This is a genomic window from Micromonospora sp. NPDC127501, from assembly GCF_040302185.1.
Lineage (GTDB): Bacteria > Actinomycetota > Actinomycetes > Mycobacteriales > Micromonosporaceae > Micromonospora.
This window is the reverse complement of the sequence record NZ_JBEORJ010000002.1, coordinates 540605-655435: the sequence shown is the minus strand read 5'-3', so window position 1 is coordinate 655435 and position 114831 is coordinate 540605. Positions and strand designations below refer to the sequence as shown.

General features: G+C 71.2%; 106 protein-coding genes and 2 pseudogenes (1 of these 108 running past the window's edge). 70 read left to right on the top strand and 38 right to left on the bottom strand.

Annotation, left to right across the window (positions count from 1 at the left end; genetic code table 11):
• Positions 1–597, top strand: partial view of a CDP-alcohol phosphatidyltransferase family protein gene (locus ABTW72_RS07055; protein WP_350855244.1) — the 3' portion only. It extends 126 nt beyond the left edge of the window; 597 of the gene's 723 nt are visible here — the last part of the coding sequence; its start codon lies off the left edge, out of view; it ends in the stop codon at positions 595–597.
• Positions 598–757: 160 nt separating this feature from the next.
• Here the strand turns inward: ABTW72_RS07055 and ABTW72_RS07050 are convergent, their stop codons facing one another.
• Positions 758–2026, bottom strand: coding sequence for a glycosyltransferase (locus ABTW72_RS07050; RefSeq protein ID WP_350855241.1), 1269 nt, complete (start codon positions 2024–2026; stop codon positions 758–760).
• Between the two features lie 80 nt (positions 2027–2106).
• On the opposite strand from ABTW72_RS07050, the gene ABTW72_RS07045 reads away from it, so the two are divergent.
• From ABTW72_RS07045 to ABTW72_RS07025, 5 genes are all read left to right on the top strand, one after another.
• Positions 2107–2967: an Fpg/Nei family DNA glycosylase gene (locus ABTW72_RS07045; protein WP_350855238.1), complete on the top strand. Its 861-nt coding sequence runs from the start codon at positions 2107–2109 to the stop codon at positions 2965–2967.
• Between the two features lie 264 nt (positions 2968–3231).
• Positions 3232–4803 carry a sugar transferase gene (locus tag ABTW72_RS07040; protein WP_350855472.1) on the top strand — a complete coding sequence of 524 codons (1572 nt, stop codon included), beginning with the start codon at positions 3232–3234 and terminating at the stop codon, positions 4801–4803.
• 39 nt (positions 4804–4842) lie between these two features.
• Positions 4843–6069, top strand: a complete 1227-nt coding sequence (locus tag ABTW72_RS07035) for a sensor histidine kinase (RefSeq protein ID WP_350855235.1) — start codon at positions 4843–4845, stop codon at positions 6067–6069.
• 23 nt (positions 6070–6092) lie between these two features.
• On the top strand, positions 6093–6854 hold the full coding sequence (locus tag ABTW72_RS07030) for a LytR/AlgR family response regulator transcription factor (RefSeq protein WP_350855469.1): 762 nt from the start codon (positions 6093–6095) through the stop codon (positions 6852–6854).
• 66 nt (positions 6855–6920) lie between these two features.
• Positions 6921–7583 (top strand): DUF5701 family protein, encoded by a 663-nt coding sequence (locus ABTW72_RS07025; protein ID WP_350855233.1) that lies wholly within the window; start codon positions 6921–6923, stop codon positions 7581–7583.
• 88 nt (positions 7584–7671) lie between these two features.
• Here the strand turns inward: ABTW72_RS07025 and ABTW72_RS07020 are convergent, their stop codons facing one another.
• Positions 7672–8223 (bottom strand): Uma2 family endonuclease, encoded by a 552-nt coding sequence (locus tag ABTW72_RS07020; protein ID WP_350855230.1) that lies wholly within the window; start codon positions 8221–8223, stop codon positions 7672–7674.
• 183 nt (positions 8224–8406) lie between these two features.
• On the opposite strand from ABTW72_RS07020, the gene ABTW72_RS07015 reads away from it, so the two are divergent.
• The 5 genes from ABTW72_RS07015 to ABTW72_RS06995 are packed head-to-tail and all read left to right on the top strand — an operon-like array spanning position 8407 to position 13959.
• On the top strand, positions 8407–9087 hold the full coding sequence (locus ABTW72_RS07015) for a response regulator transcription factor (protein WP_350855227.1): 681 nt from the start codon (positions 8407–8409) through the stop codon (positions 9085–9087).
• Positions 9084–10166, top strand: a complete 1083-nt coding sequence (locus ABTW72_RS07010) for a sensor histidine kinase (protein ID WP_350855224.1) — start codon at positions 9084–9086, stop codon at positions 10164–10166. Before ABTW72_RS07015 ends, ABTW72_RS07010 begins: the two co-directional genes overlap by 4 nt.
• Positions 10163–11857 carry a DUF4153 domain-containing protein gene (locus ABTW72_RS07005; RefSeq protein ID WP_350855222.1) on the top strand — a complete coding sequence of 565 codons (1695 nt, stop codon included), beginning with the start codon at positions 10163–10165 and terminating at the stop codon, positions 11855–11857. Before ABTW72_RS07010 ends, ABTW72_RS07005 begins: the two co-directional genes overlap by 4 nt.
• Positions 11858–11901: 44 nt before the next feature.
• A complete protein-coding gene (locus tag ABTW72_RS07000; protein WP_225855272.1) occupies positions 11902–12315 on the top strand; it encodes a DUF485 domain-containing protein in 414 nt (137 codons plus the stop codon).
• Positions 12316–13959 carry a sodium/solute symporter gene (locus ABTW72_RS06995; protein WP_350855219.1) on the top strand — a complete coding sequence of 548 codons (1644 nt, stop codon included), beginning with the start codon at positions 12316–12318 and terminating at the stop codon, positions 13957–13959. It abuts the gene before it with no gap.
• Positions 13960–14059: 100 nt separating this feature from the next.
• Here ABTW72_RS06995 and ABTW72_RS06990 read toward each other — a convergent pair whose 3' ends face one another.
• Both ABTW72_RS06990 and ABTW72_RS06985 read right to left on the bottom strand, forming a co-directional pair.
• Complete coding sequence (locus ABTW72_RS06990) at positions 14060–14914, bottom strand: hypothetical protein (RefSeq protein ID WP_350855217.1); 855 nt, start codon at positions 14912–14914, stop codon at positions 14060–14062.
• Positions 14907–15407 carry a SigE family RNA polymerase sigma factor gene (locus ABTW72_RS06985; protein ID WP_350855214.1) on the bottom strand — a complete coding sequence of 167 codons (501 nt, stop codon included), beginning with the start codon at positions 15405–15407 and terminating at the stop codon, positions 14907–14909. Before ABTW72_RS06985 ends, ABTW72_RS06990 begins: the two co-directional genes overlap by 8 nt.
• A gap of 278 nt (positions 15408–15685) precedes the next feature.
• On the opposite strand from ABTW72_RS06985, the gene ABTW72_RS06980 reads away from it, so the two are divergent.
• From ABTW72_RS06980 to ABTW72_RS06910, 15 genes and pseudogenes are all read left to right on the top strand, one after another.
• Entirely contained in the window at positions 15686–16450 is a 765-nt protein-coding gene (locus ABTW72_RS06980; protein WP_091396824.1) for an ABC transporter ATP-binding protein, read from the top strand.
• Positions 16435–18138, top strand: coding sequence for an ABC transporter permease (locus tag ABTW72_RS06975; RefSeq protein WP_502892163.1), 1704 nt, complete (start codon positions 16435–16437; stop codon positions 18136–18138). The genes ABTW72_RS06980 and ABTW72_RS06975 overlap by 16 nt, the downstream gene beginning before the upstream one ends.
• 87 nt (positions 18139–18225) lie before the next feature.
• Positions 18226–19125 (top strand): alpha/beta fold hydrolase, encoded by a 900-nt coding sequence (locus ABTW72_RS06970; RefSeq protein ID WP_350855211.1) that lies wholly within the window; start codon positions 18226–18228, stop codon positions 19123–19125.
• Positions 19088–19639 (top strand): annotated as a pseudogene (locus ABTW72_RS06965) (flavin reductase family protein); the annotation flags it as partial. The gene ABTW72_RS06970 and the pseudogene ABTW72_RS06965, both read left to right, overlap by 38 nt.
• A gap of 175 nt (positions 19640–19814) precedes the next feature.
• Positions 19815–20180 carry a DUF485 domain-containing protein gene (locus tag ABTW72_RS06960; RefSeq protein ID WP_124853905.1) on the top strand — a complete coding sequence of 122 codons (366 nt, stop codon included), beginning with the start codon at positions 19815–19817 and terminating at the stop codon, positions 20178–20180.
• A complete protein-coding gene (locus ABTW72_RS06955; RefSeq protein WP_124853906.1) occupies positions 20158–21849 on the top strand; it encodes a monocarboxylic acid transporter in 1692 nt (563 codons plus the stop codon). The genes ABTW72_RS06960 and ABTW72_RS06955 overlap by 23 nt, the downstream gene beginning before the upstream one ends.
• Before the next feature lie 89 nt (positions 21850–21938).
• Positions 21939–22916: an NAD-dependent epimerase/dehydratase family protein gene (locus ABTW72_RS06950; RefSeq protein ID WP_350855207.1), complete on the top strand. Its 978-nt coding sequence runs from the start codon at positions 21939–21941 to the stop codon at positions 22914–22916.
• Between the two features lie 76 nt (positions 22917–22992).
• A complete protein-coding gene (locus ABTW72_RS06945) occupies positions 22993–24219 on the top strand; it encodes an LCP family protein (RefSeq protein WP_350855204.1) in 1227 nt (408 codons plus the stop codon).
• 159 nt (positions 24220–24378) lie between these two features.
• On the top strand, positions 24379–25647 hold the full coding sequence (locus tag ABTW72_RS06940) for an LCP family protein (protein ID WP_350855201.1): 1269 nt from the start codon (positions 24379–24381) through the stop codon (positions 25645–25647).
• 220 nt (positions 25648–25867) lie between these two features.
• Positions 25868–26785 carry an LCP family protein gene (locus ABTW72_RS06935; RefSeq protein ID WP_350855198.1) on the top strand — a complete coding sequence of 306 codons (918 nt, stop codon included), beginning with the start codon at positions 25868–25870 and terminating at the stop codon, positions 26783–26785.
• A 58-nt stretch (positions 26786–26843) separates the two neighbouring features.
• Positions 26844–27179, top strand: coding sequence for a rhodanese-like domain-containing protein (locus ABTW72_RS06930; protein ID WP_030487745.1), 336 nt, complete (start codon positions 26844–26846; stop codon positions 27177–27179).
• A gap of 10 nt (positions 27180–27189) precedes the next feature.
• Positions 27190–27978: a glycerophosphodiester phosphodiesterase gene (locus ABTW72_RS06925; RefSeq protein WP_091396796.1), complete on the top strand. Its 789-nt coding sequence runs from the start codon at positions 27190–27192 to the stop codon at positions 27976–27978.
• A 55-nt stretch (positions 27979–28033) separates the two neighbouring features.
• Positions 28034–29488, top strand: coding sequence for a PAS domain-containing sensor histidine kinase (locus ABTW72_RS06920; protein WP_350855195.1), 1455 nt, complete (start codon positions 28034–28036; stop codon positions 29486–29488).
• Positions 29489–29549: 61 nt separating this feature from the next.
• Positions 29550–29969 carry an ATP-binding protein gene (locus ABTW72_RS06915; protein WP_350855192.1) on the top strand — a complete coding sequence of 140 codons (420 nt, stop codon included), beginning with the start codon at positions 29550–29552 and terminating at the stop codon, positions 29967–29969.
• A 59-nt stretch (positions 29970–30028) separates the two neighbouring features.
• Positions 30029–30916, top strand: coding sequence for a DUF5926 family protein (locus tag ABTW72_RS06910; RefSeq protein ID WP_350855189.1), 888 nt, complete (start codon positions 30029–30031; stop codon positions 30914–30916).
• Between the two features lie 51 nt (positions 30917–30967).
• On the opposite strand, the gene ABTW72_RS06905 is transcribed toward ABTW72_RS06910, so the two are convergent.
• Positions 30968–32185 (bottom strand): arginine deiminase, encoded by a 1218-nt coding sequence (locus ABTW72_RS06905; protein ID WP_091396783.1) that lies wholly within the window; start codon positions 32183–32185, stop codon positions 30968–30970.
• Positions 32186–32348: 163 nt separating this feature from the next.
• Between ABTW72_RS06905 and ABTW72_RS06900 the strand changes: the two genes are divergently transcribed.
• The 5 genes from ABTW72_RS06900 to pheA all read left to right on the top strand — a co-directional run bounded on the left by ABTW72_RS06900 (position 32349) and on the right by pheA (position 35845).
• Positions 32349–33086 (top strand): hypothetical protein, encoded by a 738-nt coding sequence (locus tag ABTW72_RS06900; protein ID WP_112583868.1) that lies wholly within the window; start codon positions 32349–32351, stop codon positions 33084–33086.
• Positions 33087–33255: 169 nt separating this feature from the next.
• Positions 33256–33714, top strand: coding sequence for a hypothetical protein (locus ABTW72_RS06895; protein ID WP_350855185.1), 459 nt, complete (start codon positions 33256–33258; stop codon positions 33712–33714).
• 75 nt (positions 33715–33789) lie between these two features.
• Positions 33790–34179, top strand: coding sequence for an ACT domain-containing protein (locus ABTW72_RS06890; RefSeq protein WP_350855183.1), 390 nt, complete (start codon positions 33790–33792; stop codon positions 34177–34179).
• 207 nt (positions 34180–34386) lie between these two features.
• A complete protein-coding gene (locus ABTW72_RS06885; RefSeq protein WP_350855181.1) occupies positions 34387–34881 on the top strand; it encodes a hypothetical protein in 495 nt (164 codons plus the stop codon).
• Positions 34882–34891: 10 nt separating this feature from the next.
• Positions 34892–35845 carry a prephenate dehydratase gene (gene pheA / locus ABTW72_RS06880; protein WP_350855179.1) on the top strand — a complete coding sequence of 318 codons (954 nt, stop codon included), beginning with the start codon at positions 34892–34894 and terminating at the stop codon, positions 35843–35845.
• Positions 35846–35929: 84 nt separating this feature from the next.
• On the opposite strand, the gene ABTW72_RS06875 is transcribed toward pheA, so the two are convergent.
• The 3 genes from ABTW72_RS06875 to ABTW72_RS06865 all read right to left on the bottom strand — a co-directional run bounded on the left by ABTW72_RS06875 (position 35930) and on the right by ABTW72_RS06865 (position 37687).
• The gene (locus ABTW72_RS06875; RefSeq protein WP_112583872.1) at positions 35930–36652 is read right to left on the bottom strand and encodes an AIM24 family protein; all 723 of its coding nucleotides are present in this window, start codon (positions 36650–36652) and stop codon (positions 35930–35932) included.
• Between the two features lie 106 nt (positions 36653–36758).
• The gene (locus tag ABTW72_RS06870) at positions 36759–37106 is read right to left on the bottom strand and encodes a metallopeptidase family protein (protein WP_181518411.1); all 348 of its coding nucleotides are present in this window, start codon (positions 37104–37106) and stop codon (positions 36759–36761) included.
• Between the two features lie 149 nt (positions 37107–37255).
• Positions 37256–37687, bottom strand: coding sequence for an OsmC family protein (locus ABTW72_RS06865; RefSeq protein ID WP_091396762.1), 432 nt, complete (start codon positions 37685–37687; stop codon positions 37256–37258).
• A 131-nt stretch (positions 37688–37818) separates the two neighbouring features.
• Here ABTW72_RS06865 and ABTW72_RS06860 point away from each other — a divergent pair, with 131 nt between their 5' ends.
• The 3 genes from ABTW72_RS06860 to ABTW72_RS06850 all read left to right on the top strand — a co-directional run bounded on the left by ABTW72_RS06860 (position 37819) and on the right by ABTW72_RS06850 (position 40492).
• A complete protein-coding gene (locus ABTW72_RS06860) occupies positions 37819–38562 on the top strand; it encodes a hypothetical protein (RefSeq protein WP_350855177.1) in 744 nt (247 codons plus the stop codon).
• Positions 38563–38858: 296 nt separating this feature from the next.
• Positions 38859–39680, top strand: a complete 822-nt coding sequence (locus tag ABTW72_RS06855) for an HAD family hydrolase (protein ID WP_112675333.1) — start codon at positions 38859–38861, stop codon at positions 39678–39680.
• Complete coding sequence (locus ABTW72_RS06850; RefSeq protein WP_091396753.1) at positions 39680–40492, top strand: HAD family hydrolase; 813 nt, start codon at positions 39680–39682, stop codon at positions 40490–40492. The genes ABTW72_RS06855 and ABTW72_RS06850 overlap by 1 nt, the downstream gene beginning before the upstream one ends.
• A 2-nt stretch (positions 40493–40494) precedes the next feature.
• On the opposite strand, the gene ABTW72_RS06845 is transcribed toward ABTW72_RS06850, so the two are convergent.
• Positions 40495–41097, bottom strand: coding sequence for a bacterial proteasome activator family protein (locus ABTW72_RS06845; protein ID WP_091396749.1), 603 nt, complete (start codon positions 41095–41097; stop codon positions 40495–40497).
• 84 nt (positions 41098–41181) lie between these two features.
• Between ABTW72_RS06845 and ABTW72_RS06840 the strand changes: the two genes are divergently transcribed.
• Together ABTW72_RS06840 and ABTW72_RS06835 are read left to right on the top strand one after the other, a co-directional pair.
• A complete protein-coding gene (locus tag ABTW72_RS06840) occupies positions 41182–41979 on the top strand; it encodes an alpha/beta hydrolase family protein (protein ID WP_350855175.1) in 798 nt (265 codons plus the stop codon).
• An 81-nt stretch (positions 41980–42060) separates the two neighbouring features.
• Entirely contained in the window at positions 42061–43248 is a 1188-nt protein-coding gene (locus tag ABTW72_RS06835) for an ABC transporter substrate-binding protein (RefSeq protein ID WP_350855173.1), read from the top strand.
• A 67-nt stretch (positions 43249–43315) separates the two neighbouring features.
• Here the strand turns inward: ABTW72_RS06835 and ddaH are convergent, their stop codons facing one another.
• On the bottom strand, positions 43316–44149 hold the full coding sequence (gene ddaH / locus ABTW72_RS06830) for a dimethylargininase (protein ID WP_350855171.1): 834 nt from the start codon (positions 44147–44149) through the stop codon (positions 43316–43318).
• 59 nt (positions 44150–44208) lie between these two features.
• On the opposite strand from ddaH, the gene ABTW72_RS06825 reads away from it, so the two are divergent.
• Positions 44209–44673: an Lrp/AsnC family transcriptional regulator gene (locus ABTW72_RS06825; protein WP_030331732.1), complete on the top strand. Its 465-nt coding sequence runs from the start codon at positions 44209–44211 to the stop codon at positions 44671–44673.
• Positions 44674–44693: 20 nt separating this feature from the next.
• Positions 44694–45701 carry a zinc-binding dehydrogenase gene (locus ABTW72_RS06820; RefSeq protein WP_350855169.1) on the top strand — a complete coding sequence of 336 codons (1008 nt, stop codon included), beginning with the start codon at positions 44694–44696 and terminating at the stop codon, positions 45699–45701.
• A 6-nt stretch (positions 45702–45707) separates the two neighbouring features.
• Here the strand turns inward: ABTW72_RS06820 and ABTW72_RS06815 are convergent, their stop codons facing one another.
• The 3 genes from ABTW72_RS06815 to ABTW72_RS06805 form a co-directional block, all read right to left on the bottom strand.
• Complete coding sequence (locus ABTW72_RS06815) at positions 45708–46814, bottom strand: T3SS (YopN, CesT) and YbjN peptide-binding chaperone 1 (RefSeq protein WP_350855167.1); 1107 nt, start codon at positions 46812–46814, stop codon at positions 45708–45710.
• A gap of 81 nt (positions 46815–46895) precedes the next feature.
• Entirely contained in the window at positions 46896–47162 is a 267-nt protein-coding gene (locus ABTW72_RS06810; protein WP_350855165.1) for a DUF6457 domain-containing protein, read from the bottom strand.
• Positions 47159–47866, bottom strand: a complete 708-nt coding sequence (locus ABTW72_RS06805; RefSeq protein ID WP_350855164.1) for an NTP transferase domain-containing protein — start codon at positions 47864–47866, stop codon at positions 47159–47161. The genes ABTW72_RS06810 and ABTW72_RS06805 overlap by 4 nt, the downstream gene beginning before the upstream one ends.
• 293 nt (positions 47867–48159) lie before the next feature.
• Here ABTW72_RS06805 and fdhD point away from each other — a divergent pair, with 293 nt between their 5' ends.
• Positions 48160–49026, top strand: a complete 867-nt coding sequence (fdhD, locus tag ABTW72_RS06800; RefSeq protein WP_112583884.1) for a formate dehydrogenase accessory sulfurtransferase FdhD — start codon at positions 48160–48162, stop codon at positions 49024–49026.
• A 13-nt stretch (positions 49027–49039) separates the two neighbouring features.
• Here fdhD and ABTW72_RS06795 read toward each other — a convergent pair whose 3' ends face one another.
• The 4 genes from ABTW72_RS06795 to ABTW72_RS06780 form a co-directional block, all read right to left on the bottom strand.
• Entirely contained in the window at positions 49040–49756 is a 717-nt protein-coding gene (locus tag ABTW72_RS06795) for a GAP family protein (protein WP_350855162.1), read from the bottom strand.
• Between the two features lie 119 nt (positions 49757–49875).
• Positions 49876–50274 carry a hypothetical protein gene (locus tag ABTW72_RS06790; protein WP_350855160.1) on the bottom strand — a complete coding sequence of 133 codons (399 nt, stop codon included), beginning with the start codon at positions 50272–50274 and terminating at the stop codon, positions 49876–49878.
• Positions 50271–50522: a hypothetical protein gene (locus tag ABTW72_RS06785; RefSeq protein WP_112675347.1), complete on the bottom strand. Its 252-nt coding sequence runs from the start codon at positions 50520–50522 to the stop codon at positions 50271–50273. Before ABTW72_RS06785 ends, ABTW72_RS06790 begins: the two co-directional genes overlap by 4 nt.
• A 61-nt stretch (positions 50523–50583) precedes the next feature.
• The gene (locus ABTW72_RS06780) at positions 50584–51627 is read right to left on the bottom strand and encodes a DUF4192 domain-containing protein (protein ID WP_350855157.1); all 1044 of its coding nucleotides are present in this window, start codon (positions 51625–51627) and stop codon (positions 50584–50586) included.
• A 173-nt stretch (positions 51628–51800) separates the two neighbouring features.
• Here ABTW72_RS06780 and ABTW72_RS06775 point away from each other — a divergent pair, with 173 nt between their 5' ends.
• The 5 genes from ABTW72_RS06775 to ABTW72_RS06755 all read left to right on the top strand — a co-directional run bounded on the left by ABTW72_RS06775 (position 51801) and on the right by ABTW72_RS06755 (position 58481).
• The gene (locus ABTW72_RS06775; RefSeq protein ID WP_350855154.1) at positions 51801–52715 is read left to right on the top strand and encodes a fructosamine kinase family protein; all 915 of its coding nucleotides are present in this window, start codon (positions 51801–51803) and stop codon (positions 52713–52715) included.
• Entirely contained in the window at positions 52712–53725 is a 1014-nt protein-coding gene (gene moaA, locus ABTW72_RS06770; protein ID WP_350855151.1) for a GTP 3',8-cyclase MoaA, read from the top strand. Before ABTW72_RS06775 ends, moaA begins: the two co-directional genes overlap by 4 nt.
• 2 nt (positions 53726–53727) lie before the next feature.
• Positions 53728–53982 (top strand): MoaD/ThiS family protein, encoded by a 255-nt coding sequence (locus ABTW72_RS06765; protein WP_350855148.1) that lies wholly within the window; start codon positions 53728–53730, stop codon positions 53980–53982.
• Positions 53983–53995: 13 nt separating this feature from the next.
• A complete protein-coding gene (locus ABTW72_RS06760; protein ID WP_350855146.1) occupies positions 53996–55240 on the top strand; it encodes a metallophosphoesterase in 1245 nt (414 codons plus the stop codon).
• A gap of 61 nt (positions 55241–55301) precedes the next feature.
• Positions 55302–58481, top strand: a complete 3180-nt coding sequence (locus ABTW72_RS06755; protein WP_350855143.1) for a UvrD-helicase domain-containing protein — start codon at positions 55302–55304, stop codon at positions 58479–58481.
• A 158-nt stretch (positions 58482–58639) separates the two neighbouring features.
• On the opposite strand, the gene ABTW72_RS06750 is transcribed toward ABTW72_RS06755, so the two are convergent.
• Both ABTW72_RS06750 and ABTW72_RS06745 read right to left on the bottom strand, forming a co-directional pair.
• Positions 58640–59293, bottom strand: coding sequence for a prepilin peptidase (locus ABTW72_RS06750; protein ID WP_350855141.1), 654 nt, complete (start codon positions 59291–59293; stop codon positions 58640–58642).
• A 10-nt stretch (positions 59294–59303) separates the two neighbouring features.
• A complete protein-coding gene (locus ABTW72_RS06745; RefSeq protein ID WP_350855139.1) occupies positions 59304–60308 on the bottom strand; it encodes an EamA family transporter in 1005 nt (334 codons plus the stop codon).
• A 389-nt stretch (positions 60309–60697) separates the two neighbouring features.
• On the opposite strand from ABTW72_RS06745, the pseudogene ABTW72_RS06740 reads away from it, so the two are divergent.
• The 3 genes and pseudogenes from ABTW72_RS06740 to ABTW72_RS06730 form a co-directional block, all read left to right on the top strand.
• Positions 60698–61183: pseudogene (locus ABTW72_RS06740) on the top strand (LppU/SCO3897 family protein); the annotation flags it as partial.
• Between the two features lie 422 nt (positions 61184–61605).
• A complete protein-coding gene (locus tag ABTW72_RS06735; RefSeq protein ID WP_350855462.1) occupies positions 61606–62055 on the top strand; it encodes an LppU/SCO3897 family protein in 450 nt (149 codons plus the stop codon).
• Between the two features lie 156 nt (positions 62056–62211).
• Positions 62212–63453: a DUF8462 domain-containing protein gene (locus ABTW72_RS06730; protein WP_350855137.1), complete on the top strand. Its 1242-nt coding sequence runs from the start codon at positions 62212–62214 to the stop codon at positions 63451–63453.
• Positions 63454–63477: 24 nt separating this feature from the next.
• Here the strand turns inward: ABTW72_RS06730 and ABTW72_RS06725 are convergent, their stop codons facing one another.
• Positions 63478–64026: a GNAT family N-acetyltransferase gene (locus tag ABTW72_RS06725; RefSeq protein ID WP_350855134.1), complete on the bottom strand. Its 549-nt coding sequence runs from the start codon at positions 64024–64026 to the stop codon at positions 63478–63480.
• A 133-nt stretch (positions 64027–64159) separates the two neighbouring features.
• On the opposite strand from ABTW72_RS06725, the gene ABTW72_RS06720 reads away from it, so the two are divergent.
• On the top strand, positions 64160–64705 hold the full coding sequence (locus ABTW72_RS06720; protein ID WP_112583895.1) for a DoxX family protein: 546 nt from the start codon (positions 64160–64162) through the stop codon (positions 64703–64705).
• 215 nt (positions 64706–64920) lie between these two features.
• The gene (locus ABTW72_RS06715) at positions 64921–66387 is read left to right on the top strand and encodes a glycosyltransferase 87 family protein (RefSeq protein WP_350855131.1); all 1467 of its coding nucleotides are present in this window, start codon (positions 64921–64923) and stop codon (positions 66385–66387) included.
• 4 nt (positions 66388–66391) lie between these two features.
• On the opposite strand, the gene ABTW72_RS06710 is transcribed toward ABTW72_RS06715, so the two are convergent.
• The 5 genes from ABTW72_RS06710 to ABTW72_RS06690 all read right to left on the bottom strand — a co-directional run bounded on the left by ABTW72_RS06710 (position 66392) and on the right by ABTW72_RS06690 (position 72448).
• On the bottom strand, positions 66392–66820 hold the full coding sequence (locus ABTW72_RS06710; protein ID WP_350855128.1) for a molybdenum cofactor biosynthesis protein MoaE: 429 nt from the start codon (positions 66818–66820) through the stop codon (positions 66392–66394).
• Positions 66817–68076, bottom strand: coding sequence for a molybdopterin molybdotransferase MoeA (locus tag ABTW72_RS06705; RefSeq protein WP_350855125.1), 1260 nt, complete (start codon positions 68074–68076; stop codon positions 66817–66819). Before ABTW72_RS06705 ends, ABTW72_RS06710 begins: the two co-directional genes overlap by 4 nt.
• A 53-nt stretch (positions 68077–68129) precedes the next feature.
• Positions 68130–68600 (bottom strand): MogA/MoaB family molybdenum cofactor biosynthesis protein, encoded by a 471-nt coding sequence (locus ABTW72_RS06700; protein ID WP_091397543.1) that lies wholly within the window; start codon positions 68598–68600, stop codon positions 68130–68132.
• On the bottom strand, positions 68597–69088 hold the full coding sequence (moaC, locus tag ABTW72_RS06695) for a cyclic pyranopterin monophosphate synthase MoaC (RefSeq protein ID WP_088987073.1): 492 nt from the start codon (positions 69086–69088) through the stop codon (positions 68597–68599). Before moaC ends, ABTW72_RS06700 begins: the two co-directional genes overlap by 4 nt.
• A 261-nt stretch (positions 69089–69349) precedes the next feature.
• Positions 69350–72448: an AfsR/SARP family transcriptional regulator gene (locus ABTW72_RS06690; RefSeq protein WP_350855121.1), complete on the bottom strand. Its 3099-nt coding sequence runs from the start codon at positions 72446–72448 to the stop codon at positions 69350–69352.
• Between the two features lie 698 nt (positions 72449–73146).
• Here ABTW72_RS06690 and ABTW72_RS06685 point away from each other — a divergent pair.
• From ABTW72_RS06685 to ABTW72_RS06665, 5 genes are all read left to right on the top strand, one after another.
• On the top strand, positions 73147–75672 hold the full coding sequence (locus ABTW72_RS06685; RefSeq protein ID WP_350855118.1) for a putative bifunctional diguanylate cyclase/phosphodiesterase: 2526 nt from the start codon (positions 73147–73149) through the stop codon (positions 75670–75672).
• Positions 75673–75722: 50 nt separating this feature from the next.
• Positions 75723–77102, top strand: a complete 1380-nt coding sequence (locus tag ABTW72_RS06680) for a glycosyltransferase 87 family protein (RefSeq protein ID WP_350855115.1) — start codon at positions 75723–75725, stop codon at positions 77100–77102.
• A gap of 41 nt (positions 77103–77143) precedes the next feature.
• Positions 77144–77776 carry a phosphoribosyltransferase gene (locus ABTW72_RS06675; protein ID WP_112625893.1) on the top strand — a complete coding sequence of 211 codons (633 nt, stop codon included), beginning with the start codon at positions 77144–77146 and terminating at the stop codon, positions 77774–77776.
• Between the two features lie 22 nt (positions 77777–77798).
• Positions 77799–78182 (top strand): TFIIB-type zinc ribbon-containing protein, encoded by a 384-nt coding sequence (locus tag ABTW72_RS06670; protein WP_350855113.1) that lies wholly within the window; start codon positions 77799–77801, stop codon positions 78180–78182.
• A gap of 104 nt (positions 78183–78286) precedes the next feature.
• Positions 78287–78964, top strand: a complete 678-nt coding sequence (locus tag ABTW72_RS06665; RefSeq protein WP_350855110.1) for a maleylpyruvate isomerase N-terminal domain-containing protein — start codon at positions 78287–78289, stop codon at positions 78962–78964.
• A gap of 46 nt (positions 78965–79010) precedes the next feature.
• Here ABTW72_RS06665 and ABTW72_RS06660 read toward each other — a convergent pair whose 3' ends face one another.
• A complete protein-coding gene (locus tag ABTW72_RS06660) occupies positions 79011–79769 on the bottom strand; it encodes a hypothetical protein (protein ID WP_350855107.1) in 759 nt (252 codons plus the stop codon).
• Positions 79770–79933: 164 nt separating this feature from the next.
• Positions 79934–81337 (bottom strand): replicative DNA helicase, encoded by a 1404-nt coding sequence (dnaB, locus tag ABTW72_RS06655; protein WP_112639881.1) that lies wholly within the window; start codon positions 81335–81337, stop codon positions 79934–79936.
• Between the two features lie 396 nt (positions 81338–81733).
• Between dnaB and ABTW72_RS06650 the strand changes: the two genes are divergently transcribed.
• Positions 81734–83287, top strand: coding sequence for a hypothetical protein (locus ABTW72_RS06650; protein WP_350855104.1), 1554 nt, complete (start codon positions 81734–81736; stop codon positions 83285–83287).
• A 204-nt stretch (positions 83288–83491) separates the two neighbouring features.
• On the opposite strand, the gene rplI is transcribed toward ABTW72_RS06650, so the two are convergent.
• From rplI to rpsF, 4 genes are all read right to left on the bottom strand, one after another.
• The gene (gene rplI / locus ABTW72_RS06645; RefSeq protein WP_112583905.1) at positions 83492–83938 is read right to left on the bottom strand and encodes a 50S ribosomal protein L9; all 447 of its coding nucleotides are present in this window, start codon (positions 83936–83938) and stop codon (positions 83492–83494) included.
• Between the two features lie 14 nt (positions 83939–83952).
• Positions 83953–84234 (bottom strand): 30S ribosomal protein S18, encoded by a 282-nt coding sequence (rpsR, locus tag ABTW72_RS06640; RefSeq protein WP_051723758.1) that lies wholly within the window; start codon positions 84232–84234, stop codon positions 83953–83955.
• The gene (locus ABTW72_RS06635; RefSeq protein WP_181518404.1) at positions 84234–84770 is read right to left on the bottom strand and encodes a single-stranded DNA-binding protein; all 537 of its coding nucleotides are present in this window, start codon (positions 84768–84770) and stop codon (positions 84234–84236) included. The genes rpsR and ABTW72_RS06635 overlap by 1 nt, the downstream gene beginning before the upstream one ends.
• 80 nt (positions 84771–84850) lie before the next feature.
• A complete protein-coding gene (gene rpsF, locus ABTW72_RS06630) occupies positions 84851–85141 on the bottom strand; it encodes a 30S ribosomal protein S6 (protein WP_036391391.1) in 291 nt (96 codons plus the stop codon).
• Between the two features lie 627 nt (positions 85142–85768).
• On the opposite strand from rpsF, the gene ABTW72_RS06625 reads away from it, so the two are divergent.
• The gene (locus tag ABTW72_RS06625; protein ID WP_350855099.1) at positions 85769–86560 is read left to right on the top strand and encodes a deoxyribonuclease IV; all 792 of its coding nucleotides are present in this window, start codon (positions 85769–85771) and stop codon (positions 86558–86560) included.
• Positions 86557–88845: a putative glycosyltransferase family protein gene (locus tag ABTW72_RS06620; protein ID WP_350855096.1), complete on the top strand. Its 2289-nt coding sequence runs from the start codon at positions 86557–86559 to the stop codon at positions 88843–88845. Before ABTW72_RS06625 ends, ABTW72_RS06620 begins: the two co-directional genes overlap by 4 nt.
• 129 nt (positions 88846–88974) lie before the next feature.
• Here ABTW72_RS06620 and ABTW72_RS06615 read toward each other — a convergent pair whose 3' ends face one another.
• From ABTW72_RS06615 to ABTW72_RS06605, 3 genes are all read right to left on the bottom strand, one after another.
• Positions 88975–90483, bottom strand: coding sequence for a glycosyltransferase family 87 protein (locus tag ABTW72_RS06615; protein ID WP_350855093.1), 1509 nt, complete (start codon positions 90481–90483; stop codon positions 88975–88977).
• A 126-nt stretch (positions 90484–90609) separates the two neighbouring features.
• A complete protein-coding gene (locus ABTW72_RS06610) occupies positions 90610–93492 on the bottom strand; it encodes a transglycosylase domain-containing protein (RefSeq protein ID WP_350855091.1) in 2883 nt (960 codons plus the stop codon).
• A 197-nt stretch (positions 93493–93689) separates the two neighbouring features.
• A complete protein-coding gene (locus ABTW72_RS06605; RefSeq protein ID WP_091396619.1) occupies positions 93690–94139 on the bottom strand; it encodes a DUF5318 domain-containing protein in 450 nt (149 codons plus the stop codon).
• Positions 94140–94314: 175 nt separating this feature from the next.
• Between ABTW72_RS06605 and ABTW72_RS06600 the strand changes: the two genes are divergently transcribed.
• Positions 94315–94953 carry a PadR family transcriptional regulator gene (locus tag ABTW72_RS06600; protein ID WP_196920348.1) on the top strand — a complete coding sequence of 213 codons (639 nt, stop codon included), beginning with the start codon at positions 94315–94317 and terminating at the stop codon, positions 94951–94953.
• A 23-nt stretch (positions 94954–94976) separates the two neighbouring features.
• A complete protein-coding gene (locus tag ABTW72_RS06595; protein WP_091396616.1) occupies positions 94977–96056 on the top strand; it encodes an inositol-3-phosphate synthase in 1080 nt (359 codons plus the stop codon).
• 163 nt (positions 96057–96219) lie between these two features.
• Here ABTW72_RS06595 and ABTW72_RS06590 read toward each other — a convergent pair whose 3' ends face one another.
• Positions 96220–96699 carry a methylated-DNA--[protein]-cysteine S-methyltransferase gene (locus ABTW72_RS06590; protein ID WP_350855087.1) on the bottom strand — a complete coding sequence of 160 codons (480 nt, stop codon included), beginning with the start codon at positions 96697–96699 and terminating at the stop codon, positions 96220–96222.
• A 77-nt stretch (positions 96700–96776) separates the two neighbouring features.
• Here ABTW72_RS06590 and ABTW72_RS06585 point away from each other — a divergent pair, with 77 nt between their 5' ends.
• Complete coding sequence (locus ABTW72_RS06585) at positions 96777–97334, top strand: NfeD C-terminal domain-containing protein (RefSeq protein WP_373861688.1); 558 nt, start codon at positions 96777–96779, stop codon at positions 97332–97334.
• A 28-nt stretch (positions 97335–97362) separates the two neighbouring features.
• Entirely contained in the window at positions 97363–98865 is a 1503-nt protein-coding gene (locus ABTW72_RS06580; protein WP_350855084.1) for a flotillin family protein, read from the top strand.
• 146 nt (positions 98866–99011) lie between these two features.
• Here ABTW72_RS06580 and ABTW72_RS06575 read toward each other — a convergent pair whose 3' ends face one another.
• A complete protein-coding gene (locus ABTW72_RS06575; protein ID WP_350855082.1) occupies positions 99012–100472 on the bottom strand; it encodes a CCA tRNA nucleotidyltransferase in 1461 nt (486 codons plus the stop codon).
• 126 nt (positions 100473–100598) lie between these two features.
• On the opposite strand from ABTW72_RS06575, the gene murJ reads away from it, so the two are divergent.
• From murJ to ABTW72_RS06540, 7 genes are all read left to right on the top strand, one after another.
• Positions 100599–102350, top strand: coding sequence for a murein biosynthesis integral membrane protein MurJ (murJ, locus tag ABTW72_RS06570; RefSeq protein WP_350855079.1), 1752 nt, complete (start codon positions 100599–100601; stop codon positions 102348–102350).
• A 445-nt stretch (positions 102351–102795) separates the two neighbouring features.
• Positions 102796–104403: a protein kinase family protein gene (locus tag ABTW72_RS06565; protein ID WP_350855076.1), complete on the top strand. Its 1608-nt coding sequence runs from the start codon at positions 102796–102798 to the stop codon at positions 104401–104403.
• Between the two features lie 43 nt (positions 104404–104446).
• Positions 104447–105157 (top strand): RNA polymerase sigma factor SigM, encoded by a 711-nt coding sequence (sigM, locus tag ABTW72_RS06560; protein WP_350855459.1) that lies wholly within the window; start codon positions 104447–104449, stop codon positions 105155–105157.
• Positions 105154–106176, top strand: coding sequence for an RsmA family anti-sigma factor (locus ABTW72_RS06555; protein WP_350855073.1), 1023 nt, complete (start codon positions 105154–105156; stop codon positions 106174–106176). Before sigM ends, ABTW72_RS06555 begins: the two co-directional genes overlap by 4 nt.
• A gap of 183 nt (positions 106177–106359) precedes the next feature.
• The gene (gene trxB / locus ABTW72_RS06550) at positions 106360–107310 is read left to right on the top strand and encodes a thioredoxin-disulfide reductase (protein ID WP_112678106.1); all 951 of its coding nucleotides are present in this window, start codon (positions 106360–106362) and stop codon (positions 107308–107310) included.
• 31 nt (positions 107311–107341) lie between these two features.
• Positions 107342–107665 (top strand): thioredoxin, encoded by a 324-nt coding sequence (gene trxA / locus ABTW72_RS06545; protein ID WP_030331849.1) that lies wholly within the window; start codon positions 107342–107344, stop codon positions 107663–107665.
• A 171-nt stretch (positions 107666–107836) separates the two neighbouring features.
• A complete protein-coding gene (locus ABTW72_RS06540; RefSeq protein WP_112624240.1) occupies positions 107837–109000 on the top strand; it encodes an N-acetylmuramoyl-L-alanine amidase in 1164 nt (387 codons plus the stop codon).
• A 14-nt stretch (positions 109001–109014) separates the two neighbouring features.
• Here the strand turns inward: ABTW72_RS06540 and ABTW72_RS06535 are convergent, their stop codons facing one another.
• Positions 109015–109680 carry a GNAT family N-acetyltransferase gene (locus ABTW72_RS06535; RefSeq protein WP_091396576.1) on the bottom strand — a complete coding sequence of 222 codons (666 nt, stop codon included), beginning with the start codon at positions 109678–109680 and terminating at the stop codon, positions 109015–109017.
• Between the two features lie 295 nt (positions 109681–109975).
• Between ABTW72_RS06535 and ABTW72_RS06530 the strand changes: the two genes are divergently transcribed.
• Positions 109976–111289 (top strand): aminotransferase-like domain-containing protein, encoded by a 1314-nt coding sequence (locus ABTW72_RS06530; protein ID WP_350855069.1) that lies wholly within the window; start codon positions 109976–109978, stop codon positions 111287–111289.
• A gap of 7 nt (positions 111290–111296) precedes the next feature.
• The gene (locus tag ABTW72_RS06525) at positions 111297–112298 is read left to right on the top strand and encodes a D-alanine--D-alanine ligase family protein (RefSeq protein WP_350855066.1); all 1002 of its coding nucleotides are present in this window, start codon (positions 111297–111299) and stop codon (positions 112296–112298) included.
• A gap of 90 nt (positions 112299–112388) precedes the next feature.
• Here the strand turns inward: ABTW72_RS06525 and ABTW72_RS06520 are convergent, their stop codons facing one another.
• Positions 112389–113372 carry a hypothetical protein gene (locus tag ABTW72_RS06520; RefSeq protein ID WP_350855456.1) on the bottom strand — a complete coding sequence of 328 codons (984 nt, stop codon included), beginning with the start codon at positions 113370–113372 and terminating at the stop codon, positions 112389–112391.
• Positions 113373–114831: the final 1459 nt, after the last annotated feature.

Genomic DNA, 114831 nt, shown 5'->3' with positions numbered 1-114831 from the left:
GCCCAGCGGCTCGGGCTGCGACCGACCGCGTTGACCATCACGAACCTGGTACTCGGGCTGGCCACCTCGGTCACCGTGGTGGCGCTCGCCGCGCCGGTCGCCGCCGGGGACGTACCGGCCTGGGTGGTCGGCCTGCTCGCCCTGGTCGGCTGGCAGGTGGCGTACTCCCTGGACTGCGCGGACGGGCAGCTGGCCCGGGTGACCGGTCAGGGCAGCGCGGCCGGCGCGCGTGTCGACGTGCTCTGCGACGTGGCCGCGCAGATCGCCCTGGTGGCGGCCCTGGCCGCCACCGCCGTGGCGCAGGAGCCGGGCACGCCGACCTGGCTCGTGGCGACCTTCGCGGGCACCTGGATGGTCAACCTGGTGACGTCGGTGATGCAGGCCGGCCCGAACGCGGCCAGCATGGTCACCTCGACCTCACTGCCGGTGCGCCTGGTGAAGCTGGTCCGCGACTACGGCGCGGTGGTCTTCGTGGCCGCCGTCGTGCTCGCCGTGGCCCCCGCGCTGGCCCTCTGGGTGATGGTCGCCTTCACGATCGTCAACGGCGGCTTCCTGCTGGCCAGCATCGCCTTCTCGGCCCGCGCCTCCCTGCGCTGACCAGCCCCTCACCTCCGCGCGCCACCCGTCCGCAAGATCCACGCGGGAGGGTCACGATCGCGCTTGATCGAGCATGTGGTGGCCTCGGAGCAGCCGGAGGGGACTACCTCCTGGATCGAGCGCGATCTTGCTGGGCAGGCCGGCGCGGGCGCGACCGGGTTCAGACGTGGTTGGGGGTTCGGGCCAGGCCCGCGTAGATGTCGATGAGCTGCTTGGTGACCACGTCGGGGTGGAAGATGCGCTCGTAGCGGGCGCGGGCGGCCAGGGTCACCCCGGACGCACCGGCGCGGGCGACCGGCAGCGCCGCCGCGAGCGCGGCCGGCTCCGGGGCGACCACCCAACCGGCCTCGCCCAGACCGATCCCCGCCGGCATGGCTGGCCCGCCGCCCCCGGCGACCGCGGAGGCGTTCTCGGCGGGCCCGGTGCCGGCGGGCTCGTGCGGGGCGTCGGCCCCGACCAGGTACGGAATGCCGCCCAACGCCGTACCGAGCACCGGTCGGCCGCTCGCCAACGCCTCGATGATCACGGTGGGCAGCACGTCGTGCCACATCGCGGCGACGATCACCACGGCGCTCGCCTCGACGGCGGCCCGCACGCCGGCCCGGTCGAGCTGACCGAGGTAGACCACGTCGGATCGCTCGGCGGCGGCTGCCTCCACGAGTGGGCGCAACTCACCGTCACCGGCGATCCGCAGCGTGCCCAGCGCACCCACCGGGTGCCGACGCCAGGCGTCCAGCAGCAGGTCGACGCCCTTCTCCGGGGAGAGCCGGGCCATGTAGAGGAACCCGTCACCCAGCGGCACCGGCCGACCCGGGTCGGGTACGGAGTTCGGCTTCACCACGATGTGTTCGTCCGGAATGCCGTAGTCGCGGAGGTGATCGGCGATCGCCGAGGTGAGCGCGATGTACCGATCCACCGAGCGCCAGGTGCCCCGGTGCACGGCCAGGGTGGTCGCCATCAGCGCGCTCTGCACCGCCGAGTCGCGGTAGCAACGGTGCTTGATCGCGGGCACACCCAACGCCCGACCCTTGCAGTCCTGACAGATCACGCCATCCCGGAAGTAGATCCCCGACGAGCAGACCTGCCGGTAGTTGTGCACCGTCTGCACCACCGGCACGCCGTGCCGGTGCGCGGTCCGCACCACCCAGGGCGAGATCAGGGGGTACGGGTTGTGCAGGTGCAGAACGTCCGGTCGGTGCTCGGTGAGCAGCCGGCTCAGGTCGTGCTGGGCGCGCGGCGCCCAGATCGGCGAGATCGGCAGCAGGGCCTTCGCCGACTTCGACATCGACGGGATCTCGTCCGAACTGCGAATGAAGGGCAGCACCTCGACGCCAGCGGCGGTGAGCTGAGCGATCTCCGAGTCGACGATCGTGTTCTCGCCGGAGGGCTGGGCTTCGCGGTACCGGTTGTGTGCCACCACGATTTTCACGCAGCTTGCCTCTCGTTCGCGATTGCGGGACTCGCAAGCTCATTCCTCACGCTCACGGGAAAGAAGGCTACCGTTGTGTCGTGCCCGAACTACCGGAGGTTGAGGCGCTCGCGGGTTACCTGCGTCAGCGCGCGGTGGGGCGGCGCGTCGATCGACTGGAGATCGCCGCGATCAGCGCCCTGAAGACGTACGAGCCGGCGCCGACCGAGGTCGCCGGCCGGGCGGTGGTCGACGCCAGTCGGCACGGAAAGTTCCTCGACGTCCTCTTCGAGGGCGGCCTGCACCTGGTGGTGCATCTGGCGCGAGCGGGCTGGCTGCACTACCGGGAGGCGTTCCCCTCCACCACCCCGCTACGTCCGGGCAAGGGCCCGATCGCGGTGCGGGTACGCCTGGATGACGGGTCCGGCTTCGACCTCACCGAGGCCGGCACCCAGAAGAAGCTGGCCGCATATCTGGTCACCGACCCCGCGGCGGTCCCCGGGGTGGCCAAGCTGGGCCCGGACGCGCTCGCCGCGGATCTGCCCCTCTTCGCCGAGCGACTGCGGAGCAGACGGGGGCAGGTCAAGGGGGTGCTGACCGACCAGTCGGTGCTCTCCGGGGTGGGCAACGCGTACTCCGACGAGATCCTGCACGCCGCGAAGCTGTCCCCGTTCGCGATCACCGATCGGCTCACCGACGCCCAGATCGCCACCCTGCACGCGGCCACCCGACAGGTCCTCGGTGACGCGGTCGAGCGGTCCCTCGGTCAGCGGGCCGCGGAGCTGAAGGGCGAGAAGCGCTCCGGGCTGAAGGTGCACGCGCGCACCGGGCTGCCCTGCCCGGTCTGCGGCGACACAGTGCGCGAGGTGTCGTTCGCCGACTCCAGCCTGCAGTACTGCCCCACCTGCCAGACCGGCGGCAAGCCGCTCGCTGACCGTCGGTTGTCTCGCCTCGTACGGTGAGTAATTGCACTTCAGGACTACGTAGCGGAATCGCCCTCCCTGAGCGGAAGCTCCGGTCCGCCCTTCTCGCCACGCGCGCATCCATCGGTATAGTGGCCCGGTCCCCGGCTTCTGAAATGGTGCGGAGCCGGCCAGATCCCGCCAGCACCGTCGGTCGCCAATCTCCTTCGGGGCGACGATCGGTCGGAGGCCGCGTGGGAGACTGGGACGGTGGGCGACCCGGGCCTTCACGCCGAGTGAGCGGCCCGTGTCATGCGGGAGGACATGGGTGAGGTGACGGCAAGCCTCCAGCGCCCGGTAACCAACGAAGGCCGGAGCAGACTCGTGCGGCACGTCGACAGCTTCGAGATCCAGCCGCCGACGCCGCCGTCCCACAACGGCGTACCCCGGTCGGCCTGGGCCCGAGCGCGACGCCGCGTCTCCCGCTGGCACCGCCCGTACACGGCGATCCTGCTGCTGCTCGACTTCGGCGCGGCGGCGTTCGCCAGCTGGATCGCGATCCAGCTGTTCGACCAGGCCGCCTCCGGGTTCAACGACCTCAAGCAGGACCCGACCTGGTTCCACACCGTGTCCTACCTGCTGCTCCCGCTCGGCTGGGTGGTCATCCTCTGGAGCAACCGGGCCTACGACCGACGTTATCTGGGGCTCGGCCCGGACGAGTTCAAGCGGGTCATCCGGGCCGCGGTGACCGTCGCCGCGAGCGTCTCGTTCCTCGCCTTCGCCACCAAGACCGCGCTGTCCCGCTGGACGGTCGGCACGGCGCTGCTCGGGGCGCTGCTGCTGATCCTGTGGGGCCGTTTTGTCGCCCGGTGGGCGTTGCACTACATCCGACGGCGGGCCGGCCAGGCCGCGCACCGGATGGTGCTGGTCGGCACCCTGCCCGAATGCCTGGAGGTCTACGCGGCGGTCACCCGCAGCCCGGCCGCCGGGCTGATGCCCGTCGCCATCCACATCACCGACGGGTACGCGGCGGCCCGAGGCATGCCGACACCGGTTCCGGTGTACGCCGGACGCGACGTCCTGGCCCTGGTCCGTGAGGTCGGTGGGGACACCATCGCCGTCTGCGGGTCGGCCAGCGCGGAGCCGGGCGAGCTGCGTCGGCTGGCCTGGCAACTGGAGGGCTCCGGCGTCGACCTGGTGGTCGCGCCGCAGCTCACCGACATCGCCGGCCCCCGGGTGCACATCCGGCCGATCGAGGGTCTGCCGCTGCTGCACGTCGAGGAGCCGACCCTCTCCGGGCCGGCGCTGCTGGCCAAGAACCTGATGGACCGGGTCGCCGCCGGCCTCGGCCTGCTGCTGCTGATCCCGCTCTTCCTGGCCATCGCCGTGGCGATCCGGATCTCCGACCCCGGGCCGGTCTTCTTCCGCCAGCCCCGGGTGGGGCACGAGGGGCGCACGTTCCGGGTGTGGAAGTTCCGCACCATGTACGTCAACGCCGAGGACCGGTTGGCCAGCCTGGTCGATCGGAACGAAACCGACGGCATGCTGTTCAAGATGAAGGAGGACCCTCGGGTCTTCCCGGTCGGTCGTTTCCTGCGGGCCACGTCGCTGGACGAACTGCCGCAGCTGATCAACGTGCTCTGGGGCGAGATGTCGCTGGTCGGGCCGCGTCCGCTGCCGGCCGACGACGGTGACTTCCTGGGTGACGTACGCCGCCGCCTGCTGGTCCGCCCCGGCATGACCGGGCTGTGGCAGGTCTCCGGCCGCTCCGACCTGTCCTGGGACGAGTCGGTCCGACTGGACCTCTACTACGTCGACAACTGGTCGCTCGCGTACGACCTGAGCATCCTGTGGCGCACCGTCGGGGTGGTGCTCGCCCGCAAGGGCGCGTACTAGAGGGTTGGCGCGCCGGCTCGCAGGGGCGAGGATCGCTGCGTGGCTGCCAACCTCTCCGCCGTGGTCGGCGTCGTCTCACTCGTCACCGCGCTGACCGCAGCCCTGCTGGCGGTGCTGCGACTGCGGGCCCGCCGTGGCATCGCCACCGCCACCCAACGGGCCACCTACGAGGTGCTGCACACCGCCGGCCTGGCCGCCGAGCCGCTGCGAGCGGGGTTGAGCGAGGCGGGCGCGGCGAAGGCCGTACGGCATCTGCGGGCGCTGGTGGGCGCGGTCGGGCTGGCGCTCACCGACGCCGACCGGCTGCTGGCCCTCGACGGGCGCGGCACGCACCACGGAGAGCAACTGCTCGCGGCGGCCCAGCGGACGGTGGACAGCGGGCGCTCGACCGTGCTGGGTGAGCAGGAACTGCACTGCGACCGGGTCGACTGCCCGGTCCGCGGGGCGGTGGTCGCACCGCTGCTGGGGGCGGACGGCCGGGTGGTGGGCGCGCTGGTGGCGGTCGCCGACAGCCCGCCGCCTCCGGGGTTGGTGCAGGCCACCCTGGAGACGGCGCACTGGGCCGGCAACCAGCTCGCCCTGGCCGAGCTGGACTCGTCGCGGGAGCGGCTGGCCCGCGCCGAGGTCCGGGCGTTGCGGGCGCAGATCAGCCCGCACTTCATCTACAACGCGCTGACCGCGATCGGCTCGTTCGTACGCACCGACCCGGAGCGGGCCCGGGAGCTGATCCTGGAGTTCGCGGAGTTCACCAGGTACTCGTTCCGGGCGCACGGGGAGTTCACCACGCTGGCCGAGGAGCTGCGGTCGATCGACCGCTACCTGACCATCGAACGGGCCCGGTTCGGCGACCGGTTGCAGGTGCGGTTGCAGATCGCCCCGGAGGTGCTGCCGGTGACGCTGCCGTTCCTCTGCCTCCAACCGTTGGTGGAGAACGCGGTTCGCCACGGGTTGTCCCGCAAGCCGGGCACGGGCATGGTGAGCATCGAGGCCCGGGACGCGGGAGCCGAATGCCACATCACGGTGGAGGACGACGGAGTGGGAATGGATCCGACCACGCTGACCGCCGGCATCGCCGAGCTGGCTCGCGGCACCGGCGACCCGGGCGACGACACGGGCCAGCACGTCGGCCTCTCCAACGTCGACGAGCGGTTGCGCTCGGTCTTCGGGGACCGGTTCGGCCTGGTCGTGGAGACCGGGCTGGGGTCGGGCACGAAGGTGAGCATGCGGGTGCCGAAGTTCCACCCCGGCGTGCGGGCACTGTCGTGAGCGAGCGGACCGGGACGGGTGCGGTGAACGCGTCCGGTTTCCTGCGCGTCCTCGCGGTGGACGACGAGCCGCCCGCGCTCGACGAGCTGGCATACCACCTGCGGGCCGACCCCCGGGTGGCCCGGCTGCACACGGCCGGCGATGCCACCGAGGCGCTGCGGATGCTGCGCGACGGCGACGTGGACGTGGTCTTCCTGGACATCCGGATGCCCGGCCTGGACGGCATGGAGCTGGCCCGGGTGTTGCGCCGCTTCGCCCGGCCACCGGCGATCGTGTTCGTCACCGCGTACGACGACGGCGCGGTGGACGCCTTCGATCTGGGCGCCACCGACTACGTGCGGAAACCGGTGCGCGCCGATCGGCTGGCCGAGTCGCTGCGGCGGGTGATCGGCTCGCGGGTGGTGCCGTCGCACCCGGCGGCGCTGGCCCGCGCGGAGGAGGACCCGACCATCCCCATCGAGTTGGCCGGCACCACCCGGATGCTGCCCCGGTCGGCGGTGCGCTGGGTGGAGGCGCAGGGCGACTACGCCCGGTTGCACACCGCGGAGGGGTCGCACCTGGTGCGGGTCTCGCTGGCCACGCTGGCGGAACGCTGGGCCGATGCCGGCTTCGTCCGGGTGCACCGGTCGTACCTGGTGCAGTTGAAGTTGATCGCGGAGCTGCGGCTGGTCAACTCCGGCTACGTGGTGGTGATCGACTCGACCGAGCTGCCGGTGAGCCGGCGGCACACCCGGGAGTTGAAGGACAAGCTGGTCAGGGCCGCGAAGCAGGATTGGAGTCGCTGAGCCGGGAATGGAAGCAGCCCTACCGTACGTTGTACGCTAGTCCGTACGACTTCCGGGAGGCCTGCCGTGACCGAGACCCCGTTCGACGCCGAATCCGAGTTCGACAGCCAGCTCGACCGACTGGTGCAGCTCGGCTACCCCGCCCTCGCCGGGCTGACCGAGAGCGCCTTCCGCGACCTGGTCGCGCCACTGCGGGCCAGGGCGGTCGAGGGCACCGCCGGCCTGCCCGCCCCCACCGACGCCCGGGTGCCGTTCCTGCTGGTCATCACTCGGGACCTGATCGCTGTGCCGGAACGGGTGGAGCTGACCACCCTGGCCGGCAAACGCAAGCCCGGCGTCATCGACCGGAACTACGCCGAGGACGACCTGCCCCGCTTCGACCCGATCAAGGAGCTGGAGGTGCCGGCCGGGCCGGCGTACCTGCTCTTCGACGTCGACCGGGGCGAGGAGTACCGCAACCTGGCACCCGCCACGGCCATGGAGGGGATCACCGCCCAGGGTCGACTGCCGCTGAGCATCGACGAGGGGCTCGCCTTCGTCACGCTGCACCCGGCCGCATTGGCGAGCAACCGGTGCTTCTCGCTGGTCGGCTCCCGCTGCGGCGACAAGCGGGTGCCGGCGCTGTGGATCAGCCAGGGCGCACCCAAGCTGGGCTGGTGCTGGTACGGCAATCCGCACACCTGGCTCGGCTCCGCCTCGGCCCGGCCGGAGCGCATCGGCCTGGAGTGACCGTCGGACGCCAAGGGTTCCTGAAAGTCGGGCCATCCCACCGGCCCGGACGGCCCGACTTTCAGCACCTCAAGGATCAAGCCCTGGGTCAGAAGATGTCGGCCAACGGCAGGGCGAGGGGGAACGGCTGCTCGGTGCGGTAGACCTCGCCAACCGCCAGAACGGCCTGCTCGCGGTAACCGCCCGCGCCACTCACCAGCACGGTCAGGGTCTGCTTGCGGGGCTCCACCAGCCAGTAGAGCGGGATGCCGACGGCCGCGTACTCGTGGCGTTTGAGCACCAGATCACGGCCAGCGTTGCTCGGCGAGATCACCTCGACGACGAGGAGCACGTCGGCCGGGTCGAGTGCGGCACCGCCGCTGTCCAGGGCGCTCTCACTGGCGACGAAGAGATCGGGCACGAAGTACGACGAGCGTTTCGCGCTGACCCCGATGTCCTGACCAACGAGCACACCGGCGGGGGCCTGCCGGTCGAGGAGCCGGCGGAGGCGATTGGCGACCGCGCCGTGGAAGACGTCCGCATGGGGGGACACGAGCAGGCTTCCGTCGAAGATCTCGTAGACCTGGTCGTCCTCGGGGAGGCTCTGGAGGTCGTCCACCGTCCAGGCGTCACCCCAGCCGGGCCGGGCAGGGTTGGTCACCGTCACACCTCCTCTCTACCGGACCACCCTGACAGCACAGTCGGTTGTCCACAACGAGCCTCCGGAGTTCCCACACGCCAGCCGGCATGATCCCCGAGTTATCCACAGCCGTGACCGGTTCTCCACAGGTTATTCACAACGCAAACCACTGATCTCCACGGCCGCTCCCTACAGTCAGGACCCATGAACGCACGCCGGGTACTGGTGGTCGAGGACGAACGGACCATCGCCGAGTCCATCGCCGCCCGACTACGGGCCGAGGGTTTCACGGTGGAGATCGCGACGGACGGGCCCAGCGCGGTCGCCCAGTTCCACGCCGGACAGCCGGATCTCGTCGTCCTCGACGTGATGCTGCCGGGCTTCGACGGCTTGGAGGTGTGCCGCCGGATCCAGGCCGACCGGCCGGTGCCGGTGCTGATGCTCACCGCCCGTGACGACGAGACCGACCTGCTCGTGGGCCTGGCGGTCGGCGCGGACGACTACCTCACCAAGCCGTTCTCGATGCGGGAACTCACCGCCCGGGTGCATGTCCTGCTGCGTCGGATGGAGCGGGCCGCCGCCACTCCCGCGCCGCCCGCCATCCGCCTCGGCGACATCGAGATCAACGAGGCCGAGCGACGGGTCCGCCGGGCCGGCGCGGACGTGCACCTCACCCCGACCGAGTTCGACCTGCTGGTCCACCTCGCGGGGCGGCCCCGCACGGTGCTCCCCCGGGAACGGCTGCTCGCCGAGGTCTGGGGATGGGGCGACGGGAGCGGCACCCGCACAGTGGACAGCCACATCAAGGCTCTGCGCCGCAAGCTGGGTGCCGACCTCATCCGCACGGTGCACGGGGTCGGCTACGCCCTGGAGCTGCCGTCATGACGGCGACCCTGCTCACCCGGCTGGACCGGGTGCTGGAGCTACTGCCCCGACCGCTGGACCCGGTGCGCTCGATCAAGCTGAAGCTGGGTGTGCTGCTGGTCGCCTCCGGTGCGGCCGGCCTGGCCTACTTCTCGTACGGCATCGGCTGGCCGCCGCCGATCACCTCGGCCACCGCCATCGCCGTCGCCCTGCTCACCTCGCAGGTGCTCGCCCACGGCATGACCTCGCCGTTGCGGGACATGACGGCGGCCGCCGGTGCGATGGCCCGTGGCGACTACACACGTCGGGTGCGCGCCACCTCCCGCGACGAGGTCGGCGAGCTGGCCCAGGCGTTCAACAAGATGGCCGAGGATCTGCACGCCGCCGACCAGCGTCGACGCGAGCTGATCGCCAACGTCTCGCACGAGCTGCGTACGCCGATCACCGCGTTGCAGGGCGTGCTGGAGAACATGGTGGACGGGGTCGCCGACCCCGAACCCGCGGCGCTGCGTTCGGCGTTGGCCCAGACCGAACGGCTCGGGCACCTCGTGGCCGACCTGCTCGACCTGTCCCGACTCGACGCCGGGGTGGTGCCGCTGCGGCGCGTACGCATGGACGTGGGGGACTTCCTCGACGAGGCGGTGGAGCACGCCACGGCCAGCGCGTCCGGCGCCGGCCTGGACGTGCGCTTCCAGCTCCGGGACCTGCCGACACCGCTGACGGTCCACGCGGACCCGTGGCGGCTGCACCAGGTCTTCGCGAACCTCCTGGACAACGCGGCCCGACACAGCCCACCCGGCGGCACGGTGCGGGTGTGCGCCGAGGAACACGGCGACCAGCTCCGCTTCGAGGTGAGCGACGAGGGCCAGGGCATTCCGCCGGCCGAGCGATCGCGGGTGTTCGAGCGGTTCACCCGCGGCGACCGGTCGGCCGGCGGCGGGACCGGCCTCGGCCTGGCCATCGCCCGGTGGGTCGTCGAACTACACGGCGGTCGGATCGGTGTCCTCGATCCCGCCGGACCAGACCGGGGTGACCGACCCGGCTGCCGCATCCAGGTCACCATCCCGTGCGACGGGCCCTACCGAGAAGAGGCCGCATGACCAGCCCCGGCAGCACCCCCCTCCCGGCCACCGGGCCAGCGCAGGTCGCCCCGACCGTCAGGCCCGGCCCGGCCGCACCGCCAGCGGCCGGTCGGCCCCCGGCAGCTCCGGCCGCACCGCTCCTGCCCCGGCCACCATCGATGATCGCGCGGCGCTGGCCGGGGCCGTCCGGCGATGCGGTTCCGACGGTGCTGGTGGTGTCGACGGCGGCGGCGTTCGTCGGCGCCTCGGTGCTCACGATGGTTCGTCCGAGCCTCGGCTGGCTGGTCGCCGCGTTGGCCGGCACTGCCGCCCTCAGCACCGCAGCGGTCGTCAGGTCCGGCACGTCCTCCCCGGTCGCGGGCCGCACCGCGCCGACCGAGCCCGGCACCGCAACCGGCGCCCAACCCGCCCGTCCCGGTGCCACGGGGGCACCGGGGCGGGCGGCGCAGGCCGCCTGGGCTGCCGCGACGGTCGCGTTGATCGCCGTCGGCACGTTCCGGGCCGCCGGTTGGCTCTTCGCGCTCTGCCTGATCGCAGCGGTGGGGACCGGGACACTCGCGGTGACCGGCGGGCGAAGCCCATTCGGAATGCTGGTCGCCGTGACGCTGCCACCGACCGCGACGGTACGGGCGCTCCCCTGGGCGGTACGCGGAGTGCGCACCAATCGCTCGGCGGGGTCGGGGATCGGGTTCGGGCGCATCGTGACCAGCCTCGCGGTGTCCGCCGTCCTGCTGACGCTGTTCGGGCTGCTCTTCTCCTCCGCCGACGCGGTCTTCGCCAACCTGGTCGGCGGTCTGCTGCCCGACATCGCGCCGGCCGGTGTGATCGGCTGGTTGCTGCGGCTGATCCTGATCGGCGGTGGTCTGCTCGGTGGCGCCTACCTGGTCACCCGACCACCCGACCTGGAGGGCCTGCGTCCGGCGCCGTCACGGCCGGCCCACCGGCTGGAGTGGACCCTCCCGCTGGTGTTGCTCGACGCCCTGTTCGCCGCGTTCGTGCTGGTCCAGCTCACGGTGTTGTTCGGCGGTGCGGGGCACGTGCTGCGTACGGCCGGGCTCACCTACGCCCAGTACGCCCGTGGCGGATTCTGGCAACTGCTCGCCGTCACCGCGCTCACCCTGCTGGTGATCGCGATCGCCGCCCGTCGGGCGCCGAAGGCCACCCGGGGGGACCGGCTGCTGGTCCGGGTACTGCTCGGCACGCTCACCGTGCTCAGTCTGGTGATCGTCGCCTCGGCGCTCTACCGGATGCAGGTCTACGCCGACGCGTACGGTGCCACCCGGCTGCGGCTCGTCGTGTCGACCGTCGAGATCTGGCTCGGGCTGCTCTTCGTCCTGGTCGGGGTGGCCGTGGCGCGGTTGCGGGCCGAATGGCTCCCCCGGCTGGTGGTCGGCACCGCGGTGCTGGCGCTGCTCGGGCTGGCCCTTCTCAACCCGGATCGCCTGATCGCCGAACGGAACGTCGACCGGTACCTGGAGACCGGCCGGTTGGACGTCAGCTACCTGTCCGGGCTGTCGGCCGACGCCGTACCTGCCCTGGATCGGCTGCCCGAGCCGATGCGCTCCTGCGCGCTCGGGCAGATCGCCGCCGAGCTGCCCCGGGACGGCTTCTGGGCGACGAACCTGGGCAGGGAACGCGCCCGGCGGGTTCTCGACACGACCCCGGTGAGCGCCAGCGTGACCGATTGCCTCGGGTGGCAACGCTGGTGAGCGTGAACGCTTGACAATCGCGTACGGCGGGCGAGACTGCCGGGGTGGCCAAGCAACTCCCCGACGTGGGGTCGAGCGGTGCGGTACCGCCGCCCCGGCGGTCCCGGATCGTGCTGGCCGAGATCACCAGGCAGGACACCCGCGCCGAGCGGACCCGCGCCGAGCTGGCCCAGCAGACCCAGGTCGGCGAGGCCCTGGTCCGCGGCCTGGTCCGGGCCCAACTCGCGCTGGCGCTGCGGCTGTCCCTGGTGGTGGCCATCGGGTTGGGCGGGCTGCCCTGGCTGTTCGCGATCGCGCCCTCGCTCGGCCGGACCACCGTCGCCGGCGTCAACCTGCCGTGGCTGCTGCTCGGGGTGGCCTCCTTCCCGTTCCTGATCGGCGTGGGCTGGGCGTACGTGCGGCTGGCCGAGCGCAACGAGCAGGACTTCACCGACCTGGTGCAACGGCCGGAGCACTGAGTGGGCAACGACTTCGTGGTCCCGGCCATCGTCGCGGTCACCCTGGTCACCGTCGGGATCGGCTTCTACGGGCTGCGGTTGGCCCGGACCACGTCCGACTTTCTGGTGGCGTCCAGGGCGATCAGTCCGACCTGGAACGCCGCCGCCATCGGCGGGGAGTACCTGTCGGCGGCGAGCTTCCTCGGCATCGCGGGGCTGGTCCTCAAGTACGGCGTGGACGTGCTCTGGTACCCGGTCGGGTTCGCCGCCGGCTACCTGGCCCTGCTGCTCTTCGTGGCCGCACCGCTGCGCCGCTCCGGTGCGTTCACCCTGCCCGACTTCTGCGAGCTGCGGCTGGGGTCGCGTCGACTCCGCATCCTGGCCACCGCCTTCGTGATCTTCATCGGTTGGCTGTACCTGGTGCCGCAGCTCCAGGGCGCCGGGCTGACCCTGGCCACTGTGGCCGGCTCCCCGTACCCCCTCGGAGCCCTGCTGGTCGCGGCCGTGGTCACCGCGAACGTGGCGCTGGGCGGCATGCGCGCGATCACCTTCGTGCAGGCGTTCCAGTACTGGCTCAAGCTGACCGCTCTCGCCGTACCGGTGATCTTCCTGGCCCTCCAGTGGCAGGCCGACGGCCGCCCGGCGGTGACCCCGCCCGACGGGCCGACGTTCCGGGCCGCGACCACCGTCGTGGTCGAGCACCGCGCGACCCTCACCCTGCCCGACGGTGACATCCGGGAGGTACGCCCCGGCGACGAGTTGACCTTCGCCGCCGGTGATCCGGTGCCGGACGTCTCCGGGGTGGCCACCGATGCCAACGACTGGTTGCTGCCCAGCGCCGCCGGTGACGACGACCGGGGCCTGTTCGCCACGTACTCGCTGATCCTGGCCACCTTCCTGGGCACCATGGGCCTGCCGCACGTGCTGGTGCGCTTCTACACCAATCCGGACGGCGCGGCGGCCCGCCGAACCACACTGGTCGTGCTGGCGTTGGTCGGCGCGTTCTACCTGCTGCCCACCCTGTACGGGGTCCTCGGCCGGATCTACACCCCGCAGCTGCTGCTCAGCGGCCAGACCGACGCGGTGGTGGTGCTGCTACCCGAAGCGGCCCTGGGTGACGGCCTGGCCGGGCGGCTGCTCGCCGCGCTGGTCGCCGCGGGCGCCTTCGCGGCGTTCCTCTCCACCTCGTCCGGCCTGCTGACCAGCGTCGCCGGGGTGATCTCGACGGACGTGCTCGGCCGGGGCTCGGTACGCGGGTTCCGGCTGGCCACCGTCATCGCCGGTGGTGTGCCCGCGGTGCTGGCGCTGCACGTCTCCGGGCTGGACGTGTCGCAGGTCGTCGGGCTGGCCTTCGCGGTCGCCGCGTCGAGCTTCTGCCCGCTGCTGGTGCTCGGGATCTGGTGGCGCGGGCTGACCGACGTGGGCGCCACCGCCGGCGTGGTGGCCGGCGGCGGCGCGGCGATCGGCGCGGTGCTGGTCACCGTGCTCGGCCCACCGCTGTCCGGCTGGCCGGCCACGCTCATCGCGCAGCCGGCCGCCTGGACGGTGCCGCTGGCCTTCACCGTGATGGTCGCCGTGTCGATGGCGACCCGCAGGCGGGCCCCGGCCGACATCGCCGCCACCATGCTCCGCCTACACACCCCGGAAGCCCTCCGCATGCAGTGATCACCGCCGCCACAACCCCCTCGGTCATGATCACCGCCAGGCGCCCTTCGCCCCGGACCCACCTTGGCCTGGCAGAGGTGAGCCCGGGGTCGCCACCAGGTCAACAGGTGTCAGTGCCGGCGCAGAGCCGCTGGGCCACCGGGCGGGCGTACTGCCGCGCCTCCTTCGGCGTGGTATCCCTGTCCAACGCGACCTGTGCCACCAGATCGCCCTGCCGTACGACGAGCCAGCGGCTGCGCACGCCCTCGATGTCCGAGCCCACCAGCAGAGACTCGTCGCCGGCCCCCAGCCCGTCAGCCAGGACCGACAGCGAGCTGGTCGCCCCCCTGGGTTTGCAGCCGGTGAAAAGTGCGCGGACCCCGTCCATGTCAAGGGCAGCATTGCCGGCCGAGTAGCGGACGACCCGTTGGATCATGCTGTCGGTGGGCGAGTCGAACGACACGGTTCGCTGGGCGAGCCTGCCGTTGGACGTCCACGACGGTGCTTCGCGGCAGTAGATCGACACCGACTCCAGGCTCCAGTCGCCGTCGATGTCGCCCTCTGTCATCGTGAAGCCGGCGGGCAGATCCGAGAGCTGCAGCATGGCTGCGGCCGGGATCGCCGGGTTGGTAGAACCGCCCGACGGCCGACCACTGGTACGTGATGGGCTCGAGGGCGGTGCGGCGGGAGTGGTGCTGGTCGTCGACGGGCGAGGCGCGCCCGAGGTGGCCGACGGCGCGGGTGTCGGGGTGGGTGATCCGGTCGCCGGCAGCACCGGCGTCGGCGCCCCCTCCCGGCCACTGGCCAGCGCCACCGCCCCGGTGGCCACCAGGGCCACCGCCACCACGCCGGCGAGCGCCGCCACGATCCTCGTCTGACGGGTCCGCCGCCGGCCGCGCTCCCGCACCTGCTCGGTCGGGGCCCAGGTCAGGTGCTCGGTGTCCTGGAACAAGTCGACGAAGGGCTGATCAGGCATTGCTGACCTCCTCGGGGAGGGTGGTGCCGAGCAGAGGTGCGAGGGCCTTGCGCCCTCGGGCGAGCCGGGCCTTGACAGTGCCGACCGGAACAGCGGTCCGCGTCGCGATGTCCGCGACCGAAAGATCCGCGAGGTGGTGCAGGACGATCGCCTCGCGTTGGTCCCTCGGCAGTTGGCGTAACGCGGCGACCAGCGCGACAGTGTTCTCCGATGGTGGTCCGACAGCGGTCACCGGACCGTTCCGCCGATGGGCGGTGATCCCGTTACGAATCTTCCGCCAACGGTTCTGGAGGAGGCGGTGTCCCACGACGTGCACCCACGCCTCCGGATCGTCGTACTCGCTGATGCGCCGCCAGCGCTGCCAGGCCCGCACGTACGCCTCCTGCGCGGCATCCTGCGCCTCGTGGATGTCGCCACCGAGCGCGTACAGCACGGTGACGACCCGCTGCCTGCTGGCTCGGTAGAACTCCTCGAAGCCGTCATCTCTGTCCAATGCCCCTCCCCGTGTCGCTCCTGCCTCTGTCACCCGCGAGCACGGCGTCCGGTTGCATCAGGTGCCGCGAGGAGGGGGACGTCCGCGGGGCGCGATCGAGGGCTGAGGTGGCAACCGGCGAGGACCCGGACCGCACCCGGGCGGTGGCCGAGTGGGAGCGGGACAACGGTCGCCAGCATCCGTACCCGGGGCTTTGGGGGCTCGTCCGCCTCGGGGATGATCGCGGGTCCGCCCGTCGCCGGACGGCGGAACTGGCGATCGACGGATAACGTCGGCGCATGACTGTTGAGCACCCCGCGCTCGCACTGCGTGGCCTGGCCAAGCGGTTCGACGGCACCATCGCGGTGGCCGGCGTCGACCTGGACGTTCCCGCCGGCTCCTTCTACGGCCTGCTCGGCCCGAACGGCGCCGGCAAGACGACCACCCTGTCGATGGCTGTCGGGCTGTTGCGACCGGACGCCGGCTCGGCCTGGGTGCTCGGGCACGACGTCTGGCAGGACCCGGTCACCGCCAAGCGGCTGCTCGGCGTGATGCCCGACGGGGTCCGGTTGTTCGACCGGCTGACCGGCGCGGAGTTGCTGGCGTACAACGGGTTGCTGCGGGGGATGGACCCGGCGGTGGTCGACCAGCGGGCTGCCGAGCTGCTGGACGTGCTGGCGCTCGGCGACGCCGGTCGGACGCTGGTGGTGGACTACTCGGCGGGCATGAAGAAGAAGATCGGCCTGGCCTGCGCGCTGCTGCACGGCCCCCGGGTGCTGGTGTTGGACGAGCCGTTCGAGGCGGTCGACCCGGTCTCCGCAGCGCTGATCCGGGACATCCTCACCCGGTACGCGGCCGGCGGCGGCACTGTGGTCTTCTCCAGTCACGTCATGGAGGTCGTCGAGCGGCTCTGCTCGCACGTCGCGATCCTGGCCGGCGGCACCATCAAGCGGGTCGGGACCATCGACGAGGTCCGTGGCGGTCGCTCGTTGGAGCAGGTCTTCGTCGAGGTGGTCGGCGGGCGCACCGCGACCGGCGAGGAGCTGTCGTGGCTCTCCCAGTGAGCGTGGACGCCAGCCCCGCAGCGCCCGTACGCGCTGTCTCCGCTCGCCACTTCGTGCGGCTCAAGCTGCGGGTGATGGGCAACAACTTCCGGGGCCAGGGCTGGCGGATCGCCCTGTTCGTCGGCGGCGCGTTGCTCGGGCTCTGGTTCGCCGCCAGCGGGTTCTTCCTCTTCGCCGCGCCGGGCCTGACCGGCAACGGCCGGTACGCGGTGCTGATCGCGGCGGCCGGTGGCGGGCTGCTGGTGCTGGGTTGGCTGTTTCTGCCGCTGGTCTTCTTCGGTGTGGACGAGACACTGGACCCGGCCCGGTTCGCGCTGCTGCCGCTGCCCCGGCGCACGTTGGTGACCGGCCTGTTCGTGGCGGCCCTGATCAGCGTGCCGGTGCTGGCGGTGCTCATCGCGTCGTTCGGGCTGGTGCTGACCGCCTGGTCGCTGGGTGGCTGGTCAGCGGGGTTGGTCGCCGTCGTGGGTGTGCTCGCCGGGTTGCTGCTCTGTGTGGCCGCCAGCCGGGCGGTGACCAGCGCCTTCGCCACCATGTTGCGGTCCCGACGGGTCCGCGACCTGGCGGCCGTGCTGCTGGCGGTGACGGCCGCGCTGCTCGGCCCGTTGCAGATCTTCGGCCTCGCCGCGCTGCGCGAGGCGGACTGGACCCGGTTGACCGGCGTGGCGACCGTGATCGGCTGGACGCCGTTGGGCGCTCCGTGGACCGCCGGCATCGACGTGGCCCAGGGCCGGGTGTGGGCGGCACCGGTCAAGTTGCTGATCACGGTGGTGGCGCTCGGAGCCCTGCTGGCCTGGTGGTCCCGGTCGATCGAGTCGGCGATGGTGGGTGCGGCGAGCGCCGGCAAGGCCCCGGTGCGGCGCGGGGTCACCGGCGGCGCTGTCGCCCAACTGTTTCCCCGGGTCGCCACCTGGGCCGGCCGGGACCGGTTCGGTGCCCTGGTCGCCCGGGAGGCCCGTTACTGGTGGCGGGACGCGCGCCGGCGGGCCAACCTGATCACGATCGCGGTGGTGGGCATCTTCGTGCCAGTGTTGATCAACGTTACGGGCGGAGACTTCGCGTTCGAGGACGGTGCCGGGCTCACGGCGGCTGCCAGCGACAGCTCACCGGTCGTGGTCACCATCTCCATGCTCCTCGTGGGCGTGCTCGCCGCCGTCACACTGGCCAACCAGTTCGGCTTCGACGGCAGCGCGTACGCGGCGAACGTGGTGGCCGGCGTGCCCGGCCGGGTCGAGTTGCGGGCCCGCATGACGGCCTTCTCGCTGTACGTGCTGCCGATGTTGGGCCTCGTCGCGGTGGTGTTGTCGTTTCTGCTCAGCCGGCCGGAATGGATCGGGCTCACCATCGGCGGCCTGGTCGCCACCTACGGCGCCGGGCTGGCGGTGAACAGCCTGATCTCGGTGCTCGGGGCGTACTCACTGCCGGAGACGAGCAACCCGTTCGCCATGAACAGCGGTGCGGGTCTGGCAAAGGGGCTGCTCACCCTGCTGGCCATGCTCGCCTCGGTGGTCGCCGCGGTGCCGATGGTGGTGGCCGCCGCGCTGCTCGGTGACGCGTGGCTCTGGCTGGCCCTGCCGGTCGGGGCCGCGTACGGGCTGGGCGCGGCGCTGCTGGGCGCGTACCTGGCCGGCGACGTGCTGGACCGACGTCAGCCGGAGCTGCTGGCCACTGTCACCCCCCGGCGCTGAGCGCGGGCCGCCCCGTCCGGCCGAACGCCGGTCGGGGGCACCCGACCCTCGTTATGGTGCGAGCAGTCGGGACGAAGGGGCGTCGGCATGGGCTCGCACACGCGTTACCGCAGCATCGTCGTCGACGGGCTCTCGATCTTCTACCGGGAGGCGGGGGCACCGGACGCGCCGGTGCTGCTGCTCCTGCACGGTTTCCCGTCCTCGTCGCGGATGTTCGAGCCGCTGTTCGATCGGCTCGCCGACCAGTTCCGGCTGATCGCGCCGGACTATCCCGGTTTCGGGCACAGTGCCGCCCCGGATCCGCGGAGTCCGTACACCTTCGACCGGATCGCCGAGACGATGGCGGGTTTCGCCGCCGCCGTCGGCGCGGAGCGCTACCTGCTCTACGTGCAGGACTATGGAGGACCGGTGGGGTTCCGGATGGTCCTCGCCGATCCGGGTCGCCTGCGCGGCCTCATCGTGCAGAACGCGGTAACCCACGACACCGGGCTGGGCCCGCTCTGGGGCACCCGCCGGGCCTTCTGGCAGGACCGGACCGCGCACGAGGCGGCGGTCCGGGAGAACATCCTCTCGCTGGCGGCGATCCGGACCCGGCACGTCGGCAACGATCCGGACCCGGAGCGGTACGACCCCGACCTGTGGGTCGACGAGCATGCCTTCCTCAGTCGCCCGGGGGAGATCGAGCGTCAGGTGGACCTCCAGTACGACTACCGGACCAACGTCGCCTCGTACCCGGCCTGGCAGGACTGGCTCCGCCGGACGCAGCCGCCGCTGCTGGTCGTCTGGGGTCGGTACGACACCTCGTTCGAGGTCACCGAACCCGAGGCGTACCGCTCCGACGTGCCGGGGGCGGAGGTGCACCTGCTCGACGGGGGGCACTTCGTGCTCGACACGCGACCGGACGAGGTCGCCGCCCTGATTCGCTCCTTCGCCGGTCGGGTTCGGGCGACGGGCGGGGCGGGTCACAATGTTTCACGTGAATCATGAGCCGGGTGCCGAGATCCACCACACCGATCCGTTCGCGGTGCCGACCGGGCAACGGTCGCCCGTACGCCGGCTGCGTGGTCGCCTCGCCGCACCGGTGACCCTCTGGACGGCGCCCGGTCCGGCCGGGCTGACCGTCTCGTCCACCCTGGTGGCCGAGGGGGAACCGGACCGGCTGCTCGGGCTGATCGACCCGGAGTCCGACCTCTGGGCGGCCGTCGAGGAGTCGGGTCGGTTCGCGGTCACGCCGCTCGGCCCGCCGCACCGGCAACTCGCCGACCGGTTCGCCGGCCTCTTTCCCGCCCCGGGCGGGCTCTTCGCCACCGGCGCGTGGAACGAGACGCCGTACGGGCCGGTTCCGGCGGACGCCGGCGGCTGGGCCGGGTGCCGGCTGGACACCGCCCGGGAGTACGGCTGGGGCCTGCTGGTCGAGGCCACGATCGAGGCGGTCGACCTGGCCGAGGAGGCCACCCCGCTGCTGCACTACCGCGGTCGTTACCACGAGCTGCCGGCCTGAACGGACGCCTCGCCAGGGGCGACCGATCACCGCAGTGACCTGAGTCACTTGGCGCAGCCAGTCAACCGCTCGGCGCACTCGCCGACCGGCGTCGATCTCAGCCTTCCCTGCCGGGGAGTGCGCTCTTTACGGTGCGCGAAACTCCTCTGACGCCTGTGAAGGTGGTGATCCACAGATGTCCACGGACACACCCGCTCCGGCTGCTTCCCAGTCGGACAAGTACCTGGCCGTACAACGGTCGGACGAGTTCGCCGGGCTGCGGCGTGCGCTGCGCGGCTTCGTCTTCCCGATGACCGTCGCGTTCTTCCTGTGGTATGCGCTCTACGTCATTCTCTCCGCGTACGCCCGGGACTTCATGGGCACGAAGCTGTTCGGCAGCAACATCAACGTCGCACTGGTCTTCGGCCTGCTCCAGTTCGTCTCCACGTTCCTGATCGCCTGGCTCTACTCCCGGTACGCGGACCGGAAGATCGACCCCATCGCGGACCGGATCCGCGCCGAGATCGGGGAGGTGACCCATGAGCAAGGTCCTCGCGGTTGAGACGTTCCTCGCGGCCGAGGCGGGCGATCACACCGCCCGCAACCTGACCATCACGCTCTTCCTGGTCTTCGTGGCGGTGACCCTGGGCATCACCATCTGGGCCAGCCGGCAGACCAAGACGGCGACCGACTTCTACGCGGGCGGCCGGTCCTTCTCCGGCTTCCAGAACGGCATGGCGATCGGCGGCGACTACATGTCGGCCGCCTCGTTCCTCGGCATCGCCGGCATCATCGCGCTGTACGGCTACGACGGCTTCCTCTACTCGATCGGCTTCCTGGTCGCCTGGCTGGTGGCCCTTCTGCTCGTCGCTGAGCTGCTGCGGAACTCGGGCCGGTACACGATGGCGGACGTGCTGGCCTTCCGGATGCGTCAGCGTCCGGTGCGTACGGCCGCGGCGGTCTCCACCATCACGGTGTCGATCTTCTACCTGCTCGCTCAGATGGTCGGCGCCGGCGCGCTGGTCGCGCTGCTGCTCGGCATCCGGCCGGGGACGACCTTCCTCGGCATGGACGCGGACACGGCGAAGGTGGCCACCATCATCATGGTCGGCACGCTGATGATCATCTACGTGACCGTGGGTGGCATGAAGGGCACCACCTACGTGCAGATCGTCAAGGCGTTCCTGCTCATGGGTGGCGCGCTGTTGATGACCATCCTGGTGCTGGCGAAGTTCAACTTCAACCTGTCGGAGCTGCTCGGCCAGGCGGCCGCCGCCTCCGGCAAGGGCAGCGCGTTCCTCGAACCCGGGTTGCGGTACGGCGTCGAGGTCGCCGGCAACTCGACGCAGACCTTCTACAACAAGGTGGATCTGCTGTCCCTGGGCATCGCCCTGGTGCTCGGCACCGCCGGTCTGCCGCACATCCTGATCCGCTTCTACACGGTGCCGACCGCGAAGGCGGCCCGCAAGAGCGTGCTCTGGGCGATCGGCATCATCGGCACCTTCTACCTGCTCACCCTGGCGCTCGGCTTCGGTGCGGCGGCGCTGGTGGGCAGCCAGGCGATCACGGCACAGGACAAGGCCGGCAACACCGCCGCGCCGCAGCTGGCCGAAGCGCTCGGCATCGACTTCTTCGGCGGTGAACTGGGTGGGGCAGCCCTGCTGGCGATCATCGCGGCGGTCGCCTTCGCCACCATCCTCGCGGTGGTCGCCGGGTTGACGCTGGCCTCGTCGTCCAGCCTGGCGCACGACTTCTACGCGAACGTACTGAAGAAGGGTGAGGCGTCGGAGCGGCAGGAGGTGCGGGTCGCCCGGATCTCCGCCCTGGGGATCGGCGCGGTGTCGATCGCCCTGTCGATCTACGCGCAGAACCTCAACGTGGCGTTCCTGGTGGCGCTGGCCTTCGCGGTCGCCGCCTCGGGCAACCTGCCGGCGATCCTCTACAGCCTCTTCTGGCGGCGGTTCAACACCTCCGGCGCGGTGTGGGCGATCTACGGCGGGCTGCTCTCGGCCGTGCTGCTGGTGTTCTTCTCGCCGGTGGTCTCCGGTGCGGCGACCTCGATGTTCCCGGACCACGACTGGCAGTGGTTCCCGCTGTCCAACCCGGGCATCCTCTCCATCCCGTTCGGTTTCCTCTGCGGGTGGATCGGCACTGTCATCTCCAAGGAGCACGACGAGGACAAGTACGCGGAGCTGGAGGTGCGCGCCCTCACCGGCGCTGGCGCCCACTGACCGCGGCACCTGTCGAGGGGTCCCCGGTTGACGCGTGACGTCAACAGGGGACCCCTTCCGCGAATTCGGCGGTCGGTAGGCTGAGCGGCATGAAGGTTGCTGAGCGCTTTGGTTCCGATCACCGCGTCCTCGTCACCGGCGGAGCTGGCTTCGTCCCGTCGCACCTGGTGGACGCCCTGATCGCCCGAGGCTGCACGGTGGTGGCGCTGGACAACTTCGTGACCGGCTCCAAGGAGAACGTCGCCCACCTGCTGGATAAGCCGACCTTCACCCTCGTCGAAGCGGACATCTCCGACGGTCTGCCGACCCACCAGCCGGCGCTGGCCGAGCGGTTCGACGCGATCCTGCACATGGCCTCTCCGGCCAGCCCCACCGACTTCGCCCAGTTGCCGGTGGAGATCCTCCGGGTCGGCTCGGTCGGCACCCTGCACCTGCTGGAGCGCGCGGTCGCCGACGGCGCCCGGTTCCTGATGGCCTCCACCTCCGAGGCGTACGGGGACCCGAAGGAGCACCCGCAGCGGGAGACCTACTGGGGCAACGTCAACCCGATCGGGGTCCGCAGCGTCTACGACGAGGCCAAGCGCTTCTCCGAGGCCGCGACGATGGCCTACCACCGCTACCGGGGGCTCGACGCGGCGATCGTCCGGATCTTCAACACGTACGGCCCGCGGATGCGCCCGGACGACGGCCGCGCCATCCCCACCTTCATCTCCCAGGCGCTGCGCGGCGAGCCGATCACCGTGCACGGCACGGGCAACCAGACCCGGTCCATCTGCTTTGTCGAGGATCTGGTGCGCGGCATCCTGCTGCTGCTCGACTCGACCGAGACGGGCCCGGTCAACTGCGGCACCGAGCACGAGCTGACCATGCGGCAACTCGCCGAGTTGATCGTGTCGCTCTCCGACAGCACCTCGAAGGTGACCTATGTCACCCGCAGCTCGGATGACCCGGAGATGCGCCGACCGGATCTCACGCTCGCTCGTGAACTGCTCGGATACGAGCCGTCGGTCGCGCCCGAAGATGGCCTGCGACGCACGATCGAGTACTTCCGGTCGCGGCTAGGGTAACCAGATTTACGCGTACCGCCCGCCGCTGAGTGTCGCCTGAAGGCGGCAGTGGCTCCCGCTACGTACCCTGAGTTACATGTCCGCGACCTCGTCTGCCGGCGTCCCGCATCCGTACCTGCACCGCAGCGCCGGGCGCGCGTCGGTGCCCGGCCCCGATCGGGGAGCCTCCGGGCGTGCCCGTCCGACCGAGGCGCGCTTCTACCCGTCGTACGACGAGGAGGAGCCTCGGTCCGGTGGCCCGGCGGGGCCCACCGGGCCCGGCGGTGCGGGTGGCACCGGTGGTCCGGGGCGGCGCGGCCCGCGACCGCGCTGGGGCCGAATCGCCCTGGTGGCCGGGGCCGCGGTGCTGGTGCTGGCGCTGCTCGGCAGCGTCGGCGCCTGGTTGTACGCCCGCAACCTCAACGGTGACCTGGCCCGCACCGACCCGTTCGCGGAGATCACCGGTGGCCGGCCCGCCAAGACCGTCGATGGCGCGCTGAACATCCTGCTGGTCGGCAGCGACTCCCGGGACCCGGACGCGCCGGTCGACAGCAAGAGTCAGTGGCGCGCCGACACGATCATCATCATGCACATTCCGGCCGACCACCAGGAGGCCTACCTGGTCTCCATTCCCCGCGACCTGTACGTGCCGATCCCGGAGAGCGCCGGCGCGGACTGCGGCTCCGGTTCGCGAGCGAAGATCAACGCAGCGTTCGCGTTCGGTGGGCTGCCGCTGGCGGTACGCACCGTGGAGTGCTTCACCGACGTTCGGATCGACCATGTGATGGCGATCGACTTCGGCGGTTTCAAGGAGGTCACCGACGCTCTCGGCGGGGTGGACCTGAAGGTGGAGCGCACCATCACCTCGATCCACAAGCCGTACCGGACCTTCACCAAGGGCACCAACCACATGGACGGTGCGGAGGCGCTGGACTGGATCCGGCAGCGCAAGCAGTTCCCGGACGGGGACTTCGCCCGGATGCGGCACCAGCAGGAGTTCCTTCGGGCGCTGATGGACAAGGCGGCCAGCACCGGCACGCTGGCGAACCCGAAGAAGCTCAACGATTTCCTCAAGTCGGTGACGGCGGCCGTAACCGTCGACCAGACTTTCTCGGTTACAGACATGGCGCTGCAGTTCCGTAACCTGCGCGGCCAGAACCTCACCTTTGTGACCAGCCCGAACTCGGGCAGCGACACCATCAACGGCGAGTCGGTGGTGGTGTCGGACCGGGAGAAGGCGCTCGCGATGTACCAGGCCATGTCCGCGGACACGATGGCCGACTGGGTCAAGGCGAACCCGCCGAAGAGCAACGACGGCGGCTGACCGCAGCCCGACCGGCACCAGCCGTTCGGGTCATCGAGCAGCGACGATCGAATGAGCCTGCAAAATTCGACGTCCGGATTGACCCGGGATGAACTCGCCAAGTCGATTTGATGTACGTACAGTGGTGCCGCCCCCTCCTGATCACGAGCTGGAGCACGCATGCCGGTTCAGGCCAGTCGTCGCCCTTCTTCCTCCGGGTCCGCCGCCCCCAGCGGTCGAGTCGCTGCGGCCATACCCGCGCAGGCGCGCCCCTCGGGCGGCGGGCCTGGCTCGCGTCCGCCCGGCAGCGGCGGTGGTGGCGGTGGCGACCGCCCGGGTGGCGGTGGGTCGAAGAAGCGGACCAAGCGCAAGGACCCGCTCTGGGCCAGACTGACCGTTGTCTTCGGTGCCGTGCTGATGCTGAGCAGCGGGGTGGCCATCGTCGGCAGCAAGGCGTTGATCGGGCAGGCGACCGGTGGCATCGCGAAGGGCAACCTGCTGGGTGATGCCGGCAAGTCCGACGCCGAGGGCGGTGCGAGCCTGGACGGCCCGATCGACATGCTGCTGCTCGGCGTGGACGCGCGGGAGCGCTGGGCCGCCGACGACGTCCGCTCGGACAGCATCATCATCCTGCACATTCCGGCCACGCACGACCAGGCGTACCTGATCTCGATCCCCCGGGACACCGAGGCGCAGATCCCGGCGTTCAAGAAGAGCGGCTACGGCGGCGGCTCCGGAAAGATCAACGCCGCGTTCCAGGCCGGTGCGGCCAACGGTGGCGGCTGGGAGGGTGGCGCCCAGCTGATGGCCCAGACGATCAAGCGGCTCACCGGGATCAGCTTCGACGGCGCGGCGATCATCAACTTCGGTGGCTTCAAGAACGTCATCGACACCCTGGGCACGGTGCGGATCTGTGTCAGCCAGGAGGTCAAGTCGCTGCACATGTCGTACGTCGACGGCAAGCCGATGTGGAACGCGGACGCCAAGAAGACCGGCAAGGAGCGGACCCCGGTGGTGCACAAGAAGGGCTGCCAGGAGATGGAGGGTTGGGCCGCGCTCGACTACTCCCGCCAGCGCAAGTCCCTCAAGAACGGCGACTACGACCGGCAGGCCAACCAGCAGCAGCTGATCAAGGCGATGGCGAAGAAGGCCACCGAGGGTGGGATGTTGTCCAACCCGGCCAAGATGAACAACTTGATCAAGGCGGCGGGCAAGGCGTTCGTGCTGGACACCGGTGGTGTGCCGATCGAGGACTTCATCTTCACCATGCGCGGGGTCACCGGCAACGAGCTGACCATGCTCAAGACCAACAACGGCACCTTCCACGCCAACGACAACAACACCGAGGGCTTGAGCGAAGAGACGATGGCGATGTTCCAGGCGGTCAAGCAGGACAAGCTCGCCGAGTTCGTCTTCACCCACCCCGAGGTGATCTCCACCCGCAAGTGAGGCCGGGAGTCGCGGAAAGCCAGCGAGGGTCCCGTCACCGCCCGTAGCCTGACGTGAGCAGGTTTCACGTATCGGCTGCGGGGAGGCGGTCACGTCCAGGTGGGGACGGAACGCAGCGGACCGGGCCGAAGCGGCCCCGTCCGCCCGGTCGCCTCGAGCCCGTTGGCCGCGGATCCTGCTCGGCATCGGCCTGGCTCTCGTCCTGCTGGCGGGGCTCGCCGTGGCCGGGCTCAAGACGCTCAGCCACCGCTACGACCGCACGGTGACCAGGGAGCAACTGCTCGACGCCGACGCCCGCACCGAGCGCACCGACCTGGACGGGCCGCTCAACTATCTCCTGGTCGGCTCCGACCGACGCCCGGGCGACAGCGGCCCGGACCAACGCTCGGACACCATCCTCATCGTGCACGTCCCCGCCGGGCAGCGGGAGGCGTACCTCGTCTCCATCCCGCGTGACCTGCTGGTCGCCATCCCGCCCACGAACGGCTTCGGCGGCGGTCAAGACAAGATCAACGCCGCGTACGAGCACGGCGGCGGCGGGCAGGCCGGCGCCCAACTGCTCTCCGCCACCCTGCACCGGCTCACCGGAATCCGGTTCGACGGCGCCGCGCTGATCGACTTCTCCGGCTTCCGGAAGGTCATCGACCTGCTCGGCGGGGTGGAGATGTGCGTGGACACCGAGGTCCGCTCGATCCACACCAACCGTGTCTTCTCCACCGGCTGCCAGCAGATGGACGGGGCGCAGGCGCTGGACTACGTCCGACAGCGTTACGACCTGCCCGGCGGTGACTACGACCGGCAGCACCACCAGCAGCAGCTGCTCCGGGCGATGCTGGACAGCGCCGGCAGGGCGGACCTGCGGAGCAACCCCGTCAAACTCGACCAGGTGCTCCGGGCGGTCGGCGGCTCGTTGACCGTCGACACCAACGGCGTACCCCTGGAGGACCTGCTCCTCGCGCTGCGCGCGCTGCCGCCCGACGGGATGCGAGGCGTCCAGGTGCCGTCCTCGCCACAGACCATCGACGAGGTCTCGTACGTGGTGCTCGACAACGGCGGCAACGGGCTCTTCGAGGCGCTCCGCGGCACCCGGGTTCCGGCCTGGGCGCAGGCCAACCCGCGCTGGGTGACCCGGTTGTGACGGTGCCGACGGCCCGGTCGGTGCCGAACCGGGCCACGAGGATCTAGTGTTGCTTCCTGTGTTCGGACCCCAGGTTCCCACCGTGCCCGTGACCGAGATCGCCGACGAGACCTACCTGCTGGATGTGCGGGAGGACGACGAGTGGGCGGCCGGCCACGCGCCCACCGCCCACCACCTGCCGATGATGGAGCTGCCGGCCCGGCTGGCCGAGGTGCCCACCGACCGGGAGGTGGCGGTCGTCTGCCGTTCCGGCGGGCGTTCCGCCCAGGTCGTCGCCTACCTGATCAACAACGGCTGGGAGCAGGTGCGCAACGCCGACGGCGGGATGCGCCAGTGGGCTGCGGTCGGCCGACCGGTGGTCGACGCGAACGGGCAGCCCGGCCAGGTCATCTGAGGCCGGCGGAATGGGCGGGCCACTGGTCTTCGCGCACCGCGGCGCCTCGTTCGACCTACCCGAGCACACCCTCGCCGCGTACCTGCGCGCCCTCGACGAGGGCGCCGACGGCCTGGAGTGCGACGTCCGGCTGACCCGGGACGGGCACCTGGTCTGCGTGCACGACCGACGACTCGACCGCACCAGCAACGGTCGCGGTCTGGTCAGCGCGCGTACGCTCGCCGAACTGGACGCCCTGGACTTCGGCTCGTGGCACCCGGGCAGCGCCCCGAACGGCGACCTGCCGCCGGACGAGTCGCACACCCGCCTGCTGACCCTGGCCCGGCTCTTGGACGCGGTGCTCGCCGCCGGGAGGCCGGTCCGACTGCTGGTGGAGACGAAGCACCCGTCCCGCTACGGCTCGAACGTGGAACGGCGGCTGGTCAGCCTGCTGCGCCGGTACGGGCTCGCCGACCCCGCGCCGGACGACCCGGTGCAGGTCACCGTCATGTCGTTCTCCCCGCTGGCGGTCCGTCGGGTGCGCGAGCTGGCCCCGACGCTGCCCACCGTGCTGTTGCTGGAGGTGCTGCCGCGCTGGCTGCGGTTGGGTCGGCTGCCGTTCGGCACCCGGATCGCCGGACCGGGCATCGGCCTGGTCCGGGCCCGCCCGCAGCTGCTGCCCGCACTGCGCGCGGCCGGCAACCAGGTGTACGTCTGGACGGTCAACGAGCCGACCGACCTCGAGCTGGTGCTGGCCGCCGGAGTGGACGGGATCATCACCGACCGGCCCGCGTACGCCCTCGCCCGGCTGGACCGCTGACCCCATCGACCGGGCGGGGGGTGCCAAAACCGGGTCGGCGGGGCAGACTCGGCACATGCCGGAGCGTATCGATTTCCCCGCTCTCCTCGCCGGCCACACCGTCGTGATCGAGATGATCAACTCCGGGGACGCGGGCCTGCCGGTCCTCACCCAGCTGCTCCGGGTGGTCCAGCCGGCACTCGGCGCGACCGGGATGGCGTTCGTCGAGTTCGGTCCGACCGGCGGTCGCGTCATCGCCGCGACCGGCGCGGCGGAGTGGGCCCTCGGCCGACCACTGGCGGTCGACGACCCGGACACCGTCTGCCTGCTCTCCGGGCCACGGGTACGCCAGGCGCGGGTGAGCGACCTCAACGGCAAGCTGGCCGGCGAACTGGCCGGCAGCGGCCTGCGCCGGATGGTGGTCTCCCGGGCCGAGATCGGTGGTCACACCGTCGGCAGCCTGCACGCGCTCTATCCGGGCGACGACGAGCCGGGCGACGAGCAGCAGGGCGTCATCGCCTATCTCGCCTCCTGCATCGCGCACATGTACGGCGACCAGAGTGGCCTGCCGGTGCACGGCGACGGCCCGGTGGTGGCGGCCCTCGCCGACGGGCTGGCCGTCGTCGACCGGGACGGGCACGTCCGGCTCTGGAACCCGGCCGCCGCCCAGGTCACCGGCCGGACGGTCGAGCAGGCGCTGAGCCGCCCGTTGCCGTTCCCGCTGCCGCCGTCCGGGCAGGTTCGGGACCACCGGATGCCGGACGGCCGCTGGCTGCGGATCACCTCCGGCGACCTGCCCGGCCCGGGAACGCTACGGGTGGTCACCTTCCGCGACATCACCGACCAGCAGCGCCGCGACCACGACCGCGAGCTGTTCGTGGCGGTGACCAGCCACGAGCTGCGCACCCCGGTCACCGTCATCAAGGGGTACGCGGACACCCTCACCGACCACTGGGAGTCGCTGACCGACGTCGACCGACGGCAGGCGGCCCGGGTGATCGGGCAACGCGCCAACGAGCTGGCCCGCCTGGTCGACCGGCTGCTCAGCTCGGCGGCCGAGGTGGGTCCGGGCGACGACCCTCCCACCCCGTTCGACCTCGGCGAGGCGCTGCGCTCCGCCGTCGTCGACCTGCCGGCGGAGCTGCGCCGCCGGCTGGTGCTCCGCCTCCCGAGCGATCTGCCCAAGGCGCTCGGTCACCGGCCCAGCCTGTCCACCGTGCTGACCGAGTTGACGACCAACGCCGGTAAGTACTCGGCACCTGGTTCTCCCATCGAGATCACCGCCTCGGTCGACGGTCATCTGGTGGCGTTCCGGGTCAGCGACCAGGGCATCGGCATCCGACCCGAGCACGTGGAACGGGCGTTCGACCGGTTCTGGCAGGGCGAGTCCGGCGACCGTCGCGGCTACCCGGGGGCCGGGCTCGGCCTCTATCTCGTCCGCCGGATCGTTGAACAGCAGAATGGATGGGTATCCCTACGTCCGAGGACCGGCGGCGGTACGGTCGCAGAGGTGCGGCTACCACGCGGTTGACCAGGGGTGGCGCGACGTGGAGGCAACGGTGGCAGCGGCAACGAGGGATCGAGCCTGGTGCGTGGTGGTTCCCCACCACCCGGGCGGGGCACGGCTGGCCCGACACCGGCTCGCCGCCGAACTGGCGGACGTCGTACCCCCGACGCTCCTCGCGGACCTGATCGCGGTGCTCGCGGAGCTGGTGGGCAACGCGGTGCGGCACGCCAGGCCGCTGCCCGGCGGCGTGATCCGGGTTGCCTGGCAGCTACGGCCCTCGGCCGAGGGCGCACTGATCCAGCTGCGGGTCACCGACGGCGGCAGCGGAAGCGCCGGGCCACGGCTGCGGACGGCCAGCCCGGACGCGGCGGACGGGCGCGGGTTGCACATCGTGGCCGGCCTGGCCACCCGTTGGGGCGTCGAGCAGGACGGCATGGGCCAGCGCGTCTGGGCGGAGTTCGATCCGGCGCCGGCGCCTCGACCCGACCTGGTGCCGGCGGGCTGAGGACGGCTCGGGCGGGTCCCGGTCACGGCGAGCCGCTCGGGGCTCTAGGCTGTGACGCCGTGAGTAAGCGTCGAAAGAGCCAGCGCGCCGCCGCCGACACCACCCCCCGTCGCGACAAGGTGCGGGACGTCTTCGTGCCGCGTCCGTTCGACGGGCTGGTCGACGAGTCCGAGTGGATCGCGCTTCGCGAACTGGTGCCCGCCGCATCCGCCCCGCTGCGGCTGGCGCCCGCCCTGGTCGAGGAATTCGGCGATCGGACGGCGACGCTCGCCACGGTGCTGCCGATGGCCGCCCCGGCGATCACCAAGCCGGACGGCCGGGTGCTGATCGGTCTCCAGCGCCACCAGCAGTCCGGTGACGTGTCGCGGGATCTGGCCGACGCGTTGCTCAGCGCGCTGCGTACCGAGCCGGGTGGCCAGGTGACCGTGCCGCCGCTGCCCGGCCCCGGGCCCCGGCTCCAGGACATCCTCGTGGACGGTCCGCTGGACATCACCATGCACGACGGTTTCGACTTCTGGCTCGACCCCGGGGCCGCCGACGATCCGACCGTCCAGGCGTCGCTGGAGCGGGCGAACGCGGCCATCTACCCGACGGTCCGGCTGACCGCCGCGAAGGCCGCGTACTGGTGTCAGGTCCCGGAGAAGGCCCACGTGCGCTGGGTGCTGCCGGACGACGAGGACGCCGCCCTGGACGCGCTGGCCCGACTCGGCGCGGCCGGCACGCTGACGCTCGGCGAGCAGACCAAGTTCGCCGGCATGTTCCGCGCGCACGGTCGACTCGTGCCGGTCTGGGACCTGCCGGAGGAGACCCCGGCGGCCGAGTGGGAGGAGCCGGTGGCGCAGTTCGCCAAGCGGTACGCCGAGGCGCTCACCGTCACCGACCCACTCGACGCCGCCGGCCGCCGGGCCCGTCAGGGGCTGCTCGGCCGCCAGCTCACCCTGCGCTGAGCCGGGGCCGTCGTCCCGCACAGCCGGGCGGCGGGTGCGGTCGTCGCGTGCTCAGCCGGCGACGGGTAGCGGGTCGCGGGTGATCGGGCAGGACATGCAGCGCGGTCCGCCCCGACCGGAGCCCAGCTCGGAGCCGGCGATCGGGATCACCTCGATGCCGGCCCGCTCCAGTTGGGCGTTGGTCTCCGTGTTGCGCTCGTAGCCGACGCAGAGCCGGGGGGCCAGCGCGAGGGTGTTGTTGCCGTCGTCCCACTGCTCGCGTTCCGCGGTGACCGGATCCAGCCCGGTGTCGATGACCCGGAGCAGGTCGAGGTCCATCGCGTCGGCGGCGGCCCGCAGGAACGGCGCCGGCCCGTCCACCCGCGGGTCCTCGCCGTCCCCGCCGGCGATCACCGTGTACGCGGACAACGTGCTCGCGATGTTGGGGTACATCAGGACGGCGTCCACGTCGACCATCGTGCACACCGTGTCCAGGTGCATGGTGGCGCGCTTCTGGGCGATCGGCACCACCAGGATGGTGTGGGCCAGGCCGGCGGCGAAGACCTGCCGACCCAGGCGTTCCGCGCCGGCCGGGGTCGTCCGCTCGCCCACCCCGACCGCCAGCACCCCGGGCGCGAGCAGCAGCACGTCCCCGCCCTCCAGGTGCTCGAGGCTGGGACGGTAGACGAATTCGGTGCCGGCGAACCGGGGGTGGTGGCGGTAGATGGCGTCGGTCAGGGTGGTCTCGCGGCGGCGTGCCGGCATGGCCAGGCTGGTGACACCGACCCGGTCGCCGATCCACAGCGACGAGTCGCGGGTGAAGAGCAGGTTGGGCAACGGGTCGATGACGAAGTCGTGTCGGTCCATCAGCGTGTAGACCAGTCCGCCCGGCCGCTCGGAGCTGATCCGCAACTCCTCGTGGGCCAGCCCGGCGGTGAGCACGTCGGCCAGCGCGGCCGGGTCCAGGTAGGAGAGGTGGTCGGCGACGCGGGCGCGCAGCGTGTCGCCGAGCCGCCGGGAGCGCAGCACCTGCTCGGTGAGTTCGGCCCGGGCGTCCGCGACGGCCAGGGTCTCGGCCAGCAGGGTGGCCAGGTAGAGCACCTCGACGCCGCGCTCGCGCAGGGCGGCGGCGAACGCGTCGTGCTCCTCCTGGGCGCGCCCCACCCAGGGGATCGCGTCGAACAGGAGCGAGTCGTTGTTGCGTGGGGTGAGCCGGGCCAGTTCGGGGCCGGGCCGGTGCAGCAGTACGGTGCCGAGCCGCCCGACTTCACTGTCGACGTAGTGGGTCACTCCCGCAGCGTAGGGCAGGGTTTAGCGGCATCCGAGAAAAGAACTGTGGATGAATATGGCATTCATCCACAGTCACTCCGGCGCTCCGGCTTGCCGAACACCGGTAGTGGCAACGTAGGGTAGTGAGGACATAACTTCGAGGGACCTTTTGCCGGAGGTCGCGATGACTGTCTTTCCCGCACGACGAGCCGTACCGTCCGCTCGGGCACTGCCGCCCGTCGCGGTGCCACACCCCCGCGTCGAGGCGCCGGGGGTTCTCGAACCGGTCCGTCCGACACCGCTGGAATGGGCCCGCCGCCGTCGGGCCGAGCGGGGTGCACGCCGCCTGGAGGCGGCCGGGGCACGGGCGTTGGGCCAACTCGACCACCTCGGGCCCGCCTGGCACGTGATCGAGTGGCCGCGCACCGACGTGACAGACGTCCTCGACCGCGGTCAGGACGAGCGAGCCGGGTTCCTCGCCATCGGGCCGAGTGGCCTCTTCGCCGTGACCATCGCCGACCACGGCCGAGCCAGGGTGCTCGTCGCCGGGGACGTGGTGCAGATCAACGGCAAGCGGCCTCCGTACGTGGCCGAGTCCCGCCGGGACGCGAAGCGGGCCAGCAAGGCGCTCTCCGAGGCGGTGGGGCTGCCCGTTCCGGTGACACCGGTGCTGACCTTCGTCGGCTCTGGCGTGATCAGCGTCTACGGTCTTCCGAAGGACTGTCTGATGGCCACCCACCGGGAACTGGACCGGTTGCTCGTGGCCGGCGGCAGCCGGATCAGCCCCGCGACCGCCGAGAAGCTTTCCCGGGTCGCGCAGCACCCGGGCACCTGGCTGAACGGCACGTACCGTCCAACCGCCGACTACCGGTGGTACGACGAGGGCCGAACGGCCGCTGACAAGCCGGCCCACCGCCGGTAACGTCACCGGCGACGCCACGCGGCTCCGGTCCCCCCGTTCACCTCACCGGTTTCCGCGCCGTCACCGGTCGCCTCGGTTCACGCTGTGCGCCCCGGTGACCCGGTGCGCTCGGTGATTCCGTCGGCGACCCGCTAGCGTGGACAGTCGATCGGTGCACATAGGAGGCGCGGTGGCCCACGTCGAACTTTCGCTCTCGGAAGCGTTCGTGCCGGCGGCGCGGGCCTCGACAGAGCCGGAGTCCGACAACGTCGGCCAATGGTCGTCGACAGTCTCCCGCGCCGACGAGCCGTGCCTGCTGATCGACGCCGACACCCGGGTGGTGGCGATCTCCACGGCCGGCTGCGAGCTGCTCTGTCTCGGTGAGCCGGCCGGGCTGATCGGGCGACCGTTGCTCGATGGCGGGCTGCGCCTGCTCGACTTCACCGCCAACCGTGGCGAGCTGACCGAAGCCGAGATCGACAAGATTCCGCCCCTGCTGGCGCTCTCCTCCGGCCGACTCGCCCGTGGGCTACTCAGGGTGCAGGCCGCCTCGGCGAACACCTCCGACGCGACGGTTGACGCGATCTCCACCCCGGTGCTCACCGACGGCACCGTCGCCGGGTCGCTCACCTTCTTCTCCGAGGTCTGACCTGCGGCGCGGTGTGTCCTTTGCCGCACGCGGCGTTGCCGGGGTGGGTCCGTACGAAGGCCGTAGGGTGCCCTCATGCTCGATATCGCTCTACTGCCGGGGGAATACGCTGTGTGCCGGCTAGCCGCCGGCACCACCCTGCCGTACGCGCTCTCGAGTGGGCTGCGCGACGCGGACGTGGTGACGGTGAGCTGGACCTCCGACGGGATCTCCGTGATCTGCCCGACCGACCGGGCGCCGGCACAGGCCGTGGTGGAGACGACCTGGCGCTGCCTACGGGTCACCGCCCCGGTGGCGCCGGCCGGCACCGGCAGCCTGGCCGCGCTGGTCGACCCGCTCGCCGAGGCACGGGTCAGTGCCGTCACGTTCTCGACGTTCGACACCGACTATCTGCTGGTGCCGACCGTCCGGCTGACCGAGGGCACGGCCGCGCTCCAGCGCGCCGGGCACCGCGTCACCGGCTGACCTTCACCCGACCGGCCGCTCACCCTACGATGGGCTCGGCCACCCCGGCCGCGACGAATTCTCCGATGTCCCGAGGATCGGCCCGTGCCGTTCACCCCACCCCCGCCCGCGTCCCCCTCACCGCGGTCGACGATCCACCCCCCACCGGCGACTCCTGGCCCGGCAGCCGATCGCGTTCCGGCGCGGAGCCTCGCCCGAGTCCTGCCGATGGCGCTCGCCGTCGCGGCGCTGGCCGGCTGTGGCGCCCCACCCGGGCTGGGGGAGCCGACCAGCGTGCCCACCCACACCGCCGCTCCGACACCGTCCAGCCCGAGCACCGCACCGGCCACCCCGCCGACCACCGCGCCGTCTGTCGGTACGGTCACGCCCACCCCGGACGCCGGGCTGGTCGCGACGGCCTGCCGCAACGGACCGACCGGCCAGCGGGTGCTGCAACTGTTGCGCGGCAGGGCCGGAGTGCTGCCGACGAACGTCCGGGTCCAGGTCCGCACCGGGCCGCTCTGCGCCGGCGACTGGCAGTTCACCGTGCTGACGGTGACCGGGCACGAGGAACTCCAGGTGGTCACCCGGGGCGAACCCGGTTCCCCGGTTCTGGTCACCGCCGGCACGGACGTCTGCACCATCGAGGTACGCGCCACCAGCCCGGCCGGGATTCGCGCCCTCGCCTGCGACGCCGGCCCGGCCAACGGACCGGGTGCGTAGGCTGATCGGCATGCCGGGAACACCGCCGACACGTTTCGTCTTCCTCGGGCCGGAGGGCACCTTCGCCGAGCAGGCCCTGCGCTCCATACCCGCCGCCGAGCACGGCACCCGTGCGCCCGCCCGCAGCGTCGGAGAGGCACTGGACAGCGTCCGCGCCGGCGACGCCGACGCCGCGCTGGTGCCACTGGAGAACTCGATCGGCGGCGCGGTGGGCGTCACGCTGGACGAGATGGCCGAGGGCGAGCCGCTGGTGATCACCCGGGAGGTGATCCTGTCGGTGGAGTTCGTGCTCGCCGCGCGGCCCGACACCCCGCTGCCCTCGATCCGCACCGTGGCGGCCCATCCACAGGCGTCCACCCAGTGCCGGGGCTGGTTGCGCGACCACCTGCCCGACGCCGTGGTGGTCGACGTGCTCTCCAACGGCGCGGCCGCCGCCGGTGCCGGCAGGGGCGAGTACGACGCGGCGATCTGCGCACCGATCGGAGCCTCCCGGCACCGACTCACCACACTCGCCGACAAGATCGCCGACCACCCCGACGCGGTGACCCGGTTCGCGCTGGTGTCCCGCCCCGGGCCGCCACCGCCGCCGACCGGTGACGACCTCACCTCGCTCGCGGTCTACATCGCCCACGACCGGGTCGGCGCGCTGCTGTCCGTGCTGATGGAGTTGGCCGTCCGTGGGGTCAACCTGACCCGGATCGAATCCCGGCCGACCGGCGAGGCGTTGGGCCGCTACGTCTTCTTCCTGGACTGCACCGGCCACGTGGCCGACGTACGCCTGGGTGAGGCGTTGCAGGGGCTCCGCAGGGTCTGTGCCGACGTCCGCTTCCTGGGCTCCTATCCCCGACACCGGTGGGCCGAGGCGGGCGAACGCCCGGTGCCCGCGCCAGCGGGCCTCTCCGACGTCGACTACGCCGACGCGGCGGCCTGGCTGACCCGCCTACGTACCGGTGAGTTGACCTGACCGGCGCGGAGCGCCCCCAGGTGAAGGGGGGCGCCCGCGCCGCGGTCAGCTCGACAGATCAGGTGCGCCCGGCGTTGCTTCCGGTCAGCTCAGCAGACCGCCGAGAAGACCGCCCTCCTGCTGCTGCTGGCCACTGCCCAGGACCGGCGGCTCCTCGGACGGCTGCACCACCACGAAGCCCTGACCGGCGAAGCTCATGGTGAACGACTCACCGGTGCGGCGCCCGAGCAGCGTGCCGAGGCCGAGCTGCTCGGCCCGGTGGTAGCCGGTCTGGAGGTTGGCCGACCAGCAGACCGCGGCCTGGGGGTCGACGTACGTGGGGGCGTCCACGTTCAGCACGACCGGGGTGCCCTTGGTGGTGATGGCGATCCGCCCGTAGCCGCTGAACACACAGTTGAAGAGGCCGGACGAGGACGCCATCCCGGCGCCGCCGACCATCCTGATGTCGTACTGGAGGGTGGAGTCGAAGGCGAGCACGCTGCTGCCGTTGATGGAGAGGGCGTCGCCCGGCTCCAGGTCGATGATGTGCACGTCCTTGGCCAGCTCGGCGAGGAAGACGTCACCCTGCCCGGTGACCTTCATCAGCGGGACGCCCTCGCCGGTGAGCTTCTGCTTGAGGAACTTGCCGAGCCCGCCTGAACCCAACGCCTGGAACTGCACGTTCCCCTGGTAGGCGACCATCGAGCCGACCCGGGCCATCGCCTCGCCGTTGAGCTCGATCTTCAACATCTTGGAGTTCTGCAACCGCATGCCGGGCTGCGCGGACTCCTTCTCCAGATTCTCCGCGGAGAACAGCTCGCTGCGCATGAAAGGGCCTCCTGAATAGGTTCGCGTTCGCTGCACCGACGGTAGGCGACCTCGGCAAGCACCGGCCATCGAACGGACGGCGCGGCGCGCGGGTCGAGCGCCGGGCTCAGCCCCAGCCCAGCGCGTGCAGGCGCGCGTCGTCGATGCCGAAGTGGTGGGCGATCTCGTGCACCACGGTGACCGCCACCTCGTCGATGACGTCCTCGTCGTTGTCGCAGATCCGCAGGATCGGACGACGGTAGATGAATATCCGGTCGGGCAGCACGCCGGCATAGTCCCAACCGCGCTCGGTGAGCGCATACCCCTCGTAGAGGCCGAGCAGGTCGACCTCTCCCGGTGGTGGGTCGTCCTCGACCAGGATCACCACGTTGTTCATCAGGCCGAGCAGTTCTTCGGGCACCTCGTCGAGGGCCTCGCCGACCAACTCCTCGAAGCGCTCACGGCTCATCTCCACCGGCACCTCGCCCATTGTGCCCGACGCGGGGGCACGCGGCCCGGTCCTGCTGGAGGACCGTGGCCGTCATCCGCACATGCACGGAAGAAGCGACCACCCGGGACCGGGCGGAGGCTTCTTCCGTGGACGTACGGTGTGGGCCGGCTGGCTCAGGCAGCCAGGCGGGCGTTGAGGGTGATCTCGGCACCCGGCGAGAGCAGGCGGGAGATCGGGCAGTTGGCCTTGGCGGCCTCGGCGAGCTTCTGGAACTCCGCGTCGTCGATCCCCGGGACCTGGCCGACCGTCTCCAGGTCGATCCGGGTCACCGTCATGCCGGCGTCGGTCTTGTCCAGGTGCACCTTGGCGGTGGTCTCGACCGAGGTGGCCGTCGAGCCCGCGTCGGCAAGCGCCTTGGAGAACGCCATCGAGAAGCAGCCGGCGTGCGCGGCGGCGATCAGCTCCTCGGGGTTGGTGCCCTCACCCTCCTCGAAGCGCGACTTGAAGGAGTAGTTGCCGGACAGGCCGCCCTTACCGGTGCGGATGGTGCCCGCGCCCTCGGTGAGATTGCCCTGCCATTGTGCTGAAGCGGTACGGATAGGCATGGGGCAAACGCTAGCGGAAAGGCGACCGCCGAGCGACAGACCGGCGCGCTCGCCAGCCCTGCGATCCCTGTCACCACCAGCTTGCTGTGCCATGATGCGACCCAGGTCCGTGACCGGCGGAAGGGTGGCCGATGTCCGAGGAGCTTCCGATCCCGCGGCAGGGCGACCGATCCGAGGCCCCGGCGGTGATCGAGTGGGGTGTTGCCGACGAGTCGACGCCGCGACGCCGCTTCGCCTTGTCCCTGGCCGATCTCGCGCAGGATCCTCGGCTGCCCCTACTGCTCGCCGGTCTGGGCGCGGTGGCAGCGATCGCCTCGCTGGTCGGTGAGTGGCTGGTGATGAGCCTGCCGAACGGCGGGCCCGAGGGGAACGCGACGATCAAGGTGCCCGCCGGGGTGTCCGAGGTCGGTGGCTTCGGGGTCGGCTACCTGGTCGGGCTTCTCGCCCTCGTCTGCGCCGTGGCGCTGACGTTGCGCGGCACGGTGGCCGTGCGGCCGAACGCCCGGCTGGCCGGTCTCACCCTGGCCGGTGCTCTGCTGGCGCTGCTCGTGGCCGCCACGGCCAGCCTCGACAACCCCGGTCAGCGAAGCTTCTTCTACTCGCCCCAGGACGGCTTCCAGGTCGAGTACGGCCGTGGGCTGGTGATGGCGTTCGTCGCCTGTGTGCTGTTCGCGGCCGCCCTACGGCTGACCCCCGCCGCGCCTTCCGGCGTGTTCGCGGGGGCACCAGACGAGGACCGGCCCGGCGACGCGCCAGCACCGCGCCCCTGGCGCCGCCGCCGAGGCCCTGACCCGATCGAGGACGGCCTCCCCGCCCCGGCCGACCTGACAGTCACCCCGGCCGCCCCCTTCGCCCGCCCCGACGCCCACTCCTGACCCCACCCCACCTCACCCGGCCCGACCCCACCCCACCCGGCCGCCTCGATCATGAAGTCGTGGTGGTGAACAGGAGTCGCGTAAGCGGATGAACCGGGCACCGCAACTCCATGATCGACCGGGCAAGGGGCGGGAGGGCCCGGGGACATCTTGTCGAGGGCCGGGGTTGGCGTCCGATTCGCCTGGAAGCCATGGATGCGACCCGTTCCGCGAGGTACGGTTGCTGCCCGCCGTCACGCCGGGCCTCGGTTTCCCTGGCCACGGCAGGTGCGACGGCGGCGGGCGAAGGAGGAACGATGACCCGCCCGGGACTGCCCAAGTTGATCGCGACCGACCTCGACGGGACGCTGGTCCGCAGCGATGACACCGTCTCCGCGTACACCCATGGGGTGCTCGACCGGGTGCGTGCCGCCGGAATTCCGGTGGTCGGCGCGACCGGACGCGGCCCTCGGTTGACCGAGTTGACCCGCAACGACATCCGCGCCGCCGACTTCCTGGTGATGGCCGGCGGCGGACGGGTGGTCGACCAGAGCGACCCGAGCGGCCCGGTGGTGCTCCGCGACGAGCGGCTGCCCGCCGAGGTGCTGGCCCGGCTCCTCGCCGACCTGGAGGCGGAGGTCGGCCCGCTGACCGTGATGGTCGAGGCGTCCGACGAGCACGACGCCCCGCTGTGGGGCGACTACCACGAGAGCTGGCCCTACCAGGACCGCTTCGAGGCGCGCACCCGCGACGAGTGCCTCGCCTGCGACGTGATCAAGGCCTTCGCCCGGACCGCCGACCACCACGTGGACGAACTGCTGGCGGTGGCCCGCCGGATCGTCCCGCCGCAGGTCGCCACGCTCACCCAGGCTGGGCTCGGCTTCATCGAGATCTGCCCGCCCGGCGTTGACAAGGCGACCGGGTTGACAGTGGTGGCGCAGACCCTCGGGGTGGACCCGGCCGATGTGCTGGTCTTCGGTGACATGCCCAACGACCTGCCGATGTTCGAGTGGGCCGGTTGGTCGCGGGTGGCCGTGGCCAACGCGCATCCCGAGCTGCGCGCCGCCGCCGACGAGGTGACCTTGCGCAACGACGACGACGGGGTGGCGGTGTATCTGGACCGGCTACTGTCCCGGTAATGGGAGACACACCCCGCCTCATCGCCACCGACATCGACGGCACGCTGATCCGCGACGACCACACCGTCAGCCCACGCACCGCCGACCTGCTCGCGCGGATCTCCGCGCGAGGCACGCCGGTCGTCCTGGTCACCGGCCGTCCGGTCCGCTGGCTCAAGATGGTGTACGACCAGCTCGCCCGGCCGCTGCCGGCGGTCTGCGCCAACGGCGCCGTGGTCTACGACCCGTTCTCCGACGAGGTGGTGCGGGCCGACCCGCTCGCCCCGCACCACCTGGCCGAGGTCGCCCGGAGGCTACGGGCCGAGGTGCCCGGGATCAGCTTCGCCGTGGAGATCCTGGACAGCCGGGAGATGCGGCACGAGGCGCACTACCCGCTGCGCTGGGACGCCGACGCCAACGGCATCCGGCCGATCGAGACGCCGGAGGAGTTGCTCTCGGTGCCGGCGGTGAAGCTCCTCGCCCGAGCCGGCGAGCAGGACCCGGACGCCTTCGCCGAGCTGATCGCCACGGCGGTGGCGGGGTTGGCCGAGGCCACGCACTCGTCGTCCTCCGGGCTGGTGGAGATCTCGGCGGCCGGGGTGACCAAGGCCGCGGGGCTGGCCTGGTACTGCGACCAGCTCGGGGTAGCCGCGGCGGACGTGCTGGCCTTCGGCGACATGCCCAACGACGTGCCGATGCTGACCTGGGCCGGGCGTGGTGTGGCGGTGGCCAACGCGCACCGCGCCGTCCTGGCGGTCGCCGACGACGTGACGACGGCGAACACCGAGGACGGCGTGGCGGCGTACCTGGAGAAGATCTTCGGGGTGGACTGAGGTCAGAGGTACTGACCGGTGTTGTGACCCTCGCCGCCGCCCGGCTGGCCGATGCCCGGCATGCCGGGGACGACCCCACCGGGGCCGCTGGGCAGCGCCTGCCGGCCGCCGCGCATCTGCTCCAGCTGCACCCGGGCAGCCATCTGCTGGGCCACCAGGGCCGCCTGGATGCCGTGGAACAAGCCTTCCAGCCAGCCGACGAGCTGGGCGTGCGCGATCCGCAGCTCGCCCTCGCTGGGGGCCTTGTCCTCGGCGAAGGGCAGCGAGATGCGCTCCAGCTCGTCGCGCAGCTCGGGGGCGAGGCCCTCCTTGAGCTCGACGATCGACCGCTCGTGGATCTCCCGCATCCGGTTGCGGCTGGCGTCGTCGAGAGGTGCGGCCTTCACCTCCTCCAGCAACTGCTTGATCATGCTGCCGATCCGCATCACCTTGGCCGGCTGTTCGACCAGGCGGGTCGGGTCCTCGCCCTGGCCCTCGTCGGTCTGCATCGTGCCGATCGGCCGGCCGTCCGGGCCAACCACCACCACGGTGCCGGAGTGGCCGGAGTCGTCGGGGCCGGGCTCGTCGTTCTGTCCAGCGGAGCGCGCTTCGGTCATGGGGTCCATCTTTACCCAGCGGGCGCGAGCCATGCCGGCCGGGACCGACTACCGGGGCCGAACCACCCGGGCGGGGCGCGCTACCGTCGCGCCATGCCTGTCGACCCGCGCGCCGTGTTGACCCGGCCCGCACCGGAGCCCGACCGGACCGTGGCGTACGGGAACCACCCCGATCAGGTGGCCGACCTGCGCCTTCCGGCGGGAAGCGGGCCGGCCCGGCCGCTGGTCGTCGTCCTGCACGGCGGATTCTGGCGGGCCGAGTACGACCGGCGGCACACCGGCCCGCTGGCCGCGGCCCTCGCCGCTGACGGCCACCCGGTGGCGCAGCTGGAATACCGCCGCACCGGGCAGCCCGGAGGCGGCTGGCCGGGCACCCTGACCGACGTACTGACCGGGGTCGCCGAGCTGCCGGTACTGGCGGCCGAGGCGCTGCCCGGTCGGGTGAGCCCGGCCGCGCCGATCCTGGTCGGGCACTCCGCCGGCGGCCACCTGGCGCTGTACGTGGCGGCCACCGCCCCGGCGACGGTGGGCGGGGTGCTCGCGCTGGCCCCGGTGGCCGATCTGGGTGAGGCGTACCGGCGGGATCTGGACTCGGGCGCTGTCGCCGCGCTGCTCGGCGGCGGACCGGCGGAGGTCCCGGACCGGTACGCGGCTGCGGATCCACGGATGTTGGTACCGATACGAACACGGACAGTAGTTGTTCATGGTTCTGAGGATCACCAGGTTCCGGTGGAGATGAGCCGTGATTTCGTCGCGGAGGCGCGTGCCACAGGTTCCGATATTTCCCTTGTTGAACTGCCCGGATGCGAGCATTTCGGGCTGATCGACCCGGAGGCCGCTGCCTGGCCTCAGGTGCTCGCCGTGTTGCGGTCCCTGCACGATGATCAATAGCCATTGACGCAGCGTCGCGGACCAGGTAGAACGCCGGTGGGGCGGTGTTCGGCCCTGTAACGCTTCCCTGGAAGGAACTCGGTGTCGCAGATGAATCGCAGGCGGGCGCTCCAACTGTTGGCCGCGCTCGGTACCACCGGGTTCGTCGCCGCGTGTGGCTCAGACGGTGACGGCGAGTCGACCGCCGACCGGGGCCCGATCAAGATCGGTTTGATCACTCCGCAGGCCGGTGGTTTCAAGAGCATCGGCGACGACATCACCAACGGCTTCCAGCTCTTCCTCGACCTGCACGACCAGCGGCTGGGCGGCCACCCGGTGGAGCTGTTGACCGCCGACGAGGGCGACACCGCGAAGACGGGCAAGGCTGCCGTCGAGGGCCTGCTCAAGCAGGGCGTGCTGGCACTCACCGGCGTGGTCAACTCGGCGGTGATGGTCGGCATCCGGGACACCGTGGAGCAGGCCCGGGTCCCGCTGATCGGCTCCAACGCCTCACCGAGCAGCCTGCAGAGCGTCTTCTACATCTGGCGGACCTCGTACGTGCTCGACGAGGCCGGTCGGGCGCTGGGCCGCTACCTGCGCGACCAACTGCCGGCGAATGGCCGCGTCGCGATCATCATGCCGGAGAACGTCGGCAGCCCGGACGTGGTCCGCGGCTTCCGGCAGGAGTTCGGCGCGACCGACCCGCGGATCAGCGACCCGGTGACCTACACCAACGCCACCGCCAACCCCGGCAAGACGACGTACGCCTCGGACATCACCAAGGCACTGGCCAAGAAGCCCACGGTTGTCTTCTGCTTCTTCGCCGGGGCGGCCGCCGTGGAGTTCATCAAGCAGCTGCGCGAGAAGTTCGCCGGGCCGATCTACGCACCCGGCTTCCTCACCGAGGGCACGGTGCTGGACAACCTGAAGGACAACGCGCTGGGCATTCAGACCGCGCTGAACTACTCGGCCGACCTGAACAACACGTCGAACCGGGTCTTCGCCTCGGCGTACCGCAAGAAGTACCAGGTCACTCCCACCACGTACGCGATGGCGTCGTACGACGCGGCGCAGGTGCTCGACCAGGCCATCCAGCTGACCGGCGGAAAGCCCACGCCGCAGCAGGTCAACCTGGCGCTGGGCAAGATCGGCCAGATCGACAGCCCGCGCGGCATCTGGCAGTTCAACCAGCCGCGTACCCCGCAGCAGAAGTGGTACCTGCGCGAGGTGCAGCGCGACGGTCAGGTCATGTCGAACGTGCTGATCAACGAGCTGGCCACCCTGGGCTGAACGCCCACCCGGAGCACGATTCGGGGCCGGCCTCCCAGTGGGAGGCCGGCCCCGAGACGTTCGCGGGTCAGTGCCGCAGCTCGGCGATGCAGCACTTCACGCTGCCGCCGCCCTTCTTCAGCTCGGCCAGCTCGACCGGGACCGGGGTGTACCCGGCCGCCTTGAGCTTGCCGGCCAGGCGGGTGGCCTCGCTGTTGAGCACCACGTTCGCGCCGTCGCTGACCAGGTTGAGCCCGAAGGCCATCGCGTCCTCGTCGTCGGCGATCACCGCGTCCGGGAAGAGTTGGGTGAGGACCCGCTGACTGGCCGCCGAGAACGCGCCCGGGAAGTAGACGATGTTCGCGTCGTCGATGGCCGCGAGCGCCACGTCCAGGTGGTAGAAGCGGGGATCGATCAGGCGCAGCGACACCACCGGACGGCCCAGCGCCTCCTGTGCCTCCGCGTGCGCGGGGATCTCGGTACGGAAGCCGTGCCCGGCCAGGATGAGCCCGCCGTGCGCCTCCGGCACGTACGCGAAGTCACCCTCACCCTCGTTGGTCTCGCTGGGTGCGATGAACCGCCAGCCCTGCGCCTCGTAGAAGGCGTGGTGGGCGGCGGCCTCGGCGGCCCGCTGTTCGTGCTTGAACCGAGCGCCGTAGACGCTGCCGTCCACGACGAAGCCGCCGTTGGCGGCGTAGACCATGTCGGGCAGGCCCCGTTCGGGGGTGAGCAGGTGCACCTCGTGGCCGAGGCCGACAAGCGTCTCGCGCAGCCGGTCCCACTGCTTGACGGCCAGGTCGCGGTCGACCGGGGTGGTCACGTCCATCCACGGGTTGATCGCGTACTCGACCGCGAAGTACTCCGGCGAGCACATGAGATATGTCCGCTTTCGCGGGAAACGCTGCTGGTTCACGGTCACCAAGAGTAGGTACCGTAGAACTTTGAAAACAGCCACAAGTGTTGCTTCCCAGAGGCGGAACGTTGCAGATAGACGCGGTAGACCAGCGGATCATTGCGTTACTCGTCGCGGACGCCCGTGCGTCCTACGCCGACATCGGCGCCCGGGTGTCACTCTCCGCCCCAGCGGTCAAGCGTCGCGTCGACCGACTGCGCGCCACCGGCGTGATCAGGGGATTCACGGCCGTCGTTGATCCGGCCGCCGTCGGCTGGACCACGGAGGCCTTCGTCGAGCTGTTCTGCGCCGGCCGGACCACCCCGGCGCAGATCGGCGTGGCCGCCCGGCGACACCCCGAGGTGGTCGGCGCGTACACCGTCTCCGGGGAGGCGGACGCGCTCGTGCACCTGCGCGCCGCCGACATCGCCCACCTGGAGGCGGCACTGGAGCGGCTGCGTGCCGAGTCCTTCGTGACCTCCACCCGCAGCACCATCGTGCTCTCCCGGCTGGTCGAATCGCCCGGCGTCGGCCCGTCCGCCGGCACCTCTTGACCTGAACCCAGGTTGAGGAGATGGACTGGCCCGAGTGGGCAGGGCAGCCCATCTGGGCCGAGGGGGCTGTCATGCGGGCGATCTGGTTACGTGAGTTCGGCGGGCCCGAGGTGCTGGTGCCCGGCCCCGCGCCCGACCCGGTCCCCGGCCCCGGCCAGGTGCTGATCGACGTCGCGCACGCGAACATCACCTTCATCGAGACGCAACTGCGCGCCGGTCACCCCGGCCCGTTCCGCCTCACGCCACCGCTGATCCCCGGCAACGGCGTCGGCGGGGTGATCACGGCGGTCGGGTCGGACGTCGACCCGGCGCTGACCGGGCAGCGGGTGGTCAGCGCCACCGGGGGTTCCGGCGGTTACGCCGAACGCACGGTCGTGGACGCGTCGGCGACGATCGCCGTGCCGGCCGGGTTGGCCCTGGACGAGGCGGTGGCGCTCCTGGCCGACGGGCGGACCGCCACCATGCTGATCGAGGCAGTCGACGTCCGCCCAGGTGACCGGGTGCTGGTGGAGGCCGCAGCCGGCGGCGTCGGCAGCCTGTTGGTGCAGCTCGCGGTCCGGGCCCGGGCCCGGGTGATCGGCGTGGCCGGTGGGCGACGCAAGGTGGACCTGCTACCCGGCCTGGGCGCCGAGCTGGCCGTCGACTACCTGCTGCCCGAGTGGGCCGAACAGGTCCGCGCTGCGGTGGGCGGGGTCGACGTGGTGCTCGACGGGGTCGGTGGTTCGGTGGCCCGCGCCGCCTTCGACCTGCTCTCTCCGGGCGGCCGGATGGTCAGCTTCGGGCTGGCGAGCGGGGAGTGGTCCCCGGTGTCGGCGGACGCCGCCACGGCGCGGCAGGTCACACTGGTCCGCCCGGACGTGCCACCGGACCGGCTGCGGGCGTACACCGAACAGGCCCTGGCGGACGCGGCGGCCGGCCAGCTGCGACCGCTCATCGGCCAGCGTTTCCCACTGGAACGCGCCGCCGACGCGCACGCCGCCATCGAGGCCCGCGCCACGGTCGGCAAGACCCTGCTGGACGTGGCCTGATCGGGCTCAGAGATACATGCCGGTGCGGTGCTCCGACTCGTCGCGCCGGACCGGCTTGTCACCCTCACCGAAGAACCGCTTGCCACCGAACTCGCCGTGCAGACGGTCGTCCAACTCGTCGGCGAGACCGGTCATCACCTGCACCGCCAGCATCAGATGGGTCGCCTGGAAGTTGCGACCGAACACCGGGATGGAAGCCCACACCGTGTCGTCGGCGCAGTAGAGACGGCCGATCGGCATCCGGTTCGTCAGTTCGGAGAGCTTGACGTAGAGCCGCTCGGTCGGCTCCACCTCGGTGAGCACCGGGGAGAAGACGTCCACCAGGGGCGGATTGTCCCGCACCCGCACGAAGACCATCGCCGAGCCGGCGCGGATGGTGATGTCGCCGTCCGAGTCGATCTGCAACCGGTCGGTGTCCGACTTCAACATCGTGGAGACCACCGTGCGGACCCGATCGGCCAGATCGAGCACGTCGTCCCGCTCGACCTGCGCGGCGGCGGCCTCGGCCAACGCCTCTTCCAGGTCCGCCTCGACGTCGGCGTCCGGACCGAACTCGCTGCGGGCGGTGCCCAGGGGTTCCACGGCCAACGGCTCGCCCTCGGCGTCGTGCACCAGATAGACGAGGAAGGCCGGGTGCGGAGCCCCGTAGACGTCCCGCAGCGTGCGGGAGAGCAGCGTGGCGACCTGGGTCGACTCGGCCGTCGTGGCGTTCAGCCCGAAGGAACCGCCGGAGCCGGCGACCACCCCGGGCGGTGACCAACCGAGCGCGACCATGTCCGCCACCGCGCCCCGGTCCAGTCGGTAGCCCGCCGGCAGGGTGGCGTTGCCGACCGCGCGGGCGGACAACACCCGGTCCGCGTCCACGTCGACGCTTATCGAATAGACGGCGTCCCCGGTGCCGGAGGCGGTGGGGTCGAGGGTCACGTCAAGGTGCGCGCCGACGGGAAGTTCCCGCAGCCGTACGGCGAGCGCGCGGGCGAACTCCCGCCACGCCTCGGTCACCTTCGCCCGCAGGTCGGTGGTGCTGGGCTCGTCGAGCAGGATCGATTCCGCCGGCTCAGTCGAAGCGCCGGGCAGCTCACCGTGCGGCGCCGAGGGGTGGTCAGCCGTCATGATCGCCTCCGTCCGTCACGATCACCCTACCCACGCCGCCCGGAGGTCGAATCAGCCCGGACCGGGATCGGACACCGGCGGTCAGAGGGCCGTCGGGTCCGCGGGTTCGGCGCCCAGCTCGACCGGCCAGGCGCCCGCCAGCGCGCTGAGCCGGGCCGCGGCGTCCGCCGGCTCCGCGCCTTGGCCAACCGCCAACCCGAAGAGGTACGCGGTGACCGGCGCACCCGGACGCAGCACCTGGTGGGCGACGTCCCGGGCCAGATCCAGCACCGCCGGCACCGGCACCGCGGCCGGGTCCAGACCCAACTCGGCGCACACCGCCGTGACCCAGTCGTCCATCACCGTCATCGCGCCCACTCCTCCGCCCGGCGTACGTCCTCGTCAGTGTCGCAGTCGAACCACGGCGGCGGGCCCTCGCCGGACCAGGCCACCTCCCGCACGACGAGACCGGCCAGCAACGCCCGGACCGGGGCTCCGGACAGACTTCCGCCCCGCTCGACCGTCAGCCGGTGCACCGCTGCCCGCAGCGCGGCGACCCGCCAGACACCGCAGAGCGACTGCCGCCGCCCGTCCCCGTCCACGAAGCACACTCCGTCCGGTCCCGGCTCGCCGTCGAGGCCGCTGCGGGCCGGCGGTGCGGGAGCAGAGCCGCTGTCGCCCGGCGGTGCGGGAGCAGAGCCGCTGTCGCCCGGCGGTGCGGTGTCGGGGGTCTCCCGGTCGAGGTGGGTCAGCAGTTCACCGACAGCGGCCCGGGTGAGCAGCGGCAGGTCGGCGGCGAGCAACGCGACCACGCGGACGTCGGGATCCAGCAGTGCCAGACCGGCCGCCGCCGCGGCGACCGGCCCTCCGCCGGGCGGGTCCTCCCGGACGACCCGCACACCCGCCGGCACGGCAGCCGCCGCACCGACCAGCACCCGCGGCGTCGCGTCGCTGACGGCGGCGAGCACCCGGTCACGCATCGGCCGGCCGGCGACCGGAAGCGCGGGCTTGTCGAGACCGCCCATCCGTCGGGCGGCCCCGCCCGCGAGCACCACGGCGGCGTACGTCCCCATTCGGCCACCGTAGCCGTGCCGACGCTCGGTCCGGCCCACCCCTCGCCTCGCCCCCGCCTCCGCCTCGCCCCGCCTCGCCTCGCCTCGGTGATCATGGGGTTGTCGCTCGACACAATGACGACACGCGCGGACAACTCCATGATCAACGCGCGCGGGCGGGGTGGGGGTGGGCGGGGCGGGGTGGTCGGGTTGGGCGGCGCCTGGTCCGGCCCCGCTCGGTCGGGCCGGTGCTCGCGGGTGCCCGATGGCCGGTGGTCGTGCGGGTGTGCCGGCCTGGGGTGGAGGATGGCGGGATGGGACGGGCAACTGATCGACGGGGCGTACTCCGGATCGACCTGGACGCGGCGACCGCCGGACGCGGATCGGTCCGCCGACCGGACACGCTCGCCGTGGAGGAACCGCTGGAGATCCGGGTCGGCGCGGCCGGCCCCGGCCGACGCCGGCCGCTCGCCGTCACCATGCGTACCCCCGGCGACGATCTGGACCTGGCCATCGGGTTCCTGCTGACGGAGGGGCTGATCCGGTCCACCGACGACGTGTTGACCGCGCAACTCTGCGCCGGCGCGGAGACGCCGAACACGTACAACGTGGTGGACGTGGTGCTCGCCCCCGGCGTACCGGAACCGACCACCGACCCGTCCCGGAACTTCTACACGACCAGCTCCTGCGGGGTCTGCGGCAAGGCCAGCATCGACGCGGTACGCACCCGGTCGCTCTTCCCGGTCGCGGCGGACCCCCTCAGCGTCCCGGCCACGCTGCTCGCCGAGCTGCCCGACCGGTTGCGCGCCGCCCAGCGCGGCTTCGATCGGACCGGCGGGCTGCACGCGGCGGGCCTGTTCACCCCCGACGGTGAGCTGGTGGTGCTCCGGGAGGACGTGGGCCGGCACAACGCCGTGGACAAGGTGATCGGCTGGGCCGTGCGGGAACGCCGGCTGCCGCTCGCCGGGCACCTGCTGCTGGTCTCCGGACGGGCCAGCTTCGAACTCACCCAGAAGGCGTGGATGGCGGGGTTGCCGCTGCTGGCCGCGGTGTCCGCCCCGAGCACCCTCGCCGCGGAACTGGCCGACGAGGCGGGGATGACGCTTGTCGGCTTCCTGCGCGGGAGGACCATGAACGTCTACACCGGGCCGCATCGCATCACCGTGGAGCAGCCAGCCTGACCCGAGCGGCCGGTCAGCGACCGATCCGGTCGATCAGGTCGAACAGGGCCAGCCGTGCGGCGGCATCACGGGCGATCAGGAAACCGGCGATGCCGAGGATCCACCCCAACGCGTTGCCCGCCTTCGTGACGATCCAGGTGTTCAGGCGGGCCAGGACCGGCTCGACCAGTCGTGGGCGGGCCACCCTGGCACCCAGCAACAACACCGCCGGCAGCACCATGACCAGGCAGTACCCGGTGAGCAGCGCCACCACGCTCGCCGCTCCCACCCCCGATGTGGCCAGCAGACCCACCGCACCGAGGTACGGAAGCATGGTCGCCACCTCGGCAAGCGCGGCGAGCAGCGCGAGCCCGACCAACCAGCGGGCGGAGGAATCTCCGGCGGCGGCCCGGTCCCGCCACCGCAACACACCACCGGTACGGGGACGCCGCTTGCCGTCGTAGCGGAAGCTGAGCGCCAGCATTGCCACGCCCAGGACGAGTTGCGCCCAGAGGACGCCCCGGTTGTCCAGGGCGCCGCCCAGCGCGTCGCCCAGCGCACTGCCGCCCCAGACCAGCAGCAGCCCGACCGCGAGGTAGAACACCGCGATGGTGGCGAGGTAGCCCAGGATCCGCCGGACGTTGACCGGCCCGGGGGCGAGCAACAACCAGACCGGGATGAAGAGGGTGCCGATGCTGGTGCTGTCGATCAACGCCAGCCCGGCCAGCGACAGCAGCAACTCGGGGGTCATGTCGTACCAACGGGGAGAACGGCCACGAGATCATTCTCCGGCGGCGGTGACCCGTCCGCGTCGGCCCTGGACAGGAGCAACGCGTACATCCTTCGACGGACGCATCGCCCGAGGACCCGTCACGCCAGGTCGAGGATGCTCCAGTTGGTGGGGAGCACCTTCGCCGCCACCTTGGGTTGCACTGTCGCGTAGTGCGCCTCGTGGGTGAGTGCCGCACGGGCGGCCTGGCCGAACGAGATGTCTCCGGCCGCGGTGCGGGCCAGCTTGCCGGTGTCGCCCACGTCCTCGGCGTCGAGCGGCAGCAGTCGGATCATCGGGGCGGTCATCATCAGGGCCAGCAGCGCGGCATCGATCTCGTCGGCCACGCTCGCGAAGGCGACAGCCAGGCAGGTCGCGGGGACAGCCACCTGCCGACCCTCGTCGGCGACCTCCAGCATCAACTCCCCCACCGAGACGTTGCCCTCGAGGTAGGCCGTCAACGCCGACGCGTCGAACACGACCGCGATCTGATCGCTCATCCGGCACGTCCCAACATTCGGCGCCCCTCGGCCAGAGCGTCTGCCGGAATGGGCGTCGCCAGGCGCTCCCGCCATCGCGCCCTGCCCGCCTCGGTCACCTCGATGCCGGCTCGCCGCAGCACCTCGTCGAGGTGCGCGCGGGCCATCTGCACCCGTACCGCCGCGGTGATGGCAGCCGAGACGTTGGGCTGCTGGTCGAGCCAGTCCGCGACGTCGTCGGGGAGGCTCACGGAGCGCTTCACTGTCACGTCCGCCAGCCTATCAACGTCGGTAGCACCAACGGTATTACCGCGCCGACGGTGGGGTACCTCAGCGGCGGCCACGTCGGCTCCGTCTGCGGGGCCGGATGACGCCGGGGATCCCGACCGACGGCCAGCCGTCCAGCTCGGCCGGCGGCACGCCCCGCCGGAGCAGGTCGTCCAGCAGCAGGGCGAGTGAGTAGTCGGGGTGCAGGCCCAGCGTGCGTTCGAGCGCGACCGCCGCCAACGCGCCCTGCCCGGCGCGCCAGGCGGCGAACGCCAGCAGCGCACCCGGCGCGGCGGTCACCTCCGGCGCGGCGCGGCGCAGCACGTCGGTCCAGAGGGCGATGTCGCGGTCCCGGCCGTCGGTGCGTTCCCACGCGTGATCGCGGACCGGCAGGTGGGTCATCAGCAGGCTCAACCAGGCCACCTCGTCGTCGTCGAGCCGCTCTCCACGCCGCTGCCGGCGCTGGGCCTCGCGCACCGCCGCCACCCCGGCGGCACGCAGCGCCCGCGCCCCGAGCAGGTCACTCTCGGGTGCCTGCTCGATCAGCTCGGCCAGCCTCTGCTCGGCCCGGCCGGTGGCCGCGCGGGCCGCCTCCTGCGCCGGGCCGTCCACAGGTGCCACCTGCGCCACCAGGGCGGCCCGGTCGGGGAGTGCGACCTGACCGGCGAAGACCGCCGAGGCGGTCAGCCGATTGGCGGTCGGGTCGTAGCGGCGACCCTCGGGCGGGCAGCAGTCGGGCTCGGTGCAGAGATAGGACCACCAGCGGCCGTCGGTCACCCGCAGCGCGTCGAGCACGTGCAGCCCGAAGTCGTTCAGCGCGTCGCGCACCGCGTCCACGGCCGGGGTGACCCGCTCCGGTTGCCCGTAACCCACCACGGTGGCGGCCTCCGCGCCCTGCCGGCGGATCACGCCAGCCAGGTGCGCGGCCAATCCGCCCAGCTCGGTCGGGTCGGGCAGGTCCGCGCGGGCGGCGAAGACGATCTGTCGGCCGACCAGCGCCACGGCGACCACGCTGTCGGTGGGATGAAAACCGAGCAGGTACGGCACAGCGGCGATCAGGTCGGCGGGTGAGCGGACGGCGAGCTGAGGGCGTTCGGTCGAGGTCATGTCGGAAGCCTGCGGCTGGCGTACCGGGGCCTGCCACCCCTGTGGACGATACGCGACTTATCCACAGTTACCGAACGTGTTTTCCCTGCTCACGCCACACCTATGGGTGCGGAAAGAGCGCCGATGTCGTCGGGCGACACCTGGCTGTCGTAAGGAGCGGTTACCGTGCGCTGATGGACCTGGCGTACCTGCGCGCGCATCCGGCACACCTCCCGACCTTCCGGACCCACCAGCGGCTCCGGGAGACGCCGGTCGCCGGTGGAAACATCTGCGCTGCCGCCCGGCTCACCCTCGACGACGGCCACTCCGTCTTCGCCAAGTCCTGGCCGGAAGGTGCCGACCGACCGCCGCCGGAGGGCTTCTTCGCCGCCGAGGCCGCCGGCCTGCGCTGGCTGCGGGAGGCGGGCGCGGTCGGCGTACCCGAGGTGATCGTGGTGCTGCCGGAGCTGCTGGCGCTCGACTGGGTGGAGCCCGGCGAACCGACGCCGGAGGCCGCGGAGCGCTTCGGCCGGGAGTTGGCCGCGCTGCACCGGGCGGGCGCGACCGCCTTCGGTGCCACCTGGCCCGGGTTCATCGGCTCGCTCCCACAGGACAACACCCCCACCGGCGGGCGCTGGTCGACCTGGTTCGCCGAGCGGCGCCTCGCCCCCTACCTGCGACGCTCGGTCGACGGTGGCGCGCTGACCAACACCGATGCCGCTCTGGTCGAGCAGGTGATCGGTCGCCTCGACGGTCTCGGCGGCGACGAGCCGCCCGCGCGCATCCACGGCGACCTGTGGCCGGGCAACGTGCTGTGGGGGGCCGACGACCGGGCCTGGCTCGTCGACCCGGCAGCGCACGGTGGGCACCGGGAAACGGATCTCGCCCAGCTCGCCCTCTTCGGCGGCATCCCCCACCTGGATCGGGTGCTGGCCGCCTACCAGGAGAGTTGGCCACTACCGGACGGCTGGCGTGACCGTGTGCCGGTGCATCAGCTGCATCTGCTGCTCGTGCACACCGCGCTCTTCGGCGTCAGCTTCCGAGATGTGGTCGTCGAGACCGCCCGTGGCGTCCTGAGCCGGGCCGAGCGCGCTACGGTCGACAGGTGAGCGTCGCCCCGGGGACCGACGGCGTCCTCGTCGACCGGTACGGCCGTGTCGCCCGGGACCTGCGCGTGTCCCTCACCGACAAGTGCAACCTGCGCTGCACCTACTGCATGCCGGCGGAAGGTCTCCCCTGGCTGGCCGGCCCCGAACTGCTGTCCGACGAGGAGATCGTCCGGCTGGTCCGGGTGGCTGTCGAGCTGCTCGGCGTGACCGAGGTGCGGTTCACCGGCGGTGAGCCGCTGATCCGACCCGGGCTGGTCGACATCGTGACGGCCGTCGCCGCCCTCGAACCCCGCCCCCGGGTCTCGCTGACCACCAACGGCATCGGCCTGGACCGACTGGCCCCGGCGTTGCGGGCGGCCGGCCTGGACCGGGTGAACGTCTCACTGGACACCCTGGACCCGGACCGGTTCACCAAGCTCACCCGCCGCCCCCGCCTCGACGCGGTGCTGGCTGGGCTCGCCGGGGCAGCGGCCGCCGGGCTCAACCCCGTGAAGATCAATTCGGTGTTGATGCGGGGTGTCAACGAGGACGAGGCGCCGGCGCTGCTCCGCTTCGCCCTCGATCACGACTACCAGCTACGGATCATCGAGCAGATGCCGTTGGACGCCCAGCACGGATGGGCCCGCGACACCATGGTCACCGCCGAGGAGATCCTGGCGTCGCTGCGTACCGTCTTCGATCTCAGCCCCGACCCGGCCGAGCGCGGCGCGGCACCGGCGGAGACCTGGCTTGTCGACGGAGGCCCCGCCCGGGTCGGTGTGATCGCCAGCGTCACCCGCCCCTTCTGCGGGGACTGCGACCGCACCCGACTGACCGCCGACGGTCAGGTCCGCGCCTGCCTCTTCGCCACCGAAGAATCGGACCTGCGCGCCGCGCTGCGCACCGGCGCGGACGACGACGAGTTGGCCCGGCGCTGGCGTACCGCGATGTGGGGCAAGCGCGCCGGGCACGGCATCGACGACCCCACCTTCCTCCAGCCGACGCGCCCGATGTCAGCGATCGGAGGCTGAGCGTGGAGGGGCCACAGCTGACGATCCGCTACTTCGCCGGCGCCCGCGCCGCCGCCGGCCGCGCCGAGGAGGCCATCCCCGGCGGGCGGTCACTCGACGACCTCACGGCCGAGCTGACCCAACGCCACGGCGACCGGCTCGCCGGGGTGCTGCGGGTAGCGAGTTTCCTCGTGAACGGCGTCACCTGTCATGATCGTCAGGCACCCCTACCGGCCGGGGCCACGATCGATGTCCTGCCCCCGTTCGCGGGCGGCTGAGGGAGGCGCACACATGATGGCGGTTCTGGGGTTCGTGGCTGTCCTGGCGCTGGTCACCGGTCTCATCCACCTCTACCTGTGGAAGCGGCTCGTTCGGGACACCACCACGCCGGGCCGTTGGCGACGCGTCGGCGGCATCGCCGCCCTGGTGCTGGCCCTGCTCGTGCCGGTCACCCTCGCCGGAACGCAGGCCGGGCTCTACTGGCTCGCCTGGCCGGGCTACCTGTGGCTCGCGCTGATGTTCTACCTGCTGGTCGTACTGGTCGTGCTGGAAGTCCCGATGCTGGTGACCCGGCTGGTGCTGCGTCGCCGGGTGGTTGCCGCGGAGCCCACCACCGCCGCGCCCGAGCCGGTGCTGGTCGGTGCCGCCGGGCCGACCGAGCCACCGGCAGCCGGCGCCGTGGCGGCACCGGACCACGACCCGTCCCGTCGGTTGCTGCTGGCCCGTGGGGCGGCCATCTTCGCCGGCCTCACCGCCACCGGCGTCACCGGCTACGGCATCCGCACGGCACTCGGCCCGCCCCAGCTCGACCGGGTGCGGATCCCGCTGACCAAACTCCCCCGCAGCATGGACGGCCTGCGCATCGCCACCGTCTCCGACATCCACCTCGGCCCGCTGCGCGGCCGGGCGCACACCGAGCGGATCGTCGCCGCGATCAACCGGCTCGACGCGGACATCGTCGCGGTCGTCGGTGACCTGGTCGACGGGTCCGTGGCCGAGCTCGGCTCGGCCGCCGCGCCGCTGCGCGACCTGCGCTCCCGCTACGGCAGCTTCTTCGTCACCGGCAACCACGAGTACTACTCCGGCGTGGAGGAGTGGGTCCAGGAGGTCGACCGGCTCGGTCTGCGGGTGCTGCAGAACCGGCGGCAGGAGATCCAGGCCCGGGGCGGCGTGCTCGACCTGGCCGGCGTGAACGACCTGTCCGGCACCGGTACCGGCCTCGCCGCCGGGCCGGACTTCGCCGCCGCCCTCGGTGACCGCGACCCGAGCCGACCCGTGATCCTGCTCGCGCACCAGCCTGCGGCCGCCGTGGAGGCAGCCACGTACGGCGTCGACCTCCAACTGTCCGGGCACACCCATGGCGGGCAGATGGTGCCGTTCAACCTGGCCGTTCGACTCGAACAGCCCGTGGTCAGCGGGCTGGGTGAGGTCGACGGCACCAAGGTCTACGTGACCAACGGCGCCGGTTTCTGGGGTCCGCCGGTCCGGGTCGGCGCGGAGCCGCAGATCACTCTGGTCGAGCTGCGCTCGGCATAGCGGAGGTCACGTCCGCGCGTGGCGGCCGGTGGCCGGCGCGGCGGGCGTGACAGGATGCGGCGTGCCCCCGTTCAGCGCCGTACCCCCCGGTGGCCTACCGCCATTCGTCGCGGACCTGCACATCCACTCGAAGTACTCGCGCGCGTGCAGCCGTGACCTCACCCTGCCGAACCTCGCGTGGTGGGCCCGGCGTAAGGGCATCGGCCTGCTCGGCACCGGCGACTTCACCCACCCCGCCTGGTACGACCACCTGCGGGAGACGCTGCGCCCGGCCGAGCCGGGGCTCTACCGGCTCGACCCGGAGGCGGAACGGGACGTCGCCCGTCGGCTGCCACCGCGGCTCGCGCAGACCGCGGAGGCGGACCCGGTCCGTTTCATGCTGAGCGTGGAGATCTCCACCATCTACAAGCGGGACGACCGGACCCGCAAGGTGCACCACCTGATCTACCTGCCGGATCTGGACGCGGTGGCCCGGTTCAACACCGCGCTGGGCCGGATCGGCAACCTCAGCTCCGACGGCCGGCCGATCCTCGGACTGGACTCCCGCGACCTGCTGGAGATCACCCTGGAGGCCAGCCCGGACGGCTACCTGGTGCCGGCACACATCTGGACCCCCTGGTTCTCCGCGCTGGGCTCGAAGTCCGGCTTCGACGCGATCGCGGACTGCTACGCCGACCTGGCCGAGCACATCTTCGCCGTGGAGACCGGGCTCTCCTCCGACCCCGCCATGAACTGGCGGGTCGGCAGCCTGGACGGCTACCAACTGGTGTCCAACTCGGACGCCCACTCGCCGCCGGCGCTCGGCCGGGAGGCGACCGTGCTGACCGTCGAACGCGACTACTTCGCCGTTCGGGAGGCGCTGCGTACCGGTGACGGCCTGGCCGGCACGATCGAGTTCTTCCCGGAGGAGGGCAAGTACCACGCGGACGGGCACCGGCTGTGTGGGGTCAACTGGTCTCCGGAGCGCACCCGGGCCGCCGGCGGGCGCTGCCCCGAGTGCGGCAAGCCCCTCACCGTGGGCGTCCTCAGCCGGATCGAGGAGTTGGCGGACCGCCCGGACGGGCACCGGCCGGCGCACGCCCGGGACGTCACCCACCTGGTGCCGCTGGCCGAGATCCTCGGTGAGATCAACAAGGTGGGCGCCCGGTCGAAGAAGGTCGAGGGGCGGCTCAACGAGCTGCTGGCCGCGCTCGGCCCCGAGCTGGAGATCCTGACCACGACGCCGCTGACCGAGATCGCGCAGGCCGGTGGTGAGCTGCTCGCGGAGGGCATCGGGCGGCTGCGGCGCGGCGACGTCCGCCGGGTGCCCGGTTACGACGGCGAGTACGGCGTGATCACGCTCTTCGACAGGGCCGAGTTGGGCGCGCAGGAGACGCTGTTCGACGTACCGGTGCCGGCGCAGCGACGACCCGCGGAGTCGGCCCCCCGGGTCCCGGCCAAGCGCCCGGCGGCGGCGAAGGCGGAGCCGAAGCGGAAGCCGGTCCCGGCGCCCGCGCCGCCGATCGCGTCGCCGCCGTCTCCGCACGAGCCGTTCGAGCCGATGCTCTCCGGCATGGAGGAGGTAGGCACCGGCCTGCTGGACCGACTGGACGCCATGCAGCGGGTGGCCGCCTCCGCACCCGGCGGTCCGCTGCTCATCGTGGCCGGTCCGGGCACCGGCAAGACCAGGACGCTCACCCACCGGATCGCGTACCTCTGCGCGGAGCTGAACGTCTTTCCCGAGCACTGCCTCGCGATCACGTTCACCCGCCGGGCCGCCGAGGAGCTGCGGCACCGGCTCGACGGCCTGCTCGGCCCGGTCGCCGAGGACGTCACGGTGGGTACGTTCCACGCGTTGGGGTTGACCATCCTGCGGGAGAACGCCGGCGCGGCGGGTCTCCCGGCCGACTTCCGGATCGCCGACGACGCCGAGCGGGCGGCGGCCCGCACCGAGGCCGGCGACGACAGCGCCGCGTACGTGTCGCTGCTGCGCAAGCAGGACCTGGTCGACCTGGACGAACTGGTGACCCTGCCGGTGGAGCTGCTGCGGGCCGACCGGAAGTTGGTCGAACGGTACCGGGACCGCTGGCGGTGGATCTTCGTCGACGAGTACCAGGACGTCGACGAGGTGCAGTACGAGCTGCTGCGGCTGCTCAGCCCCGCCGACGGCAACCTCTGCGCGATCGGCGACCCGGACCAGGCCATCTACTCGTTCCGGGGCGCCGACGTCGGCTACTTCCTGCGCTTCTCGGAGGACTTCACCGACGCCCGACTGGTCCGGCTCAACCGCAACTACCGCTCGTCGGCCCCGATCCTGGCCGCCGCCGTGCAGGCCATCGCGCCGTCCTCGCTGGTCCGGGGTCGACGACTGGACCCGGCCCGGCTCGATCCGGAGGCTCCGCTGGTCGGGCGCTACCCGGCGGCGTCCGTGACCGAGGAGGCCGACTTCGTGGTGCGTACCGTCGACGATCTGGTCGGCGGGCTGTCGCACCGTTCGCTGGACTCGGGCCGCATCGACGGCCGGTCCACCTCGCTGTCGTTCTCCGACATCGCCGTGCTGTACCGCACCGACGCGCAGGCCGCCCCGATCGTGGACGCCCTGACCCGGGCGAACATCCCCGTGCAGAAGCGTTCCCACGACCGGCTGCGGGACCGGCCCGGGGTGGCGGCCATCGCCCGCGAGCTACGGCACGCCGACGGTCTGGCCGGCTCACTGGCCGCCCGGGTGCGGCTGGCCGGTCAGGTGGTCGCCGAGCGGTTCGCCGTGCCCACCCTGGACGGCGCGGGTGGCACGGTCCGTCCCGAGGACGTCCGCTCGGCAGTGGACCTGCTGACCCCGCTGGCCCGACGCTGCGGTGACGACCTGGAGGCCTTCCTGTCGCAGTTGGCCACCGGCGCGGAGGTGGACGCGCTCGACCCGCGTGCCGAGGCGGTCACGCTGCTCACCCTGCACGCCGCGAAGGGCCTGGAGTTCCCGGTGGTCTTCCTGGTCGGTGTCGAGGACGGGCTGTTGCCGTTGCGCTGGCCGGGCTCGACGCCCGACGAGGACGCCGTCGCCGAGGAGCGCCGACTCTTCTTCGTCGGCCTGACCCGGGCTCAGGACCGGCTCTACGTCACTCACGCCGCCCGCCGCACCCGGCACGGCACCGAGCGCGAGTGTGCACCTTCGCCGTTCCTCGGCACCATCGACCCCGGCCTCTTCGAACGCTTCGGCGAAGCCGAACCCCGCCGCCCCAAGGACCGCCAACTCCGCCTGATCTGACCCCCGGCCCCCGGCCCCCACGCCCCACGCCCACGCCCCGTCGATCTTGCACTTTCGGTCGTCGTTGTGCGTGGGCTGCACCTTATGTCGGCGCAGAAACTGCAAGATCGACGAAGCCGGGGGCGGGGGGCGGGGCGGGGGCGGGGGCGGGGCGCCGGTCAGTCGAGGAGGGCGGCGAGCCAGGCGCCCGCCAGGAGGGCCGGGCCGAGGGGCAGCAGGGTGTTCCGGTGCACCTTTCGGGCGGCGAGCAGGCCGAGCACCAGACCGCCGTGCAGCACGTGCGGCAGGAGCAGCCCGGCCAGCAGGGCGTCCCACCCCAACCAGCCGAGCGGCAGGCCGAGGACGGCGGCGAGTTTCACGTCCCCGAAGCCCAGCCGTGAGCCGGGCAGCAGAGCCAGCAGCACGTGCGCCGCGCCCGCGACCGCCGCACCTCCCAGCGCGCCGAGCAGCCGGCCGGGAGTGCCGGACAGGAGCGCGGCGGTGGTCAGCCCTCCGAGGCCCAGCAACCCGGCGACGAGCACCAGCGGGTCGGGCAGCCGCAGGCAGGCCAGGTCGACCCGCGCCAGCACCAGACCGACCGCCGCGACCGAGAGGAAGACCGGCAGCGCCGGGTCGTCACCCACGGCGACGGCAAGGCCGACAAAGACGCTGGCCGCCACGATCGGGTCGACCCAGGGCCGTCGGACCGGCTGCGGCAGTGGAATCGCCCGTGGCCGGGCGTCCGCCGTTGCGAAGCGCCGCGACACCAGGGGTACGACGAGGCCGACCAGCGCGCCGAGCAGCGCGATCGACACCAGCGCGGCGGCCGACACGGGCCGGACGTTACTGGCGGTCGCGCGCCGGCGTGTCCCCTGATCGTGATCCCGCGCCCGCCCGACGCGGCCGCTCGGTGGTCACCACCAGGGCGACCCCGGCGACGATGACAGCACCGCCGAGCAGCACCTGCGGGGTGATCGGCTCGGCCACCAGCAGCGCGCCGAGCGCCACCGCGACCGCCGGATTCACGTAGGCGTACGTCGACACCAGCGAGATCGGCGCGTTGTGCAGCAGCCAGACGTACGCGGTGAAGGCCACCAGCGAGCCGGCCACCATGAGGTAGCCCAGCGCCAACCAGGACCGGGTGCTCACCGCCGCCGGGTGGAAGTCGGCCAGTTCGCCCCGACCGGCGGCGAGGGCCACCAGCACCAGCGCGCCGGCCATCATCTCGTACACCGTGGCCACGAACGGGTCAGCGGGCATCCGGATCCGTCCGGACAGGAACGACCCGACCGACCAGGAGGTGGCCGCCGCCACCACTGTCAACGCCCCGAGCAGCGGCACCGCCGCCGAACTACCGCCCGGCAGCACCAGCAGGATGAGGCCGACGAAGCCCAGGGTGACCCCGGCGAACGTCCAGATCGGCGGCCGGTCCCCGGTGGCCGAGCGCAACAGCACCACCAGCAGCGGCACCGTGGCCACCAGCAGCGCGGCGATCCCGGACGGCACCGCCACTCCCGGCGGCCCCGATTCGGCGAGCACCACCAGGCCGTTGCCGGCGGTGAGCAGGAGCACCCCGACCAACGCGGCCGAGCCGAGTTGCCGTCGGTCCACCCGCAGCGCGCCGGGGCCTCGACGCAGTCGCAGCACCATCGCCAGAACCAGGCCGGCCACGGCGAACCGGAGGGCGGCCGACAGCAGCGGAGGCACCGTCTCCACGGTGATCCGGATGGCCAGATAGGTCGATCCCCAGAGTACGTAGACCACGATCAACGCGGTCCAGATCAGGGTCGGCGTGCTGCTGGCACGACGGCCGGCGAGGGCCGTGGTGCTCGGTGGAGGTGAGCTCATCAGTGGACCACGCTACGGTGGCCCGGAGTCCGCGTCGCGCTTTGGTGGCCGGCCTCTCACCACTTGTGCAGGAGGGCGGCATGACGAACTACGGACAACCGGGGAGCGGCCACCCAGGGCCGTGGCGTGGGGAAAGACCCGACGAGACGCCCGGTCGACCGGCGCAGCAGCCCTACCCGCCCTCGTCGGAGTCCTACCCGCCGGCGGTCCCGTCGTACCCGCCCGCGCCGCAGGGGCGACCCGGGCCGTACGGCGGTCCACCCGATCCGCCCTACGGTGCAGCGCCCGGCGCGCCCTACGGTGGCGGGACGGACACGCCCTACGGCCACGAGCCCCGCACGCCCTACGGCGGCTCGTACCAGCCGACCCCGCCGTACGGCGGGCAGCCGTACCGGCCCGACGGCCCGTACGGCGAGGATCCGGCACCGAGGCGGCGCGGTCGGGGGCCGCTGATCGCGGTACTGGCCGTCGTGTTGCTGGTGGTGGCCGTCGCCGGCGTGTTCTGGTTCCGCCGTGGGCAGGACGACCCGGCGCCGGCAGCCGCGCCGAGCAGCTCGGCCGTTGCCGGTGAGCCCAGCGCGGGTGCGGTCGAGCCCGCGCCGAGCGCGGCGGCGCCGGAGTCGTCGGCTGATCCCCGGTTCGCGAAGGTCGGCCAGTGCGTCCGCAACGACGGCACCGCCGGCGGCAAGCCGAAGCTGCTGATCAGCGGCTGTACGGCGAAGTCGTACGAGGTGCTGAGCCGGATCGACGGCCCGACCAGCGGCGAGCGGGACGCCGAGGCCAAGTGCGGCAAGGTCGAGGGCTACACCAACTGGTATTTCTTCGACAGCGAGCTGGACACTCTCGACTTCGTCCTCTGCCTCAAGCAACGCTGAGACCACCCACCCTCGGGGATGACATGACGATCTACGGACCTGCGGGTTCCGATCAGCCGGACGATCCGTACCAGCGCCCGCCCAGTGGGCCTGACAGCTCACCACCGGTCGACCCGACAGTGCCCCAGTGGAGCACCCCGCCGCCAGCGGACGACCCGACCCGGCAGCAGTGGGGCCCGCCGCCGACCGGCGCGGAGCCACCGACGGCACCGATGTGGGCGCCGCCGCCCACCAACCCGGAGCCGCCGACCACGCCGTCGTGGGCGCCGCCGCCCACCTCGGGCCCGGGCTACCCGCCACCCGGGCCGTTCCCACCGGCCGGGCCGTACCCACCGGTGGGCCCGATGTCCGGTCAGCCGGCCGGGCCGATACCGGGTCAGCCACCCGCGCCGTGGGGTCAGCAGCCCGCCGGCGGCTACGGGATGCCGCCCGTCGCGCCGCCGAAGAAGACCGGCCGCAACGTCGCTCTCATCGTCACTGTGGTGGTGCTGCTCGTGCTCTGTCCGTGCCTCGGCCTGGCCGGATGGGCGGTCTGGAAGGTGGCCGACGCTGGCAGCGACTCGGCGCGTACCCCGTCGACGAGTGCCCCGGACGTTCCACCCGCGCTGCCCAGCGACGCCCCGACGTCGCCCACCCCGACTCCGGACGAGGAGTTCGCCAGGGGTGACTGCGTGGTGAACGACGGCAGTGAGACCGACGCGGAACTCCGCAAGGTGCCCTGCGGCCCGAACACCTATCAGGTGCTGCTGCGAATTCCGGCGACCACCGATGGCGACCGGTGCGAGACGCTCGCGCCACAGGCGACCGCGAACTACGTGCACGACAACTCGGTCGACCTCTTCGACTACGTGCTCTGCCTGAGGAAGCGCTAGCCCGATCTGGCCGACCGGTGGTCCGATTGCCAAAACTAGGGCTGTCTAGCGTGGACGCTAGACAGCCCTAGTTTGTGGTCGACAGTCTCAACACGCCGGTAGCCCCATCTATCCATGTCTAGCCTCGCAGCTAGATGGCCCGATAATCTGCGATGCGTGGATCCGGTCCGCAACCCGTACGCGCCGGGCGCCGGTCAGCGTCCGCCCGAACTTGCCGGGCGGGGGCGAGAGCTGGACGTCTTCGACATCGTGCTCGAGCGCATCGCCCGGGGCCGACCCGAGCGCAGTCTGATGCTCACCGGGCTGCGTGGCGTCGGCAAGACGGTTCTGCTCAACACGCTCCGGTCGCAGGCGATCAACCGGCTCTGGGGCAGCGGCAAAATCGAGGCTCGACCGGACCAGTCGTTGCGCAGACCGGTCGCCGCCGCGCTGCACATGGCGGTCCGGGAGCTCGCCCCCCGCCACCGCGCACCGGACCGCATCGACGCGTTCCTCGGCGTCCTCAAGGCGTTCGCCCAGCGGTCCAACCCGACCGGCCGGGCCGGTGCCGCCACCAAGCTGCGCGACCGGTGGCAGCCCGGCATCGACGTGCCGGCCGCCAGCGGCCGGGCCGACTCCGGCGACATAGAGATCGACCTGGTCGAACTGTTCAGTGACGCCGCCGCCGTGGCCAGCGACGTCGGCACCGGCATCGCCATCTTCATCGACGAGATGCAGGATCTCGGCCCGGAGGACGTGTCGGCGCTCTGCGCCGCCTGCCACGAGCTGTCCCAGCTCGGCGCGCCGCTGATCGTCGTCGGCGCGGGCCTTCCGCACCTGCCGGCCGTGCTCAGCGCCGCCAAGTCGTACTCCGAACGGTTGTTCCGCTATCAGCGCATCGACCGGCTCGACCGGATCGCCGCAGACCGGGCGCTCTGCGCGCCCGCCGAGCGCGAGGAGGTCGAGTACGAGCAGAAGGCACTCGACCTGCTCTACGAGAAGTCCGGCGGCTATCCCTACTTCGTCCAGGCGTACGGCAAGGCCACCTGGGACCACGCGCCACGTTCGCCGATCACCGCCGCTGATGTGCGGGTCGCCGCGCCCGAGGCGGAGGCCGAACTGGCGGTCGGGTTCTTCGGTTCCCGGTTCGAACGGGCCACTCCCGCCGAACGCGAGTACATGCGGGCGATGGCCATGATGTCCGCGGTCGAGAGCGAGTCCGGCGCGGTGGTCCGCGACGACATGGACGCCGCGGTGCCCACGGCGGAGATCGCCCGTGCCCTGGGCCGCAAGCCGGCCAGTCTGTCCCCGGCCCGGGACGCGCTGATCAAGAAAGGGCTGATCTACTCCGGTGAGCGGGGCACTGTCGCCTTCACCGTCCCGCACTTCGGCCGGTACCTGCGGACGCAGCCGGCCTGACCTCCAACGATCACGCCGACCCGGTCAGACCTTCGACCAGGGCGCCGGAAAGAGCACCTCACCGCGAGGCGGGGGGTCCTCCTCGCTGGTGGACGGCGGCAGCACCAGCGCCTGCCAGGGTTCACCGAGGCCCGCCCACGGGCCGGTCAGGCCCAACTCACTCGCCGGGCCGAACCCGAACCGGCGGTAGAAGACCGGGGCACCGAGGACGACCACGAGCCGCTCGCCCAACTCGGTGGAGGCGTCCAGGGCGGCCTGCACGACCGCCGTGCCGTGCCCGACACGCTGTCGGTGCGGCGCGACCGCCACCGGGCCGAGGGCCAGGACGGGCACGTCGGAGCCTCGCTCCGGCCGCAGTCGCACCCGGGTGAGCAGCGCGTAGCCGACCACCTCACCGCCGTACTCGGCGACCATGGCCAACTCCGGCAACCAGGCGGTGGTGTCGCGTAGCTCGTCGACCAGGCTGACCTCCGGCGGCGTCGCCACGTCCGGGCGGGCGAAGGCGGCGGCCAGTACGCGGCGGACCGGACCGGCGTCGGCCGGGTCCTCGGGGCGTAGCCGCAGCGTGGTCACCCGCGCGACGTTACCCGCCAGCGCCCGTCCATCCGTGACGGTCGCTCGATTCGGCGTGGCGTACGTGTACGAACACCAATCCGATCCTGCGGTTGACGGGGTAGCAAACGTCGCGACGGGGTATGACTGATCCATGACGCCCGTACGCTCCCTCGCCCGCGCCATGCTGAGCGGCATCTTCGTGGTCAGCGGGTATCGCAACTTGCGCGACCCCGGCCGGCTCGCGGTGGCCGCCAAACCGGTGACCGACAAGGTCGCACCAGTGCTGAAGAAGGCACACCCGAGCTTCCCCACCGAGACCGAGACGTTGATCCGGCTCAACGCGGCCGTGCAGGTCAGCGCCGGTCTGATGCTGGCCACCGGCCGGTTCAGCCGACCCGCGGCGCTGGTTCTGGCCGGCACGCTGGTCCCGGTGACCATCGCCGGGCATCCCTTCTGGAACAACGACGACCCGATCGCCAAGAACAACAACCAGATCCATGTCCTGAAGAACCTCGGGCTCCTCGGCGGTCTGCTGCTCGCCGCTGCGGACACCGGTGGCAAGCCGGGTCTGCGGTGGCGGACGGGCCATCGCATCGGCCACTCTCGACGTTCCATGCAACGCGCCGTCCGGACCGCCCGTCGCGAGGCCCGGATCGCCGTCCGTTCCGCCTCCACCGCACGTCGACTCCCCGGCTGACCTGCGTCGATCCGTCTCCGCCCCACCCCCGCCCCTCGCTAAGGCCACGAATTACCTGAACCACCCGGTAGGCGTTAACGCGGTGGAAATGTCAAAAACATGTGTGGGATCGGACACGGTCGCATAACGCGGGAGGCACTGACGTGAGGCGCCGTTCTAGGCTCCGTGCAGGACCTGGACGGGTAGGACGACCTTGGTACGGGGGTGGCCACGCCATGCCGACGGATGTCGGTAGACGGGCGGACCGCCTCGCCCCAATCCAACGTGTGACACGCGGGATCGACCGTGTGACGCGCGGGATCGATCGCAGGAACGTCGTACGGGGCGCCATCGTGGCCGCCGTCGCCTATGCCGCATGGCTTGCCATCGGCACCTTCGGGCGGCCGTACAACTTCTTCGACATGAAGATCTACCACGGTGCCGTGGTGTGGTGGGCGAGCGGTCACGAGCTCTACGAGTTCATCGCGCCCGAAACCACACTCGGGTTCACCTATCCGCCCTTCGCCGGGCTGGTCATGCTGCCGATGGCGCAGCTGCCGATCGACGCGGCCGGCCTGGTCAACGCCGCCGCCAGCATCGCCGCCCTGGCGCTGGTGCTGGCCGGGCTGCTCCGACCCATCGTGGACCGACTGGGATGGCCACTGTGGTTCACGGTGGCCCTGGCGGTGCCGCTCGCGGTCGCCATCGAGCCAGGCCGGGAGACGCTCGGCTACGGCCAGGTCAACATCCTGCTCTTCGCCCTGATCATGGCTGACCTGATCGGCCTTCGCTGGCGGTCCCGCCGGGGCACCCACTACGCCGCCACCGACGGCCCGCTGCTGCGCTTCATCTACGGCGGGGCCTGGGCGGGGGCCGGTATCGGCCTCGCCACCGCGGTCAAGCTCACCCCGGCGCTGTTCATCGCCTACCTGCTGATCACCCGTCAGTGGCGGGTGGCGGCCACCGCCATCGGCACCACGATCGGCGTGACGTTGGGGACCTTCGCGATCGTCGGTGACGAGTCGCGGACCTACTTCGGCAGCGTGCTGTGGCAGACCGAACGGGTCGGCGCGGCGGACATGACACCCAACCAGTCCCTCGCCGGCCTGCTCGCCCGGCTGTACGACTCGATCGAGACCCCCGGGCTGCTCTGGCTCGCCTTCTCGGTGCTGGTCCTGGCGCTGGGCCTGTCCCGGGCGGCCAGTTCCCGCGCCGACGGTGACGAGCTGACCGCCTTCACGTTGGTCGGTCTCACCGCGAACGTGATCAGCCCGATCTCCTGGACGCACCACCTGGTCTGGGTGATCCCGGCGATCATCGTGCTGGCCGACGCCGCCGTGCGTCGCCGCGAGGCGAGCCGGGGGATGCCGCAGCGCTCCGGCCAGGGGCCGGTCTTCGGCGGTCTACCAGGGGTCAACGGGCTCCGCCCGCCGATCTGGTACCCGACGCTGACCGGGCTCCGCCACGGCTTCGCCGCGATCGGGCTCTACCTGCTCTTCCTGATCTCGCCGATCTGGCCGTACGAACACCAACTGCCGGAGATGTCGCACTACCAGGACGGCCTGTTCGGGGCACTGATGGAGAACTCGCTCGCACTCGCGCTGATCGTCCTGGTCGCCGCGTTGCCCTGGCGGCCAGGCGCGGAGCCGGCGTTCTACGGCGACCGGCTCGCCCGGGCCGTGGTGGTCAACGGCCGCCGCTGAGCGGTCAGGGGCAGTTGACCCATTCCTCGGTGCCGTCGGTGAAGACCTGCCGCTTCCAGATCGGCAGTCGCGCCTTGACCTCGTCGACCAGCCGGGCGCAGGCCGCGAAGGCCGCCGCCCGGTGCGCGGTGCTCACCGCGGCGACCAGCGCCACGTCACCGATCACCAGGGGGCCGACGCGGTGCGAGACCGCCACCGCGTAGACGTCGGGCTCCGCGGCGATCTCGGCGGCCACCTCGCGCAGCACCTGCGCGGCGCTCGGGTGCCCCTCGTACTCCAGGCTGGTGACCTGGCGGCCGTTGTCGTGGTCGCGGACCACGCCCTGGAACGACACCACGGCGCCGGCCCGACGGTCGGCGACCGCCGCCTCGTGCGTGGCGAGATCGAGCGGCTGGTCGGTGACCTCGCCGAAGGTGATCGCTGGTGCGGTCACGATGCACGCTCCCCGGGAAACAACGGCAGTGGCACGATCGGCACCCGGTCGCCCGGCTCACCGCTGGTGCCGGGTCGGATGACCGCGAACCCGTCCGCGCCGGCCAGGCCCCGCAGCATCGCCGAGCCGACGTGACGGACCGGGAACGCGACGCCGGCGGACCGGTCCAGTCGGACCAGCGCCAGGTGGGTGTGGTCACCGCGACCGGGCACCGCCTCGGCCAACGTGACCTGCGGCAGCACCGGCATCGACCGGCCCTGGAGGCCGGCGAGCAGCGGTGCGACAAGCGACACCAGCGCGACGATGGCCGACTGCGGGTTGCCCGGCAGCCCGGCCACGAACCGGGCTCGCCCGTCGGGACCGGTCAGCCGGGCCAGCAGCATCGGGAAGCCCGGGCGGACCGCCACCGTGTTGACCACGTAGTCGGCGCCGAGCGCCTCCAGGGTCGGGTGCAGGTGGTCGACCGGGCCGTTCATCGTGCCGCCGGTGGTGCAGACCAGATCGGCGTGGCCCAGCGCCGAACGGAGGGCCGCCACGTGCGCGGGCAGCGTGTCGGCCACCGGGCCGACCACGTCGGACGGGCGGACCTGGCAGCCGTACCGCCGCAGCCAGGCCGGCACCGCGGGACCCAGCGCGTCGCGGATGCGACCGGCCGCGGGCGGGCCCGCCGTCAGCAGTTCGTCGCCGAAGACCAGCAGCGCCGCGCGCGGTGCCCGCCGGACCCGCAGCGTGTCGTGCCCGCAGGCAGCGGCCAGACCGATCACCGCCGGGTCGACCGGCGTGCCGGCCGGCAACAACTCCTCATCGGCGTACGCCTCCTCGCCGGGGTTGCGCCACTCCGGCGTCTCCCGGGGAGTACCGCTGATCAGGCCGGTGGTGGATGCGGCGGACTCCTCGACGCGGAGCACGGCGGTGGCGCCCTCGGGCACCATCGCGCCGGTCGCGATCTCGACGGTGGTGTCGTCCTCGGTGAGCGGCGCGGGGGTGCTGCCGGCCAGGACCCGGCCGACGACGCGCCACGGCCCACTGCCGCGCACCGCCCAGCCATCCACGCTGGAGGTCGGGAACGCGGGCAGGTCGGTGCGGGTGGTCAACGGCTCGGCCAGGGTCGACCCGTCGGTGTCGACAAGTGGTCGGGCGGCGGCGGGCAGCGCGGCGGCCAGACCGACCGCGTAGACCCGAGAACGGGCTTCTTCCCACCCGGCCGGCGGTGGTGCGGTGACCCGATCCGCTGTGGGTGCGGTTTCCGTGCTCACCGACCGAGCCTATCGGCACGGACCGACACCCGCCCGGGCCTGGCGCGCACCGGTCAGTGGTCCCCGCCGCGAAGCTGGTCGACGGTGTGGCCGAGGATCGGCCCGAGAACGGCCAGGCCGTCCCGGGCACCGCCGGTCGAGCCGGGCAGATTGACCACCAGCATCCGACCGGCGACCCCGGCCAGGCCCCGGGACAGCACCGACGTCGGCACGCGGTCGCGACTGTGCGCACGGATCGCCTCGGCGATGCCGGGGATCTCGTAATCCAGCAGGCCCCGGGTCACGTCCGGGGTCCGATCCGTCGGGGTCACTCCGGTGCCACCGCTGGTCAGCACCACCTCGACGCCGTCGGCGCGGGCGGCCCGCAGAGCATCGCCGACCGGCTCACCGTCGGGCACCACCACCGGGTCGTCGACCTGGCAGCCCAGCTCACGCAGGCCGGCGACGAGCAACGGCCCGCTGGTGTCGGCGTAGACACCGGCCGCGGCCCGGTTGGAAGCGACGATCACCCGGGCCCTGATCACGGCCGATCCTCCGGCCGAACCCACTCGCCGGTCTTGCCGCCCTCCTTGCGCAGCACCCGGACCGCCTCCACCGAGGCCGCCGGGTCGACCGCCTTGACCATGTCGACCAGGGCGAGACCGGCGACGGCAACCGCAGTCAGTGCCTCCATCTCCACGCCCGTCCGGTCGGCCGTGCGGGCAGTGGCCGTGATCTCCACAGTGTCGGCGGTCAGCCGCAGGTCGACGGTGACACCGTGCAGGGCGATCGGGTGGCAGAGCGGGATCAGATCAGGAGTGCGTTTGGCCCCCATGATCCCGGCGAGCCGCCCGACGGCCAACGCGTCACCCTTGGGCAGCCCGTCGCGATGCAACAGGTCGATGACCTCGGGCGTGGTCCGCAGACGGCCGGCCGCGACGGCCAACCGACCCGTCACCGCCTTGGCGGAGACGTCGACCATGCGGGCCGCGCCGGCGCGATCGACGTGGCTGAGCTGCGCGGGTTCGGTCACGGTCGTGAGCCTATCGGTGCGGTACGACGGCGGTCGGAAGGAGCGGCGTCACGCTGACGACACACCGGGTGCTGACGGCGCAACGGCCCCGACGCCGCTCCTCCCTCACCGACCCGCCGCCGAGGTCGCTGGGGGGACCCAGCAGCGGGCGCGTGTCGACGACCCGGTTCTGCCCAGAGGCAGAACCTCCCCCGTTCGCCGATACGGTCGGCAAGTTACCGGGCCTGCCGATAAGAAATCGATAAGCGCCGTTCAGACTGGTCAGCGCTCCGCGACCACTGTCGCGCCAGTCAACTCGGCGAGGCGACGTTCAGCCTCGAAGCGCTCCGGCACGCCCATCCGCCGGAAGATCGCCAACGCCCGCTCCCAGTGCCGCCGCGCCTCGGCCGGGTCGGTGCGGGCGAAGTGTTCGGCGAGGCCGGCCAACCCTCGACCCTGCTCGTGGGGGTGCGCGATCCGAGTGGCCAACCGCAACGCCTCCTGGTGCACCTCGAACGCCTCGCCGCCCCGACCCTGCGCCAGCAGGGTGCGGCCGAGTTCGTTGAGCGCAGCCGCCTCCACGTGTCGCTCCCCCGAAACGATCGACAGCTTCCGAGCCAACTCGTGCTCCTGCTGGGCCTCCACCAGACGACCCAGACCGCGATAGGCGATCCCGAGGTCGTTGCGCACCTCGGCCTCGGCATACCGGTGGCCGGTACGATCGCGCAGCGCCAACGAGGCCAGGAGAATCCGGATCGCCTGCGGAAGGTCACCCATTCGGAGACGCACGGCGCCGATGTGGCTGAGAGCGTTGAGCGTGTGGAACTCGTCGGAGTTCGTTCGGGCCCACGCGAGGTGCAGGCGGTGTATCCGCAACGCCTCCTCGTAACGCCCCAGGGCCGAGAGCGCCAGACCGAGATTCGGCAGCAGGATGGACCCGCCGACATTTCCGTACACCTTGTAGTCGCGCAGACACGCGAAGCCGAGCTTCACCGACTCGGACAGGTGACCGCTCCACCAGTAGACAGCGGCGAGGTTCGCGCGGTACCGGGCCGGGTTCAGGACGTCCCGCGAGTGGCGGGAGAGCTCGACCGAGCGGGTCAGGTGGTCGAGTGCCCCCTGCTTGTTTCCGGTGCGGACGTAGGCGGATGCCAGGTAGTTGTTCATCAGCGCGAGCGCATCGGTGTCCCCGGCAGCCTCCGCCGCCTCCAGTCCATGACGATGGGTCAGGATGATGTCTTCGAAGTAACCGCGGATGTAGCAGAAACGCCAGAGAGCGCGGGCCAGTTGCCAGCAGTGCTGGTGGAACCCTGACTCGCGTGCCGACGACACCATCGTCACCAGGTCCGTCCGCTCGGCCTCCAACCAGTCGGTGGTCGGCTCCCCGATGGCCTCGACGAGCTCGAGCTGTCCGGTCGGAATGTGCGTCACCTGGGATCTGATGACGCCCGACTCCAGCAGGTCGGCGACCTTCAGGACGGCCTCCAGCGTGAAGTCGAACAGTCGAGCCAGTCCACCTCGGCGGTCGTTCGACGAGTCGGTACCCGAGCACAGATCGATGGAGTACTGCCGCATGAGGTCGTGCAGTCGATATCGCGTCGAGTCCAGGTCCTCGACCAGGTTCCGATCGACGAGGTCGTCGAGCGCCGCGCGAGCTTCCGTGATCGTCAGGCCGGTCAGTGCGGCGACCGCCGGCACGCTGAAGCGGCTGCCGGGGTACAGACCCAGGAATCGGAAGACAAGCTTGGTCGAAGGTGGAAGCGGTTCATAGGAGGCAGCGAAGGCCCCCGTGACAGTGCTCTCCTCCTGAGCGAGATGGTGCAGCACCGGAGCATCGCCAGCCATCTGCTCGACCAGGTCCGCCAGTCGCCAGCCGCGCCGATGCGCCAGCCTGGCACCGGCCAATCGGATCGCCAGTGGGAGGTACCCGCACCGGCGCACCACCTCGGCGGCGGCATCCGGCTCGGCCTCGACCCGGTCCCGACCGACGCTCAGGCGGAGCAGATCCACGCTCTCCTGCGGGCTCATCACCGGCAGCGTCCGCGACGGCCCGGCATCCGGGTGGGACAGCCGTCGTCGCGAGGTCACCAACACAACTGTGGTCGGCTCGGCCGGCAGCAGGGGCATGATCTGCTCGCTGCTCGCGGCGTTGTCGAGGATCACCACTGCCCTGCGGCGGGCCAGCTCCTGTCGCCACAACTCGACTCTGTCGTCGAACTCCACCGGAACCCGGTCGGCCGGCACCCCAAGCTGTCGAAGCAGGGTGAACAAAGCACCCGCAGGCTCGATCCGGTTCTTGTCACCGTGCCCGCACAGGTCGATGAACAGCGCGGCGTCCGGGTATCGATCGGACAGCCGACGGGCGAGGTGCACGGCGAGGGTCGTCTTCCCACTGCCCGCCATGCCGTCGATGATGTGTACGGCGGGCACCCGCTCCTCGACCCGCCGGGTCTCCGCCAGCAGCCGCCACACCACGTCCGCTCGGCCGACGAAGTCGGTGACAGCTCGGGGAAGGTGATCCACTGGGCTGATCTGAGCCGCCGGCTCCGGTGCAGCGCTGGCCGCCGCCCCCGCCCCTAGCGGGCGCGCCCCGTCGGGTCCGCGAACCCGTACGGCGGCACGCGCCGAACCGGGGCGCGACATCGCCGCGACGATGGAGCGGCGCAACTCCTCGAGATTGCCCCCGGGGCCGACACCCAACTCCGTGGTCAGCGTTGTTCGGATCTCGTCGTACACCGCCAGCGCCTCCGCGTTGTCCCCGCGCTCGTGCAGGGCACGCATGAGCAGGACGTAGGCCGGCTCGCGCAGAGGATGGCGGGCCACCACCTCCCGCAACAGCGCAATCGCCAGGTCGTCCCGGCCCGATCTCAGGTGGACGTCGGCAAGAAGTTCCACGGTCAACAGCCGCTCCTCCTCGGCCGCGACAGCTCGGGAGGTGAGGACGGGCCCGAGCGGTACGCCAGCGAGCATCGGTCCCCGCCATCGAGCCAGGGCGCGCCCCAGCAGCTCGCGGGCACGGTCCAGGTGGCCACCCGTCAGCGCTTCCCGACCGGCGTTCCGTTCCAACTCGAAGCGAAAGATGTCGACCCGTTCCGGGTCGACTACGAGCCGATAGCCGCTGCGCTGGCGCTCGATGGCACCGCTGCCGGCCGGGAAAGCCTCGAAAGCCCGGCGCAGATTGGCGGCGTAGGTACGCACATTAGCCACGGCTGATCGCGGTGGGCGATCGGCCCATAGCTCATCGACGAGGTCGTCAACAGTCACAAGTCGCTCGGGCTGAACGGTGAGCATCGCGAAGATTGTCTGCTGCTTGGGTGTGCCAAGGCGCAGCTTGTGGGTAGGGAGTTGCACCGAAAGGCCGCCCAGAACCTGAATCTCCACCCGCCCACTCCAGCCATGCCAGGTACTCAGCCGATCACGCAATGGAGTCTACGGCCCTCGAATCGGTGACTTTGCGCTCACAGAACGAAGCGGACGACCCCGGGCACCCTCAGGAATACCAGGAGCTGCGCGATTGGCAATCGAAGACCGCACCGTGTCACCAGCAAGTTGCATGACTGCCCGCAGTGACGCGAATATCCCACCGCCACCGCTTCGGCCTGAGGCCAGGGCCGGCATCATTCACTACCGCGCCGGACACCCCGACCACGTCAACTCTGCCCATGGCGGCCTTACGCTTGTCCAAACTCCGGATGAGGCAACTCCTGAAGGGGCACCAGACTGAGCAACAACGGAACCCGTAGCCGCGCCACGCATCTTCCACACTTGCAAGGTGCCAACGAATCCGAAGTCGGCAAGCTGACCGCACTGTGTTCAGCAGCGATGGACAGAACGTGATAAAAGGGCTTCAACTTGGCTAATGTTGCGCATACCGACATTTATTTCTTCTAAGCCGTCGATCCTTCTCTTAAGCTGCCTTTCGGATGAAGAGCTCCCCTTGGGGTGGTCTTCGAAATGGCACAGCAGAGAAGGGGGTACGACGATGCGCGGCAGCGAGTGGAACTGAAAGTTGACGGGGGACGTGCACGAGCCCGAGCGATAGGCTACGAGCACAGCGGAGGCGGCCCTTCGGGAGTGGTATGACCCTTCCTCAGCGACGAGAGATTGAGACCGAGCGACAGCTACGGCTGCTCGTCGGTCTCGTCGTCGTTGTAGCGGCCGTCATCACGGCCGCCTCACTACCGCCCGCGGCGCGCACCGCGACGACCGCCACTCCGAGCGATACCGCGATCCTCGTCGTGCTCACCGTCGCGATCGCTCTGGGCACCCTGGTCAAGGCCAGAGTGCGGATCCGGTCCACCACCCATTCGATCAGCTGGACCGAGGCTGCGATCATCGTCGGCCTCGCCATCGCTCCGGTCCACTCGGTAGTGCTCTGCACCGCGGTGGGCATCACGTTCGCCTCGCTCCGCCTGCCGCCCATCAAGCTGGCATTCAGCGTGGGCAAGAACGTCATCGTGGCCTGGGGTGCCGGCCTCACGTTGGCGACGACAGCCTGGACCTGGCCACCCGGGAGCACAGTCACGCTGATCGTGTCGGTGGCTCTCTCCTACCTGGTTGCGGCACTGCTGGACGATCTACTAGCCATCCCGGTCATCGCGCTGGCTTCCAGGACCAAGATTTCGAAGCAGTTCCGGACCAACCTCGACCTTCGACTCGCCGGGTTCGCCGTGCGGTTCGTCGTGGTGGTCTGCACGCTGCTGATCCTCGACGCGAACCTCAAGCTCCTGTTGACCGTCCCGCCACTCGTGTTCAGCCTGCACCTGACCTACTCCACGAGGATCCGTTCCCGCACGGAGCAGCAGGCGTGGCAGCGTCTCGCCCGCACCACCGACGCGCTCAACGTGGTCGACCTGGACAACGTCCTCACCACCGCCGTCACCCAGGCCGCCGAGTTGTTCTCCGCCGACGAAGTCGAGATCGAGCTGCGCGACGGCGGCCGCACCGTACGCGGCGGCACCGGCGGCATCACCTTCGACGGCCCGACCGGCACGCCCACCGACGTGGACCGCACGGTCGTCCCCGCACCGTTGGAAGGCCACGACCGGACGGTCGACGTCGGCATGCTTCGCCTGCGCTTCCGCGGCCCGGTGCAGCTCTCCGAGCGGGAGCAGTACACCCTGCGGACCTTCGCCTCCGCGCTCTGCACCGCCGTGCGCAACGCCCAGGCGTACGCCGAACTGGCCCGGGTCGCCGACGAGCACGCGTACGCGGCCTCGCACGACGCGCTGACCGGCCTGGCCAACCGCCGGCACCTCCTCGACGAGGGCACCGAACAGTTGAGCACCCGCCATGCCGACGGGGTGACCGCGCTGGTGCTGATCGACCTCAACCATTTCAAGGAGGTCAACGACACGCTCGGGCACGCCGCTGGCGACCAGGTGCTGGTGCAGGTGGCCGACCGGCTGCGGGGTGCGGCCCAGCCGAGCGACCTGGTGGCCCGCCTCGGCGGCGACGAGTTCGCCGTACTCATGCGCGGTCTGCCGGCCCCGGCGGTCGCCGCGCACCGGGCCGAGACGCTGCTCGCCGCCCTGCACGAGCCGTTCGATCTGGACGGCATGCGAATCAGCGTCGAAGCCAGCGGCGGAATCTCCGGCGCCCCGTCCAACGGCGGCATGGCCGAGTTGCTGCGCCGCGCCGACGTGGCCATGTACCAGGCGAAGCGGGCCGGGCAGCGGATCTCCACGTACGCCCCGACCCGCGACACCGCCGACCTCGGTCGCCTCACCCTCGGCGGTGACCTACCGCGCGCGGTCGCCGACCACGAGTTCGTCGTCAACTTCCAACCGATCGTCGACCTGGGCACCGGTGAGGTGACCAGCGCTGAGGCCCTGGCCCGCTGGCACCACCCCACCCACGGCCTGATCGACCCGCTGCGGTTCCTGGAGGCGGTGGAACGGTCCGGCCTGCTACCGGCCTTCGCCGAAGCGATCCTCGACCAGGCGCTGATCGCGGCGGTGAGTTGGCGCGACGCCGGCTTCGACGTACCGGTCGCGGTCAACGTGTCCCCGCGCAGCCTGCTCGACGCACGGTTCCCGGGCTCGGTGCTGGCCCGCCTCCGCGCCCACGACCTCCCACCGGACCGGCTGGTCCTGGAGTTGACCGAGACGCTGACCCTCAGCCAACTCGACGTGGTCGACCGGGTGCTCAGCCGACTACGCGACGAGGGGGTCCGGTTGGCGTTGGACGACTTCGGCACCGGCTACTCCTCACTGTCGCTGCTCTCCCGAATCCCGGTTCACGAGCTGAAGATCGACCGGAGCTTCGTGACGACGATGGAGAGTTCGGCGGAGGCCGCCGCCGTCATCCGCTCCACCCTCGACCTGGGTCGCAGCCTCGACCTGGACGTGGTGGCCGAGGGGGTGGAGAGCGAGCCGCAGCGACGGGCCCTCTGGGAGTTGGGCTGCGTCGCCGGCCAGGGGCATCTGTTCGCCCGGCCGATGCCGTCCGGCACCCTGCTCGCGGCGATGCAGCGCGGCTCGGGCGGCCGACCGGGCACCCTCGCCGCGCCGCTGCACGACACCGGGGCGGTGATCCGGTTGAGCCAGAACCGCCGCCAGGCCGGCCGCTCCAAGCCCGACCGCCTGCCACACCTGCCCGCCTGAGCAGGCATCGCCCCGCTGCGCGGGCAGCCCGGTCTGCCAGACTGTCGCGCGTGATCGTCGACGACCCGACCGCCCACCGCAGTCGCTGGCACTGGCGCACGCTCGACAACGCCGCCGGCGGACTCGCCCTCGACCTGGGCCTCTACGCCGTGTCGGCCACCTTCGCCGCGATCACCGCCGTCACGTCCACCCTGCTGCCGCACCGCGCCTGGGGCGCGGTCGCCGCCGTCGGCTACCTGCTCGCGACGCTGACTGTGATCGCCCAACTTCTACTGCGTCGACGCTTTCCAACCTCCCGGCTGACCGGTCTGCCAGCCCGCTGGGCGGTCACCGGTTTCGCCTGGGCCACCACCACACTGCTGCCCCTCGCCTGGCAGAGCATCGACCGGGCCGGTGGGCGCACCGACCGGGCCCAGGAGGAGGTGCTGGTCGTGGAGCAGGCTGGCAGCCGCCTCCTGGAACACGGCACGCCATACCTCGGACCCGACGCCATCGCCGCCCTGCCACCGGGCGAGCAACTGATGGGCTACACCCCGTACCAGCCCGGCATGGCGATGTTCGGCCTGCCCAGGGCGCTGCTTGACACCTGGTGGACCGACTCCCGGGTCTGGTTCGCGTTGGGCACCGCCCTGGCCCTCGCCCTGGCCGTGGCTGCCCTACGCAGGAAACCGGCCACCACGGGCGAGGCCACCGCCGGCCAGGCCACCTCCGATCGGGCCACCACCGCCGCGACCCACCGGCGGGACGCCGCCCTCCTGCGCGGCGTGCAGGCCGCCACCGTACTGCCGATCTGCGCCCTCACCCTCGCCACCGGCGGCGACGACCTACCCGTACTCGCGCTCTGCCTGCTGGCCCTCGCGTTCGCCGCCGCCGACCGACCCGGCCGGGCCGGCCTCGCGGTCGGGCTCGCCGGCGCGCTGAAGCTGTTCGCGTGGCCGGTCGCCCTGGTCCTGATCGTCTGGGGCCTGACCCGACGCGCCGGCACCCGAGTCGCTGTCGGCGCCATCGGACTGCCCATCGCCGCACTACTGCCGGCGCTGCTGGTGGACCGCGACGCCCTCACCGAGAACGTGCTGCGCTTCCCCCTCGGCCACGGGCTGGTCACCAGCCCCGCACAGTCCCCGTTCCCCGGCTACCTGATCGCCAGCGCGCTACCCGCCGGCCGGCTGATCGCCGCCGGACTGCTGGTCGCCGCCGGAGTGGCCATCGCCGTCCGGCTCGCCCGCCGCCCGCCCCGCACCGCCGTCGCCACCGCGCTCATCTGCGGGTACGGGCTGCTCGCCGCCATCGCTCTGATGCCCTCGACCCGTTTCGGCTACCTGCTGTACCCGCTGGCCCTGCTGACCTGGGCTCCCGCCCTGCACCGCCCGGGCGACACACCGACCGCCGCGGTTGCCGATGAGGGGTCCGGTCGGACCACTTCGGCCTAACTTCCGAGCGGAACGGCACGTCAGGGCGTAAACCTGAAGGCATGACCACGTACCGCGACCGGGCCGACGCCGGCCGGGTGCTCTCCGAACGGCTCACCGCACTCATCGGCGAACCGGACGTCGTCGTCCTGGGCCTCGTCCGTGGCGGCGTGCCGGTCGCCCGGGTCGTCGCCGAACGCCTCGGCGCACCACTGGACGTGTTGGTCGTCCGCAAGCTCGGCATGCCGTGGGCCCGGGAGGTCGCCTTCGGCGCACTCGGGCCGGGCGGTGTCCAGGTGCTCAACGACGCGGTGGCCAGCCGACTCAGCAGCGACGACATCGCCGAGGTCCGCCATCGGGAGCAGGCCGAACTGGAACGCCGCGAACGGCTCTACCGGGGCGACCGCCCACAGCTGGACCTCACCGGGCGGACGGCCGTGATCGTCGACGACGGCCTCGCCACCGGCGCAACCGCCCGGGTAGCCGTCGAGGTCGTCCGCCAACTCGGGGCACACCGCGTCGTCGTCGCGGTCCCGGTCGGCGCGCAGGAGGCGTACGAACTGCTCGCCGCCGAGGCCGACCAGGTCATCTGCGCGCAACGCCCGGCGGACTTCGGCGCGGTCAGCGTCTACTACGACGACTTCCACGAGGTGTCCGACGAAGAAGTCACCGAGGCGCTCACAGCAACTGCATAGGTCCCTCAGGTACCGTCGGGCGATGAATAGCCTGACCTGTCCCAAGTGTCACGGAGAAATGCGCCAGTACGAGCGCAGCAGCGTCGTCATCGACCAGTGCGGGGAGTGCCGAGGCATCTTCCTGGACCGCGGCGAGCTGGAGAAGCTGTTCGAGGCGGAGGCCAACTGGAGCCGCCAACAGACCGGCGGCGCGCCAGGGCACCCCGCGCAACAGCCGGCCGGCTACCCGCCCCCGCCGCCCCCGCCGCACCAGCCCGGTTACGGCGCCGTCCCGCCGCCGCCCCCGCCCGCCCACGGCTACCCGCCGCAGCCGGCCTACGGCCACCAGCAGCAGCAACACCACGGCTACCACGGCCACTACCGGCAGAAGAAGCGCAAGGGCTTCCTCGACGAGATGTTCGGCTGAGCCCAAGCCGACCTCGCGCCCGGGTCGATCACGCGTCGGCCCGGGCACACCACCCGGGCCATTGATCGTTGGCGGGCGCGATGCTTCGTGCGAGGCTGAATCGCATGACCGTGATCCGACCGGACGAGGCGCTGGCCCAGGCGTACGACGGGATCACCGCGGTGGTCGGTCGCCTGGACGATGCCGGCCTGCAACGAGCCACCCGCTGCCGGGGCTGGCTCATCGCCGACCTGCTCCTGCACGTGCTCGGCGATGCCCAGCGGGCACTCGTCACCCTGGCCAGCCCCGTCGACGGTCCCGCCGACGTCGACGACGTGAGTTACTGGCGTGACTTTCCCGGCAACGACGACGAGGCCGCCGGGCACGCCTGGTGGGTCCGGCGATCGGCTGCCGCCTTCGACCGTCCGACCGGGATCGTCGAGCTCTGGCGGGACACCGCGCCGGCGGCGGTCCGCGCCGCCACGTCAGCCGACCCCGAGGGGTACGTGACCACCCAGGGACACGTGCTGCGCGTACCGGATTTCCTCGCCACCCTGACCACCGAGGCCGCCGTCCACCACCTGGACCTGACACTGGAACTGCCCGACGCGCCGCCGCCCGGCCCACTGGCGGTACGCATCGCGGTAGCGACCATGGACGGCCTGCTCAGCGACGACACCGTTCGACCCAGCGCGTGGGACGACCACGACTTCCTGCTGAAGGCCACCGGGCGCGTACCGCTGACCGACCGGGACCGGCTGGAACTTGGTGAGTCGGCGGGCTGGTTCCCACTGCTCGGCTGACCCTCCGTCCTTCCCATTGAGAGAAACAAGAATCAAGCCGAAGGCACTATGAGCTGCCGAGCATCTTCTTCGCGATCTCGGCTTTCCGCGTCAACGCGACGGTCGCTTCCGAGTACAACATAGCCACTATCTTCTCAGCAGGCGCACAGGTTGTACCGATCGTGTAGATCGTTTTGTGCGGGCGAACAGAAAGACCATCGATACCATTCCTCTCAAGGAAGGCCGCAAACGAATCGAGTAGGCGCTTGCTACCTACCAACCTGAATTGAGAGAACGTCGATTGGCTAGGATTCGGTCGACGGTATTGACCGATTGAGCCATCGCCGTCGACGACGCCGCGCCAAAAGTCGCGTGATTCGGTCAGCCGTTCGTCAAGCGGTCCGTCATACCTCCCTAGCGCCACCATGCGCTCGGCAAGGCGGGTCGAGCGCACCGAGAACTGGCACGAGCCGTGCGTGGGACTTGGTGCTGAAATGCTACTGGTCGAACCCAGGAAGGTGCGCAGCGAGGCAAGGTGTTCGCGGTCCCGCTGGGCAAGACCTACGGAGATCTGCGGGAGATGGCCCGTCCGGTAGGTCACGCATCCGTCGGCGAAGAGAAACCCGAGCCAGTAGCAGGCCTCTGGTGTCAACAGGTCGAACGCGTCGTGCCGAAGCGTGTGCACGGTCCTCCGGAGCACAACGCCACGGCGGACCAACAGGCCGCGCATCCCTGGCTCGGTGAAACCAAAGTTCTTTGCCACTTCGGCTATGGACCGACCTTCGGCGTATTGTCTGACCGCCTCTGAGCGTTCCGGTTCGGCCAACTTCGCTCTCGACCGAGCGGGTACGCCCCGCCTTTTCAGTAGGCCACGGACAGCCTGCCTGCTGACGCCGTATGAGTTCGCAATTCGAGTCAGACTCTCGCCCGTCTGCGCACGTTCAACAACCGCCTTGATTTGCGCCGCCGAAAGACGAGAGCCCGTGTCGCTCATCCGATGGCCATGTCCACAAATCTCGATAGATGCAATTGGGCCGCGACGGTCACGGTGTCGGTCGGTCCATTTCGATGCTTAGCAATTATAAAATCCGCCTCCCCGGCCCGCGGCGACTCCTTGTCGTAGTAGTCGTCGCGGTGCAGAAGGATGACAACGTCGGCGTCCTGCTCGATTGAGCCAGACTCACGCAAGTCGGACAGCTGAGGTCGCTTGTCGGTGCGCTGCTCGGGGCCACGGTTCAGCTGACTGACCGCGATCACCGGACACTCGACCTCCTTGGCCAACAGCTTGAGGCCACGGGACAGGTCCGCGACCTCCTGCTGACGACTCTCGGTGCGCTTCGGTGAGGTCATCAGCTGGAGATAGTCGACCACGATCATCTTGAGGTCGTGCCGCTGCTTGAGCCGCCGAGCCTTGGCCCGGATCTCCATCAGGTTCATGCTCGGCGTGTCGTCGACGAAGAGCGGCGCCTCGCTGATCTCGCCCATGCACCGGGCCAGCTTGGTCCAGTCGTCGTCGGAGAGCTGACCGCTGCGCAGCACGTGCAGCGGCACCCGCGCCTCGGCGGAGAGCAGCCGCATGACGATCTCGACCTTGCTCATTTCCAGCGAGAAGATGGCTGCCGCCTGGTTGGCGCGAATAGCAGCATTTCGGGCAAAGTCCATGCTAGCCGTCGATTTGCCCAAACCGGGCCTTCCGGCCACGATGATCAACTGTCCGGCGTGTAGGCCGTTGAGCAGTCGGTCCAGGTCGCTGAAGCCGGTCGGCACGCCGGTCATCATGCCGCCGGTCGCCCCCACCGCCTCGATCTCGTCGAGCGTCGGCTGCAACATGTCGGCCAGGACCGCGAAGTCCTCGCTGACCCGCCGTTCGGTGACGTCGTACACGGCCTGCTGGGCGAGGTCGACGACGTCGTCCACGTCGCGGCTACCACCGCTGGCGGTGCCGTAGCCCAGCTGCACGATCTTCGTGCCGGCCTCGACCAGTCGGCGTAGCACCGCCCGCTCGCTGACGATCCGGGCGTAGTAGGCGGCGTTGGCGGCGGTGGGCACGCTGGCGATGAGTGTGTGCAGGTACGGTGCGCCACCGATGCGTACCAGATCCCCGGAGTCGGCGAGCGCCGCCGCGACCGTGATCGAGTCGGCCGGCTCACCCCGGCCGTAGATGTCGAGGATGATGTCGAAGATGGTGGCGTGCACCGGCCGGTAGAAGTCGTTGGTCTTGAGGATCTCGACGACGTCGGCGATGGCGTCCTTGGAGAGCAGCATGCCGCCGAGGACGCACTGCTCGGCCGCGACGTCCTGGGGCGGGGTCTTGTCGAACTGGCCATCCCGCTGCGCGGGTGGCTGGCCTCCGCCGGAGCGTGGCTCTGCCCGCATGTCGTCGGTGACCGACACGGGTCCCCCCTCCACTGCGCCGGATCCAACCCCAGCTCTACCGCTGGGGTACGACACTTCTCCTCCGACCGGGCCGGTCGATCGGGGGCCATCGCCGGCGGTCGAGGGCCAACCATACGGACCCCGAGGTCAGAGACTCAACAACGCCGGTGGACGAGCCTCGGGACAACCTGTGGATCCCGGTGGACAGCATGTGCGCAGCGTGTGCACAGCCTGTGGATAACCATTGGGGAATTCTCGGCCACAAGTCGCTGACCTGCCAGAACATGCTCCCCAGCCTGTGGAGGAGAATATTTCGGTCGGGCCTGTGACACGATCGTCCCGTACTATCTCCAGCGAACGGCTACACCTGGACAGCGGATTCCGCTTTCGGTTCAGAAGGGTCACACTCCGGCCGTGAATTACCGGGACTGGGGACGCGGCGATGGCAGCCCGCGCGAGCGCCAGCCAACCGCCTCGTGGGGTGAGCGCGCGGCGTCTGTTCCGGTTGACCCGTACGACGAGGACGGGCGCTACCGCACCTCCAGCAGGCGGCGTGCGTTGGACCGCGGCCAGGACGAGCCTGTCGACGCCTACCTGCCCCGGTGGGCGGTGGAGTCCGGGGTCCGGCACGCGGACGGCGGTGGTCGCCACGCGGCACCGGACGACGACGAGGACGAGCCCGAGCGGCCGATCTCCGGGGCAGGCCGACGGTCGGCCGGGTCGTCGAGTGCTCGGCGGCGGGGCAGCGAGCCGCGTCGACGGGATCAGGCAGCGATCGGCCCGGCGCCGGACTCGGACCACACCCGAGAGTGGACGCTCGACCGGCCGCAGGAGCAGGGTTACTCCGGCCGCCGGCGGGCCGATGCCGGGGAGGGCGAGCCGGTCTCCGGCGCTGTCTCGGACCGACGTCCCCGCCGCGCGCCCGTTGGCCGTCCGCAGGTGATCTGGTCGGGCGGGGAGCCGGAGTCCGCCAAGAGCGAGCAGGTGCCGGACCAGGAGCCGAGCCGTCCCAGTCGGCGTAGCCGCCGTGCGGCGGAGGAGTCCTGGTCACGTCCGGCAGCCGACCCGTGGGCCCGCGGATCGGACCGGGTGGCGGAGCCCGAACCGTCGTACCCGCCCGCGGTGGACCCGTGGGACGCCTCGGGCGTGCACGCGTGGCCGCCGACGGCCGACGCGGACAGCGGGGACCTGAGCGGGCAGTGGTCGGCGGTGGAGAGCGTCGGTGGTTGGGAACGGTCGGACCGCACCGGCCAGTGGGAGCGGTCCGCGATCGAGGACGACCAGTGGGACCGTACGCTGGCGCCGCGCTCCGATCGCTCGGTTGCGGCCGAGGGGTGGCCGAGCCGGGATGACGGGTTCTGGTCCGGCACTCGGTTGGCCGATGACGACCCGCGTTGGATGGATCCGACGACGTCGGCACCCCGGTCTCCGGTGGTGGGATACACCGCCCCACGGCCGCGCAGCGCGCCTGCGCCGCGTACGGGCGCGCCGCGTCCGGGTACGCCCCGACGTAGGGCGGACCGGCCGGCGGTGGGAACGGCGTCGGTACGTCGGCGGGTCGAGTCGGCGGCCACGGGTGCCTGGGCCCGGCGTCTGGAGGACGACCTGCTGGACCCGGATCCGGGTGGGTCCGTCCGGCCGCTGCTGTACACGGCGGCCTGTTACCTGGTGCCGGCGATGCTGATCTTCGTTTGGTTGTTGACGTTGGACAGCCAGGCGCCGGCTGGTTGTGTGACCGACATCAGCGGGGGCGGGTGTGAGTCCGCCCGGTCCCGCGCGCTGGAGTCACTCCTGGCCGGTTCGCCGCGCTTCGGTCTGGCTCTGGTGAGCAGCTTGGTGGTGGCGGCGCTGCTGCGGCGGGTGGGCACGACGTGGCGCTCGGCGACCATCGCGGTTGCCGCCGCGGTGGTGGGCGGTGGCCTCTCCACGGTGCTGATCAGCGCGGTGACGGGCCAGCCCATCGGGTGACCCGTCGGCAGGCCGGGTCCGGCTCGGGCGGGCGTCGGGTCGGGGCCTGCGCTGGGCGGGGAGGCAGGTCGGGCCCCACTGGGCGGCGGGTCGGGGCATGCCCGGTGGCGACCGTCTTGGCCCGGGCAGTGCCGGTTGGACGACGTACGCACGAGGGCCCGCACCGATCGCTCGGTGCGGGCCCTCGTGGTGGTGTTGGGGACGTCAGCCCTGAACGACGTTCAGGTTGAACGCTGCGGTCACCTCGGGGTGCAGCTTGATCTTCACCGGGTAGGTGCCGGTCGACTTGATGTGACCGGGCACCTCCAGCCGACGCCGGTCGAGGACCGGGCCGCTGGCCGCCTTGACGGCGTCCACGATCTCGGCCGGGGTGACCGAGCCGAAGAGCCGTCCGCCGTCGCCGGCGCGGACCTTCAGGTTGACCTTGAGACCCTCAAGCTGAGCCTTGACCTCGTTGGCGTGGTCGAGGTCGCGGATCTCGCGGGCCCCACGGGCCCGCTTGATGACCGTGACCTGCTTTTCCGCGCCCTTGGTCCAGGCGATCGCGAAGCCCTGCGGCAGCAGGTAGTTACGGCCGTAGCCGTTCTTGACCTCGACGATGTCGCCCGGGGCACCGAGCCCGGACACTTCCTGAGTCAGGATGATCTTCATATCGGTGCCTCCTCTCAGCGGGTGGTGGCCGTGTACGGCAGGAGCGCCATCTCACGGGCGTTCTTGACCGCACGGGCGATCTGCCGCTGCTGCTGCGAGGTCACGCCGGTCACCCGACGAGCGCGGATCTTGCCGCGATCGGAGATGAACTTGCGCAGCAGCGCGGTGTCCTTGTAATCGATGTAGGCGATCCCGTCCTTGTCGAGCGGGTTCACCTTCTTCTTGGGCTTGCGCAGTGCCGCAGCCTTGGCCGTTGCACGTGCTCCTGGTTTGCGATCGCGAGCGCTAGGCGCCATTAGAACGGTGGCTCCTCGTCAAAATTGGCGCCCGAACCGGCACGCGCGGGAGAAGGAGCAGCCGAAGCCCAGGGGTCGTCGAAGTTGCCTCCGCCGCCACCCTGGTTGCCACCGCCACCGCCGCCACCGAAGCCGCCGCCGCCACCGCCGGAGCGGGACATCTTCTGCACCTTCGCCGTGGCATAGCGCAGCGACGGGCCGATCTCGTCGACCTCAAGCTCGATGACAGTGCGCTTCTCACCCTCGCGGGTCTCGTACGACCGCTGACGCAGCCGGCCCGACACGATCACCCGAGCGCCACGCTGCAGCGACTCGGCGACGTGCTCGGCGGCCTGCCGCCACACGGTGCATGCGAGGAACAGCGGCTCGCCGTCCTTCCATTCGTTCGACGCCTTGTCCATGAAACGGGGCGTCGAAGCGACTCGGAACTTGGCGACCGCAGCCCCGGAGGGGGTGAACCGCAACTCGGGGTCATCGGTCAGATTGCCGATGACCGTGATGGTGGTGTCTCCTGCCATGACCATCTCCTCGCGCACTCAGCGTCTCGTCGTACAGGCTCGCAGAGCCGTACGACAGAGTCGCGGAGGCTGATCCGGACGAACCGGGGTTGGATGCTCTAGCGCATTTCCGGTCGGATGACCTTGGTGCGCAGCACGGACTCGTTGAGCCGGAGCTGACGGTCCAGCTCGGCCACCGCAGCAGGCGTGGCCTGCAGGTCGATGACGGCGTAGATGCCTTCGGCCTTCTTGTTGATCTCGTACGCGAGGCGCCGACGGCCCCACACGTCGGTCTTCTCAACCGAGCCACCCGCGGTCCGAATCACGTTCAGGTACGTGTCGAGCGACGGTGCGACGGTGCGCTCCTCGAGGCTGGAGTCGAGGATGACCATTAGTTCGTAGTGACGCAAGACGTGCTCACCTCCTGTGGGCTAAGCGGCCACGGTCCTTCCGTGGCAGGAGGTCTTGTGTCGCTGCCCGCACGCGCCGAGGGAACCCGGCCGGACGCGGACAACCTGACCAGGATACCCGGTCCCAACGATCATGCCCGGGGTGGTGGGGTCCGGACCCGGACGAGCCGACGGGGGCCCACCGTCCGACCGTCATTGGTCGGTGGTGGACCCCCGTCTACGAGGCCGCGGGGCGTCCGGTCCGCATTCCTTGGGTGGGACCTGGGGAGGAACGACCACACCGATGAGGTTGGACCGAAGACGCCCCGCGGAGCTTTATCGTGTTGTTATCTGACGATACAACAGGACTCGTACCTTGTCGGGGGGAAAAGCACAATTCTCCGAGATTCGCCGTCGCTCGGTACTGGTGTGCGATGGGGTCGCCCCCGCTGCGCCGGGCCGCGCCGCGGGGGTGACCTCGCTGTCGGCCGTCGACCGCCGGTCGCCGTGTGCGACGCTCGCGCCGCTGGCGGCACCGGGATACTGGTCGCCGGTTCAAACCCATCAACGATCGTCGGTCCCTCCGGTGACGCGACACCGCCCCGGCCGTCGCCCCGCCGGTCGGGGTCGCGACGTAGGCTCGCTCGCATGCGTATCGGAGCCCACGTCGACTCGACCGACCCGCTGGCGGAGGCGGCCGCCCGGTCCGCCGAGACCGTGCAGTTCTTCCTCGCGGACCCACAGGGTTGGAAGGCGCCCAAGCCTCGCGAAGATGCCGAGCGGCTGCGCGCCGCTGAGGTCGACCTCTACGTGCACGCGCCGTACGTCATCAACGTGGCCACGCTCAACAACCGCATCCGGATCCCGAGTCGCAAGCTGCTGCTCGGGCACGCCAACGCTGCCGCCGCCATCGGCGCCAAGGGCCTGATCGTCCACGGCGGGCACGTCAACGCCGGCGACGACCTCGCCGTCGGCTTCGACAACTGGCGCAAGACCTTCGCGTACGCGGCGGACTCCGGCGGCTTCGGCGTTCCGGTCCTGATCGAGAACACCGCCGGCGGCGACAACGCCTGCGCCCGACGGCTGGACGCGCTCGCCCGACTCTGGGACGCCGTCGGTGACTACGAGGTCGGCTTCTGCCTGGACACCTGCCACGCGTACGCGGGTGGCGAGGAGTTGCTCGGCCTGGTCGACCGGGTCAAGGCGATCACCGGGCGGATCGACCTGGTGCACGCCAACAACTCCAAGGGCGCGTTCAACTCCGGCCAGGACCGTCACGACAACCTGGGCGGCGGGACGATCGACCCGGAGCTGGTGGTGGCGGTGATCCGGGCGGCCGGCGCACCGGTGGTCGTCGAGACACCAGGCGGTGTGACCGGCCAGGCCGCCGACATCGACTTTCTGCGTGAGCAGCTCGGAGCGGAGAGCCCGGCGGCATGACGAGCGGACAGCCCGGGACCGGCAACGCCCGGCCCAGCCCCACCGGCGCGGCCGCCGAGAGTCAAGCCCCCACCACGGCCGCGGCCGGCACCCCCACCCAGCAGAACGCCGCAGCCAAGCAGGTTGCCGCCGAGAGCGGCACCGCGGTCAGCGCCAACGCTGCCAAGGGCACCGACGCATCCAAGGGAAGCGGCCCGGCCAAGGGCAGCGGCCCGGCCAAGGGCAGCGGCCCGGCCAAGGGCAGCGGCCCGGCCAAGGGCAGCGACCCGGCCAAGGGCAGCGACCCGGCCAAGGGCACCGACCCGGCCAAGGGCACCGACCCGGCCAAGGACACCGAACGGGCCAAGGACAGCGGCACGGTGGATGGCGCGGCCAAGGACAGCGGCGCGATCAAGGCCGGCAAACCAGCCAAGGACAGCGGCACGGCCAAGAACAGCGACCCGGCCAGGGACGCGAAGGCGGACGGCGCCGACGGTACGGACAAGGCCGACAGCGAGGCCAAGCCGGTCGGCCCGGAGCGGTGGGAGGCATTTGCCTCCGCCCCTGAGCCGAAGCCCTCCATCTTCAGTCGGGCGAGCCGGTCGGTTGGTCGTTTCCTGATCCACGAGTGGACCCTGGCCGCACTCGGCGCGTTGGCACTGGCCGTGTTGATGACCTGGCCGACGCTGCGCTATCCGCGCTACACCCTCCCGCAGGACTACTGGGACCCGAGCCTGCAAGCCTGGCAGATGGCCTGGTCCGGGCACATCCTGCTGGCCGACCCGGCGCGGCTGTGGCAGTCCAACACGTTCTTCCCCGAGCTGTGGAGCTTCGCGTTCTCCGACACGCTGCTCGGGTACGCCCCGGCCGGGATGCTCGGCAGCGGTCCCGAGGACGCCGTGCTGCGCTACAACATCATGTTCGTGCTGGCGCACGCGCTCGCCACGCTGGGGGCGTACGCGCTGGCCCGACAGCTCGGGGCCGGCCGGATCGGTGCGGCCGTCGCGGGCGTGAGCTACACCTACGCGCCGTGGCTGCTGGCCCAGGCCGGGCACCTGCACGTGCTCTCCAACGGGGGCATTCCGCTGGCGCTGGCGATGTTGGCGCGCGGGCACGGGTGGTCGCTGCGACACGGCTACCGGCCGGAGCGCCGGCACGACGGTTGGGTCTACGCCGGTTGGCTGGTGGCGGCCTGGCAACTCAGCCTGGGTTTCGGCATCGGGCTGCCATTCGCGTACTTCCTGGCCGGCGCGGTGCTGGTCGCTGCCGTCCTGTTCTTCGTACGGCGGCTGCGCACCGGGCAGGCCGTTCCGTTCGGTCGCCGGTTGTTCGTCGCCGACGTGCTCGGCGGGGTGTTGTTCGCCGGCGTCGGTCTGCTGATGGCGTTCCCGTTCTTCAAGGTGACCGAGCTGCACCCGTACGCCGAGCGCACCATCGCCGACATCAGCCTCTTCTCGCCGCCGGCGTCGGGCTTCGTGACGGCGCCCGGGGAGTCGCGAATCTGGGGTGGGCTGCACGAGGGTGCCCGGGCGGCGCTGCCGTGGCACCCGGAGATGACCCTGCTGCCGGGCTTCGTGCTCTACGCGCTCGCCGCGGGCGGGTTGCTCTTCTCGGTCTGGCGGCTGCGGCACCGACTGCTGCTGCTCGCCGGGGTCCTGCTGACGATGGCCTTCGCGATGGGCACCCGTTTCTTCGACGGCACTTTCACCTACGTGCCTCTCTTCGAGCACCTGCCGGGCTGGAGCGGGCTGCGTACCCCCGGGCGGTTGATGCTCTGGACCACGTTGTTGCTCGGCCTGCTCGCGGCGGGCGCGGTCACCGCGCTCACCGACCGGGTCCGCGAGTTGACCGCGCAGCGGATTCCGTCGTGGCCGGGGCCGTGGCTGCGGATGGCCACCCTGTTGCCGTTGCTGCTGGTCACCGTCGAAGGCCTGAACACCACCCCACACCCGGTGGTGCCGACCCAGCCGGCGGCGATGCGTTCGGCGGAGGGTCCGCTGCTGGTGCTGCCCAGCAACCAGAGCCTGGACCAGCACGTGATGCTCTGGTCGACCAGCGGGTTCCCCGACGTGGTCAACGGCGGTAGCGGCTTCACGCCGCGCCAGCTCGACGACGTCCGCCGGGTGAGCCAGTCGTTCCCGGACCAGACGAGCGTCGACTACCTGCGCACGCTCGGCGTCCGCACGGTGGTGCTGCTGCGCGGTCAGGTGGCCGGCACACCGTGGGAGATCAGCATCGACGCGCCGGTCGAGCCGCTCGGCATCAGCCGGCAGGAGGTCGGGGACGCGGTCGTCTATCGGCTCTGAAGTTGTCTCAAGGGCGGGTTTGCGGGGGAGCCACCCGGCTCCGGGCGGTCAGGCTTGATCCCTGCGCCGGGAGGGCTCCCCCGCAAACCCTGACGTGGTGCCGGCCGTAGTAGACCTTTGGGCTGTGGGTCAGGTGGTTGGGACGGGCTCGGGTTGCGGTTCACTGCTCGTCTCTCTGCGGCGCCAGCGGTCTATCCAGGGGGCGTCCGGGGCGCCGTCGAGAACGCCACCGTCCGGGTCGTCCGGGTAGGTGGCCCGCACCGCGTCCTGGTCGGGGTGCAGGATCTCCTTGACGACGAACACGCAGAGCACCACCACAGTGGCCAGTCGCAGCGTCGAGGCCAGCACGAACACCCCCTCCGGGAAGACCGGACGGCTGGTTGCCGCGCCGAGCAGTTCCCCGTAGAAGGCGACGAAGTAGCAGACCTCGGCGATCTGCCAGGCCAGGAACGCGCCCCACTTCGGTCGGGCCAGCACCACCAGCGGGAGCAGCCAGAGGACGAACTGCTGCGACCAGACCTTGCTGAAGATGAGGAACGCGGCAACCACCAGGAAGGCGAGCTGACCCAGCCGCGGTCGGCGCGGCGCCCGCAGTGCCAGCACCGCGACGCCGAGGCAGGCCAGCCCGAACAGCGCGTACGAGACGGTGTTGAGGGTCGGGATGTTGGCGTTGAGCCACTCGAACGGGCCGAGGTTGGCGGGGTCGTTGCCGACCTTGCCGTCCAGGTAGCGGCCGATGTACCAGAGCGTGCCCCAGTCGATCGGCCGGGTGGTGTTCAGTTCGAAGAACCGGTCCCAGTTCTCGGGGTACGCGCGGGCGGCCGGCAGGTTGACCAGCACCACGGCCGCGATCGCCGTCCCGATGGCGATGAGCGCGGCACGAACCCGGTCGGCCCGTAGCGCCAGGATGAGGATCGGCCCGAGCAGGAAGAGCGGCCAGAGCTTCGCCGCGCCGGCCAACCCGAGCAGCACTCCGGCCACCGCCGGTCGTTTTCGAGCCCAGGCCAGCAGGCCGAAGGCGGCCAGCCCGATGGCGAGCAGGTCCCAGTTGACGGTGGCGGTGAGCACCAACGCCGGGGCGAGTGCGAACATCGCCGCGTCCCAGGGTCGTCGGCGGCGCAACGCCAGGATCACCGCGACCGTGGCCACCGCGAGCGCGCCCAGCACCAGCGCGTTGAGGTTGTAGAACCACTGGCCCTGGTTGATGCTCGGGTCGCCATCACCGATGGCGTGCACCGGCAGGCCCAGAGCTCCCATGAAGTAGCCGGTCAGCACCGGGTACTCGACCGGGTGGTCGCGGTAGGGCACCTTGCCCTCGTTGAGCCCTTCGGCGTAGTAGAGGGCGAGGACGTCGGTGTAGCAGAACCGGGTGTACTGGACGTTGTTCTGCCAGGCGCCGTCCTGGCAGGGCGATTTCTGCACCCAGTGCAGCGCGAGCGTGAGGCACGCCATCGCCAGCACGATCCGCACGGCGGTCCAGAAGCGACGCTCCCGACCGGCCGGCCGGTCCACCGCTGTCGCGTGGTCGCCCAGCGGCCCGCCGATGACGCTGGAGATGCCGCGGACGAACCCGTCGGAGCGGGACGGGTGATCGGTGGTTCCGGCGTCGTCGATGCCGGGCGTCGACTGGGTGCTCATGAAGAGGCATCCTGCCGTACGACGGGGGTGCCCGTCCCGTCGCGGCGCGGAGTTCCGGGTACGAAAACGCCGCCGCCGGCCGGGACAGGTCGTCCGGCCGGCGGCGGCGTGGTGCGCTGGTGCGGGTCAGTCCCGGTTGGGTGGCAGGCTGGGCAACTGCCCGCCGCCGCCACCACCTGTGCCGCCGCCGCCGGGGTTACCGCCAGGGTTGCCACCGGGGTTACCGCCGGGGTTGCCCCCGGGGTTGCCGCCGCCAGGATTGTTGCCCCCGGGGTTGCAGAAGATATCGATCAGCGGGTTGCAGGGGGTGCCCTGCCCGGGCTGACCCCCCGGGTTGGTCGGCGGCGGTGGCGGCGGCTCCTTGCCGTTGCCCTTCGTGACGTCACCCTCGCCGGTGACGCTGGGCAGGGGGATCTCCTCCTGGCCCTTGAGGGCGGTGTTCATGTACTTCTCCCAGATCGGGCCGGGGAGCGTCGAACCGCCGATGTCCTTACCGCTGGCGAGCCTGATCTGCGGCTTCCTCGGATCCCGGCTGCCCACCCACACCGCTGTGGCGTTCTGCGGGGTGTAGCCGACCGTCCAGGCGTGCGAGTTGTCCTTGTCGTCGTACTCCCAGGTGCCGGTCTTGGCGGCGGCCTGGCGGCCGTTCTCCAGGGAGATGTTGTTGGGCCGGGGGATCTGCTTCAGGACGCCGGTGACCTCGTCGGTGATCTTCTTGGGGATCCGCTGCTCCGGCTTGATGCGCTCGCTGCCGACGACCTTCCACTTACCGGTGGCCTTGTCCTGCTGTTCGATCTTGACGACGAAGTGGGCCTTGATGTACTTGCCGTCGTTGGCGAACGTGGCCATGGCGTTCGCGTGGTCGAACACGGTGATCGGGTACTTGCCGAAACCGGTGTAGTTGTCGAACGGTTTCGGCCCCTTCTTCGACAGGTCGAAGGCCTGCGGCGGGTCGACGCCCCACATCGTGGTCACGCCGGCCTTCCGGGCCATGTCGACGACCTTGTCCGCGCCGATCGTGTCGGCGACCCAGTAGAAGGGCACGTTGTACGACTGGACCGTCGACTCTTCGAGGGTGCAGTACTTGCCGCACTTGAGGTTGGTGCGGTTGGCGTTACCGATCGCCACCGCGGAACCCTTGGGCTTGTACGGCGTGGGGTCCCAGTGCGACTTGACCGAGATGCCGGCCTCGATGGCGGCGGCCAGGGTGTACACCTTCATCGACGAACCCGGCTGGTGCCCACCGGTCAGGTCGCCGTTCTTGTCGATGTTCTTGCCGGCGTAGTCGAAGTCGGCACCGCTGTCACCGCCGTAGTAGGCGAGCACGCGGCCCATCTTCGGGTCGATCGAGACCACCGCCGCCATCAGGTTCTTCGGCTGGTCGTTGAGCTCGGAGCCCTTCTTCGACTGCATCGCGGTGTTCTCCGCGGCGGCCTGGAGCTTCGGGTCGATGGTGGTGGTGATCCGGTAGCCGCCGTCCCGCAGCGCGTCGACGCAGCTCGTCTTGCCCTCCGCGCCGCTGTCGGAGCAGAGATCCATCTCGTCCATCTCTTGGCGGACGTAGTTGATGACGTTGCCGCGCGGGCTGTCGACACCGAAGCCGACGCCGTCCTTCTTGGGCGGCAGCGCCTTCGGGTACTCGGTGGGCGCCGGGGGGTGGTTGGGGGAGTCCAGCCAGCCCTCCTTCTTCATGCCGTCGATCACGTAGTCCCACCGCGTCTTGGCGTCGGTCGGGTTGACCGCCGGGTCGTACCCCCTGTGGGTGTCGGTCGCCTGCGGCTGCTTGATCAGCGCGGCCAGCACTGCGCCCTCGGCGGGAGTGAGCTTGATGGCCGGCTTGCCGAAGTAGGTCTGTGCCGCCGCCTCGATGCCGTACGCGCCGCGACCGAAGTAGATGACGTTCAGGTAGTGCTGCATGATCGTCGGCTTGTCGTACTTGTCGTTCAGCTTGGAGGCGAGGATCGCCTCCTTCACCTTCCGGCCGTACGTGTCGTCCTTGAGGTTCTCGAACGCGTTGCGGGCGTACTGCTGCGTGATCGTCGAGGCGCCCTGCTTGTCGCCGTTGGAGACGTTGTTCCATGCGGCCCGGACGATGCCCTTGTAGTCGACGCCGGAGTGCCGGTAGAAGTTCCGGTCCTCCGCGGCGGCGACCGCGTCCTGCACGTGCTGCGGGATCTGCTGGATCGTCACGAAGGTGCGGTTCTCGCTGCCCAGCTTGGCGAGCTGCGTCTTGCCGTCCTTGGCGTACACGGTGGTGGACAGCGGCAGCGGCATCTCGTTCGGCATGACCACGTTGGTCGAGTAGTAGGTGAACCCGACCACGCCGATGCCGGCGAGCATGATGAAGACGGCGAACCCGGCGATCAGCAGGTTCATCCGCTTGCGCTTCTTTGCCCGCGCGGCGCCCGAGTCACCCGGACCACGGCCGCCCCGACCGGGCCCGCCCGGCCCGCCCGGACCACCGGGACCCCCAGGGCCGCCCGGCCCACCGGAGACCGGTGAGACGCTCGCCCGCGCGACCGCCGCACGACCACCGACCGATGCGGAGCCGACGCTGGCCCGGCCCGCCGAGGCGGTGCCGACCGAGGCCGCACCGACGGCGGCGGCACCGACCGAGGCCCGACCCGCCGGCGCCGGGGAGACGGGCACCGAGGCCCGACCGGCGCCAGCGCGGCCAGCGGCCACACTCGGTGCCGGCGACACCGGCACCGAGGCTCGACCGGACCGACCGTTCGCTGCCGAACCCACTGAGGCGGACCCGGCGGCCGCGCTGCCACGCGGCGGCACCGAGGCGGAACCGCCGACCGTGGCGCGACCACCGGCGGCCCGCGGCGTCACCGAGGCCCGGCCTGGGGTTGCCGCGCCTCGGTCCGAGGCTGACCAGCCGCTCCCGCCGGAATCACCGCCGGGTCGGCGGTACGCGTCGTCCGCGCCCGGCCCGGGGTCACCGTCTGGACCCGTGTGCTGGGTCCGTCCGCGCGCAGAACTGGGATCGCCGTACGAGTTCATTCCTCACACCCTGCCGGTCGCGGTGGGGCGCGGCTGCGCCGCCACCGGGTTGCCGTGAGTTGCTTCACCCGGGGCGCCGGCACGGGGGTGCCAGCCGACCGGGGTCATTGCCGTATCAATCGGGCCAATCGGGCCAACAAGTGGTCGGCCGTCCCGGGTTTCGTCTACGGCCCCGGGGCCGGTCCAACCAGCTGAGATCACCGTTGCGCCTCTCGCCTCCGCCGACCGGCGCCTCCGGCGCCCGCCGCGTCCTGCTCGCTGATGCCGTCGCTGTCGCCGGTCAGACCGTCCCGGCCGAGCAGGTACTGCTCGACGAGATGGTTCCAGTCACAACCGAGGCACACCTCCACCACGAAGACCTGGAACTCACGCAGCGTCATCGCCAGTACGGGCAACTCGGTCAGTGTCCGAGCCTGTCCGGCGGACTGCTTGAGTTCGTCACCGTAAATGTAGTGGACCAGGGTCAGGTTTTCGCTGCGGCAGATCGGGCAGCGCCGGTCGGTCGGCTCACCGTGGAACCGAGCGGCGTTCTTCAGGTACGGCGACGCGTCGCAGACGTCGTACGTGCCGACTCGTCCGGCCAGGAGCTCACGCAGCACTGCTCGCTTCTGAAGCGAGTAGTCGACGACCTGGCGCTGCGTACGCATGCGGAGAAGGGTACGCGGTCCGGCCCGACCAGGCGACCACGCTCACAATCCGTGACGACAGCATCTCGGAACGGGGGTTTGCCCTGGCTCGCACGACCCGCTAACGTGCGATGTATCGGTCCGATACATCGCGGCGGTTACCACTCCACGCCGGAGGGTAAAGAGAGGGTGGCCAGTGCTCGAGTTCGCCATCCTCGGCCTCCTGCAGGAGTCTCCGATGCACGGCTATGAGCTGCGCAAGGAGCTGACCGCCAAACTCGGCGCGATCCGGGCGGCGATCAGCTACGGCTCGCTCTATCCCACGCTACGCAGGCTGCAGGCGGCGGGATGGATCACCGAGGCTGCTGAGACACCCGCCACTGCCGAGGAGGTTCCCGCGCTGACCAGCCGACGAGGTCGGGTGGTCTACAAAATCACCGCGGAAGGCAAGGAACGCTTCGCCCAGCTGATCGCACAGGCCGGGCCCGAGACGTACGACGACACGGGCTTCGGGGTGCACTTCGCGTTCTTCGCCCGGACCGACCAGGCGACCCGACTGCGCATTCTGGAGGGTCGCCGCCGCAAGATCGAGGAGCGTCGCGAAGGGCTTCGTGACGTGCTGGGCCGGGCGGCCGAGCGCCTCGACGCTTACACGTTGGAACTGCAGCGCCACGGCCTTGATGCCTGTGAGCGCGAGGTCCGCTGGCTGGAGGAGCTCATCGCCAACGAGCGCTCCGGCCGAGCCCCGACGGTCCCGAACACCGGGACAGCCGGCGGCCGACGAGAAGACAACAGCCCGCCTCCGCCTGGAGAGACCAGGAATGAGCGGCCGTGACAGAAAAGAAGGAGGCAGACGCTATGGGCTCCGTCCGCGTCGCCATCGTCGGTGTGGGTAACTGCGCCTCGTCCCTGGTTCAGGGCGTCGAGTACTACCGGAACGCCAACCCGAACGACCGCGTCCCGGGTCTCATGCACGTCGCCTTCGGCGACTACCACGTCAACGCCGTGGAGTTCGTCGCGGCATTCGACGTGGACGCCAAAAAGGTGGGCATGGACCTCGCGGAGGCGATCGTCGCCAGCGAGAACAACACCATCAAGCTCTGCGACGTGCCGCCGACCGGCGTCAGCGTGCAGCGCGGTCCGACCTTCGACGGTCTGGGCCAGTACTACCGCGAGATCGTCGAGGAGTCGGACGCCACCCCGGTCGACGTGGCGCAGGCCCTGCGCGACGCGCAGGTCGACGTCGTCGTCTGCTACCTGCCGGTCGGCTCCGAGCAGGCCGCCAAGTTCTACGCCCAGGCCGCGATCGACGCCGGCTGCGCGTTCGTCAACGCCCTGCCGGTCTTCATCGCCTCCGACCCCGAGTGGGCCAAGAAGTTCGAGGACGCGGGCCTGCCGATCGTCGGTGACGACATCAAGAGCCAGGTCGGCGCCACCATCGTGCACCGCGCCCTCGCGAAGCTCTTCGAGGACCGCGGCGTCGAGCTGCTGCGCACGTACCAGCTCAACTTCGGCGGCAACATGGACTTCATGAACATGCTGGAGCGCAAGCGGCTGGTCTCGAAGAAGATCTCGAAGACCCAGTCGGTCACCTCGCAGATCCCGCACGAGATGAGCAAGAGCGACGTGCACATCGGCCCGTCGGACCACGTGCCGTGGCTGGACGACCGCAAGTGGGCGTACATCCGCCTGGAGGGCCGCTCGTTCGGTGACACCCCCCTCAACGCCGAGCTCAAGCTCGAGGTGTGGGACTCGCCGAACTCGGCCGGCGTCATCATCGACGCGGTCCGGGCCGCGAAGATCGCCCTGGACCGGAAGATCGGCGGCCCGATCCTGTCGGCCTCGTCGTACTTCATGAAGTCCCCGCCGGTGCAGTACGCCGACCACGACGCCCACCAGGCCGTCGAGGAGTTCATCGCCGGTGAGGTCACGCGCTGACGCGCTGAATCGCTAAGCACGTGGAAGGGCCGGGTCCGTGCGGACCCGGCCCTTCCACCGTCCCGCACCCGGCCCGACCTCCTCGGCCGCGCATCGTCGCCCGGGGGTCGCCCAGCGCCGGGTAACGCCCCCACCGGGAGGGGACGCCCGCCACGGGGACGGGTCACGACCAGGCGCGTCGCAGCGCGACCCCGGCCTCCAGCTCCAACAACGTGACCTTGCGGGGCAGGCCCCCACCGAAGCCGACCAGCTTGCCGCCCGCCCCGACGATCCGGTGACACGGCACGATCACCGGGACCGGGTTGCGGTTGCAGGCCACTCCCACGGCCCGTGCCGCTCCGGGATCGCCGACCAGGCGCGCCACCTCGCCGTACGTCAGCGTCTCCCCGTACGGGATCCGCGTCATCTCCCGCCACACGGCGCGCTCGAAGTCAGAGCCGCGCGGCACCGACACCGGGACGGTGAACGCGGTCAGCTCACCGGCGAAGTACGCCCGCAGCTCGTCGACGGCCTGCCGGGACAGCGCGTCGTCGGGCTCGTCGGTGGCCGCCTCTAGCCGGCCGAAATGGGCACCGCGGACGCTCGTGCCGTCGGTGGCGACGGAGAACTCACCGATCGGTGAGTCGAGCACGGCCCAGCGCATCCACCTATTCTCCCCGACGCGGACTCTCTCGCCGGCGCGGCCACCAGCGTCGGGCTGAGCGCCCCTCCCGACCCGCCCTGCCAGGCCGTTCGGCGTTGCGCGGCGTCGATACCGTCAAGGTCGTGGCAACGGGGACGCTCATCTTTCTGATCATCGGCGGGGCGGGCATCGGTGTGCTCGCGCTCGCCCTGCTCGGCACCGAGCTGTTCCAGTTCGGGCACGCCGACGTGGACGGCCCGATCTCGGTCGAGACGGTCGCCGGCTTCGCCGGGGCGTTCGGGTTCGGCGCGGCCATCGTCAACGAGCTGCTCGGAGCACGTACACCTGGCATGGTCGTCGGGGCTGTGGCCGGCGGCGTTCTCGCGGCCGTGCCCACCGGCTGGTTGGCGTCGCGACTGAGCCGGGCGGCGCGGAACATGCGCACCGACCCCACCCCCACCCGCGACGACCTGGTCGGCGCGCTCGGCCTGGTCGTCACCCCGGTGCCGGCCAACGGGTACGGCGAGGTCCGCATTCGCCTCGCCGGCCAACCGGTCAAGCTCAGCGCCCGCGCGGACCAGCCGATCCCGATCGGCGCCCAGGTCTTCGTCGTGCAGGCACTCAGCGAGACCAGCGTGCACGTAGAGACCTACTGATCTCCCCCTCATAGACGGGACTCCTCATATGGCCCTACTCATCGCCATCGGTGGCGCGGTCCTCCTCGCGCTCATCCTCGTGCTCTTCGTGCTCTCCCGGATCAAGGTGGCCGGCCCGAACGAGGCGTTCATCGTCACCGGTCGCAAGGGCCGCACCACCCAGACCGCCGACGGCGGGCGGTCCACCGACAACTCCGGGCAGAAGGTCGTGCTGGGAGCCTCGGTGTTCGTGCTGCCGGTGGTGCAGAAGCTCCAGTCGCTCGACCTGTCCAGCCGGCGGATCGACGTCGGCATCCGGGGCGCCGTCAGCAAGCAGGGCATCCGCGCCGACCTGCACGGAGTGGCGATCGTCAAGGTCGGCGGCACCGAGGACGCGATCCGCGCCGCCGCACAACGGTTCCTGCACCAGCAGGACGAGATCGACAACTTCACCCGGGAGGTGCTGGCCGGCGCGTTGCGCTCGATCGTCGGCCGACTCACGGTCGAGGAGGTCATCCGGGACCGGGCGGCGTTCGCCAGCGCGGTCGCCGAGGAGGCCGAGCACTCGATGACCAACCAGGGTCTGGTGTTGGACACCTTCCAGCTCCAGGACATCCTCGCCGAAGGCTCCTACCTTCAGGACCTGGGCCGCCCCGAGGCCGCCCGGGTGCTCAAGGACGCGGCGATCGCCGAGGCCCGGGCCCGGCAGCAGGCCGAGCAGGAGCGGCTGCTCGCCGAGGAGGCCATCGCCGAGGCGAACCGCAACCTGGCCCTCAAGCAGGCCGGCATCCAGGCCGAGATCGACGCGGCGAAGGCGAAGTCAGCGGCGGCCGGACCCCTCGCCCAGGCCGAGCGGGACCAGGCGATCCTCTCCGAACAGCAGAAGGTGGCCGAGCGCAACGCCGAGCTCAAGCAGCGCCAACTAGACACCGAGGTTCGCAAGCCGGCCGACGCGGCCCGGTACAAGGTGGAGCAGGAGGCCGAGGCGTCCCGCAACGCGGCGGTGCTGCATGCCGACGCGCAGCGTCAGTCCGTCATCGCCGCCGCGCAGGCCTCCGCCGAGCAGGCCCGCCTCACCGGTGAGGGTGAGCGGGCCCGCCGGGCCGCGCTCGCCGAGGCCAACGCCATCGAGGGTGCCAAGGAAGGTGAGGCCGAGCAGCGGCGACGCTCCGCCATCGCCGAGGCCGTGGAGCGGGAAGGCCAGGCCGAGGCCGCGGCCATCCTCGCCAAGGGTGAGGCCGAGGCCGACGCGATGGCCCGCAAGGCCGAGGCGTTCGCCGCGTACGGAGAGGCGGCCGTGCTGGACCTGCTGGTCAAGGTGCTGCCGCAGGTCGTCGAGGCGGCCAGTGCGCCGATCGGGGCGATCGACAAGATGACCGTGATCTCCACCGACGGGGCGTCGTCGCTCACGAAGTCGGTGGCCGGCAACGTGGCCCAGGGCCTTCAGCTCGGCAGCGACCTCACCGGGATCGACCTGCCCGGCCTGCTGGCTCGGCTCGGCTCGGCGTCCGCTCCGGCCGGCAACGGTGCCGCGTCCGTGGAAACGCGCTGATCCAACACGCAAACGGCGTTCCCCACCCCGCCCTACCGCGTCGATCTTGCAGTTTCGGTTGTCGATAAGGGCACAATGCCCCTTTATGTCGCAGCAGGAAGTGCAAGATCGCGCAGGGCGGGGCCGGGGCGGGGCGGGGCGGGGCTTTAGGGGATCAGGCCCTCGGCGCGGGCCCAGCGCAGCAGCTCCGCCTCGGCGGCGTCACGGTCCAGCGGGCCGTGCTCCAGGCGCTGCTCCTTGAGGTGCTTCCACGCCCGCCCGACCACCGGCCCCGGCGGTACGCCGAGCAGCTCCATGATCGCGTTGCCGTCCAGGTCGGGTCGGACCCGCGCCAGGTCCTCCTCGGCCGCGATCCGGGCGATCCGATCCTCCAACGCGTCGTAGTCGGCCGCGAGCTGGGCGGCCTTGCGCCGGTTGCGGGTCGTGCAGTCCGAGCGGGTCAGCTTGTGCAGGCGGGGCAGCAGGTCACCGGCGTCGGCGACGTAGCGGCGCACCGCGGAGTCGGTCCACTCGCCCCGCCCGTACCCGTAGAAGCGCAGGTGCAGCGCGACCAGCGCGGTCACCTGCGCGGTGACGTCCTTGGGGTAGCGCATCGCCTTCATCCGGGCCTTGGTCAGCCGAGCCCCGACCACCTCGTGGTGGTGGAAGCTGACCCGGCCGTCGGACCCGACCGCCTTCGTCGCCGGCTTGCCCACGTCGTGCAGGAGGGCGGCCATCCGCAGGATGAAGTCGCAGCCCTCCTCCTCGTAGGAGACCGCGTTCTCGACGACCGTCAACGTGTGCTCGTAGACGTCCTTGTGCTGCGCGTGCTCGTCGATCTCCAGCTTCAGACCGGTCAGCTCCGGCAGGAACCGCTCGGCCAGCCCGGTGTCGACCAGCAGCCGCAGCCCGGTGATCGGGTCGGCGCCGCAGAGCAACTTGGTGAACTCGTCGCGGATCCGCTCGGCGGTGATCCGGTCCAGGTCGGCGGCCATCTCGGTCATCGCCAGGTGCACGTCCGGGTGCACGGCGAAACGCAACTGCGCGGCGAACCGGGCGGCCCGCAGCATCCGCAGCGGGTCGTCGCCGAACGACTCACCAGGCGTGCTCGGGGTACGGATCACCTTGGCCGAAAGATCGTCCAGCCCACCGTGCGGGTCGGTGAACCGGTGGTCCGGCAGGCTGACCGCCATCGCGTTGATCGTGAAGTCGCGCCGCTTCAGGTCCTCGTCGAGGCTGGTGCCGTACACCACCACCGGGTTGCGGCTGACCTGGTCGTACGACTCCGCGCGGAAAGTGGTGATCTCCAGTCGGAGGCCGTCGCGCTGAGCGCCGATGGTGCCGAACTCCCGACCGGTCTCCCAGATCGACTCGGCCCAGCCCTTGATGATCCGCAGGGTCTCGTCGGGGTGCGCGTCGGTGCAGAAGTCGAGGTCGTCCCCGAGTCGACCGAGCAGGGCGTCCCGCACCGAACCGCCCACCAGGTGCAACTCGTGACCGGCGCGGACGAAGCGTTGGCCCAACTCGTCGGCGACCGGGGACACCCGGAGCAGTTCGGCGACGGCGTTGCGCTGCGCGGCGGTGAGTTCGCGGCGGTCGGCGGCGTGAGGAGCGGAGGCTTCGGACATGGGATCGCCAGCTTATCGGGCCGGGGTGTGATCCGATCCGCCGGGCGCGGGTAACGGGTGGGGGTTGACTATGGTCTGTGGCGTGCGGGTCGGTGTCCGACTCGACGTACCCCTGGGAGGCTGGAGATGAGCGGCGGGCTCTACCGCAGCGCCAACGCCGCGAACGATGGCGGCCCCGGTGTCCGTCCCGGGGACGGCGCCACCTTCATCTCCGCCGAGCCGCTGAACCAGCCGGCCATGGAGTCGACCGCGCCGCCGCAGGAGCAGGTGGGCGAGGCGAGCGCGGCGGCCAACAGCGCGGTGATGGCGATCGGCAGCCTGGTCAGCCGGGGTACCGGCTTCCTGCGTACGTTGGCGTTGACCGCCGCGCTGGGTGGGGCGCTGGTGGGTGACGCGTACACCACGGCGCAGATCCTGCCCGGCATGGTCTACGAGTTCCTGCTCGGCGGCATCCTCACCAGCGTGTTGATACCGGTGCTGGTCCGTCGACGCCGGATCGACACCGACGGCGGGCAGGCGTACGCCCAGCGGCTGCTGACCCTGGCGGTGCTGGCCCTCGCCGTGGCGGCGCTGATCGCGGTCGCGTTCGCCTCGGTGCTGACGTCGCTCTACGCCAGCAAGAAGACGGGGACCGACTTCCGGGAGCTCGTCACAGCGCTGTCATACCTGATGTTGCCGATGATCTTCTTCACCGGTCTCAGTGCGTTGATCAGCGCGGTGCTCAACACCCGGGGTCACTTCGCCGCGCCGATGTGGGCGCCGATCCTCAACAACATCGTGGTGATCGCCACCGCCGGGTTGTATATCGCGATCTTCGGGGCCGAGATCGTCCGGCCCGACCAGATGACCCCCGGCCGGATTCTGCTGATCGGCGGCGGCACCCTGCTCGGCGTCGCGATCCAGGCTGCCGGCCTTCTGCCGGCGTTGCGCAAGGTCGGCTTCCGGTGGAAGTTCCGGTTCGACTTCCGCACCCTCGGGCTACGGGAGCTGGGGCGTCTCGGCGGCTGGATGTTCTGCTACGTCGCGGTGAGCCAGGTCGGCCTGATCGTGCTGTTCAACCTGCTGAACCGGGCCGGCAAGGAGAACGCTGCCGGCCCGCTGATCTACAACAACGTGTTCCTGCTGCTGATGATGGCGCACGGCATCATCGCCGTATCGATCATCACTGCACTGATGCCCCGGATGAGCGCGGCCGCCGCCGACGGCCGGTACTCCGACGTCGCCGCCGACCTGTCCCGGGGCACGCGCACCGTCTCGGCGGTGCTCGCCCCGATCGCGGTCTGCTACGCCGTACTGGCGACTCCGCTGGCCGTGACGCTGTTCCGCTACGGCGCGTTCACCGACGAGAACGCGGCGGACACCTCGCTGGTGCTGCTCCTGGCGGCGCTGGCACTGGTGCCGTTCGCTATCAGCCAACTCTTCACCTTCGCCTTCTACGCCCTGCCGGACACCCGCACCCCGGCGCTGATCAACATCCCGGTGGTCGCCCTGCGGATCGGCGTGCAGGTGGTGCTCTACGTCGCCTTCGCCGCCCACTTCGCCGCAGCCGGGATGATGATCGGCAACGCCGTGTCCTACCTGGCCGCCGCCTTCGCCTCCGCATGGCTGCTTCGGCCCCGTGTGGGCCGGATCGGGATGGGTGCCATCCTGCGCACGCTCGGTCGGGTGGCGGTCGCCGCGTTGGGGGCCGCCCTGGTCGGCCTTCTCGTCGTGAGTCTTCTGCCTGGCGGCGACAGGCCAAGTTGGATGCAGGCCGTCGTGCAGCTCGTGATCGGTGGCGTGGTGATCGGCGGGACCTACCTGGGTCTGGCCATGCTGCTGAAGATCGGCGAGATCACCGAGGTGGTCGGGATGGTTCGCCGACGCCTCGGTCGCTGAGCGGCAGCATCTGATTACAACAAGTTGACATTCATACGGACCGTGACTACGGATCACCAGGCTGGGGACGCACCTGTGGATAACTCCGCGATTCGCCGGTCAACCGCCGCTTCGGCCTGTGGATAACCAGCCGTACGGCTGAGGGTGGCGACCCGATCGGTGGGAAAGTACGAGGCAGCGCGAGCGCCACGCCAGCCCAGCCCCGGCGTCGGTCACTTGCGGTGAAGCCGTAGATTAGCTAGTACATGTGCCAGCAACGTGGCTGACAACGGTCGTAACCGGACGAGCGCTTCGACTGCCGGAACCCCGCCAGGTACGGCGGGAAGATGACATGTCGGAGAGACGGGCAAGCCGGGTAAGGTCGCTCTCGACGGGTACGGCAGGGGCCGACGCTGGGCGTCGACACCGGTCGGCCGGTTCCTTCAACGGCAGAGCGGGAAGCCACATGCCCAGCAGTTCGGGTTCATCGATCGACACGATCACCGAGGGAGGACGGGTGACCCAGGTCGGCGAGGGTCAGGAGGCGGACGAAAGCGCTCCTCCGGTCATGACCTTCGGTGCTCCCACGGCCGGTGAAGTCCTCGCCGAGCGGTACGAACTGGTTGAGCACATCAACAACGACAGTGCGGGTCGGCTGGTCTGGCGCGGGGTCGACGTCATCCTGCGCCGTCCCGTTGCCGTGGTGCTCCGTTACCCGGGTGGCGACTCCGCCACCGAGATGCTTCAGGCCGCCGTCGCGGCCAGTCGGGTCATCCACCCCAACCTGGTCGGCGTCTACGACGCGATCGACGAGGCCGACCGGGCGTACGTGGTGCGCGAGTGGGTCGACGGGCAGTCCCTGCGGGACCTGGCGACCGACGGCCCCCTGGATCCGGCCCGCGCCACCGCGATCGGCAACGCCGTCGCGAGCGCGCTCGCCGCGGTGCACGCCACCGGCATGGTGCACGGCAACGTCCACCCCGGCACCGTCATGATCAGCGATGAGGGCCGGGTGGTCCTTGCCGACGCCCGCACCGACGGCGCCGACAGCCAGGAGAACGACATCCGGGCGGTCGGCGGTGTCCTCTACTTCGCGCTGACCGGCTCCTGGCCGCACGCCGAGGCACCACTGCGCGGCGCCACCGCCGGCCACGGCCGCGCCGCCATTCCGGACGCTGTTCGGGACGCCGGAGGTGCCATCGCCGCCCCCCGCCAGGTGCGGGCGGGCGTTCCGGCATACCTGGACGACCTGACCATGGACCTGCTCGACGCCGAGATCGCGCCGCCGTCCTCCGACGTGCTCGCCGCCGAGTTGGCGCGACTGGACGTGCCGGCCGAGGATGAGCACTACCTCGACAACAGCGGGCCGCTGCGGTTCGCCGCCGAAACCGGTGAGGAGCCCTCGCCGCTGGCCGCGGCCGGGGGCCGCAAGGTCGCCGTCGGCATCGCCAGCCTGCTGGCCGTCGCCCTGGTCGGTCTGCTGATCGGGATCATCGCGCTGGGCGGCGACGACAAGGACCCGCAGTCCCCCCCGGCCGCCGCGCCAACCTCCAGCGCCCCGGCCGGCGACGCCACCCCGGCCGCCGTGACGGCACGCAAGCTGACCGTGAAGGCTGTCCGGATCATCGACCCGGACAGCAGCAATCGCAGCGAGGTCCGTGACGCCGAGAAGGTCATCGACGGCGACGAGGACAAGGGCTGGGAGACCGAGACCTACGAGAACAGGCCCAACTTCGGCAACCTGAAGAAGGGCATGGGCGTCTGGATCGACCTCGGCCAGCCGCACACCGTCAAGTCGGTGCAGGCAGTGCTGTCGGCCACCGGCGCGTCCGCCCAGCTGCTCGCCGGCACTACCAACCCGCCGTCCAACTCCGGCGGTGACAAGCAGTTGGTGGCGAGTTACAAGACCGCCATCGGCCAGCCGTTCGAGGACCACGACGGCACCACCATGACGTTCAACGGCTTCGACGCCGACCAGAAATACCGGTACCTGCTGTTCTGGATCACCGAGCTGCCGCCCTCCGAGAACGGGTTCAAGCTGGGGGTGCAGGAAATTACGGTCCAGGGGTCGTGAGCCGGGCACCACGAGCCGGGCACCGCTTTCGCTGGACGCGGTGATGGACGGGCGCGCCGCCGCAGAGGACCTGGAGCTGCTGCGCGCGCACGTCGCCGGAGACCCTGACGCCTTCGCCGAACTGTTCCGCAGGCACCGGGACCGGTTGTGGGCGGTGGCCCTGCGGACGCTCGGCGACCGCGAGGAGGCAGCCGACGCCCTCCAGGACGCCCTGCTGTCGGCGCATCGGGCGGCGGCCCGCTTCCGCGGCGACTCCGCCGTCACCACCTGGCTGCACCGGATCGTTGTCAACGCCTGCCTCGACCGGATCCGACGCCGGCAGGCGCACCCCACCGTGCCGCTGCCGGACGGCAACCGGGCCGAGGACGGCACCGGCGGGCTTGAGCCGGCGGCACCGGTGACGGACCACGACACCGTGCTGGTGGTCCGCGAGGCGCTCGCCGCGCTGCCCCTTGAGCAGCGCGCGGCGCTGGTGCTGGTCGACGTTCAGGGCTATCCGGTCGCCGAGGTCGCCCGCATCCTCGGCGTCGCCGAGGGCACGGTGAAGAGCCGGTGCGCCCGGGGCCGGGCGCGGCTGGCCGTGCTGCTCGGGCATCTCCGTCCCGCCGCCGTCGCGACGCGTTCGGCCCGACCGGAGCCTGCCGCCCCGATCACCAACGTGCCCGGCGTCACGCCGGGGAACCTCGGCCCGGTGGAGGGCGTCGGATCGGGGTCAGGCCGGTATCGGCGGGACGCCAACCAGGAGGACACGTGACGACCGAGGGGTTCCGGGAGGTCGACGTCGACCTGCTCGCTGACTACCTCGGCGGGGCGTTGGACGGCACCCCGCAGCAGGACGAGGTCGCCCAACTGGTCTCTGCGGACCAGTCCTGGGCCGAGGCGTACGCGCTGCTGGCCCCCGCCGTGGCCGAGGTCCGGACGGACCTGACCCGCTGGGCCGAGCCGTCGCCGGAGATGCCGTCGGCAATCACCGACCGACTGCTGGCTGCGCTGGCCGCCGCAGAGCCGACGACCGAACCCTCGGCCGAGGAGGCACCCGCCGGCGCGCCCAGCGTCGATCGGGCCGGCGACGCGGCGACGCCGCCGGTCGTACCGGCGCAGGGCGGGGCCGGTCGCCGGCCTCCCGCCGCCACGCCCGGCGGGTCGGGGCGCCAGGCGTCCACCGGTCCGGGCCGCCGCCAGCGCGGCTGGGCCCGCCGTGGCGCGCCCGTGGCCGCCGCGGCGATCGCCGTCATCGCCGTCGCGCTGGGCCTCAACCAGCTCTCGATGCGGGCGTCGGACGATTCCGCTGACACCAACGCCATGAACCAGCCGGCGAGCGCTCCGGAGGGCGTCGCGGGAGCCGGGACGGCCCGCACCACCGGGCCGGCACTGCGCAGTGGTACGAACTACACCCCGCAGACCCTGGGCAACGCTTACGGCACGGACGCGCCAGGCACACCGGCTGCCAGCCGGGCGACCGGCAATACTCCGGGCGGGCAGCCGGAGGTGGATGCCGAGGGCGGGCGCCGTCCCTTTCCCGACGGGTCGGACCAGCTGGCTCGGCTGACCGACGAGGCCGCGCTGACCAGCTGTCTGGCCAGCGTCGCGACGGAGCACGGATCGGCCCCACTGGTGGTCGAGGTGATCGACTACGCGCGTTTCCAGGGCGATCAGGCGCTGGTCATCCACTTCACCGACGCGACCGGCGCCCGGTGGGCCTGGGTGAGTGGCCCGGAGTGCGGAGTGCCTGGGTCCGGCTCGGACAGCCGGTATTCGGCGCGGGTAGGGTGAATCCACGGTCAATGGCACGATGACCCCCCACGTGACCTGACCCACCGGATGCCCGGCTCGGGAATCCCCGGTTCGTACGATGACGTTCTGGAAGTCAGCTGCCGGCCCCACCCAGGCGTCGGCGACTCGGATCAGCATCGGTGCTCGCGCCGACGCCGAACACACACAACTCGGGAGACGGCAGTGGACGAGGTCCGCAACCTGATCATCATCGGCTCCGGGCCGGCCGGCTACACAGCGGCGGTCTACGCCGCACGTGCCAACCTGAAGCCGCTGATCATTGAGGGCGTGCAGTCCGGTGGCGCGCTGATGACCACGACCGAGGTGGAAAACTTCCCCGGCTTCGCCGACGGCATCCTCGGCCCCGAGCTGATGGACAACATGCGCAAGCAGGCCGAGCGGTTCGGCGCCGAGTTCCTCACCGACGACGTGACCCGGGTCGAGCTGGTGGACACCGGCGACGCTGGCTCCGGCGCGGTGAGCACCGTCTGGGTCGGCGAGACCGCCTACCGGGCGCGATCCGTCATTCTCTCCACCGGTTCGGCCTGGCGTCCGCTGGGCGTGCCCGGTGAGCAGGAATTCCTGGGCCACGGCGTCTCCGCGTGTGCCACCTGTGACGGCTTCTTCTTCCGCAACCAGCAGATCGTGGTCGTCGGCGGCGGCGACTCGGCGATGGAGGAGGCCACCTTCCTCACCCGCTTCGCGGAGTCGGTGACCATCATCCACCGCCGCGACTCGTTCCGGGCCAGCAAGATCATGGCCGACCGGGCGCTGAGCAACGAGAAGATCAAGGTCGAGTGGAACAGCACCGTCGAGGAGATCCTCGGCGAGGACGGCAAGGTCACCGGCGTACGCGTCCGCAACGTGCACACCGGCGAGACCAAGGTGATGGACGTGACCGGCGTCTTCGTCGCCATCGGTCACGACCCTCGCAGCGAGCTGTTCCAGGGCCAGGTCGAGCTGGACGACGAGGGCTACGTGAAGGTTCACGCCCCGAGCACCCGCACCAACGTGCCCGGTGTCTTCGCCGCCGGCGACGTGGTCGACCACACCTACCGTCAGGCGATCACCGCGGCCGGCACCGGTTGTGCCGCCGCGCTCGACGCCGAGCGGTTCATCGCGACGCTCAGCTGAAACAAGGAACACATCCCGGAGGAGGGGCATAGTGGGAACAACCAAGGCGGTCACCGACAAGAGCTTCGTCGCTGACGTGCTGCAGGCCGACAAGCCGGTGCTGGTGGACTTCTGGGCGGAGTGGTGCGGGCCGTGCCGCAAGGTGTCGCCGCTGCTCGAGGAGATCGCCCGGGAGATGGGTGACCAGGTCACCATCGTCAAGCTCAACATCGACGAGAACCCGGAGACCGCCCGGGCCTACCGGGTGATGTCGGTGCCGACGCTCACCGTCTTCAAGAACGGCCAGCCGGTGCAGTCGATCGCCGGTGCCAAGCCGAAGGGCGAGCTGGTCCGGCTCATCGAATCGGCCCTCTGACCAGCAGAAACGTCAACCCGAACCCCGTACCCGCTCGCCGGGTACGGGGTTTGGCGTCTTCTCGGCCGTACCGCCGACGTATTTCTCGGCCCAGCCACCTCGCCGCCCCGGAGCGCATAGCCTCAAGCCTGGGCCGCCCGGCCAGCCAGCGTCGTGCAGAGGGGGTCGTGCGTGCGTCCGATCCGACCCGGTGACCGGGGACCCGCGGTCACGGAGATCCGTACCATCCTGACCGGCCTCGAACTGCTGGCCGCCGCCGGCCCGCAGAGCGACGAGTTCGACCTCGACACCGAGCGGGCGGTCCGCGCGTTCCAGCAGTCGCGGGGGCTCAGTGTGGACGGCCGGGTCGGCGCGGAGACCTGGCGAGCCCTGGATGCCGCCCGTTGGCGCCTCGGCGCCCGCACCCTCTACCACGCGGTCCCCGAGCCGCTCACCGGCGAGGATGTCCGGTCGCTACAGGAACGACTGCTGGAGATGGGGTACGACGTGGGCCGCGCGGACGCGATCTACGGCGTCCGGACGTCGCGGGCGGTGGCCCAGTTCCAGCGTGAGGTCGGGCTCACCCCGGACGGATCCTGCGGCCCACACACCATGAACGCGCTCCGCCGGATCGGCCGCAAGGTGGTCGGTGGCCGCCCGCAGTGGCTCCGCGAATCCGACGCGATCCGACAGTCCGGGCCGGCGTTGGTCGGCAAGACGGTCGTCATCGACCCGGGGCACGGCGGCACCGACCCCGGGATGGTGGTGCCCGACGGCTCGCTGCGCTGGACCGAGGCGGACCTGGTGCACGACCTGGCCAGCCGACTGGAGGGGCGACTCGCCGCCTCCGGGGTGCGGGTGCAGCTCACCCGGGGCCCGTCGCCCGACAGTTGCCTGCCGGACACCGACCGGGCCCTGCTCGCCAACTCGCTCGGCGCCGACGTGTTCATCTCGCTGCACCTGGACGGCCACGCCAACCCGGATGCGGAGGGCGTCGCGACCTACCACTACGGCACCGACAACGGGGTGACCTCGGCGACCGGCGAACGCCTGGCCGGGCTGGTGCAGCGGGAGATCGTCGCCCGCACCGGGCTGCGGGACTGCCGTACCCACGCCAAGACGTGGGAGTTGCTGCGACTGACGCGGATGCCCGCCGTCCGGGTCGAGGTCGGCTACCTCACCTCGCCGACGGACCGCGCCCACCTCGTCGACCCCCGGTTCCGGGACCGGGTGGTGGAAGCGATCGTCGCCGCGGTGCAGCGGATGTACTACCCGATCGAACGAGACGTCCCGACCGGATCGCTCGACGTCAGCGAACTGCGTGCGGTGGTGACCGCCGGCACGGTGGTGGACTGATTCGCCGCCGGGCGTCAGCCGTTGGTGGAGCGGGTGGCCGGGGCCGGACGGACCGGCCGGAGCAGGGTCTCGGGGCTCATCGACCCGAGCAGCTTCTCCAGCGCGTACTCGACGTCGGACTTCCAGCTCAGCGCCGTACGCAGCTCAAGACGCAACCGAGGGAAGCGCGGATGCGGACGTACGGTCTTGAAGCCCACGGAGAGGAAGAAGTCGACCGGAGCCACGCAACCGCCGGCGGGGTCGTCCGCGTCGCCGAACTTGGCGTCGCCGAACGCCTCGATCGCCTTGATCCCACGCTTGGTCAGATCCCGGGCGACACCCTGCACCAGCATCCGGCCCAACCCACCGCCGGAGAACGCGGCGACCACGTTGGCCGTCATCAACAGTGCCGCGTCCGCGGAGACCGGTGAGGTCGGGAACGCCATCGAACGGGGCACGTAGGCGGGCGGGGCGTACATCACGAAGCCGGCCGGCATGCCGTCGACGTACGCGAGTTTGCCGCAGGAGCCCCACTCCAGCAGCGTCTGCGAGACCCACGCCTCCTTCTCCAGGCCCGGATCGCCAGCGGCGCAGGCCCGGTCCGCGGAAACCGGATCGAGCTCCCAGTAGACGCACTGCCGGCACGGGCGCGGGAGGTCTTCCAACGTGTCGAGGGTCAGGCTGACCAGACGTCGCGACATATGGCGCATCCCCACAATAGGCTCGGTGGTGAGACCGGCATGGAACGACAGCGCCGCCTTCCTGCCCCCGACGAGCGATCGTACGCCGCCGATCGGCGATACGGGAGGGGACGCGCAGATGCCCACCGCAACGGGGGACGCCGAGGACGGTCCGCCATGTGGTCGATCTGCCTCGGCACGGCAGCAGCACGACTCCGGCGGACTAGGATCGACAATCGGTGTGTCCGCCGCCATGGTCAGCGGTGTGCGGGGTACCCGGGGCGGGAGCCACTCGAGCAGCGATCGAGGTGAGGTCATGACCGGCACGACACTCGACGACTACACCGACCGGTACGCCCGGCGGGTACGCGGGATGACCGCCTCCGAGATCCGAGCACTTTTCGCGGTGGCAAGTCGTCCGGAGGTCGTCTCGCTCGCCGGCGGCGCACCGTACATCGCGGCCCTTCCGCTGGACGCGGTCGGCGAGATGCTCGGCCGGCTCGGCTCGGAACACGGCGTGACCACCCTTCAGTACGGCATTGGTCAGGGCACCCTCGAGCTGCGCGAGCGGATCTGCGAGGTGATGTCACTCTCCGGGATCGACGCCGCGTGCGGTGCTTCCCCCGAGGACGTCGTCGTCACCGTGGGCGGGCAGCAGGCACTGGACCTGGTGGCCCGGCTCTTCCTCGACCCGGGTGACGTGGTGCTCGCCGAGGGGCCGACGTACGTCGGTGCGCTCGGCGTGTTTCAGGCCGCCCAGGCGCAGGTCGTCCACGTACCGATGGATGAGGACGGGCTGATCCCGGAGGCGCTGGAGACGGCCATCGCCGACCTCGCCCGCGCGGGCCAGCGGGTCAAGTTCCTCTACACGATCCCCACGTACCAGAACCCGACCGGCGTGACGCTCAGCGAGGAGCGCCGGGAACGGGTGCTCGACATCTGTGAGCGCGCCGGCCTGCTCGTCGTCGAGGACGACCCGTACGGCCAGCTGGGGTTCGAGGGTGAGGCCCCGGCTCCCCTGCGGGCCCGCCGCCGCGACGGCGTCTTCTACCTCAGCACCTTCTCCAAGACCTTCGCCCCCGGGCTGCGGGTCGGCTGGATCCTGGCGCCGCACGCGGTCCGCGACAAGCTGGTCATCGCCAGTGAGGCGCAGATCCTCTGCCCCAGCGGTTACGCCCAAGCGGCGGTGGCCACCTATCTGAGCACGATGCCCTGGCGGCAGCAGCTCAAGGTCTATCGCGAGGTCTACCGGGAACGCCGGGACGCCCTGCTCGACGCGATGGCCGACCTGATGCCCGAGGGCACCAGCTGGACCACCCCGGCCGGCGGTCTCTTCGTGTGGGCCAGCCTGCCCGACGGGCTCGACTCGAAGGCCATGATGCCGCGAGCGGTCGCCGCCCGGGTCGCCTACGTTCCCGGCACCGGCTTCTACGCCGACGGCACCGGCACCGACGCCATGCGGCTCAACTTCAGCTTCCCGCCGCCGGAGCGGATCCGCGAAGGCGTCCGCCGACTGGCCGGTGTGATGGAGCAGGAAATCGCGATGCGCCGGGTCTTCGGTGCCGTGGGTGGTGCCGCCGGCCGACGCGGCCGGGCCGGCTCCGACGTGCCCGGGCCCGACTTGGCATGATGCCGGCATGGGTACGACCGCCGAGCGCCTCCTCGTGACCGATTCCGCCATCTCGGCCGACCTGCGCGTGGTGGTGCTCGCCGGTGGGCTCTCCTACGAACGGGACGTGTCGCTGCGCTCCGGTCGTCGGGTGCTCGACGCGCTGCGCGCCGTCGGGGTGGAGGCCGAGCTGCGAGACGCGGACGTGGCGCTGCTACCGTCGCTCGCGGCCGACCCGCCGGACGCGGTGGTGATCGCACTGCACGGCGCGACCGGCGAGGACGGCTCACTGCGCGGGGTGCTGGATCTGTGCGACGTCCCGTACGTCGGCTGCGACGCTCGGGCCTCCCGGGTCGCCTGGGACAAGCCCTCGGCCAAAGCGGTGCTCCGCGAGGCCGGCATTCCCACTCCCGACTGGGTGGCGCTCCCGCACGATCGTTTCTCCGAGCTCGGCGCGGTCGCCGTGCTGGACCGGATCGTCGACCGTCTCGGCGTACCCCTGATGGTGAAGCCGGCGCAGGGCGGGTCCGGGCTCGGCGGGGCGGTGGTCCGGGACGCCGCCGCGCTGCCCGCCGCGATGGTCGGCTGCTTCGCGTACTACTCCACGGCGCTCGTGGAGCGGTACGTGCCGGGGATGGATGTGGCAGTCTCCGTCGTCGACCTCGGCGACGGCCCGCAGGCCTTGCCGCCGGTGGAGATCGTGCCGCGCAACGGCGTGTACGACTACGCCGCCCGCTACACCGCAGGGCGCACCACCTGGCACGCCCCGGCCCGGCTGGACCCGGAGGTGGCCACCACGGTCGCTGACGTGGCCCTCGCCGCGCACACCGCGCTCGGTCTACGGGATCTCTCCCGCGTCGACGTGATCGTGGACGCGGCCGGGCAGCCGCACGTGCTGGAGGTCAACGTCTCGCCGGGGATGACGGAGACGTCACTGCTTCCGCTCGCCGTGCAGGCGGCCGGGCTGGACTTCGGCCGACTCCTCGGCACGCTGGTCGCCCGAGCAGCCGCCCGCCTCACCAAGCACTGAGCTACCCGCCAACCCGCTCGGCCCTGCGGGCCACCCGCCGGACGACCATGAGGTTGGCCTGTCGGGGTCAACCTCATGGTCGGTTCCAGATCAGTGGGTCGCGCGTACGTCGGGCGTGTCGCTGCCGTTGGTGCGCCCGGCCGTGCCGGCGTCCTTCTCGGGGGCGGTCTTGCTGACTGCCTCTGCGGAGGCGCCCCCGTCGGCCAGGTCGAAGGCGGCCGGGTTGGCGGAACCAGCCGCGTCGGCGCTTTCGCTCGCCGGGCCGTCGTGGGACCCGCCGGTAGGCGTCTCCACCGGGGCGACGTGGAGTCCGTCTGTGGCCGTCGTCGTGGCGCTGCCGGACGCTGTGCTGCCGAGTGCTGCGGCGGTGGAGTCCCGGGTGCCGGAGGTCGGGATGCCGGGCAGATTGGTGGCGGATGCCGTCCGACCGGGTTCAGTCGCCGGACCGTTGATCGTGACCGGACGAGTGGGTTCAGCCGCGCGGTCGGTGCCGGTGGTCGTCGTCGAGCCGGCACCGGCGTCCCGGTCCACGACCGGCTCAGCCCGGGGCCCGCTGTCGACGTCGGTCGGATCGGGGGTGGAGTCGAGCGCTGGTTCCGGGATCTCCTCTGCCGCCTCGATGACCGAGACCGCCTCCGTCCCGGCTGCTGCCGCTGAGGCAGCCTCCGCTGCGGCAGCGGCATCGGCGGCAGCGGACTGGGCCAGCAGACTGGACGGCGCCTGCCACTGGATGCGGGGTGGCTCGGCGAGCGGACGGCCACCGAACTCGGCGAGCCAGGCCGCGACGAGCGCCAGATTTTCCCGCCACTGCGCCTCGGAGATCGGCGGCAGGATCGAGTCCCACAGGGACAGGAACGTGCCCCGCAGCTGAAGGCGGCCGTACGGACGGGCGAGGAACCACATGTGCAGATGAGCAGAGCCGTCGCCCCAGCGATTGACGTGCACCCGTGCCACGCCGTCGAGCGACCGGATGGCCCGCTCCAGACGTACGGTCATCACCCCCAGCTCGGCGGCCAGCAGGTTCGGCAGGTCGCCGAGGTCGAGGTGGGTGCGCGATTCCAGGATGAGCACCATGGGCAGGCCGGTGGGCCGGTCCATGGCGCGGACCCGCCACCGCTCACCCACCCAGATGTAGGCGTCGTCGGGTGCGTTGCAGGCGGTGCATTCCCGGAGACCCTCGCCCTTCCGGGGCGGTTCGACCGGGACCGGATCATCGAGTTGCTTCACGTGGAGGTCACCCTCGAAGGGAAATGACGGCCACTGGGTGAAGTCCGGGACTGAGGGAGGGTTGTCGTGCACGACGCTGACCCTAACCGAGTCTGGCACCGCTGTCCCTACCTGTTCGAGCGGTCCCGGGCCACGGGATCGCCACCCACCGCCGACCGGGTCCGCGTGGTCGCGCGGGGCGTCGAGAGGCGATATCCACAGGCTGCCGAGATCCTGAACACAGGCCGTCATCCACAGGCTCGCACCCGCTCCCACGCGCTGTTTCACGTGAAACGGGGGGTGCCTGTGGACAACCGGTGTGGATAACTTTTCGACCGGTCGGTCGTTGTCCGCGACCGGCCAAATCGGCGGGTTCGATGACTACTGGCGGCGGAATTGGACGGGAGCTCGGATCGGCTCCGCATGCCGACGCCGGCGCGCGGTGCCCAGCCGCCGACGACCGCCCGCTGGCTCATTTGGCACACCTCGGCGGTGACGGCTTGGCTCGTTCGCGGACCGTGTCAGCACACACCCCGGCGGCATGGACGGCCCGATGCCCGGATGCCCCTGGAAGCCCGGATGCCCTGGACGCCCGGATGCCCTGGACGCCCGGATGCCCTGGACGCCGAAGGACGGGGAGATCGAACCGCTGCACCGACGTCGAGCGTCTGAGATCGGGAGGCGACTCCGCTTGACCGTCACCCGACCCAAGGGTTCCGATCGGTGCCAGCGAGCCGCTATCTCGGTTTCACGTGAAACCGCGCGCCGGGCGGCGAAGGCGATCCGGCGGGCCCGGGGGCCGGGCGGCGAAAGCGACCCGGCGGGGTCCGGGGCCGGACTCGCGCTGGCCTGCCGTCGTACACCCCGGTTCACGCGGGCCGGCGGCTCGTTAGCGGCCTGGCGGCCCGGCAGCGGCGGCTCCGCAGCGGCCTGGTGGGCCGGCAGCGGCTTGGGTGGACTCCCGCAAGGTCGCAGCGAGTCTGCCGCTCCGCCAGGATGATCGCGTTCGAGAGCCTCGACCCGCATTTCGGACGACCACGGAGGCGTCGTTTCGCGCCACTCAGCGGCTCGCTGGCGCTGTGATCGGCGCAGGGGGTGGTTGTGGTCGAGTCGACCATCCCGGAGCCTTCTGCGACGCGTGTAGCGGATCAACCGGTGCCCGCACTCACCTCAGCGACCGCCGCCAGTCACCCCACCACGTCCGTCGCCCGTCGCCGCGTCCGCTCCGCCCCGTGAACCGCTCGCGACGCCGGGCTCGTCGTCCATCGCCGCGCCCGTCACCACCCCCATCGCGGTGCCCCGCCCGCCGCGCCCGTCACCCGACGCC

Bases quoted from the DNA above. Each gene is read 5' to 3' on its own strand.
- ABTW72_RS07040 (WP_350855472.1), top strand. From the start codon at position 3,232: ATGGGTGAGGTGACGGCAAGCCTCCAGCGCCCGGTAACCAACGAAGGC.
- ABTW72_RS07015 (WP_350855227.1), top strand. From the start codon at position 8,407: ATGAACGCACGCCGGGTACTGGTGGTCGAGGACGAACGGACCATCGCC.
- ABTW72_RS07010 (WP_350855224.1), top strand. From the start codon at position 9,084: ATGACGGCGACCCTGCTCACCCGGCTGGACCGGGTGCTGGAGCTACTG.
- ABTW72_RS07005 (WP_350855222.1), top strand. From the start codon at position 10,163: ATGACCAGCCCCGGCAGCACCCCCCTCCCGGCCACCGGGCCAGCGCAG.
- ABTW72_RS06990 (WP_350855217.1), bottom strand. From the start codon at position 14,914: ATGCCTGATCAGCCCTTCGTCGACTTGTTCCAGGACACCGAGCACCTG.
- ABTW72_RS06980 (WP_091396824.1), top strand. From the start codon at position 15,686: ATGACTGTTGAGCACCCCGCGCTCGCACTGCGTGGCCTGGCCAAGCGG.
- ABTW72_RS06970 (WP_350855211.1), top strand. From the start codon at position 18,226: ATGGGCTCGCACACGCGTTACCGCAGCATCGTCGTCGACGGGCTCTCG.
- ABTW72_RS06960 (WP_124853905.1), top strand. From the start codon at position 19,815: ATGTCCACGGACACACCCGCTCCGGCTGCTTCCCAGTCGGACAAGTAC.
- ABTW72_RS06955 (WP_124853906.1), top strand. From the start codon at position 20,158: ATGAGCAAGGTCCTCGCGGTTGAGACGTTCCTCGCGGCCGAGGCGGGC.
- ABTW72_RS06950 (WP_350855207.1), top strand. From the start codon at position 21,939: ATGAAGGTTGCTGAGCGCTTTGGTTCCGATCACCGCGTCCTCGTCACC.
- ABTW72_RS06945 (WP_350855204.1), top strand. From the start codon at position 22,993: ATGTCCGCGACCTCGTCTGCCGGCGTCCCGCATCCGTACCTGCACCGC.
- ABTW72_RS06940 (WP_350855201.1), top strand. From the start codon at position 24,379: ATGCCGGTTCAGGCCAGTCGTCGCCCTTCTTCCTCCGGGTCCGCCGCC.
- ABTW72_RS06925 (WP_091396796.1), top strand. From the start codon at position 27,190: ATGGGCGGGCCACTGGTCTTCGCGCACCGCGGCGCCTCGTTCGACCTA.
- ABTW72_RS06920 (WP_350855195.1), top strand. From the start codon at position 28,034: ATGCCGGAGCGTATCGATTTCCCCGCTCTCCTCGCCGGCCACACCGTC.
- ABTW72_RS06900 (WP_112583868.1), top strand. From the start codon at position 32,349: ATGACTGTCTTTCCCGCACGACGAGCCGTACCGTCCGCTCGGGCACTG.
- ABTW72_RS06890 (WP_350855183.1), top strand. From the start codon at position 33,790: ATGCTCGATATCGCTCTACTGCCGGGGGAATACGCTGTGTGCCGGCTA.
- ABTW72_RS06885 (WP_350855181.1), top strand. From the start codon at position 34,387: ATGGCGCTCGCCGTCGCGGCGCTGGCCGGCTGTGGCGCCCCACCCGGG.
- pheA (WP_350855179.1), top strand. From the start codon at position 34,892: ATGCCGGGAACACCGCCGACACGTTTCGTCTTCCTCGGGCCGGAGGGC.
- ABTW72_RS06875 (WP_112583872.1), bottom strand. From the start codon at position 36,652: ATGCGCAGCGAGCTGTTCTCCGCGGAGAATCTGGAGAAGGAGTCCGCG.
- ABTW72_RS06865 (WP_091396762.1), bottom strand. From the start codon at position 37,687: ATGCCTATCCGTACCGCTTCAGCACAATGGCAGGGCAATCTCACCGAG.
- ABTW72_RS06860 (WP_350855177.1), top strand. From the start codon at position 37,819: ATGTCCGAGGAGCTTCCGATCCCGCGGCAGGGCGACCGATCCGAGGCC.
- ABTW72_RS06855 (WP_112675333.1), top strand. From the start codon at position 38,859: ATGACCCGCCCGGGACTGCCCAAGTTGATCGCGACCGACCTCGACGGG.
- ABTW72_RS06850 (WP_091396753.1), top strand. From the start codon at position 39,680: ATGGGAGACACACCCCGCCTCATCGCCACCGACATCGACGGCACGCTG.
- ABTW72_RS06845 (WP_091396749.1), bottom strand. From the start codon at position 41,097: ATGGACCCCATGACCGAAGCGCGCTCCGCTGGACAGAACGACGAGCCC.
- ABTW72_RS06840 (WP_350855175.1), top strand. From the start codon at position 41,182: ATGCCTGTCGACCCGCGCGCCGTGTTGACCCGGCCCGCACCGGAGCCC.
- ABTW72_RS06820 (WP_350855169.1), top strand. From the start codon at position 44,694: ATGGACTGGCCCGAGTGGGCAGGGCAGCCCATCTGGGCCGAGGGGGCT.
- ABTW72_RS06815 (WP_350855167.1), bottom strand. From the start codon at position 46,814: ATGACGGCTGACCACCCCTCGGCGCCGCACGGTGAGCTGCCCGGCGCT.
- ABTW72_RS06810 (WP_350855165.1), bottom strand. From the start codon at position 47,162: ATGACGGTGATGGACGACTGGGTCACGGCGGTGTGCGCCGAGTTGGGT.
- ABTW72_RS06805 (WP_350855164.1), bottom strand. From the start codon at position 47,866: ATGGGGACGTACGCCGCCGTGGTGCTCGCGGGCGGGGCCGCCCGACGG.
- fdhD (WP_112583884.1), top strand. From the start codon at position 48,160: ATGGGACGGGCAACTGATCGACGGGGCGTACTCCGGATCGACCTGGAC.
- ABTW72_RS06795 (WP_350855162.1), bottom strand. From the start codon at position 49,756: ATGACCCCCGAGTTGCTGCTGTCGCTGGCCGGGCTGGCGTTGATCGAC.
- ABTW72_RS06790 (WP_350855160.1), bottom strand. From the start codon at position 50,274: ATGAGCGATCAGATCGCGGTCGTGTTCGACGCGTCGGCGTTGACGGCC.
- ABTW72_RS06780 (WP_350855157.1), bottom strand. From the start codon at position 51,627: ATGACCTCGACCGAACGCCCTCAGCTCGCCGTCCGCTCACCCGCCGAC.
- ABTW72_RS06775 (WP_350855154.1), top strand. From the start codon at position 51,801: ATGGACCTGGCGTACCTGCGCGCGCATCCGGCACACCTCCCGACCTTC.
- ABTW72_RS06760 (WP_350855146.1), top strand. From the start codon at position 53,996: ATGATGGCGGTTCTGGGGTTCGTGGCTGTCCTGGCGCTGGTCACCGGT.
- ABTW72_RS06745 (WP_350855139.1), bottom strand. From the start codon at position 60,308: ATGAGCTCACCTCCACCGAGCACCACGGCCCTCGCCGGCCGTCGTGCC.
- ABTW72_RS06735 (WP_350855462.1), top strand. From the start codon at position 61,606: ATGCCGCCCGTCGCGCCGCCGAAGAAGACCGGCCGCAACGTCGCTCTC.
- ABTW72_RS06720 (WP_112583895.1), top strand. From the start codon at position 64,160: ATGACGCCCGTACGCTCCCTCGCCCGCGCCATGCTGAGCGGCATCTTC.
- ABTW72_RS06715 (WP_350855131.1), top strand. From the start codon at position 64,921: ATGCCGACGGATGTCGGTAGACGGGCGGACCGCCTCGCCCCAATCCAA.
- ABTW72_RS06685 (WP_350855118.1), top strand. From the start codon at position 73,147: ATGACCCTTCCTCAGCGACGAGAGATTGAGACCGAGCGACAGCTACGG.
- ABTW72_RS06675 (WP_112625893.1), top strand. From the start codon at position 77,144: ATGACCACGTACCGCGACCGGGCCGACGCCGGCCGGGTGCTCTCCGAA.
- ABTW72_RS06670 (WP_350855113.1), top strand. From the start codon at position 77,799: ATGAATAGCCTGACCTGTCCCAAGTGTCACGGAGAAATGCGCCAGTAC.
- ABTW72_RS06665 (WP_350855110.1), top strand. From the start codon at position 78,287: ATGACCGTGATCCGACCGGACGAGGCGCTGGCCCAGGCGTACGACGGG.
- rplI (WP_112583905.1), bottom strand. From the start codon at position 83,938: ATGAAGATCATCCTGACTCAGGAAGTGTCCGGGCTCGGTGCCCCGGGC.
- rpsR (WP_051723758.1), bottom strand. From the start codon at position 84,234: ATGGCGCCTAGCGCTCGCGATCGCAAACCAGGAGCACGTGCAACGGCC.
- ABTW72_RS06625 (WP_350855099.1), top strand. From the start codon at position 85,769: ATGCGTATCGGAGCCCACGTCGACTCGACCGACCCGCTGGCGGAGGCG.
- ABTW72_RS06620 (WP_350855096.1), top strand. From the start codon at position 86,557: ATGACGAGCGGACAGCCCGGGACCGGCAACGCCCGGCCCAGCCCCACC.
- ABTW72_RS06615 (WP_350855093.1), bottom strand. From the start codon at position 90,483: ATGAGCACCCAGTCGACGCCCGGCATCGACGACGCCGGAACCACCGAT.
- ABTW72_RS06610 (WP_350855091.1), bottom strand. From the start codon at position 93,492: ATGAACTCGTACGGCGATCCCAGTTCTGCGCGCGGACGGACCCAGCAC.
- ABTW72_RS06605 (WP_091396619.1), bottom strand. From the start codon at position 94,139: ATGCGTACGCAGCGCCAGGTCGTCGACTACTCGCTTCAGAAGCGAGCA.
- ABTW72_RS06595 (WP_091396616.1), top strand. From the start codon at position 94,977: ATGGGCTCCGTCCGCGTCGCCATCGTCGGTGTGGGTAACTGCGCCTCG.
- ABTW72_RS06590 (WP_350855087.1), bottom strand. From the start codon at position 96,699: ATGCGCTGGGCCGTGCTCGACTCACCGATCGGTGAGTTCTCCGTCGCC.
- ABTW72_RS06580 (WP_350855084.1), top strand. From the start codon at position 97,363: ATGGCCCTACTCATCGCCATCGGTGGCGCGGTCCTCCTCGCGCTCATC.
- ABTW72_RS06575 (WP_350855082.1), bottom strand. From the start codon at position 100,472: ATGTCCGAAGCCTCCGCTCCTCACGCCGCCGACCGCCGCGAACTCACC.
- murJ (WP_350855079.1), top strand. From the start codon at position 100,599: ATGAGCGGCGGGCTCTACCGCAGCGCCAACGCCGCGAACGATGGCGGC.
- ABTW72_RS06565 (WP_350855076.1), top strand. From the start codon at position 102,796: ATGCCCAGCAGTTCGGGTTCATCGATCGACACGATCACCGAGGGAGGA.
- sigM (WP_350855459.1), top strand. From the start codon at position 104,447: ATGGACGGGCGCGCCGCCGCAGAGGACCTGGAGCTGCTGCGCGCGCAC.
- ABTW72_RS06535 (WP_091396576.1), bottom strand. From the start codon at position 109,680: ATGTCGCGACGTCTGGTCAGCCTGACCCTCGACACGTTGGAAGACCTC.
- ABTW72_RS06530 (WP_350855069.1), top strand. From the start codon at position 109,976: ATGACCGGCACGACACTCGACGACTACACCGACCGGTACGCCCGGCGG.
- ABTW72_RS06525 (WP_350855066.1), top strand. From the start codon at position 111,297: ATGGGTACGACCGCCGAGCGCCTCCTCGTGACCGATTCCGCCATCTCG.
- ABTW72_RS06520 (WP_350855456.1), bottom strand. From the start codon at position 113,372: ATGGTGCTCATCCTGGAATCGCGCACCCACCTCGACCTCGGCGACCTG.